The sequence below is a fragment of the Lewinella sp. IMCC34183 genome, assembly GCF_003390915.1.
Classification (GTDB): domain Bacteria; phylum Bacteroidota; class Bacteroidia; order Chitinophagales; family Saprospiraceae; genus Neolewinella.
In genome coordinates, this window is the sequence record NZ_QMEM01000012.1 from 1 (window position 1) to 109,482 (window position 109,482).

At 61.8% G+C, this 109,482-nt stretch carries 95 protein-coding genes and 1 tRNA gene; 50 read left to right on the top strand and 46 right to left on the bottom strand.

Annotation, left to right across the window (positions count from 1 at the left end; translation table 11 throughout):
- The 3 genes from DQG19_RS18980 to DQG19_RS18995 form a co-directional block, all read left to right on the top strand.
- Window positions 1-359 (top strand): transposase (locus DQG19_RS18980; RefSeq protein WP_198661809.1); only part of this gene is annotated, 359 nt, incomplete at its 5' end.
- Window positions 360-453: 94 nt separating this feature from the next.
- Window positions 454-921, top strand: a complete 468-nt coding sequence (locus tag DQG19_RS18985; protein WP_116127886.1) for an SMI1/KNR4 family protein — start codon at window positions 454-456, stop codon at window positions 919-921.
- A gap of 1,069 nt (window positions 922-1,990) precedes the next feature.
- Window positions 1,991-4,495: an NB-ARC domain-containing protein gene (locus DQG19_RS18995; protein WP_157974609.1), complete on the top strand. Its 2,505-nt coding sequence runs from the start codon at window positions 1,991-1,993 to the stop codon at window positions 4,493-4,495.
- A 463-nt stretch (window positions 4,496-4,958) separates the two neighbouring features.
- Here the strand turns inward: DQG19_RS18995 and DQG19_RS19000 are convergent, their stop codons facing one another.
- Together DQG19_RS19000 and tnpA are read right to left on the bottom strand one after the other, a co-directional pair.
- Window positions 4,959-5,798 (bottom strand): IS3 family transposase, encoded by an 840-nt coding sequence (locus tag DQG19_RS19000; RefSeq protein WP_116127889.1) that lies wholly within the window; start codon window positions 5,796-5,798, stop codon window positions 4,959-4,961.
- Window positions 5,795-6,091 (bottom strand): IS66 family insertion sequence element accessory protein TnpA, encoded by a 297-nt coding sequence (gene tnpA, locus DQG19_RS19005; RefSeq protein WP_116127239.1) that lies wholly within the window; start codon window positions 6,089-6,091, stop codon window positions 5,795-5,797. The genes DQG19_RS19000 and tnpA overlap by 4 nt, the downstream gene beginning before the upstream one ends.
- 380 nt (window positions 6,092-6,471) lie before the next feature.
- Here tnpA and DQG19_RS19010 point away from each other — a divergent pair, with 380 nt between their 5' ends.
- From DQG19_RS19010 to DQG19_RS19060, 11 genes are all read left to right on the top strand, one after another.
- The gene (locus tag DQG19_RS19010; RefSeq protein ID WP_116127890.1) at window positions 6,472-7,269 is read left to right on the top strand and encodes a hypothetical protein; all 798 of its coding nucleotides are present in this window, start codon (window positions 6,472-6,474) and stop codon (window positions 7,267-7,269) included.
- Between the two features lie 50 nt (window positions 7,270-7,319).
- On the top strand, window positions 7,320-7,994 hold the full coding sequence (locus DQG19_RS19015) for a hypothetical protein (RefSeq protein ID WP_116127891.1): 675 nt from the start codon (window positions 7,320-7,322) through the stop codon (window positions 7,992-7,994).
- A gap of 5 nt (window positions 7,995-7,999) precedes the next feature.
- A complete protein-coding gene (locus tag DQG19_RS19020; protein WP_116127892.1) occupies window positions 8,000-9,037 on the top strand; it encodes a polyprenyl synthetase family protein in 1,038 nt (345 codons plus the stop codon).
- 15 nt (window positions 9,038-9,052) lie between these two features.
- A complete protein-coding gene (locus DQG19_RS19025) occupies window positions 9,053-10,597 on the top strand; it encodes an NAD(P)/FAD-dependent oxidoreductase (protein WP_116127893.1) in 1,545 nt (514 codons plus the stop codon).
- A gap of 18 nt (window positions 10,598-10,615) precedes the next feature.
- Complete coding sequence (locus tag DQG19_RS19030) at window positions 10,616-11,200, top strand: hypothetical protein (RefSeq protein WP_116127894.1); 585 nt, start codon at window positions 10,616-10,618, stop codon at window positions 11,198-11,200.
- Between the two features lie 130 nt (window positions 11,201-11,330).
- Window positions 11,331-14,948 carry a PKD domain-containing protein gene (locus DQG19_RS19035; RefSeq protein ID WP_116127895.1) on the top strand — a complete coding sequence of 1,206 codons (3,618 nt, stop codon included), beginning with the start codon at window positions 11,331-11,333 and terminating at the stop codon, window positions 14,946-14,948.
- Between the two features lie 309 nt (window positions 14,949-15,257).
- Window positions 15,258-15,455, top strand: coding sequence for a hypothetical protein (locus DQG19_RS19040; RefSeq protein ID WP_198661810.1), 198 nt, complete (start codon window positions 15,258-15,260; stop codon window positions 15,453-15,455).
- 182 nt (window positions 15,456-15,637) lie between these two features.
- Window positions 15,638-16,345: an alpha/beta hydrolase gene (locus tag DQG19_RS19045; RefSeq protein WP_116127897.1), complete on the top strand. Its 708-nt coding sequence runs from the start codon at window positions 15,638-15,640 to the stop codon at window positions 16,343-16,345.
- 486 nt (window positions 16,346-16,831) lie between these two features.
- On the top strand, window positions 16,832-18,421 hold the full coding sequence (locus DQG19_RS19050; protein WP_116127898.1) for a family 43 glycosylhydrolase: 1,590 nt from the start codon (window positions 16,832-16,834) through the stop codon (window positions 18,419-18,421).
- Between the two features lie 151 nt (window positions 18,422-18,572).
- Window positions 18,573-19,952, top strand: a complete 1,380-nt coding sequence (locus DQG19_RS19055) for a glycoside hydrolase family 105 protein (protein ID WP_116127899.1) — start codon at window positions 18,573-18,575, stop codon at window positions 19,950-19,952.
- A gap of 60 nt (window positions 19,953-20,012) precedes the next feature.
- Window positions 20,013-21,326 carry a hypothetical protein gene (locus DQG19_RS19060; RefSeq protein ID WP_116127900.1) on the top strand — a complete coding sequence of 438 codons (1,314 nt, stop codon included), beginning with the start codon at window positions 20,013-20,015 and terminating at the stop codon, window positions 21,324-21,326.
- 17 nt (window positions 21,327-21,343) lie between these two features.
- Here the strand turns inward: DQG19_RS19060 and DQG19_RS19065 are convergent, their stop codons facing one another.
- Together DQG19_RS19065 and DQG19_RS19070 are read right to left on the bottom strand one after the other, a co-directional pair.
- Window positions 21,344-22,282, bottom strand: a complete 939-nt coding sequence (locus DQG19_RS19065) for a hypothetical protein (RefSeq protein WP_116127901.1) — start codon at window positions 22,280-22,282, stop codon at window positions 21,344-21,346.
- A 214-nt stretch (window positions 22,283-22,496) separates the two neighbouring features.
- Complete coding sequence (locus DQG19_RS19070; protein ID WP_116127902.1) at window positions 22,497-24,626, bottom strand: hypothetical protein; 2,130 nt, start codon at window positions 24,624-24,626, stop codon at window positions 22,497-22,499.
- A 171-nt stretch (window positions 24,627-24,797) separates the two neighbouring features.
- Here DQG19_RS19070 and DQG19_RS19075 point away from each other — a divergent pair, with 171 nt between their 5' ends.
- The 4 genes from DQG19_RS19075 (at window position 24,798) to DQG19_RS19085 (ending at window position 27,861) form a co-directional block, all read left to right on the top strand.
- The gene (locus DQG19_RS19075; protein WP_116127903.1) at window positions 24,798-25,181 is read left to right on the top strand and encodes a nuclear transport factor 2 family protein; all 384 of its coding nucleotides are present in this window, start codon (window positions 24,798-24,800) and stop codon (window positions 25,179-25,181) included.
- A 108-nt stretch (window positions 25,182-25,289) separates the two neighbouring features.
- Window positions 25,290-25,424 (top strand): hypothetical protein, encoded by a 135-nt coding sequence (locus DQG19_RS21515; RefSeq protein WP_255418780.1) that lies wholly within the window; start codon window positions 25,290-25,292, stop codon window positions 25,422-25,424.
- A gap of 109 nt (window positions 25,425-25,533) precedes the next feature.
- Complete coding sequence (locus DQG19_RS19080; protein WP_116127904.1) at window positions 25,534-26,196, top strand: outer membrane beta-barrel protein; 663 nt, start codon at window positions 25,534-25,536, stop codon at window positions 26,194-26,196.
- A 69-nt stretch (window positions 26,197-26,265) separates the two neighbouring features.
- Complete coding sequence (locus tag DQG19_RS19085; protein ID WP_116127905.1) at window positions 26,266-27,861, top strand: sulfatase; 1,596 nt, start codon at window positions 26,266-26,268, stop codon at window positions 27,859-27,861.
- A gap of 4 nt (window positions 27,862-27,865) precedes the next feature.
- On the opposite strand, the gene DQG19_RS19090 is transcribed toward DQG19_RS19085, so the two are convergent.
- A complete protein-coding gene (locus DQG19_RS19090; protein WP_198661811.1) occupies window positions 27,866-30,178 on the bottom strand; it encodes a transglycosylase domain-containing protein in 2,313 nt (770 codons plus the stop codon).
- Window positions 30,179-30,493: 315 nt separating this feature from the next.
- On the opposite strand from DQG19_RS19090, the gene DQG19_RS19095 reads away from it, so the two are divergent.
- From DQG19_RS19095 to DQG19_RS19110, 4 genes are all read left to right on the top strand, one after another.
- Window positions 30,494-33,160, top strand: a complete 2,667-nt coding sequence (locus tag DQG19_RS19095) for a GDSL-type esterase/lipase family protein (RefSeq protein ID WP_116127907.1) — start codon at window positions 30,494-30,496, stop codon at window positions 33,158-33,160.
- Between the two features lie 170 nt (window positions 33,161-33,330).
- Entirely contained in the window at window positions 33,331-34,962 is a 1,632-nt protein-coding gene (locus DQG19_RS19100) for a S8 family peptidase (RefSeq protein ID WP_116127908.1), read from the top strand.
- Between the two features lie 106 nt (window positions 34,963-35,068).
- On the top strand, window positions 35,069-36,109 hold the full coding sequence (gene selD / locus DQG19_RS19105) for a selenide, water dikinase SelD (RefSeq protein WP_116127909.1): 1,041 nt from the start codon (window positions 35,069-35,071) through the stop codon (window positions 36,107-36,109).
- Between the two features lie 44 nt (window positions 36,110-36,153).
- The gene (locus DQG19_RS19110) at window positions 36,154-37,737 is read left to right on the top strand and encodes an FAD-dependent oxidoreductase (RefSeq protein ID WP_116127910.1); all 1,584 of its coding nucleotides are present in this window, start codon (window positions 36,154-36,156) and stop codon (window positions 37,735-37,737) included.
- Window positions 37,738-37,740: 3 nt separating this feature from the next.
- Here the strand turns inward: DQG19_RS19110 and DQG19_RS19115 are convergent, their stop codons facing one another.
- Entirely contained in the window at window positions 37,741-38,334 is a 594-nt protein-coding gene (locus DQG19_RS19115) for a pyridoxamine 5'-phosphate oxidase family protein (protein WP_116127911.1), read from the bottom strand.
- 338 nt (window positions 38,335-38,672) lie between these two features.
- Between DQG19_RS19115 and DQG19_RS19120 the strand changes: the two genes are divergently transcribed.
- Window positions 38,673-38,882, top strand: coding sequence for a hypothetical protein (locus DQG19_RS19120; protein WP_116127912.1), 210 nt, complete (start codon window positions 38,673-38,675; stop codon window positions 38,880-38,882).
- Here DQG19_RS19120 and DQG19_RS19125 read toward each other — a convergent pair.
- From DQG19_RS19125 to DQG19_RS19160, 8 genes are all read right to left on the bottom strand, one after another.
- The gene (locus tag DQG19_RS19125; protein ID WP_116127913.1) at window positions 38,868-39,947 is read right to left on the bottom strand and encodes an arginine-tRNA-protein transferase; all 1,080 of its coding nucleotides are present in this window, start codon (window positions 39,945-39,947) and stop codon (window positions 38,868-38,870) included. The two genes, DQG19_RS19120 and DQG19_RS19125, sit on opposite strands and share 15 nt — an antisense overlap.
- 46 nt (window positions 39,948-39,993) lie before the next feature.
- Entirely contained in the window at window positions 39,994-40,620 is a 627-nt protein-coding gene (locus DQG19_RS19130) for an ATP-binding cassette domain-containing protein (protein WP_116127914.1), read from the bottom strand.
- Window positions 40,610-41,410: an acyl-ACP--UDP-N-acetylglucosamine O-acyltransferase gene (lpxA, locus tag DQG19_RS19135; protein WP_116127915.1), complete on the bottom strand. Its 801-nt coding sequence runs from the start codon at window positions 41,408-41,410 to the stop codon at window positions 40,610-40,612. Before lpxA ends, DQG19_RS19130 begins: the two co-directional genes overlap by 11 nt.
- Window positions 41,411-41,462: 52 nt before the next feature.
- Window positions 41,463-42,851, bottom strand: a complete 1,389-nt coding sequence (locus DQG19_RS19140) for a bifunctional UDP-3-O-[3-hydroxymyristoyl] N-acetylglucosamine deacetylase/3-hydroxyacyl-ACP dehydratase (protein WP_116127916.1) — start codon at window positions 42,849-42,851, stop codon at window positions 41,463-41,465.
- 64 nt (window positions 42,852-42,915) lie between these two features.
- A complete protein-coding gene (locus DQG19_RS19145; protein ID WP_116127917.1) occupies window positions 42,916-43,647 on the bottom strand; it encodes an ABC transporter ATP-binding protein in 732 nt (243 codons plus the stop codon).
- 19 nt (window positions 43,648-43,666) lie between these two features.
- Window positions 43,667-43,951, bottom strand: a complete 285-nt coding sequence (gene gatC, locus DQG19_RS19150) for an Asp-tRNA(Asn)/Glu-tRNA(Gln) amidotransferase subunit GatC (protein WP_116127918.1) — start codon at window positions 43,949-43,951, stop codon at window positions 43,667-43,669.
- Between the two features lie 51 nt (window positions 43,952-44,002).
- Window positions 44,003-44,458, bottom strand: coding sequence for a DUF2452 domain-containing protein (locus DQG19_RS19155; RefSeq protein ID WP_116127919.1), 456 nt, complete (start codon window positions 44,456-44,458; stop codon window positions 44,003-44,005).
- Between the two features lie 58 nt (window positions 44,459-44,516).
- Window positions 44,517-45,092 (bottom strand): 2'-5' RNA ligase family protein, encoded by a 576-nt coding sequence (locus tag DQG19_RS19160; protein ID WP_116127920.1) that lies wholly within the window; start codon window positions 45,090-45,092, stop codon window positions 44,517-44,519.
- 65 nt (window positions 45,093-45,157) lie between these two features.
- Between DQG19_RS19160 and DQG19_RS19165 the strand changes: the two genes are divergently transcribed.
- From DQG19_RS19165 to ribH, 4 genes are read left to right on the top strand one after another with little or no spacing between them, the layout of a single operon-like run.
- Window positions 45,158-47,392: a carboxypeptidase regulatory-like domain-containing protein gene (locus DQG19_RS19165; RefSeq protein WP_116127921.1), complete on the top strand. Its 2,235-nt coding sequence runs from the start codon at window positions 45,158-45,160 to the stop codon at window positions 47,390-47,392.
- A complete protein-coding gene (locus DQG19_RS19170) occupies window positions 47,389-48,300 on the top strand; it encodes an alpha/beta hydrolase (RefSeq protein ID WP_116127922.1) in 912 nt (303 codons plus the stop codon). The genes DQG19_RS19165 and DQG19_RS19170 overlap by 4 nt, the downstream gene beginning before the upstream one ends.
- A gap of 2 nt (window positions 48,301-48,302) precedes the next feature.
- Window positions 48,303-49,271, top strand: coding sequence for a pyridoxal-phosphate dependent enzyme (locus DQG19_RS19175; RefSeq protein ID WP_116127923.1), 969 nt, complete (start codon window positions 48,303-48,305; stop codon window positions 49,269-49,271).
- 58 nt (window positions 49,272-49,329) lie between these two features.
- Entirely contained in the window at window positions 49,330-49,851 is a 522-nt protein-coding gene (ribH, locus tag DQG19_RS19180; protein ID WP_116127924.1) for a 6,7-dimethyl-8-ribityllumazine synthase, read from the top strand.
- Window positions 49,852-49,954: 103 nt separating this feature from the next.
- Here ribH and xseA read toward each other — a convergent pair whose 3' ends face one another.
- On the bottom strand, window positions 49,955-51,184 hold the full coding sequence (xseA, locus tag DQG19_RS19185; RefSeq protein ID WP_116127925.1) for an exodeoxyribonuclease VII large subunit: 1,230 nt from the start codon (window positions 51,182-51,184) through the stop codon (window positions 49,955-49,957).
- Window positions 51,185-51,276: 92 nt separating this feature from the next.
- On the opposite strand from xseA, the gene DQG19_RS19190 reads away from it, so the two are divergent.
- Window positions 51,277-52,218, top strand: coding sequence for an energy transducer TonB (locus tag DQG19_RS19190; RefSeq protein ID WP_116127926.1), 942 nt, complete (start codon window positions 51,277-51,279; stop codon window positions 52,216-52,218).
- Here the strand turns inward: DQG19_RS19190 and DQG19_RS19195 are convergent.
- Window positions 52,210-53,274, bottom strand: coding sequence for a putative zinc-binding metallopeptidase (locus DQG19_RS19195; RefSeq protein ID WP_116127927.1), 1,065 nt, complete (start codon window positions 53,272-53,274; stop codon window positions 52,210-52,212). The genes DQG19_RS19190 and DQG19_RS19195 overlap by 9 nt on opposite strands.
- A gap of 108 nt (window positions 53,275-53,382) precedes the next feature.
- Between DQG19_RS19195 and rlmF the strand changes: the two genes are divergently transcribed.
- A complete protein-coding gene (gene rlmF / locus DQG19_RS19200; RefSeq protein ID WP_116127928.1) occupies window positions 53,383-54,228 on the top strand; it encodes a 23S rRNA (adenine(1618)-N(6))-methyltransferase RlmF in 846 nt (281 codons plus the stop codon).
- Between the two features lie 2 nt (window positions 54,229-54,230).
- On the opposite strand, the gene DQG19_RS19205 is transcribed toward rlmF, so the two are convergent.
- Window positions 54,231-54,923, bottom strand: coding sequence for a YggS family pyridoxal phosphate-dependent enzyme (locus tag DQG19_RS19205; RefSeq protein WP_116127929.1), 693 nt, complete (start codon window positions 54,921-54,923; stop codon window positions 54,231-54,233).
- 186 nt (window positions 54,924-55,109) lie between these two features.
- On the opposite strand from DQG19_RS19205, the gene DQG19_RS19210 reads away from it, so the two are divergent.
- Window positions 55,110-55,298 carry a hypothetical protein gene (locus DQG19_RS19210; RefSeq protein WP_116127930.1) on the top strand — a complete coding sequence of 63 codons (189 nt, stop codon included), beginning with the start codon at window positions 55,110-55,112 and terminating at the stop codon, window positions 55,296-55,298.
- Here DQG19_RS19210 and DQG19_RS19215 read toward each other — a convergent pair.
- Both DQG19_RS19215 and msrA read right to left on the bottom strand, forming a co-directional pair.
- Window positions 55,291-55,872, bottom strand: coding sequence for an FKBP-type peptidyl-prolyl cis-trans isomerase (locus DQG19_RS19215; protein ID WP_157974610.1), 582 nt, complete (start codon window positions 55,870-55,872; stop codon window positions 55,291-55,293). The two genes, DQG19_RS19210 and DQG19_RS19215, sit on opposite strands and share 8 nt — an antisense overlap.
- Window positions 55,873-55,943: 71 nt before the next feature.
- Entirely contained in the window at window positions 55,944-56,537 is a 594-nt protein-coding gene (gene msrA / locus DQG19_RS19220) for a peptide-methionine (S)-S-oxide reductase MsrA (RefSeq protein WP_116127932.1), read from the bottom strand.
- Between the two features lie 98 nt (window positions 56,538-56,635).
- On the opposite strand from msrA, the gene DQG19_RS19225 reads away from it, so the two are divergent.
- On the top strand, window positions 56,636-59,494 hold the full coding sequence (locus DQG19_RS19225; RefSeq protein WP_116127933.1) for an Npt1/Npt2 family nucleotide transporter: 2,859 nt from the start codon (window positions 56,636-56,638) through the stop codon (window positions 59,492-59,494).
- Between the two features lie 21 nt (window positions 59,495-59,515).
- Entirely contained in the window at window positions 59,516-61,363 is a 1,848-nt protein-coding gene (gene argS / locus DQG19_RS19230; RefSeq protein WP_116127934.1) for an arginine--tRNA ligase, read from the top strand.
- 32 nt (window positions 61,364-61,395) lie between these two features.
- Here the strand turns inward: argS and DQG19_RS19235 are convergent, their stop codons facing one another.
- From DQG19_RS19235 to DQG19_RS19250, 4 genes are all read right to left on the bottom strand, one after another.
- Window positions 61,396-62,181: an Fpg/Nei family DNA glycosylase gene (locus DQG19_RS19235; RefSeq protein WP_116127935.1), complete on the bottom strand. Its 786-nt coding sequence runs from the start codon at window positions 62,179-62,181 to the stop codon at window positions 61,396-61,398.
- Between the two features lie 62 nt (window positions 62,182-62,243).
- Entirely contained in the window at window positions 62,244-63,137 is an 894-nt protein-coding gene (locus DQG19_RS19240; RefSeq protein WP_116127936.1) for a GNAT family N-acetyltransferase, read from the bottom strand.
- A gap of 4 nt (window positions 63,138-63,141) precedes the next feature.
- Window positions 63,142-63,567: a UPF0158 family protein gene (locus tag DQG19_RS19245; protein WP_116127938.1), complete on the bottom strand. Its 426-nt coding sequence runs from the start codon at window positions 63,565-63,567 to the stop codon at window positions 63,142-63,144.
- On the bottom strand, window positions 63,564-64,562 hold the full coding sequence (locus DQG19_RS19250) for an SMP-30/gluconolactonase/LRE family protein (protein WP_116127940.1): 999 nt from the start codon (window positions 64,560-64,562) through the stop codon (window positions 63,564-63,566). The genes DQG19_RS19245 and DQG19_RS19250 overlap by 4 nt, the downstream gene beginning before the upstream one ends.
- Window positions 64,563-64,717: 155 nt before the next feature.
- Between DQG19_RS19250 and DQG19_RS19255 the strand changes: the two genes are divergently transcribed.
- The 5 genes from DQG19_RS19255 to DQG19_RS19275 are packed head-to-tail and all read left to right on the top strand — an operon-like array spanning window position 64,718 to window position 70,838.
- Window positions 64,718-66,559: a sodium:solute symporter gene (locus tag DQG19_RS19255; protein ID WP_232826555.1), complete on the top strand. Its 1,842-nt coding sequence runs from the start codon at window positions 64,718-64,720 to the stop codon at window positions 66,557-66,559.
- Between the two features lie 47 nt (window positions 66,560-66,606).
- Window positions 66,607-67,377 (top strand): PPK2 family polyphosphate kinase, encoded by a 771-nt coding sequence (locus DQG19_RS19260; RefSeq protein WP_116128013.1) that lies wholly within the window; start codon window positions 66,607-66,609, stop codon window positions 67,375-67,377.
- Between the two features lie 6 nt (window positions 67,378-67,383).
- Window positions 67,384-68,601 (top strand): peptidoglycan-binding domain-containing protein, encoded by a 1,218-nt coding sequence (locus DQG19_RS19265; RefSeq protein ID WP_116127942.1) that lies wholly within the window; start codon window positions 67,384-67,386, stop codon window positions 68,599-68,601.
- Window positions 68,602-68,634: 33 nt separating this feature from the next.
- Window positions 68,635-69,057, top strand: a complete 423-nt coding sequence (locus DQG19_RS19270; RefSeq protein ID WP_116127944.1) for a hypothetical protein — start codon at window positions 68,635-68,637, stop codon at window positions 69,055-69,057.
- Window positions 69,057-70,838 carry a peptidoglycan-binding domain-containing protein gene (locus DQG19_RS19275; protein WP_116127945.1) on the top strand — a complete coding sequence of 594 codons (1,782 nt, stop codon included), beginning with the start codon at window positions 69,057-69,059 and terminating at the stop codon, window positions 70,836-70,838. Before DQG19_RS19270 ends, DQG19_RS19275 begins: the two co-directional genes overlap by 1 nt.
- On the opposite strand, the gene accD is transcribed toward DQG19_RS19275, so the two are convergent.
- Window positions 70,835-71,692 carry an acetyl-CoA carboxylase, carboxyltransferase subunit beta gene (gene accD / locus DQG19_RS19280; protein WP_116127948.1) on the bottom strand — a complete coding sequence of 286 codons (858 nt, stop codon included), beginning with the start codon at window positions 71,690-71,692 and terminating at the stop codon, window positions 70,835-70,837. The two genes, DQG19_RS19275 and accD, sit on opposite strands and share 4 nt — an antisense overlap.
- Before the next feature lie 22 nt (window positions 71,693-71,714).
- A complete protein-coding gene (locus DQG19_RS19285; protein ID WP_116127950.1) occupies window positions 71,715-72,161 on the bottom strand; it encodes a DMT family transporter in 447 nt (148 codons plus the stop codon).
- A gap of 47 nt (window positions 72,162-72,208) precedes the next feature.
- On the opposite strand from DQG19_RS19285, the gene DQG19_RS19290 reads away from it, so the two are divergent.
- Complete coding sequence (locus DQG19_RS19290; protein ID WP_116127952.1) at window positions 72,209-72,706, top strand: hypothetical protein; 498 nt, start codon at window positions 72,209-72,211, stop codon at window positions 72,704-72,706.
- 85 nt (window positions 72,707-72,791) lie between these two features.
- Window positions 72,792-74,096 (top strand): dicarboxylate/amino acid:cation symporter, encoded by a 1,305-nt coding sequence (locus tag DQG19_RS19295; RefSeq protein ID WP_116127954.1) that lies wholly within the window; start codon window positions 72,792-72,794, stop codon window positions 74,094-74,096.
- 3 nt (window positions 74,097-74,099) lie between these two features.
- Here DQG19_RS19295 and DQG19_RS19300 read toward each other — a convergent pair whose 3' ends face one another.
- Complete coding sequence (locus tag DQG19_RS19300; RefSeq protein WP_157974611.1) at window positions 74,100-74,615, bottom strand: hypothetical protein; 516 nt, start codon at window positions 74,613-74,615, stop codon at window positions 74,100-74,102.
- A 222-nt stretch (window positions 74,616-74,837) separates the two neighbouring features.
- Between DQG19_RS19300 and DQG19_RS19305 the strand changes: the two genes are divergently transcribed.
- Both DQG19_RS19305 and DQG19_RS19310 read left to right on the top strand, forming a co-directional pair.
- Window positions 74,838-76,520: a LysM peptidoglycan-binding domain-containing protein gene (locus tag DQG19_RS19305; protein ID WP_116127958.1), complete on the top strand. Its 1,683-nt coding sequence runs from the start codon at window positions 74,838-74,840 to the stop codon at window positions 76,518-76,520.
- A gap of 42 nt (window positions 76,521-76,562) precedes the next feature.
- Window positions 76,563-77,747, top strand: coding sequence for a hemolysin family protein (locus DQG19_RS19310; RefSeq protein ID WP_116127960.1), 1,185 nt, complete (start codon window positions 76,563-76,565; stop codon window positions 77,745-77,747).
- Here the strand turns inward: DQG19_RS19310 and DQG19_RS19315 are convergent.
- The 6 genes from DQG19_RS19315 to fsa form a co-directional block, all read right to left on the bottom strand.
- Window positions 77,683-78,204 (bottom strand): metallophosphoesterase family protein, encoded by a 522-nt coding sequence (locus tag DQG19_RS19315; RefSeq protein ID WP_116127962.1) that lies wholly within the window; start codon window positions 78,202-78,204, stop codon window positions 77,683-77,685. The two genes, DQG19_RS19310 and DQG19_RS19315, sit on opposite strands and share 65 nt — an antisense overlap.
- Entirely contained in the window at window positions 78,201-79,787 is a 1,587-nt protein-coding gene (locus DQG19_RS19320) for a hypothetical protein (RefSeq protein ID WP_116127964.1), read from the bottom strand. Before DQG19_RS19320 ends, DQG19_RS19315 begins: the two co-directional genes overlap by 4 nt.
- Window positions 79,788-79,897: 110 nt before the next feature.
- The gene (locus DQG19_RS19325; protein ID WP_116127965.1) at window positions 79,898-81,460 is read right to left on the bottom strand and encodes a hypothetical protein; all 1,563 of its coding nucleotides are present in this window, start codon (window positions 81,458-81,460) and stop codon (window positions 79,898-79,900) included.
- 15 nt (window positions 81,461-81,475) lie between these two features.
- On the bottom strand, window positions 81,476-81,985 hold the full coding sequence (locus DQG19_RS19330) for an NADPH-dependent FMN reductase (protein ID WP_116127968.1): 510 nt from the start codon (window positions 81,983-81,985) through the stop codon (window positions 81,476-81,478).
- Entirely contained in the window at window positions 81,982-82,344 is a 363-nt protein-coding gene (locus DQG19_RS19335) for a hypothetical protein (RefSeq protein WP_116127969.1), read from the bottom strand. Before DQG19_RS19335 ends, DQG19_RS19330 begins: the two co-directional genes overlap by 4 nt.
- 77 nt (window positions 82,345-82,421) lie before the next feature.
- On the bottom strand, window positions 82,422-83,087 hold the full coding sequence (fsa, locus tag DQG19_RS19340; protein WP_116127971.1) for a fructose-6-phosphate aldolase: 666 nt from the start codon (window positions 83,085-83,087) through the stop codon (window positions 82,422-82,424).
- 450 nt (window positions 83,088-83,537) lie between these two features.
- Here fsa and rpsP point away from each other — a divergent pair, with 450 nt between their 5' ends.
- A complete protein-coding gene (rpsP, locus tag DQG19_RS21575; RefSeq protein ID WP_116127973.1) occupies window positions 83,538-84,218 on the top strand; it encodes a 30S ribosomal protein S16 in 681 nt (226 codons plus the stop codon).
- 46 nt (window positions 84,219-84,264) lie between these two features.
- Here rpsP and DQG19_RS19350 read toward each other — a convergent pair whose 3' ends face one another.
- From DQG19_RS19350 to DQG19_RS19360, 3 genes are read right to left on the bottom strand one after another with little or no spacing between them, the layout of a single operon-like run.
- Window positions 84,265-85,107, bottom strand: a complete 843-nt coding sequence (locus DQG19_RS19350; RefSeq protein WP_116127975.1) for an aminotransferase class IV — start codon at window positions 85,105-85,107, stop codon at window positions 84,265-84,267.
- A 1-nt stretch (window position 85,108) separates the two neighbouring features.
- Complete coding sequence (gene dapF, locus DQG19_RS19355) at window positions 85,109-85,903, bottom strand: diaminopimelate epimerase (protein WP_116127977.1); 795 nt, start codon at window positions 85,901-85,903, stop codon at window positions 85,109-85,111.
- On the bottom strand, window positions 85,904-86,155 hold the full coding sequence (locus DQG19_RS19360; RefSeq protein ID WP_116127979.1) for a hypothetical protein: 252 nt from the start codon (window positions 86,153-86,155) through the stop codon (window positions 85,904-85,906).
- Between the two features lie 63 nt (window positions 86,156-86,218).
- On the opposite strand from DQG19_RS19360, the gene DQG19_RS19365 reads away from it, so the two are divergent.
- The 3 genes from DQG19_RS19365 to DQG19_RS19375 are packed head-to-tail and all read left to right on the top strand — an operon-like array spanning window position 86,219 to window position 89,326.
- A complete protein-coding gene (locus DQG19_RS19365; protein ID WP_116127980.1) occupies window positions 86,219-87,619 on the top strand; it encodes a S1C family serine protease in 1,401 nt (466 codons plus the stop codon).
- Window positions 87,620-87,671: 52 nt separating this feature from the next.
- Entirely contained in the window at window positions 87,672-88,070 is a 399-nt protein-coding gene (locus DQG19_RS19370; protein ID WP_116127982.1) for a hypothetical protein, read from the top strand.
- Between the two features lie 23 nt (window positions 88,071-88,093).
- Entirely contained in the window at window positions 88,094-89,326 is a 1,233-nt protein-coding gene (locus DQG19_RS19375) for a pyridoxal phosphate-dependent aminotransferase (RefSeq protein WP_116127984.1), read from the top strand.
- Here the strand turns inward: DQG19_RS19375 and DQG19_RS19380 are convergent.
- From DQG19_RS19380 to DQG19_RS19390, 3 genes are all read right to left on the bottom strand, one after another.
- Window positions 89,323-90,051: an SGNH/GDSL hydrolase family protein gene (locus tag DQG19_RS19380; protein ID WP_198661812.1), complete on the bottom strand. Its 729-nt coding sequence runs from the start codon at window positions 90,049-90,051 to the stop codon at window positions 89,323-89,325. The genes DQG19_RS19375 and DQG19_RS19380 overlap by 4 nt on opposite strands.
- Before the next feature lie 35 nt (window positions 90,052-90,086).
- Window positions 90,087-91,112, bottom strand: a complete 1,026-nt coding sequence (hemE, locus tag DQG19_RS19385) for a uroporphyrinogen decarboxylase (protein ID WP_116127986.1) — start codon at window positions 91,110-91,112, stop codon at window positions 90,087-90,089.
- An 83-nt stretch (window positions 91,113-91,195) separates the two neighbouring features.
- Complete coding sequence (locus DQG19_RS19390) at window positions 91,196-92,824, bottom strand: acyl-CoA carboxylase subunit beta (protein WP_116127989.1); 1,629 nt, start codon at window positions 92,822-92,824, stop codon at window positions 91,196-91,198.
- Window positions 92,825-92,879: 55 nt separating this feature from the next.
- Between DQG19_RS19390 and DQG19_RS19395 the strand changes: the two genes are divergently transcribed.
- Window positions 92,880-93,107: a hypothetical protein gene (locus DQG19_RS19395; protein ID WP_116127991.1), complete on the top strand. Its 228-nt coding sequence runs from the start codon at window positions 92,880-92,882 to the stop codon at window positions 93,105-93,107.
- 101 nt (window positions 93,108-93,208) lie between these two features.
- On the opposite strand, the gene DQG19_RS19400 is transcribed toward DQG19_RS19395, so the two are convergent.
- The 4 genes from DQG19_RS19400 to DQG19_RS19415 form a co-directional block, all read right to left on the bottom strand.
- Window positions 93,209-93,294: transfer RNA gene (locus tag DQG19_RS19400), tRNA-Leu, on the bottom strand.
- A gap of 54 nt (window positions 93,295-93,348) precedes the next feature.
- Window positions 93,349-94,146, bottom strand: coding sequence for an META domain-containing protein (locus tag DQG19_RS19405; RefSeq protein ID WP_116127992.1), 798 nt, complete (start codon window positions 94,144-94,146; stop codon window positions 93,349-93,351).
- Window positions 94,147-94,215: 69 nt separating this feature from the next.
- Entirely contained in the window at window positions 94,216-94,608 is a 393-nt protein-coding gene (locus DQG19_RS19410; protein WP_116127994.1) for a VOC family protein, read from the bottom strand.
- A 40-nt stretch (window positions 94,609-94,648) separates the two neighbouring features.
- Entirely contained in the window at window positions 94,649-95,296 is a 648-nt protein-coding gene (locus DQG19_RS19415; RefSeq protein ID WP_116127996.1) for a YdeI/OmpD-associated family protein, read from the bottom strand.
- 276 nt (window positions 95,297-95,572) lie between these two features.
- Between DQG19_RS19415 and DQG19_RS19420 the strand changes: the two genes are divergently transcribed.
- The 4 genes from DQG19_RS19420 (at window position 95,573) to DQG19_RS19435 (ending at window position 101,537) form a co-directional block, all read left to right on the top strand.
- Window positions 95,573-96,370 (top strand): (2Fe-2S)-binding protein, encoded by a 798-nt coding sequence (locus DQG19_RS19420; RefSeq protein WP_116127998.1) that lies wholly within the window; start codon window positions 95,573-95,575, stop codon window positions 96,368-96,370.
- Window positions 96,371-96,401: 31 nt separating this feature from the next.
- Window positions 96,402-97,397: an FAD binding domain-containing protein gene (locus DQG19_RS19425; protein ID WP_116128000.1), complete on the top strand. Its 996-nt coding sequence runs from the start codon at window positions 96,402-96,404 to the stop codon at window positions 97,395-97,397.
- 45 nt (window positions 97,398-97,442) lie between these two features.
- The gene (locus DQG19_RS19430) at window positions 97,443-99,629 is read left to right on the top strand and encodes a xanthine dehydrogenase family protein molybdopterin-binding subunit (protein WP_116128002.1); all 2,187 of its coding nucleotides are present in this window, start codon (window positions 97,443-97,445) and stop codon (window positions 99,627-99,629) included.
- A gap of 192 nt (window positions 99,630-99,821) precedes the next feature.
- Entirely contained in the window at window positions 99,822-101,537 is a 1,716-nt protein-coding gene (locus DQG19_RS19435; RefSeq protein ID WP_198661813.1) for a cellulase family glycosylhydrolase, read from the top strand.
- Between the two features lie 17 nt (window positions 101,538-101,554).
- Here the strand turns inward: DQG19_RS19435 and DQG19_RS19440 are convergent, their stop codons facing one another.
- From DQG19_RS19440 to DQG19_RS19455, 4 genes are all read right to left on the bottom strand, one after another.
- A complete protein-coding gene (locus tag DQG19_RS19440) occupies window positions 101,555-103,315 on the bottom strand; it encodes a discoidin domain-containing protein (RefSeq protein WP_116128004.1) in 1,761 nt (586 codons plus the stop codon).
- Window positions 103,316-103,368: 53 nt separating this feature from the next.
- A complete protein-coding gene (locus DQG19_RS19445; RefSeq protein ID WP_116128005.1) occupies window positions 103,369-104,346 on the bottom strand; it encodes an esterase-like activity of phytase family protein in 978 nt (325 codons plus the stop codon).
- 109 nt (window positions 104,347-104,455) lie between these two features.
- Complete coding sequence (locus tag DQG19_RS19450) at window positions 104,456-105,880, bottom strand: alpha-L-fucosidase (protein ID WP_116128007.1); 1,425 nt, start codon at window positions 105,878-105,880, stop codon at window positions 104,456-104,458.
- A gap of 38 nt (window positions 105,881-105,918) precedes the next feature.
- A complete protein-coding gene (locus DQG19_RS19455) occupies window positions 105,919-108,510 on the bottom strand; it encodes an alpha/beta fold hydrolase (RefSeq protein ID WP_116128009.1) in 2,592 nt (863 codons plus the stop codon).
- Window positions 108,511-109,482 lie beyond the last annotated feature (972 nt).

A 109,482-nucleotide genomic window follows, 5' to 3' on the forward strand; every position in this document is an offset into this window, starting at 1 on the left:
CGCTGGCGCGCAACCACCGGCGGCTGCAGGAGTGGCCGGAGGTCTACCCGAGTCGGCAAGCCATGGTTGAACACCCGTTCGGCACCATTAAGCGATCGTGGGGCGCCTACTTCACGCTGGTGAGGGGCCTGGAAGCGGTCGACGGGGAGTACAGTTTACTAGCCTGCTGCTACAACCTGCGGCGTAGCGTGTCTATAATCGGCGTTCCGGAACTGTTACGGCGGCTGAAGAGCCGTTTTTTGGCTGAAAATGGGCTCGTGTGGGCGTTCGTAGGGCCTCTTGGGAGCCTCGTAGCGGCATTATGCGGCCATTTTGCGGCGATACTGGATCGAAAGCCGGATCGGAGGAATTTTGCCTAGCTTGGGCGGGAGCTTTTGCACGGCCTCCCGTTGGGCGAAATGCCGACATTAGGCCGGCACAAATACAAACCAATAACTGTATAATTATACTTGAATGACATTTGAACGATTAGAAACGATATTATTACCAGCGATCAAAATTTGCCAAAAGCAAGCCATAGAGTTTAAAAAGATGTTTGGCGAAGACCTGTTGACTATTGGCCCAGTTCACGAATCCAGAGTTATTGAATTAGAAAGGCACATCAAGCAGTCAATTCCTGATTTTTACCGGAAGTTCCTTGAAAGATACAATCCACATGGGTTAGAGATAATGATGACAGGCATTTATGGACTAGAAGAAATCAGGAATGTTTACGATAACCACCATAGTGGCATGAATATCTTCAAGAACGGGTATATACCGATTATTGGCGATAACTCAGGAAACATTTTATGTGTCCGGTCAGACCAGAAAGAAAACGTTACCTTGTATATTGCTGATCATGAACAAGATTTTACCCTCGATGCATTTGATAGTCTTGAAAGATTTTTAGTAGAACTAGTCGATCAAAAATTGAATTGACAGGTGATGGTTAAATTTAAGTTCACTTGTTCATATTCCATTATCACATCACTAATTGCTTTAACCAGTATATTGCACTTCGCCGCATGTCTTTCAATTGAAGAGAAAAATGCAGAAAATGTGTTCAACACCAACTGCGAGATACGAGTGATTCAAACTTCCCAATACTCAAGAGTAAGTGGCGTTGATCTGCCAGGCTACTACTATTCAATTGCGGATACAACTTTTGTTGTATGGCTAACATGGGATCAACGAAGAATCATTGATAAATCTTGGCGAATGAGCACAAGAGCTTATTCAAGCCTATATGTTAATAAAATAGGGCAATCGACACTAGATACCCTGTCCAACACTAAGACTTATTCAGTATATGAGAATCGATGGAACGCCATATATAGGGTCCGTGAAGATTTGAACGATAGTTCCGTGACAATAACCTATCACTGCCCGAATTGACACAGAGATATGTTATACAAATATTGTTTTATTGACAAAGCTTATCAATTTTAAGCAATAAGTGAGAACACCAACTTAAAAGTAATTCGCCCAACACCGCGCCCAGCGTCAACCGGGGCTGGGCGCGGTGAAACTAGTGATTGCTATTGGCGTCCGGGTTCGTCCCGTCGTCAATGGCCCGAAAGCTCCCGCTGGTCGGTTTCGGTCCATGTCGCCGCGCCGCCCCCTCCTGGGTGTGGTTATAGTTGGTACCTTTGAATAAGAAATGCCCCGGTTGCGTGGGCGCAATCGTTGGGCGCCAGACCGCCATCAAAGGCGGTCCGAAGACAGCCGCTCTCGCCTCAAAATAAATGGTAGCAAGCTTATCAAGCTTGACGAACGATAACAAGTAGTATTGTTACGGTTGAAAGATACCCGTCCCAAATGCTACAATGAGCCTTACCTTTTTAGGTTCTATAATGTTTTTGAGCATTTCAGCAAAAAGTCTCCCTTGAAATGTGAAGTCCTGGAAACTTTGGATGATACAGCCTCACTAGTTACTTGTTACCAAGCTAGGTTTGAGACTCAGGTAATCATACTATTAGGGTTTTTATGGAACCTGTATATTGATAAATTGGATGAAGATTCAAGACAATATGTTTATCAATCGTTGAATAGGCCATCTATAGGGACTGTTGTCGAGTTGTGCAGGACTCTTGACATCGAATCAAAGTATTTAGGGAATTCAAACATCAATCAGTCACTAAATAAATATCCTCATATTCGCAACGAGTTTATAGGGCATGGATATGTATTTAAAGATGGTGTGAAAGAGCTGTGTTCCCAACTTAATGAGTTATCGCATATATTGGCGAAACACATAAGAATATTGAGTCAAGAATACGATCTTATTAGCGTGCAGAAACTTACCGATAAAGGATACAAAGGCATTAACTACCGAAACGATGGGCAAAAAGTTACTGCATGGTTTTATCCCAAATCAGACAACAATGCTCTCAAAAGTGATAGCCTCTATTTAGTAGATAAGTTCGATGATTTCCATAGGTTATCCCCTTTCATTTTAATATCTAATTTCGGAAAAAATATATACGTATTTTCTAGTGTTGACGAGTATTTAACTGGGCGAGTAAGATATAATCGATTACTTGAAACTGATAAATTTTCATTAGATTGTAAAGAGTTTGAAAATGTCAGCATGTCAAATGATGGATTAAAAAACAAATCAATTAACGGCACTATTCGGAATGTTTATAGGAATAATTTTAAGAAGTACATCGATACAGGGTTAAAAAAAGACATAGTTTCGTTTTTAAAGAAGAACGAAAGTTCTAACAGCGCTACAATTTGGGGTCATGGCGGAGTAGGTAAAACTGCGACTATACAGAGTATAGCAGACGATTTAAGTGCTGAACATGAAAAACACTTTGAATATATTATTTTCGTTTCTGCAAAGGACAGAAAATACGACTATATAAAGGGTTCAATTACAGAAATAGAAGATAATATATCTACATATATAGAGCTAGTCGAAATCATTAATCAAGTTGTTTTTGGGGTGAGCAACATGGATATAAATCGTATCCTTGCTTATGATGGTAAGATGCTGATTATAATAGACGATTTTGAGACATTTAGTTTTGAAGAGAAGGAAAACATAAAGTCATTTACAAAGCAGTTGAGTATTAATCATTTTAAGATTATTATTACCACTCGATCCAACACTACAATAGGTATTCAATTTCAGACTAACGAATTGTCAATACAAAAGACGACAGAATTTCTGAAGCAAACATTAGATAATGAAGGTATCCCACTCGGCCTTATTAGTACTCAACGGATTGATGGAAACAAGAAAAAGATTCATAATATTACTAGTGGACGACCATTATTCATTTATCAACTCGCATATGTAATTGCGAAAAAAGATTTAGAGACGGCCTTATCATACGATATAAATAGTACCAAAGCAGCAATAGAATTTCTCTATGGACGAATCTATAATTATCTAAGCGATACTTCTCAAGACCTGTTTATAGTTATGAGTGCTTTGGTTACAGAAAAAGACTTGAGTAATGTAATCTCAAAAGTTCAATATGCCCTAAATCTTGATAGTGACATTAAACACTTTAATGAGTCATTAGATGAATTAATTAAACTTAAAGTCATTGAAATTGACGATGATAGAAAGATTTTCACAATATATTCAACTGATATCTTAATTATAATGAAATCATACTTTGAAAAGCGATCCTCGTCTTTCAAAGGTAATGTTATGCAGCGCATAGCACAGGTTAACCAAGATAAAGATGTTGATATCGAGTATTCACTTCTTAAAACCGCTCACAACAATAGATTGACAAGGAATGAGGTAACAGTTATAGATAGCTATAAGCAGATCTTAAACCGAGCTACTGCCAGCAAAACTATAAAATTAGAAGCGATTCTTGCTCTTACTGCTTATCTGAATGAAAAAGGGCTTAGACGGGAAGCGTTAGACATTTTTGAGTTGCATAATCCAAAATTTATTGTAATTACTCAGAGCAGCCGAGCAGATAAAGTGGAATATGCAAACTACACTAAAATGTGGGCAACATATAGCTATGGTGGTGGAACATTCAAGGAAAAGCGTAAAGCAGTCAATATCTTAGGTAACTACATCTCAGTAGGCATAAATTATGATGAAAATATTGATTTAGAACTTGCTGGTCTACTTTTACAGTACCGTTCTTGGCTTTATATAGCCAACAAGCAAGAAAACCTTTCTAGGTTGCAATTTAAAGAGATAAATAAGGGGGAGTTTAGTAAAGTTAAAGCCGAATTGATTAAAGAATGTAAGGCAATATTTCATCGACATGGGAACCATTTAGTTCAGAAAGTAATGCAAATCAAACTTTCAGATGTATCTTCCGCAGCTAGACAAAATATTGTGATTGCCTTTTACAATTATGTGGAAGTACTAGTCGATTTAAACAAATTCCAAGAGGCTTTAAGCATATGCGACTATGTGCTAGATTACGGCCCCCAGCACTTTTCAGCACAGTTCAACCGTAAAAAGTCACATGTTGCAAAGAGGATGAAACATAAACGGCCGAGCATTAAGAAGCGCCCTAGAAGATAAATAATATATCGCCCAACATTGCGCCATCGTCAAGCCGGCGGTGGTGCTTTTGGGTGCCGACGATGCATTTATAAGCTACCTAAAGCTGGTAAAGATCTGCACTGCTGGTTGGTGGTATCCGGCCTGCGTAGGCGCCCCCGTTGGCGGCCATTGGCACTTTAGCCCGCGGCCTGATGCCAACTTAGTTGCGCATCTCCGTACCCGGGCTAAGGTCTGACCGGTAATCGCCGGGACTGCGCCATTCTGCAGCGAATCGACAAGTGGCGGGCTGAAGCCCGGCCACCTGCGCTTCGCTCCGCAGAAGGCGCAATCCGCCAGAGGAAAGCAGGGTGCACCGGCCACGTCCGCCAACACGGCGCCTACGTCAATCCGGGGGCTCCGTGGTCGAAGAGAAGCGTCGGGGTGACGGTAATGGCCATTGCGCCGGCGTTCTCAATGGTGCAAAAGCCCGTGTACGCTTCCCCTAAGCCGCAACCACTCTAAAGTAGAAATTCTCGTTGGCAATTTCGTAGGATTCCGGACTCTGGTAACCCAGGCTCCGGTGGGGTCGATCGTAGTTGTAGGTCAGTGACCACTGCTGGAGCTGGTCGTTGAGCTCATCCAGACTAGCGAACCAGCACTCATTCAAGCACTCAACCCGCAGCGTCTTGTTAAGGCGCTCGATCAGCCCGTTCTGGCTTGGCTTGCCGGGTTGGATGTGTTTGAGTTCGATAGCGTGGTCTGCGGCCCACTGCCGTAATTGATGACTGATGAACTCCGGGCCGTTGTCACACCATATGTAAGCGGGGCACCCGCGGACTCCCAGTAATTGATCCAGTACTTCGATCAGCTTACGCGCCGAGATACTGGGATAAGCCTCCGTCCACAGCGCCTTGCGGGAACCTTCGTCCATCACGTTGATGATCCGCACCGGCTGTTGCTGCGGACCGACCACCCAATCGCTGACAAAATCCATCGCCCAGCCCTCGTTGATCCCGTCGGGAGGCAACAGTTCCCGGTATTCCCGCCGGATCCGGGCGCGCTTGGGTGGTAAGCGTAGGTGAAGTCCCGATGCGGTCCAGATCCGGTAGACCCGTTTATGATTGATGACGTGGCCCTGATTACGCAGGTAGTAAAAGATCATCCAGAAGCCCCAGGCCAGGAAGCGTTGGGCGGTACGCTCCAGTAAATCCTGCAACTCCCAGTCCCGCTCTTCAAAGCGAAAGCCCAGGCGGCGGTGATGGTAGGTCTGGCGGCGAAAGCCCAGGACGCGGCAGTTGCGGCGCACACTTTGCCGACGCTGCTGCCTGATCTGATCGATCATTGCTTCTTGGCGTCCTGGGCTTGCCACTTTTTTAGCATGGCATAACCATCTGACAGGATGCCGTGATCAATACTGAGTTCGGCGTACATCTTCTTCAGCCGGGCGTTCTCCGCCTCCAGCTGCTTGAGCCGGCGCTTCGTCTCATCGGCCTCCTCGGCCTGTTCCTTCTTCCACTTGTAGAAGGTAGCCGCGCTGATCTGATGCTGGCGACAGAGATCGGCTACGCTGGTCCCGGCGTCGTGCCGGGCCAAGATCTCAAGCCTCTGGGTGGGGGTAAACTTGCTTTTCCGCATGGTAAAACCACTTTTGACGGGTGAACTAATTTAGGGTTAGTTCTACTTTTGGATGGTTGCACTTTTGGGGAAGCGTACACCATCTACCGCTGCCGGCTCCTGGGCGTTAGGTACTCGACCTGGCCCCCACCCCTCAAGCATTTCTTCAAGCCGGGATGTAACGCTCACCATCGCCAGGTAATACAGATGCAACCGGACCACCGTAACGGAAGGTACGGAAACTGCCCACCCGGATGGACCGCTTCCATTACCTAAGACAGTAGTGATCCCCCAAGCATCACCAGTTCTAGGGATTGTTATAGGTCATAACATTTAAAAGTTGCTTTGGTCACCTATAAAGACTAAGTTATAATCCAAATCACCCGGAAAATTTCTCTGCCATGCCTGAACAGCACGATGTAAAGATTCTTCAGTGGCCCAGCAGCAACGCACTATTGGAACACCGCTTCCAGCTCGACGAGCCCTGCCCGGTTGCCATCATCTTCGATGAGAAGCCTGCCATGGTCAAAGTTACTGCCACCCCGGAGCAGCCGGTCCACATGAAGATGGACATGGACATGGACATGAACGTACGGGCACGCGAACCCTTCCCCGTTTGTATCCGCATCTGTGAGCCGATCTGCGCGGTCAGCGATTATACGGTCGGTCTGAACTTGCTGGGCCAGCCGCTTCTCCAGATCGCCGTGAAGGGCACCACCACCCTGGGAGACTGTAAACCGGAGCGGGAGCGGACCACCTGCGTGGATTTCGCCGGCCGTAAGCCGCAGGAGACCGTACCGCCTCCCCTGAACGTAGGTATTGTCAGCATCACCCCCCTCGCCGAGGAGGGTACCCTCCAGATGGTTTCCTTCATATCCGAGCCCGAGAAAATTCAGCTGCTGATCCCCGATCGGGGTCTGCGGTTCCGCTTCGCCCAGCCCGTAGCGGATGTGCGCATGAAGGTCGCCAGCTTCGGCGGTCCGGTGCTGGAAGCCACCGCCCTTTCCGCCGGGGTAGTTACCCACTCTGCTGCCCACAACGTGGGTAGCCTAGCCCGGGAAATTCTAGTGCCGGGAGACAGTATCGACACGATCACCCTGAAGGGGGGATCGAATGAGGCAGTACTCATCGAAATATGCTATTCGCGCGGCCGCGCAGCGGGCTCATCTCCGACTGGCCCGGACGTGACCCTTATATGATCCGCCCGTAAACCACCCGTCTTCTCACCCACCTTTCAAACTACCTATCCATGTCTACGAACCATTCCACCAAGCCGGGTTCGGACACCTTCATGGGCCGGATGGATGCCGGCCGCTTCGTCGCCGGCGCCAGCAGTATCGTCAGCCGGGCCGTCGACATCCTGGAAGAAAACCTGGCCGAGGGCATCGTCGTCGCCAAACGCCTGGAACGCAAGGTCATCGACGTCGAGCAGGCCCGGGGTACCGATGATCAGGCCGTGATGAACCGCTTCCGCAAGGATGCGCACGAGGCCCTCGATATCTTTTTCGACGCCCTCTCCACGGCTACCCACTCCCTGAATACCCTGGTCGAACGCGTCGCCGAAGCACAGCCTTCGCCCCCTCCAACCACCGCTGCCAAAGCTCCGGTACTCTCGCCGGAAACTCCCCTGGCGGCCGGCGAAAAAACGGAGATTCCCCTCCGCCTGGAAAATGATAACCGGGAGCGGGAAATGGTGGTCGAATTCCGGTCCGCCGACCTCACCACTCCCGAGGGTACCGCCCTCCGGGGCCGGAATATTCGTTTCTCCCCCAAAAAACTGCGGATCCCACCCGGCGGACGGGGGGAAATGACCGTACTGGTAACGGCCCCGAAGCGGGCCGCCGCGGGCCGCTATTCCGGATTCATTGAGGACAAATCCATCGCCGGACTCCGGGCTACCCTTGTAGTGGACATCAGCACCTAGCTACCATGACGGCCTCACCCTACACCACCCTACAGCAGGGTCTGGCTACTTACCAGGCCCTTACCGCCGAGCGGCTGCACGCCTATATCCCCCGCACGGAGCCCCGCCGCTTCCTCTACGACCTGGTCAACGATTACCCCCAACGGGGTGGCAAGGGCTTTCGCCCGGGCCTCTGCATCGCCACCTGCCAGGCCTTGGGCGGCCACCTGGAACGAGTACTCAACTCGGCCGTGGCCCTGGAACTGTTCCACAACGCCTTCCTGGTGCACGACGATATCGAGGACGAGAGCCTTCTCCGTCGCGGCCGGCCGACCATGCACCAGAGTTACGGGACCGGTATCGCGATCAACGTCGGAGACGCCATGAACGTGCTTAGTATCCGGCCACTGATGGATAACCTGCAAACGCTCGGCCCCAACCTGACCTGGCGCATTTTCACCCAGATCGAGCATATGGTCCGCCAGACCGTCGAGGGGCAGGCGCTCGAACTCGGTTGGCGCCGTGAGAACAGCCTGGACCTGACTGAGCGGGATTACCTCAACATGATCCTCAAGAAAACCTGCTGGTACACCTGCATCCATCCCATGCGGATCGGCGCGCTGATCGCCACGGGTGACGATACCGACCTCGAACGCTTCAACCGCCTTGGGTACTACCTGGGGGCGTCCTTCCAGATTCAGGACGACCTGCTCAACCTGGTCGGTGACGTCGAACGCTACGGGAAGGAGATTGGCGGCGATCTGGTGGAGGGCAAGCGTACGCTAATGCTGATCTACCTGCTGCGGGACTGTAGCGCCGCGGAGCGAAAACGCCTGGAAACGCTGCTGCATCCCGACCGGCACGTTGCCGACGCCGAGCTGATCCACGAGATCATGGGCCTGATGCACAAGTATGGCTCCATCCCGGAGGCACAACGGGCGGCCCGCCAACTCGCCGGTGCGGCTCTGAACGAGTTTACCCGCCTCTTCGCGGGGGTAGCCGCCTCTCCGCATCGCGACTTCCTGCAGGATTTTGTCCTCTACATGATTCAACGTAACCACTAACCACGCCCGGCTACCATGATTACCCTCCAACAAACCCAAGCTGCGGACTGCGACGTACTCGTGGTCGGCGCCGGGCCCGGCGGTGCAGCTACGGCCACCTACCTCGCCCGCGCCGGCTGGCGGGTGACCCTGATCGACGCCGCGACCTTTCCCCGCGACAAGGTTTGTGGCGACTTCGTAGGCCCCGTAGCGCTCGACGAGCTGAACCGACTTGGACTGACGGGCACCGCCGGCTTTCCCCGCACCAACGTGGTCACCCGCGCGGCCTTCCACCTCAACGGCAAGGAATTGCTGCGGCGGGACCTCCCCGGCGGCGCGGAGGGCCTGCCGCCCTACGGACGGGTCATTCCGCGGTTACTGCTGGATGATTGGATCCTACGGGGGGCGGTGAACGCGGGTGCCGGGTTGGTGGAGAATTGCCGCTTTCTCAGCTACGCCACCGACGATGACGGGGTGACGGTCATGACGCGCTACCGGGGGGAGGAACGTCGGTTCCGCACCCGGCTCCTGGTGGCCGCCGACGGCAGTCACTCCTCGGTGGGCCGCCAGCTAACGGGGAACAAGTACCCCGCAGACAGCAAGATCGTGGCCGTGCGGGCCTACTGCGAGGGCGTCACCGGGGCTGCAGAGCAGGCCGACCTCTACTTTAACGGCGACAGCTTCCCGGGCTACTACTGGTACTTTCCCACCGGACCGGATACGGCCAACCTGGGCGTCGGGATGGTGCTGGAAACGCTACCCCCGTCGGAGGATCACCTGAAGGCACTGCTGAAGGACGTCATGGCCAACGACCCAGTACTGCGGGCCCGGCTAAAGGACGCGCGGATCGTGGGGAAGGTGCTGGGCTGGCCTTTGTCCACCTACGACCCCGGATACCCCATCTTCGCCGACCGGATGCTGCTGGTGGGGGATGCCGCCGGCCTAATCAACTCCCTGAACGGGGAGGGCATACAGTACGCGCTACTGAGCGGCCGGTGGGCAGCCGAGGCCGCCGCCGAGTGCCTGCGTGCCGATACCCTCGATGCGGCCGCACTCGGTCGCTACCGTCGCCGGGTAATGGATGAAATCGGCTACGACCTCGCCCTCTCCCGGCTTATCATCCAGTTTATCCGGAACCGGCAACTCAACCCCCTGTGGCTCAAACTGCTGGAGATCATCGTCACCCGCGCCCGGCAGGACGACGGCTACGCCGATACCGCCGGGGGCGTGCTGGCGGGTACGGTACCCGCGAAAGAAGTACTCAGCCCGGATTTTCTTATAAAGACAATTTTTCAGGGTGGCGTTACACTGGGCCTGGATGGTGTAGCGGAAGTTTTGCGCGGACCGGTGCGGTGGGGCCACCTCCTACGGGACTCCGCCCGCTTTTCCGCCCGCCTGGGCCGTCACGTGGCCGAAGATCCCCGGGGCTACGCCCGGTGGGTCACGGGAGTCGCCCGCGACGGCCTTGGGCTGGCCGGCAGCGCAGTCGCCGACCTGCTACCGACGCGACCGCCGGACCGCACCGAAAGGGTATCCCCGCCACCGGCCGTCAACCTGATCGATACACTACCCACCTCCTGATTCCAATTGCCGACAACCATGGAAAAGAGAACTACCATCACCACCTATCCCGAACTCCGCGAGCGGGCTCCGGAGATCGTCGCGGCCCACGGCGACGATCCGCGCCTGGCCACCGCCGCCCTGGCAAATCCGGTCCTGGCGCTGGAGGCGGCCGGGTACGACCTGGCCCCGGACCTCCGGGAAACGCTGGAAGAGCGCCTACGCTTCGGCGAGGTTAACTACAAGCGATTACTTGACATCCGCAAACAACTGCGCGCCAGCGGTGGGGGAGCGGTCGATCCCCTGGACCCGGTCGCCACCCACGCCCTGATCGACCGCCTCAGCGATCGCTCCCATCCGTATACGCCACCCACCAAGTCCTCCCGGTCCCTCAAGATCCAGGCGGACGAGCTGCACGAAGCGCCCGGTCGCGACGACCTGGAAGACCGGCTGGAGGAACACCCCCTCGTTGCCGAAGTATTGGAATACCGCCGCATCTACCGTACCTCGCCGCCGTTCGCTTCCCGCGACGACTTTCAGCGACTGATGGAGGTCGACCTGACCTGCAACGGAACCATCCGGCTCCAAGACGTCCGCTTCAGCTACCGACAACCTGGGGCGTAGACCGGTCGGTGCATTCTCCGCACCCGCGCACGCGCCATCCCCTGAATTTCTCGTATCCGACAGCACAGTGCCGCCCCCCCCCCCCCCCGCGGACGGCCACCGTAGTGCTGCCTCCCAAACGCAAACCGTCATGGCCAACACCCAAGGATTTGAAATCGTATCCGAACTAACCCAAACTACCCTGCTCAACCTGCTGCGCGCCGCCTGGAAATCGGCCGACGACGACAGCGGTGAAGGGGTGATCCCCGAGATGATGAGTATTCCCCCGGGAACCAGTTTCGGGCCGTACAGCGTGCGCGCCGGGACCGTGCAGATCCCGCAAGACGGACTCGGACTGGAGATGAACGTCCCCCTCGATGGCATCGACGTGCTGCTGAACGACGTGCTGTTTCACGTGGAGATCGAGGACCCTCCCGTGGAATCGGCCACCTTCTTCGACCTGCGGGCCGACCTGCGGATCCCGACCCCCATCCGGGCGCTCGACGAAACGGACGTGTACGCCGTCTTTGAGGACCTAGCTCCAGACGCGGTGGGGGTGACGATTACCAGCGGCGATCCCATCGGACCGATCACCGCGGCGGCGGTAGAGGAATACATCTACGGCAAATTTGCCGATCCTTCCTTCGTGCGCATCATCGATTCCGTGCCGGTCAACTTTCCGCCCTACTCCATGACGGCACGTCTGGAGCTCTACGGCGACCCGAATACCCCCGGTCAGCAGATCGGCGTCAGTTTTCCATCGGCTGATGTCATCGATCTTGCCATTCCCTGTTACCTGCGCCTGTACAACATCACGGGAGGCTCCGGCATTACCGCGCTTAAGACACCGATGGGGACCAACGGAACCCTCCGCGTGACCGCCCCCTACGGAACCGACGCCGCCGGGGTGACCGCGGGCTTCGGCAGCGCGGTGGTCGCCCTGGAAAATCTGCAACCCGCCACCGACCCCACCGAAGCGGCCAACTACGCCGCCAACAAGAACCTGCTGAGTTTTGCAGGCTACGACCTGGACGCGCTCATTATCGGTGCCTTCGCGGCAACCGCCACGAGCCACATCCGTACCCAGATCGGTGACGTAACCGTACCGGTACCCTCCCTCGCGGGCATCGAGCAGTTCATTAGCCAGCAAGTGCGGTCGGAGCTCGTTAACCGCCGGCGCATCTTCATCTGGCGACCGGATCCGCCGACGGACGGGGACGTTACCGTTTCGGACGTCACGGTTGCGGCCCTGAGCGACGCGCTCGCCCTGGGACTGAACGCCGGTGGCGGGGCCAATGCCGACGCCCTGGTCAATTTCGTGCCCGCCGACCGGGATTTCGCCGTTGCCCTCTCCGCCCAGCGGGTCCTGGCCGCCCTGGAGGAAGTGAAGTGCGAAACCTTCGGAAGCCTTTGCGGTCCGAACCCCTCCGCGCACACCTTGGACGAGCGGATTGAGGGCAAGACCGTACGGCTCAATCGCCTGGAGTTCAGTCTGCGTAACGGATCCATCCGGATGGAAGGGTCGGTTACGGTCGTGGACGCCCTCCTGGGGTGTATTGACGTCGACGCTACCTTTTCCGCGGACGCCGGACTGCGGTGGATCGATAACGCCGACGGTACCCAACGTATCGAGCCCTTCCTGATCGGCGACCCCGATACCGATCTACCGTGGTACGCCTGGCTGCTGGCCATCCTGACCGGTCTGCTCACCATTGGCGTCGTTGGGGCGATCATCGGCGTGGTCATCGTGGCCATTGTCGAAAACGTCGCCGAGAAGATCGGGGCCCGGGTCGCACGGGACGAGGTAAGCGACCAGCTTAAGGTTCTTTCCGCCTGGCCCCAGAACCTGGATAATATCGGGGAGGTTGAAGCCCGCTTCCTCAACGACATCGGGATCTCCCCCGACGGTATTCTCTTCGCGGGCAGCATGCTGATCACCAGCGTCCACGCCCTGACACTCAGTTCGCCGGCGGCCGGCAACGGACCCTACGCCGCGGTCGGGGGGCAACTGGTCAACTTTAACGGGGGGACTTCGGTGGCGGATACGCAGGTGCGGTGGGACTTCGACGACGGGCAGGCGGCACTGACCCGTAATCCCGACCACCGCTACGGGAAGAGTGGACTCTACGTAGCCAAGCACCGGGTAGAAGTCACCCAGGAGGGGGGCGTCACGACCAATTACTTCGCGGCCGTCCGGGTCACGAACGTGGCGCCCGTCGTACAGCTGCCCGCCGAGCTGCACCTGCTGGAGGGGGAAAACTTCCGCATCACCGGGACCTTCACCGACCAGAACTGGCTCGATACCCACACCGCGGAGGTTGATTTCGGGGACAACACCCGGCCCGCAGCCGCCTCCGTCACCGAAACCCACAACGAACCACAGGCCGAGGGCGAGGCCACCGCCGAACACGCCTACTGCGACAACGGAACGTACACGATCCGGCTTCGTGTACGCGATGACGTGGGGGCGATCGGTACGGCCACGATGCGTGCCATCGTCGAAAACGTGGCGCCCACCCTGGAACTACCGGCCCGCCTAAATACCCTGGTCGACCAGCCCGTCCGGCTGCAGGCAAGCTTTACGGACCCCGGCTGGTGCGATACCCATACGGGTGAGTGGGATCCGGGCGACTGCAGTCCACCGCGCGCGGCCGTTATCGAGCAGACCTGCGCGGCACCGGCCACGGAGGGGACGGCCGGTATCGTGCACTACTACCGAAGCTGCGGCCGCTACGAAAGCCGGCTGACGGTAGCGGACGATGACGGTGCCACGGCCGAGGCCAGCCAGATCGTGAACGTAAACCGTCTGGTAAACCCTGACTTTGAGGAAGGCTTTTACCTCGTGCCGGAGGTGGGGCGCAACGAGTTGCGCGTCGCCAACGGTTGGCGGCCGTACTACGCCCACCTGGCGTCCATCACACCGGATAGCGAGTCCGGCAAACGTATCCGGATGGAGGCGCGGGAAATGGAAGTCAGCCAAAGCCGCCGCGCCCAGGCCGTGCTGACCGAGGGGGCGGTGATTGCGGGAATCATGCAGACCGTCCGGGTCAATCCGGGTTGGGAATATGAATTCACGGGGGCTTTCCACCTGCCGCACGAGGTTTCCAGCGCACGTATGCGCCTGGGGATCCACCCCTCGGGTACGACCAACCCGAAGGCGCCGGCCGTACAGTGGGTGTCGGCGCCGGCCGGGGGGCACTGGCGCAACCTCTCTACGCGCATCCGGGCGACCGGTGGGGAGATCACCGTTTTCATGGGCCTGGAGGAGTGGCGGTACGGCATGAATACGGTATTTCTGGACCGTGCCCGACTGTACCAGATCCAACCGACCGACTGCCCGCCCCCGCAGGAAGCGCCCGAGGAACCCACCTGCCTGGATTTTTCCACCTTTGAATTTGGTACCACCTTCGAGCGGGCGTTTACCTTCCACGACTTTGTACTGTCCCCGGTCAGCGGACCGCTGCGGATAGTGGATTACGGCGCCCCCCCCGAAGAGCTGAAACTAGCCTTCGGGGACAAGGGGGTGGAAATTACCTTTCCCCGCGCTACGGATGCCTTCTCTCTCCTGGTCAACAACTACGCCGGGCGAAGCCTGGAGGTCAGTTTGCTCCGCGAGGGGGAGGTGACGGAGCAGCGCGTGGAGATAGTCTACCAGGATGCCAAACAATTCATCTACACCAGCCCCGGCACCACGGGCGTACGCGTCGCCGGTGGAGGAAACGAAGCCGCCGTGGTCCGGATCTGCCTGGACGTAGTCCCGCCGGGCTGACCCGGAGGCCGGCGGAAGGGTAGGGCAGGGCAGCGAAGAGAGAACTCCGGTAGCTCTCCCGCCGGGATAGGCGATAAAAATTCGTAAAAAGCTTGGAGGTTTGCGCCGCGAAAGGGTTCGCCCCCTGCCAATCATTTGGTATTACGGTACGCGCAGCGGCCGAAGACAACGGCAATTAGGGGACCCTCGTGACGTCGATGTCACCAGCGGAGAGGCGGAACGATTTCCCGCAAGGAGCTGTGCCACGAAAACGGGGTCAACCTCATCTATGCCACCGCCCCCATCTTCCGCGAGGCCAACCCGGGCTGGGTGGCGCGGATGCGGGAACTGACCCAGCCCCCGACCTATTTCTACGCCCACGATGTAGCGGAGGAGGCCTACCGCGACCCCACAAACTTCGCCGCTCACAGCCACCTCAACACCGGGGGCGCAGAGGTGTATACCCGCGACATCATTCAATTCATGCGTACGGATAACCTGGTACCCGATCCCCACGGAGAACGGTAGCGCCCCCCAACGATCTGCCACCGCACCCGCGGCCCCGCCATAAATTGAGTGCGGGGCGGACGCGGGTGCCATGACCGGGATCTTCCGCCCGTCCCGTACCTTGGAGGCCGGCGAAAGTGCGCCTCCCGTACCCGCACGGGTGCGGCCTTTCCGTATTACGCTCACCCCCAGAGAATTATCCCATGACACGTGAAGAACTAGAGAAAACCGACACCGGCAGACTCGCCTCCTTTGAGGGCCGCAATAACCTGCTGGTTTCCTTTGGGGGCATCCAGCAGGGACTTGGGATGCCCGTATTTGAATTCTTCAATTCGATCTCGGATATACCCTGCGACAAGATCTACCTCCGGGATTTCCACCAGGCGTGGTACCAGAAGGGGGTCGACGCGGAACTGGACCACGTGGACCAGGTGACGACTTACCTGCGGGATACCATCCGGGAGAAGAACTACGACAACGTCTGTTTCCTCGGCAATTCCATGGGGGGCTACGCGGCTATCCTTTTCGGTACGCTGCTCAACGTGGATACGGTGATTTCCTTCGCCCCGCAGACCTTCATCGGGCGCTTCCGGCGGCTGCTCACCTTCGACCGTCGCTGGTCGGGACAACTATCCGATGTTTACGCCTACGATCGGAAGCGACCCGAGTACTTCGACCTGAAGGAGCAGTTGGCGGCGGCGGCCCCCTACGCTACCCGCATCAATCTTTACTATTCCCCGCAGCACCGTCTCGACCGCAAGCACGCCGAGCGTTTGCGGGAATCGGCAAATGTCACCCTTCACCCGGTAGATGAGGGGGGCCACGCAGTGGTCAAGGTGATCCGCGACCGGGGGGAACTGAAGTCCCTCATCCAGAATACCTTCCAGCAGGCCCGGAAACCCGGTAACTAGCAGGGGCTGGGGTAGGGAAGAAGGGGAGGGTCGCAAATAAAGCGGCCTGCTCCCGTACCAATCGATCACTAAGCAGATTGCCGGCCCACGGCCGCACGGAAGCGTGTCGTTCGCCCGGTAACAGGCAGAAGGTGGGTGTGCGGCGAATCGCACCAGATAGGGAAGATCTACCCAAGGCTGGACAGCTTATAACTGACCAGCTCACACCGATTGGCGCTGCCGAAATTCCCCGGGCGGTAGCCTTCCGTAGCCGGTGTGGGGGTGGTGGTAGTTGAAGTCCTGGGGGAAGTGACCTCAACTCCAAAACCGCCTCCCCATCGGACCTGCGATGCCCGCGAAGGGTGGGAAACCGACAATCGAATCGGTAACTTGATCCGTCAGCGACCGCAAACGGCCGAGTCCGCTAATTTTTTGTCTACATTGAATGGGCACCAAGCCCGTTTTCCTTCGCGTCCACACGCTTTCCCACCGAATAGAAAAGTACCTATGAACCTCCGACAACTGCTTTTGGCCATCTGTGCAACCGGTTTCATCCTTTCCTCCGCCACCGCCCAGTACGCGCCCATCAGGAACGATACCTTCTGGGATACTGAAAGCGGCGAGCCCCTGTACAGCCAGGGTGGGGGGATCTTCAAATTTCCCGATCCGGAGACCGGAGAAGAGAAATATTACTGGTACGGGGTACATTACAAACAGGCAGAACTGTACCGGGAGGATCCCTCCGTCACGCAGGACCGGAACAACTTCGAGGGCGTAAATTGCTACTCGTCTACCGACCTGGTCAATTGGGAATTTGAGGCGGACGTGCTCACCCCGGACGAAGTATTCGGGGAGGCGGAACGTCGTTACGGCTGGCTCGGTCGCATGGGCGTAGCGTACGTGGCGGAGGCCGACCAGTACGTCCTCATCATCCAGCACAACGCCCGGGTACTCTTTGCGGTGGCGGATTCTCCGCTCGGACCCTTCAACGTGAGTCACCACAAGAGCATGGAGGAGTGGATCGGAACCTCCAACACCGGCGATCAGACGGTCTTTACCGACGAGGATACCGGCAAATCCTACCTGGTGTACAGCTACGGAAAGGGCCGGCACAAAATCTTCATCTCCGAGATCGGTTTGCAGAACGACACCCTTACGCTGCTGGACTACAAGCAGGTATTTGCGGGTAACGGCCGCGAGGGCAACTGCATGTTTAAGTACCGGGGCAAATACTACCTCGCGGCGTCCCAGCTGTACGGATGGGACGGGTCACTTCCCTACTTCCTCGTAGCTGACGACATCATGGGGCCCTACCTCCCGGAAAACGATATGCAAGTATTCCCCGGGGCGGAAGAGGATTACGCACACATCTCCCAAACCGGCTTCTTTTACACCGTACGGGGCACCGAAGAGGAAACGGTAATCTTCTGCGGCGACCGCTGGGCCAACTTTGCGGGCAACGGCCTAGGCTACAATCAGTGGGTTCCGCTCTCCTTCGATGAGTATACCCCCTACTTCAACTCCCTCAACTCCTGGTTGCTAAACGAAGAAACGGGCGAGTGGAAAGTAGCCGATGACAACAACTACGTCAAAAATCCCAGTTTTGAGGCCGACCGGAAATTGATGCCCAGTACGGTCAAGCCCGTACAGACCCGACTGATCGGCTGGATAACCGAGGTGCTGGCCGGTACGGAAATTTCCCTTGATTCGCTCTCACCCGTCCTGAACCACGAGAATAGCCGGGCCGAGCGCCAACGTGTCGTCGGCGAACGCAGCCTGAATATCAGCGATAGGGTAAGCTTTAAGCGAAACGTACACCAGACCATCGCTTCCTCCCCGTACGTCGTGCTTCCAAACGGACGGTATACACTCACCGCCAAGGTCAAAAACAGTGAAGGGTTCAACGCCCTGGAAATGTACGCCGAGTCGGGGGGAGAACGGTTCAGTGTAAGCGTGACGGAAGCAAACGAAGACTGGACCACCCTCCGGATCGACGCGATTTTGGTCACGGACAACCAGGTTGAGATTGGATTTCTGGCGGATGGCCGCGCCGGCGCATTCTGCCGCGTGGACGACGTCTCGTTCGTCCTGGAATAGTCACCGGGTTCCTTGGCTGATCATTGCAACCGATAGCAATTTATCAATCCTACCTATCTTACTGACGGCTCCCGCACCGTCCCGCGCTGCTGCCGTAGCGGTGGCTGCCGGGCCCGCCGGAAGGGCGGTGGCCGTAAAACTTACACCGATCATGCACAAGTACATTTTTTCCCTGGCCGTCATCCTGGGTTGTTGGGTGCCGCTCCGCGCACAGCAGACCGACGCCAATACCCCGCTTCACCTTTCCCGGCCCGACTACCAGGTTCCCTACGGGATACCCTCCACGGAATCTATTGCCGGGGTGCTGGACCGGGTATACGGCTACCTGGAGGAGGCCTCGCCGGCGGCAGTGGTCCACAGCGGGTCGGGGGAACCGATCAGTGACTTCTCTACCCTCCGGGCCTCGGACGACATCGCTTTCCAGCAGGCCGACTTCCGCCTCGTCAGTTACGAATGGGGAGTGACCTACGCCGGCATGCTTGCGGCCGCGGCCAGCACCGGGGATGATAAGTACGCCGACTACGTCAACCGCCGTATGGCACTCCTGGCCGATCTCCACCCGGTGGTTTCGCGGCTGGAGGCGGAGGACCCCTCCTTCCGGCATCCCATGCGGTCCGTGCTGCACCCCCACGCCCTGGACGATGCCGGGGCCATTTGCGCGGCCATGATCAAGGCCAAGCGCGCCGGATTCGGGGGCGACCTGGACCCCATGATCGAGAATTTTGTTTCCTACATCAGCGACGACCAGCAACGGCTTGCCGACGGTACTTTCGCCCGCAACCGCCCAATGACCAATTCGCTGTGGCTGGATGACCTGTTTATGAGTGTGCCAGCCCTGGCGCAGGCCGGTGAATACACCGGTAATGCGGCCTACTTCGACGATGCGGTACTTCAGGTCCTGCAGTTCTCCGAACGGATGTTCAACGAAGAAAAGGGCCTCTACATGCACGCCTGGATCGAGGGGACCGACCACCATCCCCAGTTCCACTGGGGGCGGGCCAACGGATGGGCCATCATGACGATGGTGGAACTGCTCGAGGTGCTGCCCGAGGATCATGCCGGCCGGGAAGAGGTGCTCGCCTACCTCCGCAAGCACATCGCCGGACTGGCCAGCTACCAGTCTCCGGAGGGGCTATGGCACCAGTTGCTGGACCGGAACGACTCTTACCTGGAAACCTCCGCCACGGCCATCTTCACCTTTGCCATCGCCCGCGCGATCAATAGAGGATACATCGATGCCCGCGCCTACGGTCCGGTGGCCACTCTCGGGTGGAACGCCGTCACGACCAAGGTGAACGGCAGGGGACAGGTGGAAGGTACCTGCGTGGGCACCGGCATGGGCTTCGATCCGGCCTTCTACTACTACCGGCCGGTGAACGTGTACGCCGCCCACGGCTACGGACCCGTGCTGCTGGCCGGCGCCGAAATGATCACCTTGCTTGAGAACTCCTTCGCGCGGATGAACGACAGCGCGGTGCAGTTCTACGACCATGAGATCCCCGGCGACGCACCCATCTTCGAGGAGAACTAGTACCCTCACTCATTCACTCACTCACCCGTACCGTCCCGCAATCCGACCAACTCCCGACCCATGCTTCGCCACGCCATTCCCGGACTTTTAATCTTGCTCCTCGCCATCGTCACCGTCCCGCTGGGCGCCCAGATCGGGACGCGCTTCCCGTCCGAGCGGCAGGTCATCGCGGACCCCGTGACCGGTCACGAGTTGATCTTTCTGACCGGAGCCGGGGGCGGAGATTCCAAGATATACCCCACCCATAATCAGTGGACCGCCGACGGGGAGTGGCTCATCTTCCGCTCCGACCGCGTGGCCGGTGAGGCCATGGCCGTCCACGAAGCCAGCGGTGCGCTCGTACAGGTTACTGAGGGCGGCTACGTGGGCATGCTGACCGTCGCCAGGAAGGAGATGAAGCTGTACTTCATGCGTAAGGCGGCGGGGGACCGGGAAGGGGCCATGGAACTTGTAGTCGTGGACCTCGACCGGCTCTTTGCCGATAGTGAGTCCGGGGATCTGCGCGCTGCCGGTACCTACCAACACACTATCGGCACGATCCCCGCTTCCTGGGGCGCCCACGGTGACCTCGCGCTGGACGCCGAAGAAGACCGGCTGTACTTCCGCACCGGTGCGGAACACGCCGCCGAATACCTGGCCGAAGGAACGGAGCTGGAAGCGGACTTTGGGCCCCGCGGTATGGGGGCCGGTCCGGGGGGCATCGCCCAGCTGGACATCGCGACCGGAGCGATCAGCCACGTGGTGTCGGTGCCGTTTCAAGTAGGGCACATACAGACCAATCCGTGGGTAGCGGGACAGATCATTTTCTGCTGGGAAACCGGCGGCAAATCTCCCCAGCGCACCTGGATCGTTCAGGCGGACGGCTCCGGGCTGCGGCCGCTGTATCCCGAAGCCGATTACGAATGGGTGACCCACGAAGCCTTGATCGGCCCCGACGAGGTCGCATTTGCCATCATGGGGCACCGCAGTATCGATGCTTCCGACCAGGGAGGGCCGGGGCAGGAGAAGGAGTGGGGGCCCAGTGGTACCCGAGAGAAGCCTACCGGTCTCGGGATCGTGAACATCACCACGCGGGAAATGAAGATCGCCGGGCAAACGGATGCGGGTAGCGGGCTCTGGCACGTACACGGTTCCCCAGACGGGCGCTTTGCGGTGGGCGATGATTTTTCCCGTAGCGTATACCTCATCGATCGGCATACCGAGGAAATGATGCTCTTGTCGACGGGGCACAAGACTACCGCGGCCGATCACCCGCACCCCACTTTCAGTCCGGACGGGACCAAAATCGAAATCCAGTCGGCCATGCTGGCCGAAGACGGTCGTACCCTAAGTATCTGCATCATTCCCGTGCCGGACGCGTGGCTGAGCCGCTGAGCGCTCCGGCTAGCTGTTTACGTGCGCGTAAAGAACCGACTGAGGAAGGAGGCTGTCCGGATCGCCATCCGTTTGCGCTCCGCCTTTGACTCCGGGAACAGGCGGATCGGATGGCTGACGTGCTGCCAGTAGAGCTTGTCCGCGAAGCCCGGTCGCTGACCGGTCGAGATCAGGTTGCGCAGGTAGTTCTTCTGCCACGGCTTGCTGCGGCCGGCGGCATGCGACATGACGTACCCGAATTTGCCAAAATCCATCGCGTCGCGGCCCATGATGCTGACGTGCTCCGTCAGGTCCTTGGCCACGTTGAGGGCATCCTGGTCCATAAAGTGGAACATATTCCACCGGTCCGCGATGCCGATGCGGTCCTGCCGTCCCGTATTGAGCTTCATGTGCTCTTGAATGGTCTTCCAGAGACCGGCGAAGTCCCGGTACCGGCGGTTAATGCCCACGAAGCCGCCGTTGACGTAGACGTCGTCCTTGGGTACGTAATCGATGCCGAAACCGGCGTAGTACTCAGCCCACTGCCGGCGGAGCGGGTGGCTGGTATGTACCGGTGAGTTCATATCCTCGCACAGGGCCACGCCCCCCCGGGCCCACTCCTCGAAGTGTTTCGGCGCGGCCTTCACCACAATATCGCAGTCGATATAGAAGACGTTCTCGATCGTATCGCCGAAGCGTTCCCAAACCTGCTCGATAAGCTGGGGTTTGATGTTGGCCAGCATCTCGTCGGTGCCCTGCCGTACGAAGTGAATGGACATCCCCTCCGCCACGTCATAAATCGCGGTGCCGCTGGCGTCGGGGCTGATCCCGTTAGTCCACGGGGGCAGCGGACCCCGGTAGCCGGCGTACAGTACACCGCGGTAGCCTTGATGATAGAGGGAATTCGCGAGGGCGCCGACGCCGAGGTGGTAATCACGCTCGAATACCGTACAAAATACGCTCTGGGTAGGGGTCATCGTCGGACGTAAGTCTCTGGGTAAGTATCTTTCATGAGGACCGTTGTACCGCGTCCGCAGGGTGCGGACGCGGCTCGACAGGTTATTAACCGGTCTTACCCCGCCAGTAGTACCCGGCTGCTGTCCTTTTGGACAACCTTCAGGTGGTCGGGTACGGACACTCCAGGGCCTCAACGGATGATTGGAGGCTAAGTTCGGAACCCGGGCGTAAGGATCAGGGCAGGCCGTGCAGCCCATCCCACCGGATGGCCCAGCCCGCCGGAAAACCCCCATCCGCCATGAGGGCCAGTGCCGCGAGCAATCCACCGTTACCCGGCAGGTACAGGCGCAGATTGTCCCGCTGGTAGTTGTGGCCGTTGGGCAGGTAGCTGTTTTTGGGTACGTCCATCAGCAGGGCATCCACGGCGCGTTCCGGTTCGCCCAGGCGGGTGGCGGTGAAGGCCGTGAGCGGGAAGTCCCACCCCCAGGTGTCCTCCCAGTGCCATATCCGCCAGATCGTGTCCAGGGTCCGGCGCATCGTAGCCGTGTCGAGCCCCTCAGTGGCGGGCAGCAGGCCGTAGGCGGCGAGTACGCTCGGGTGATCCGTCAGGTACCGCTCGTTGGTGTAGGAATCGGGGGCCGAGGCCGCCGCCAGGTAGATACCGTCGGCCCGCGGCAGGGGACTGAGGTCCCGCAGCACGGCGTCCCACTCCGGGCGGCGCGCGAGGTCGCGGCGCTCCCGCCACGCCTGGGCGGTTTCCAGGCCCCACCGCCAGTAGGCGAGCTCAAAGGTGGTGTTGATGGTGGTATCCGCCCCGAAGCGCTCCTGGGCGGCGATGACCCCCGGTCCCAGCACGCGCTCCTGCCGCGTGGAATCGTAGTATGCGAAGTCCGCCATGAAATCCGCCGTGGCCTCTACCAGGGGCGCGTAGGTCTCCAGCAGGGCGGTATCCGGCTGTAGTTCGTACAGCAGCTCGGCAAAGTAGATGGGGTGCGGTTGCTGCCAGAGGAGGTAGGAACCGATGGAGGAAGAGGTCTCCCCGCCGGCGGGGTCGGTCATTTTCTGCCAGCGTACGCCCGCAAACCCTTGACGCTCGGCAATGGCGCGGGCGCCGGGCAGGGCGGTGAAGTACCAGTCCAGGTACCGCCGCAGCACGTCTTCCTCGCCCCAAAGGGCAAAGTGAACGCCGTGCCACCAGGCCATTTCGAGGTGGGGCTTCCCGTACCACGAGTTGTAGGTCAGGCCGGTTTCCTGCGGCGGTACGCTGCCGCTCGTGTTTACGTGGGTGAGGTAGCGACTGAGCACCATGCGGCGCTCGAGTTCGTACGCGCGAGGGTCGTCCACCGCACCGAAGTCGATGATGCCGTTGGTGTTCCAGTAGGTATGGTAATCCGCCGCTATGGACGCGAAGGGGTCGGGCGCGGACGCGGGTGCAAGGTCTTCCGGGGAAGGAGCAAACGCTACGGTGAACGTCCATTCCTCCGTCGGTTGCAGCGGTCGCCAACGGTAGCCGTCAGCCAGGGAATCCAGCTCCAGCGCTCCGTCTGCCGAACGGAAACGGGTGACGTAGGAGGTGGTATCGATCCGGCGGCGTACCTGCCAGCTGCCCGCGTCGAGCCGGGTAGCCGTAAGCCGGTCCGCTTCGTCGGGGGCGAAGGTCGCCGCCTCGTCCAGCCATTCTCCGGTAGGGTAGGGGTAGCGTACGGTGGCGGCCAGCCGTCCGGCGCGGAGGAGCGGGCTGCGCACCGTGACCACCAATTCGTCGGCCTCCTGCCGGGCGGCGGTAGTGACCTCTACGGGCGTTCCCCCTACGGTGAAGCGGCTCACGATCCGCCCGTTCCAGAGGTCGAGCTCCTGGGTGATGTCGGTGATGTCCCCGGGCGTTACGGGTGTTCCAGATTGGGTCCGGATGTCCCAGCCGATGCTGCCGAGGTGCATCCGGTGCGGGTTCTGCCGGAGGTAATCGGCTGCCCGGGCGGCGCGGTCTTTCGTGGACCACTGTACGGCGTACGGGATCTGGCGTCCGTGGGAAGCGGTGTAGCGCAGGGTTTCCTCGATGCGGTAGCTGCTGTCCGTGGGAAAACTGTGCCACCCCCACTCGGAAAGGGTACCCAGGGAGATACCCGATGCGTACCGCTGGGGGAAGGTCTGCAGCCCGGTGGCGTCCACCGTCACGGCAAATCGCCCGTTGCCCACCGTCAGGGCATTCATCGGATCGAGGTCCGTGATTTCCACGTGGTGCCGCTGGACGATGGGCTGCCGGTCGAGGCCCGGCGTAGGCTGTCCCCGGAGGGACACGGATACGCTCAGGAACAACAGCAGCAACAGGGCACCGACCGGTCGGGTGGGGGAGAAGTGGGTCATGGTGAAGCGAATGATTACGGGAAGGTACGTCGTTGCAACCGGTTTACATTTTCGTTCGGTGACGGTGAAAGTCATCTTCGCCCGGAGGTGTATACTGCTGCGTCGGGTAGCGGCGACGGAACTTTTCGCTACCCCGGCCGGATTACAAGGATGTAAATCAACTCTCCCGCCATGACCGAAGACGAAAAGATCCGACTGGTACGTCAATACCTCGCCGCCTATAACCGCTTCGACGTACCCGGTATGCTGGAAGTCCTGCACCCCGACGTCCGCTTTGAGAACGTGAGCGACCGGGCCACCACCTTGGCCACCGAGGGCCGGGCCGCTTTCGCCGAGCAGGCGGAACGGGCGGCACGTATGTTTTCCGAACGGGAACAGGGGGTTACCGCGATCACGTCCGTCGGGGACAGCCTTGAATTGGCCATCGACTACACGGGGGTACTGGCCGAGGGTATTCCCGGCGGACCGCCGGCCGGCCAGCGCATCGAACTGACCGGTACCGCTACATTCTCCTTCCGCGACAGGCTGATCAGCCTGCTGCGGGACGAGAGCTGATTCGCGCAACTTTTCGACCTCAGCCTTTAACCGCATACGAAGGAGCCACCCAAACCGTTAGATAGCCAGCCGCTTATCGGCTACGCCATTCACCTAATTTCCATCCATATGCTGGTAATTCTACCCATCCTGCTCATTTTTACTCTCCTGGTCATCATTCCCGTACTCGTGTCGATGATCCTTTTCCGCACCCTCGAGGCCAAGCGCCTCGCGAAGCGCGTACCCGTCCGGGTAGAACGTTAACCCGCCCGGCCGGGCGGTACGCCTTAGTGCTGCCCGCCCGGCCGGACGCCTGTCGTCTAGCTACCATCGCGCTCCTCAGCGGGCCGATAGATCATTCCAATCACTCCTCATGAAATTTACCTTTACCCCTGCCTTTCTGTGTTTTATCGCCCTGTCCTTTCCGCTGCTCGTACGGGCGCAGGAAACGGCGCCCGCGCAGTTCTCCATCGGTCCTTCGGTGGGGTACGAGCAGTTGACCTACCGGACAAGCCTGGACAACAGCGACGAGATCATTACGTCCGATGCCTCCACGCCAGCTCTGGGCCTCAGCCTGCTCTACCACCCGGGTAGCCGGGTAATGCTCCAGGGCCGCGCCGTCCTTAACAAAGCCAAGTTCTCGGTCACCCAGCGCGTCACCGAGCCCGAGATTGGTACCGGCTTCCGCCGGTGGGATTACGTGAACAAGAGCCTCGTCGTGGAAGCCACCTTCCGCTATTCCCTGACCCCCGCTCCCACCGGACCCTTCGTGGAAGCCGGCCTGCGTGGGGGACTGCCCATGAAGAGCAGAATGCGCCGGACCTTCGACACCGGGCCCGCCGTCATCATGGAGGGTTCCGAGGAACTCAATGGCGTAGACTACGGCCTCGTCGTGGGAGCCGGCTACCGCCTCGGTGCCTTCGAAGCGCGCGTACAGGCCTCGGCCAACGACCGGGCGGGCTACGATGGAACCTTCAGCCACCGGCAGCTGGGTGCCCACCTCACGTATTACCTGCCGCTGCTTCCCCTCCACTAGTTCAGCGCGCGCGGGGGACCACCAATACGTACCCGGAAGCAAGATGCCGCAATCGGTTATATTGCCGGTATGTACCGATGCCTCTACCTGCTTTCCCTGGCTGGCCTGCTCTGCACCTGCGGCCCCGCCCCCGATTCCGACACCGACCGGCGCGGCGGTGTATCGGACCGACCGAATATCATCTTCATCATGTCGGACGACCACGCCCAGCGTGCGATCTCCGCCTATACGGATGAGCTTATTCAGACCCCGAACCTCGACCGGATCGCGGACGGGGGCATGCTGTTCCGCAATAGCTTCGTGACGAACTCGATCTGCGCGCCCAGCCGCGCGGCCATCCTGACGGGCAAGTACAGCCATATCAACGGCAAGATCGATAACCTGAGTCCCTTCGACCCCGACCAGTGGACCTTCCCGGAAGCGCTCCACGAGGCGGGCTACCGTACCTCGCTGTTCGGCAAGCATCACCTGACCTACGTACCTAAAGGCCTGGACGAGTACCGCGCCCTCATCGATCAGGGGGACTACTATAACCCGACCTTCATCCACAACGGCGATACGTTGGCGCCCACCATGGGCTACACCACCCGGCTAATTACGGATTACGCGCTCGAGGAACTGCGGCGCAACGCCGACGGGGAACAGCCCTTCATGATGCTGTACTGGCACAAGGCCCCCCACCGCAACTGGATGCCGGATACCAGCGACCTGCCCGGCTTGCTCGACAAAACCTATCCGGAACCCGCCAACCTGCGCGACGACTACGCCGGCCGGCCGCGGGCCGAACACGCCGACATGCGCATCGCCGACATGTTCGTCAGCCAGGACCTGAAGGTGATCGAGGAGTACGAGCCCAACGACCCCGGCACCGGCGGCGCCACCTTCTGGGAAGGGGGAACGGAACGGATGGCCCAGTACTTCTACAACGAGATCGACCGGCTGACCCCGGAACAGCGGGCCGCCTGGAAACCCTTCCTGGATCGCGTGGGCCGCGAATGGCAACGGGTGAAGGGAACGGACGAGGAGCTGAGCTGGCGCTACCAGCGCTACATGCAGGATTACCTTGCGAGTGTCAAAAGCGTAGACGATAACGTGGGAAGGGTCCTGGATTACCTCGACGAAAGCGGGTTGGCCGAGAATACCATCGTCATCTACACCAGCGACCAGGGATTCTACCTCGGGGAGCACGGCTGGTACGATAAGCGGTTCATGTACGAGGAGAGCCACCGCACTCCGCTGCTGATAAAGTATCCCCCGCTCATCGAGCCTGGCACCAGCACGGACGCCCTGGTACTCAACATCGACCTCGCTCCGACCTTACTGGACCTGGCCGGCGTACCCGCACCGGAGGACCTGCAGGGCTACAGCCTTGTGCCGCTATTCGAAGGCGAGACCCCCGCCGACTGGCGCGATTACATCTATTACCGCTACTACCAGCAGATGAACAGCTTCCACCGCGTGGCCCGCCACGAAGGCGTACGCGGGAACCGCTACAAGCTTATTCACTTCACGGAGCCGGGCTTCGAGGGCTACGAGCTGTACGACCTGCAGGAGGACCCCATGGAGATGGAAAATCGGATCGACGATCCCTCCCTCACCGCGGAAAAGGAGCGCCTGCAAACGGAACTCCGCGAAAAGCGGCGGGAGTTGCGGGTGACGGACTAGCGGATCAGCCACCCTCCCCGACGGGGAGGGTGGCGGTTTCCCTGACGGGGAGGGTGGTTTCGGGAATGTCTTCGGCGTCTTCGAGTTGGTCTACGATCTCCACCGGAGGAATATACTCGGCACAGTAAAAGGACTCTTTGACCTCCTGGGACAACTCGGGGAAATCCACGCCGAGGGTAGTGGCCAGGGATTCATCCTTTTCCACGTTCTGCAGGAAGTAGGCCCAGATCGGCAGGGCCGAGCGGGCGCCGTTGCCCATATCGCCGCTGCGGAAGCGAACGCCGGTGTTCTCGCCGCCGACCCAGGCGCCACCGGTCAGGCCCGGCGTGCTGCCGATGAACCAGCCGTCGGCCATGTTCTGCGTCGTACCGGTCTTGCCAATGGAGGGGCGCAATACCCCGTATTGCCAGCGGAGACGACTGGCGGTGCCCCGCTCCACTACGCGGCGGAGCATGGTGCGCAGTTCGGCGGCCGGCTCGGGTTCCAGCACGGTGGTCCATTCGCTCTCGTGGCGGTAGATCACCTCTCCGGCGGCGTTCTCGATGCGACTGATGTACCACGGCGCCGTATAGCGGCCGTCGTTGGCAAAGGCGGCGTAGGCGGCGGTCATTTCGTACAGGCTGCTCTCGACCGTACCGAGGGCGATGCTGGGGATGGGACGGATCTCACCGGTCAGGCCCAGCTGCCGGGCGATCTCGACGACCGGCTCGGGAGTGGTTTCCATGATCATGCGGACCGCCGCCACGTTGATCGAGTGGGTAAGCGCACCGTGCATACTGTAGGTGCCGCCGTGGTTCCAGTCGGAGTTGTGGGGCGTCCAGGGACCTTCCTCGTCGGCGTAGGTCCTCAGGGCGTTGCTGAGGCGGTAGCAGGGGTCGAAGCCCTCGCGCAGGGCAGCCGCGTAGACAAATGGCTTGAAGGTGGAGCCGGTCTGCCGGCGGCTGAGGACGTGATCGTAGCGGCTGAAGTCGTAGTCGCTACCTCCCACCCAGGCGCGGACCGCGCCTTCCAACTGATCGATCACGAGGAAGCCCGCGCGCAGGAACGTCAGGCTGTGGGCCACGCTGTCCAGCGGGGTGAACTCCCCCTCCAGGGGCTCTCCGTTGGGGACCAGCAGCTCCATCGACCGGGGTGTAGTAAAGTCGGCCATGATGGCCGTGCTGTCCAGGCCGGCGGCCCGGGCCGCGCGGTAGCGTTCGCTGTTGCGTACGGCACCCCGCAGGCTGGCCTCTGTTTCCCAGGCGTCGCGGCGGCCGAGGTGACGGACAAAGTCGCGCTGCAACTCGTCCATTTGCCGGACCACGGCGGCCTCGGCGTGCTCCTGCAGGCGCAGGTCGAGGGTGGTATAGATGCGCAGGTTATCGCTGTAGATGTTGTAGGAATTTCCGTCGGGGCGGTCCACGTCGGCCATCAGCCGCAGGGCCTCACGGCGAACCGCCTGCACGAAGTGGGGGGCCAGCACCTCCTCCTGCGCCTTGCGGTGGTAATTGAGGCGGAGCGAGTCCTGCAGACCGGCCTCCAGCTCTTCAGCAGTAAGGTAGCCGGCACGGGCCATCAGGCGAAGGACCAGGTCGGTACGGGCGGCGTTGCGCTCCGGAGCGCGTAGGGGGTCGTAGCTGGAGGTGCCCTTCAGGGAGGCGACCAGACTGGCCGACTGCCGCAGGCTGAGCCGGGAGGGGGGCTTCTGGAAGTAGCGTTCCGCGGCGGCGGCGATACCGAACGTATTGCCGGGGAAGCTGACCGTGTTGAGGTAACGTTTGATGACCTCCTCCTTAGGCATCACGCTCTCCAGGCGACGCGCCAGGATCCCCTCGCGCACCTTGTGGAGAACCAGGTCGGTCTGGTAGCCGTACCCCAGCTCCGACCGGCCGTAGGCGTTCTTGATCAGCTGTTGGCTCAGGGTAGAGCCACCGCCCTGGTCGTCTTCGCCCTGGAGCAGGGTTTTCCAGAGTACGCGGCCGTAGGCGGTCCAGTCGATTCCGTGGTGATTGTAGAAGCGGCTGTCTTCGGTAGCGACGAGGGCGTCAATGAGGTGCTGCGGCAGTTCCTCGTATTCAGTGACGGTCCGGTCCTGGGCGTAGAAGCGTCCCAGGCTCAGGCCATTAGCGTCGTACACTTCGCTGCCCACGTCGTTGCGGTAATCCAGCAGGGCCTGGCGCGAGGGCATTTCGCCGAATGCGCCCAGGTTGACGAGCAGGAGGAACATTCCCACGGCCAGCAGGCTACCGGTTGCCAGCAGGGAAAGTCCCGCTGCGGCAAAAAACGTTTTGGGGCGCTCCCGGCGCCAGTAGCGGAGGCGATCGTAAAACTTGTTCATGGTCTTCGGGGAGTTGCTGCGAATAGGTACCTGAAAAACAAGGGGTTGCAACCTATGTTTGGGTTTAGAATACATAAGACGGGGAAAGGGGGAATAAGTCACCTCCTTTTTCCCGTTTTCCGGGCGTGACGGTCCGGCGGTCCGGCGTGGCATCCGGGCGGTACCATCGAATATCGGCGACTTCCCCCGGCGGCGGGCAATCCGGGGGGCCGGGGGGGCGTTCCCCTGCCGCGACCTAAGCCTTTCTGGGGGTCGTCCATGCGTGCCCCCAGGGGTGGCGTGCCGGCCAGTTTTTGACCTTGGTATTTGGCTCTCATGAACGTCTCCAGTTTTCTATCGCTCTGCCTGCTCACCGTGGGAATGGTGGCCCCGGGCCCCGTCCGCACCCAGGCCCTCGATACCATACTCGTCGATTTCGGTTCGACGACCAGCGAAATTCCCCGCTGGAACAACGTGACCAGTCCCGCAGCCGGCGCCTCCCTGTCGCTGTCCAACGCCCGGGGGCTGCAGACCGCCTACCGGCTTACGGTGACCGACGCCTTTGCCGCCATCAACTACAACGGAGCGAAGGCGGGCGGTCCGGCCGGGTACCCCGCCTCCGCGACCGGCGATTCCTTTTACGGCAATACGGCCACCTTCCAAAGTAAGTCGGAACCCACCGGCGCCGTCACTTTCTCTTCCCTCCGGCCGGAGGAAGTCTACACCTTCGAAATCTACTCCTCCCGGACGGGTACCGGGGGAGATAACCGCACCGGCCGCTACATCCTCATCGGCGCGGAACGGGATACGGTTACCCTGAACGCCGCGGACAACCTGTCCCAAACAGCCGTGGGAAGCGTTCGCCCGGCGGCGGATGGTACGATAGTCCTGCTGGCGGAGAGCGATCCGACCAATACCAATCCCTACGCTTTTTATTACCTCAACGCGGTGGCCGTCACCTATCCCTTCGAGGACCTCGCCACGGAAGCGGGCGCCGAGGTGGGCCGCGACACCGTACAGGTAGATTTTGGCTACTCCACCAGGCGATCGGGGTTCGGCTGGAACAACGTCACCCACCCGTCGCTGGGCAAGGTGGCCGACCTGGTGAATTCCTCGGGCTTCGCGACGGGCTACGGCCTCGCCGTAGTGGACGCCTTCAATAATGTGAATGAGGAAGGTACGCTCCAGGCCAGTCCGCAGCTTGCCTACCCGGATTCCGCGTCGTCCGATTCGTTCTACGGAAATACGGTGGAATTTGCGGGCAAGACGCAGCCGACCGCGGCGGTGGAGATTACGGGCCTGGAACCCGCCGAGCCTTATGCGCTGGAGCTGTTCGCCTCCCGTGTCAATACTACCGACAACCGACAGACGATGTACATCATCCAGGGGGCCGGCCGGGATACCGTTTACCTGGACGCCGCGGCAAACTTTGGCCGGGTCGCCCGGGATACGATGGTGCCAACGCCCGGCGGCCGGCTGGTGATTACGGTTGGGCCCGGGCCGGACAACGATAACGCTTACGGATTCTACTACCTCAACGCCTTGCGCCTTACCTACGCCGAGCAGGATGCGGAGGAGGTAGCGGAACTTTCCCTGCTGAGTCCGACCGGCGGCGAGTACTACCAGGTGGGCAAGGAAGTTACCGTGGCCTGGGCGTCCGCGGGTGTCCCGGAGGTTGTGCTAGAATATTCGGTTGACGCCGGCGGTAGCTGGATTCCGATCGATACCGTCGACGGGAGTGACCACGCCTACCCCTGGACGGTACCCGACGCCCCGACGCGGACGGCCCGCCTGCGCATTTCGGCCGCCACCCTAAGCGAAGCCAGCGGCGGTGACTTCACCATCGCCCGGGACACATCCACCCTGACCATTGTCATTGTGGGTAGTTCTACGGCCGCGGGCAACGGCGCTTCGGTGGCCGACAGCAGCTGGGTCAACCGGTACGCCGCTTTGCTCAGGCGGGACACCCGCTTTCAAGTCGTCAACCTGGCGCGGGGCGGTTATACCACCTACCACGTCCAACCGACCGGCACCCGCAACCCGGACACCATCGCGATCCCGGTCGACCGGGATCGAAACAGCACCGCGGCCCTGGCCTTTGACCCCGCGGCCATCATCGTCAACCTACCCTCCAACGACGGCGCCCGCAGCTTCCCCGCCCGCGACCAGCTGGCGAACCTGGACCGGATGGTGGCGGAAGCCGACGGGGAGGGGGTGCCGGTCTGGATCGCGACCACCCAGCCGCGGAACTTTAGCGACCCGGCACAGATAGCGCTGCAGGAGGAGATGCGCGATAGCATTTTCGACCGGTACGGCTCACGCTCCCTCGATTTCTGGAACGGCCTGGCGGACGCCACTGGGCACATCGACCCGGCGCTCGATAAGGGCGACGGGGTGCACGTCAACGACGGCGGGCACCGGTTGCTCTTCGAGCGGGTGGCCGCGGCGGGCATTTCGGAGGCCGTCGTTGCCGCCTCCGCGATCACGTTACCGGTGACGCTGACCGCGTTTTCCGCAACGCGAACCCCGGCGGGAGAGGCCCGCCTCACCTGGCAGGTAAGCGACGAGCGCGACCGTCCGACCTACGTCGTGCAGCGCGCCGCGGCGCAGGGGAGCTGGCAGGACCTGGTGGCGGTGGCCGGACGGGGCCGGGCGGAGTACGTCTACGTAGACGCCGACTGTCCGCCTACCGGCGTCCACTACCGGCTGCGCATCGTCGAGCAGGATGGCAGTGCCCGCTACTCACCCATTCGCAGCGTAGCGGGCACCGGCATGGGTGACGCCCCCGCGGCCTATCCAAACCCGACGTCCGGTCCGGTGACGGTGGTAACCGCTGCGGCGGCGGCCGGAACGCCCATTCGTGTAGTGGATGCGGCGGGGCGCACCGTTCTTATTAGCGCTACTGACGCTGTCGGTATTGCGCGACTGGACCTGAGTGGGCTGGCCCCGGGTTACTACACGGTGCGCACGGCCGGCGGGGCGCTGCGTATCATCCGCCGCTAGGCGCGGAAAAGCGGGAGCCTTGCGCTATGTTTGTGGCGCTTTTAAGGTTTTCCTAACCAACGCCCGGCCGGGCTACCGGTTTTCCTAGCATACCTGCCGGCCCTGCACCTGCGTCCCCGCCCCGGGACGCTGTAAGGTGGGACCCCGAGTTTATGCCAATCAACCAATCTATGAAACAGTTACTTCTCCTCCTGGCCTTCGCTACCACCGTCGGCCTTTCCGCCCAAAGTTCCGTACCCGATAATTGGTGGGAGCTGGACCGCGACGAAAATTCCTACCCCGGCGTAAGTGCCGAACGCGCGGAAACCTACCTGTCCGGGAAGCAGGCCGAAACCGTGGTCGTGGCCGTGATCGACTCCGGCGTCGACATCGAGCACGAGGACCTCAAGGACATCATTTGGACCAACCCCGGTGAGATCCCCGGCAACGGTATCGACGACGACAACAACGGCTACGTGGACGACATCCACGGGTGGAACTTCATCGGCGGCGCCGACGGCCGCAACGTGAACTACGAGAACCTCGAGATCGTACGCCTGTACAACAAGCTCGACGCCAAGTACAACAACCGCAACCGCGACGGACTGAACAAGAAAGAGAAGGCCGAGTACGACCGCTACCAGGAGTACAAATCGACCATCGAGAAGAAACAGGAAGAGCTCGGACCCACGGCCATGCAGTACGAGATGATCAAAACGGCCATCGATGGTGCCCTCGAACAGATGGGGAAGGAACCCGCAGACGTGACCGCCGAGGACATCGCCGAACTGGAGAGCGAAGACCAAACCATCGCCATCGTTAAGCAGGTAGTGGCCAACGCCACCGCCGGCGGTACCACTTTCGCCGAGCTCTACGAGCAGCTGGAGGGAGCCCAGGAATACTTCGACAGCCAGCTGAAGTACAACTACAATCCCGAGTTTGATGCCCGCGAGATCGTCGGCGACGACCCCACGAACCTCAAGCAGCGCAACTACGGCAACAACGACGTGGAAGGCCCCGATGCCGCCCACGGTACCCACGTATCCGGCATCATCGCCGGCGTGCACGGCAACGACATCGGCGTGAACGGCGTAGGCGGCACCTACGTCCGGATCATGAGCGTGCGGACCGTCCCCAACGGCGACGAGCGCGACAAGGACGTGGCCAACGCCATCCGCTACGCCGTGGACAACGGCGCCAAGGTGATCAACATGAGCTTCGGTAAGGGCGCCAGCCCGTACAAAGACGCCGTGGACGACGCCATGAAGTACGCCCAGAAGCACGACGTACTGCTGGTCCACGCCGCCGGCAACGACGGCAAGCTGCTGACCCTGGAGAACAACTACCCCAACGATACCTACCAGGGTAAGCGTCGGACCGGCAAGACCTGGATCGAGGTCGGTGCCGCCAGCAGCAGCTACGACGACAACCTGGCCGCCCCCTTCTCCAACTACAACAAGAAGTACGTGGATGTCTTCGCCCCCGGGGCGCAGATCTACTCCACCATCCCCGACGACCAGTACGCCAAATTCGACGGTACTTCGATGGCCGCCCCCATGGTGGCCGGTATCGCCGCCCTGCTGCGGAGCTACTTCCCCGACCTGAAGGCCAAGCAGGTAAAGGAAATCATCGAGCAGAGCGCTGTCCCGGTCGACCTCGAGGTCGTGAAGCCCGGTACGGACGGCGAAAAGGTGAAGTTCGGAGAACTGAGTGCCACCGGTGGACTGGCCAACGCCTTTACCGCCGTCAAGCTCGCCGAGCAGACCAAAGGAAAGAACCGTAAACTGCGCGACGACCGCGACCCCAGCCTGCGCCTCTACTAGCGCTTAGTCTCGGCAACCCCGGCCCCCGGTACGGATGTCCGCGCGAACTTACCTTCGCGCCGTCCGAACCGGGGGCTTTTTTATTTCCCCCCTAAATCTTCCCGACATGACCGATATAAAGCTCACTGAATTCTCCCACGGCGCCGGCTGCGGCTGCAAGATCGCCCCCGCGGTCCTCGACCGTATCCTGGCCGGTACCGCCCCGGGAGAAACCTTTCCCGACCTGCTGGTGGGCAACCAGGAGCGCGACGACGCCGCCGTCTACGATCTGGGCGACGGGACGGCCGTGATCAGTACCACGGACTTCTTCATGCCCATCGTCGACGACCCCCTGACCTTCGGCCGGATCGCCGCGACCAACGCGATCAGCGACGTATATGCCATGGGCGGCACGCCCCTCATGGCCATCGCGATCCTGGGCTGGCCGGTGGATAAGCTCCCCCCCGAGGTGGCCGGACAGGTAGTGGAAGGGGGCCGGCAGGCCTGCGCCGAGGCGGGCATTCCCCTGGCCGGCGGCCACAGCATCGATAGCCCGGAGCCCATCTTCGGACTGGCGGTAACGGGCCGCGTGGCCATCAAGCACCTCAAAAAGAACGGCGGAGCCTACCCCGGTGACCTGCTGTACCTGACCAAGCCCCTCGGCGTCGGTATCCTCAGCACCGCCCAGAAACAAAAGAAACTCCGCCCCGAGGACGCCGACCTCGCCACCACCCAGATGGTGCGCCCGAACCGGCTCGGCCCCACGCTCGCGGAGCTGCCGTACGTCCACGCCATGACCGACGTGACGGGATTCGGCCTGCTCGGCCACCTCAACGAGATGTGCACGGCCAGCAATGCCCGGGCCCGCGTACGCATGGCCGACGTGCCCCTGATCGATGCCGAACTGCTCGACCATTACCTCGACGCCGGCTGCATCCCCGGTGGCACGAAGCGCAATTTCGCTAGCTACGGCAAGTACGTCAAGCTCGACACCGACCGTCAGAAGTGGCTGCTCGCGGACCCGCAGACCAGTGGCGGGCTGCTGGTGGCCGTGGCTCCGGAACGTGCCGCGGACTTCGAGGCGACCTGCGCCGCGGCCGGTCACCCGGTTGCCCCGCTCGGGGAAGTGCTGCCCTCCGGCCCCGGCGCCCGCGTCGAGGTGGTGTGAACCAATGGGGCGGGGCGTGCTTATAGCAGGCAAAGTACCGACCCATGACCCGAGTTTTCTCCCTCTCACAGCTTCCCACCGGCCACATGCACAGCGTAAAGGTGGGCGATTACGACGTCCTCCTTGCCAACGTAGCCGGCGAAGTCTACGCGGTGGAGAATAAATGTAGCCACTACCAGTTCGCCCTGAGTAAGGGTGCCCTGTGCGAACACCGGGTGCGCTGCCCGCTGCACCACGCCTGCTTCGACGTGCGTACCGGCGAGCAACTCGAGGCCCCCGGCATGGACGGGCTGCCTCGCTTCGAGGTGCGGGTAGCGGGAGACGACATCCACGTAAGCGAAGAGCCGGTAGCCAAGAACCGCCCCGACCCGGACGGCTCGTGGCCGGTAAAAACTCCCACCGACAACCACTATACCTACGCCATCGTGGGCGGCGGAACGGCCGGTGCCTACGCGGTAGAGGCCATCCGCGCCATCGACCGCGAGGGCTCGGTGGTCCTCCTCAGTCAGGAAGAACTGCCGCCCTACGACCGCACCAAGGTCAGCAAGAATTTTATGCAGGAGGATATGGAGACCGCGAAGCTCTCGCTCCGCTCCGCCGACTTCTACCGCCGCTACGGCGTCGATTTCCGGGCGGGCGCGCAGGTGCAACGGCTGGACCTGAACACCAAGACCATCGGGCTGGCCGACGGCAGCAGCATCGCCTACGACCGCGTACTCATGGCTACCGGCGGCATCCCCGTGGAACCGGATATGCCCGGCCTGGACCGTGACGGCGTGTTCACCATACGCAAACCCGCCGACGCGGTGGCCGCCCGCGAGCAGGCCTCCGAGGGAAGTCGCGCGGTGATCATCGGCGGCAGCTTCATTGGTCTGGAAACGGCCATGAGCCTCGGCAAGCGCGGCGCGCAGGTGACGGTGGTCGAAACCGCGGACCTGCCCTTCGGCAAGGTATTCGGAGAGCAGGTCGGCGCGTACACCCGCAAGCTCCACGAAGACGCCGGTGTGACCTTCCGCTTCGGGCGGAAGGCCAAAGCGATCACGGGCAACGGCGCCGTCACGGGCGTCACCCTGGACGACGGCAGCGAACTGCCGGCCGACCTGGTCGTGGTGGGCATCGGGGTACGGCCCGCCACGGACTACATCGCGGGCGTCGCCTTCCAGGACGATCACAGCATCCGCGTCGACGGCCACCTGGCAGCGCACGGCGAGAACGCCTGGGCCGCGGGGGATATCGCCACCTACCCCGACCGGGAAGGATTACTGCGCATCGAGCACTGGAAAGTAGCCGGACAACAGGGACGCGTGGCCGGTCGTAACATGGCGGGGCAGGCGGAGGCTTACCAGATGGTCCCCTTCTTCTGGACCAACCAGCAGGGGGTCAACTACCGCTATGTGGGCCACGGTACCGACTACGACGAGATCGTTTTCGACGGTACCCCCGGGGAATCGCCCTTCCTGGCTTTCTACGTCAAGGACCGCCACGTACAGGCCTGTCTTGGCGTCAAGCGTGACGCGGAGGCCGCGGCCATCAACGAGCTCATGGCGCTGGGGCAAATGCCGCCGGTTGAGGATCTGGTGGGGCAGGACTGGCTGCAGCGCTGTCGCGACGTACAGCCGGCAGGGTAGGGGCTAGGGGGTGATCCACTCCCACGTCCACTCACCGGCCCGCCGGTGGCCCAGGGCGCGGCGGTTCCCGTCGCGATCCAATTGCAGGACATCGGCCCACGCCAGCGTCGTCACCAAAATCCCGAAATTTTCGCGGGCGTAATCCGTCCCGTCCAGGTCAAGGCTGTCCCAGTCTTCGGGGAGGTCGCTACCCCCCCCCGGCAGCGGGGTGCCGGGAGCGCTGCGCGTCGCGTAGGCCTTACGGCTATGTTTGGGCAGGTCGGCGAAGACGGCGTCGGTCTCGGCGGCGTCCGCCCAGTGGGTAGGACCGCCGCACATCAGCTGGTAGCGGGTCTCCCGATCCCAGAAAACGTAACTGAACTCCGGATGCGCTTGCAGGTGGTCCACCTTTACGGAGCGGGTGTCGGTATAGGTGCGCAGGGTGGCCGCGTCGGGATCGGCCGCACGGAGCACCACCATCCGGCCGCGGGCCAGGCCGCCGGAGCCGCTGGAGCACAACGTGGGTAGGGCAAAGGGGTGGTCGCCGTCGTCGGCGGCCTCCCGGAGGAGGTGTGCAATTTCTGACCAAACGTTAAGGTTTGTTGCGGAACGACGCATTTGTTGTGTTTTACCTATCTTGGAAGTATTAAAATTGGGACGATGGAAACACTTTTAGGTGATTTCGACGTACTTACATCAAACCTTGTCCATTGGTAAGGTTGCAAACGTATCTGACAAAGAACATGGCCACTACCCATCCCGAAGTTCGTCCTCCAGGCGCCCCTCGGCCCGTCCCGCCCCCCGGCGGATGGTGCGGTACGTAGCCCTACGATTATGGGTTTTAGGTGTTTTTCTGGAGGGTTTGGGCTTTGGCCCGAACCCTCTTTTCGTTTTCCGGCCCCGGCCAACCTTCCCCCCGACCCATTCGTTTTATCTTTGCTGACCAACTACTTACTATGGATTTCCTCACGCTCTTTCTGATCATTTTCGGTGTCTTCGCCCTGAGTTTCGTACTCATCAACGTGCGCCACCTCGTTACCGGTCAGGAATTTCGGGGTACCTGCGCCAGCAACAACCCCATGCTGACCAACAAGGTCGGGAAGTGCGACGTCTGTGGCAAGTCGCCCGAGCAGGACTGCCAGATGCCGGAGCTACCCAAGGTTTAGGGCAGCGGCGTACTCCGCCGCCCGCTCGACGTAGGGGGTACGGAGGAGCACCTGCCGGACGGCAAGCAGGTCGGTGAGAAACGCCTCGGTCCCGAAGGATTGCAGGTATTCCGCGTTGAACATCAACTGCGTCTGAATCATGTGCCGGCACTCGAGCACTAGGTATTCCCGGTCTTTCGGGTCGAAGGCCACGGCCAGCAACGGTTGGTTGCCGCTCCGGCGCAGGGGAACCAGATAGGGGTAGGGAAAGTAGTCGTCGTTCCAGATATCGTACAGCCCCGCTTCGAAGAGCGGATACACCTTCACCCGGGGTCGGGGACCGTGGACGGCGTAGGCGTTCACGAAGGATTCCAGAGCGAATACCTGTGCCTCCACCGGTGCCTCCTTCTCCGCGTCAAACTCCGTATACGGCCGCCACTCGCTCACGCGTACGTCGTAGAACTCGGCATCTCCCAGCCGTAACTTATAATCGAAGCGCCGGTAGCCGGGGACCACGTATCCCGGGTAATAGTACCGCATGCCCCGCGTGAGGCAGTATTCCATCTCCAGGAGCATGGTGTAGTAGCCCAGGCTGAAACTGCCCAAATCGGGATCGAAAATACCGAGGATACTGGCGGCCGCGTGGTCACCCAGGTCGAAGTAGCTACAGGCGACGAGCTGCCTGCTGACCCGGTCGCGCACGGTCACCTCCCAAGTATTGAAGATGACGTCGTTGTCGTAATCCTCCAGGCTGTCGGCGATGGTGGGGGACAGTCGACCGTCGAAGGAGTCCGCGTATTTGCGGTATAGCTTTTCCCGCTCCGGGGTGATGGATCGGGGCGCTACCGCCGTGTCGAAGAGCTTGGCGTTCTTCCGCAGCAGTTTGCGCTGTGAGCGCGAAAATCGGAACCCCTGCAGGTCGATCCGGATCCAGAGGGCGGAGTAGGGCCGGTTCTGGAAGAAGAGGAAGTGGGTCGTGAAGATCGTCGAGCCCATGCGGTACCACCCCCGCGAAAGGTGCCAGTCCAGCATCTCGGGGCTAAGCGTGGTGGGGGTAGACTTTTCCGCGTAACTGAATAGGGACATCGGGGGTGACTTCGACCTCGGAAGCTGCAATATGCGAATTTTACTGCTACAGTTGCGTGAATTGCGTGCATTCCCGCAGGTCGCGTTCGTCGTTGCTGGCCACCACCGTCAGCCGGCCGGCACGGCAGCTTCGCAGCTCTCCGGCAAACCATTCCGCGGAGGCGTCGTCGAGCGTGACCGTGGGCTCGTCGAGCAGCAGCAGTGGGGTAGCGGCGTACAGGGCCGTAGCGAGCAACACCCGTTGCCGCATGCCCGACGAGCAGTCTGTGAGCGGTCGCTTCGCCGCGGCACGCAGGCCTATCCGGTCCACTACCGCGTCGACCGACAGGCCGGCCATCAGTGGCTTAAGGGTATAGTGGAAGGTCAGGAACTCCTGTACGGTCAGTTCCTCGACCAGCTCGAAGTAGGGCCCCGTCCAGCTGACGTACCGAAACATGTTCTCGACCGGAACGGTCCGCTCGCCGAAGCGGTACTCGACCCGCCCCCGGGTGGGGCTGAGCTGTCCGGAAAGAAGGCGCAGCAAGGTGGACTTTCCGGATCCGTTGCTGCCGCGCACGCCGTAGCATTCGCCGGCCAGGAATTCCTCCGTGCGCTGCCGCAAAATGTATTGCCGGCCAAAGCGCTTGCTGACGTCCCGGAAGCGGATCTGAAGAGGTGGTAGGTCAGCCGCCATTGTCGATGGCCTGGAAGCTCCGGATGATTCCCGTTTGCTCGGTGGCGCTGATGAAGCTGACCACCTCGTCGCGCTCTTCGGATACGGGCACCGACGCCTCGATCTCGGTCACGGCGTTGGTGATGTTCAGCCCCTTCACGAAGAGTATCCGGTAGATCTCGTGGATCGCGTTGATCTGCGTGATGGTAAAGCCGCGGCGCTGCAGGCCGATGCGGTTCACGCCGATGTAGCTCAGGGGCTCGCGGGCGGCGCGGATGTAGGGCGGCACGCTTTTGCGTACCAGGCTGCCCCCGGCAATAAAGCTGTGCCGGCCAATTCGCACGAACTGCTGCACGCCGACCTGTCCCTCGATGATCACGTGGTCTTCCAGCACGACGTGACCGGCCAGGTTGACGTTGTTGGCAATGACGATGTTATCGCCCAGGATACAATCGTGGGCCACGTGGGCGTAGGCCATCAGCAGGCAGTTTTTGCCGATGCGGGTGGTACCGGCGGCGGCCGTACCCCGGTTGATGGTGACGAACTCACGGATGGTGGTACCGTCTCCGATCTCGGCGGTGGTGTACTCGCCCCGAAATTTGAGGTCCTGGGGAATCGCAGCCACCACGGCACCGGGGAAGACCCGCACGTTCTTGCCAAGGCGGGCACCTCCGTAGATGGTCACGTTGGGGCCGATCTCACTCCCTTCACCGATCTCCACGTCATCCTCGATGGTGGTGAACGGTCCAACGCTAACGCCGGCTCCTATTTTTGCATTGGGGTGGACGACGCTCAGGGAATGAATGGACATGAATGAGGTTGATAGGTTCGCAGGGGTGATGGTGTAAGGGAGACTGCGTGTCTTAAGTTCGCCGGACGATCTGCGCGACCAGGTCGGCTTCGGAGACCAGCTTGTTGCCTACATAGGCCGTTCCCCGCATCTGGCAGATGCCCCGACGGACGGGAGCGATCAGTTCCATCTTGAAGAGGACGGTATCACCCGGCACTACGAAATTCTTGAACTTGGCGTTCTCGATCTTCAGGAAGTAGGTATCCCAGTTGCCGGGGTCGTCCTGTTGCGTCAGCACGAGCAAGCCGCCCGTCTGGGCCATCGCTTCGATCTGCAGTACGCCGGGCATCACGTGGTTACTGGGGAAGTGACCCTGGAAGAAAGCTTCGTTAAAGGTCAGGTTCTTAAGCCCGACGATGTGGTTATCGCCCATCTCGATGATCTTGTCGATCAGCAGGAAGGGGTAGCGGTGCGGCATCACGTCTAGGATCTGCTCGGTGGTGAAAACCGGCTCGTCGTTGGGGTTGTAGCGGGGCCGTCCCTTCAGCCGCCGCTGGTCCAGGTAGGCCTTCTTGAGCAGCTTGGTAAAGGCTACGTTGACCCGGTGGCCGGGCTTGGTTGCCATAATGCGGCCGCGGATGGGCACGCCGAGCAGGCTGATGTCGCCCATCACGTCCAGCAGCTTGTGCCGGGCGGGTTCGTTGTGAAACTTGAGGTCGAGGGTATTCAGGATGCCCTGCTCGGTGACTTCCACGGTCTGCTTGCCCATCTTCTCGGCGAGGGCGTTCAGGCGGGGCTGGGGTACCTGGCGGTCGGCGATGACGATGGCGTTGGTGAGGTCACCCCCGCGGATCAGGTCATGCTCGAAAAGATTCTCCAGTTCGTGGAGAAAGACGAAGGTGCGGCAGGGCGCGATCTCGGTGGCGTAGTCGTCGTAGCCGCGCAGGGTGGCGTACTGCTGCCCGAGTACCGGGCTGTCGAAGTCGATCATCGAGACCACCTCGAAGCCGTCGTAGGGCAGCGCGACGATCTCTGATCCCGTGGCTTCGTCGCGGTAAGTGATCGGCTCTTCGACCACGAAGTAGTCGCGGAGGGCCTCCTGCTCTTCCAGTCCGGCCCCGAGTATCGCGTCTACGTACGGGCTCGCGCTGCCGTCGAGGATGGGCACTTCACCGCCGTCGATTTCAATCAGGACATTGTCGACCTGCAGGCCCGACAGGGCGCTCAGGAGGTGCTCGATCGTACTTACCGTGGCCGCTCCGCTGCCCAGGGTGGTGCTCCGCTCCGTGCTTACGACGCGGTTCACGTCGACGTTCATGAGCGGGGAATCGTCGAGGTCGACGCGTTTAAATTTGACGCCGTGGCCCTCCGGGGCGGGTTTGAAGACGAGGTTGACTTCCTTACCGGTATGCAATCCTACCCCGCTGATACTTACGGAACTGGCTATCGTACGTTGATTCATATATACTATCGTATGGGCGGGCGACGGGCACCGCCCGGCGCAAGTTGGCCGCAAAGATAGTATGTCAGGCCTGATTATAGCGATGCGTGGGATCGCTTACGCGGATGACGTGCTCGTTGCGGGCGTCGGTCTCTACCTCCCCGTCGCGCAATCGTACGATCCGGTGGGCGTGTTCGGCGATGTCCGGCTCGTGGGTGACGAGGATCACGGTGTTGCCCTCAGCCTGGATTTTTTCGAAGATACCCATGATCTCGATCGAGGTCTTGGTGTCCAGGTTTCCGGTGGGTTCGTCGGCCAGGATGATGGCCGGCCGGTTGACCAGCGCCCGCGCGATAGCCACCCGCTGCCGCTGTCCGCCCGAGAGCTCGTTGGGCCGGTGGTCCAGCCGGTTGCCGAGGCCCACGGAATCCAGCACTTCGGCCGCCCGCTCCTGCCGGTGCTTCTTGGACATGCCGGCGTAGACCAGTGGGAGGGCCACGTTTTCCAGGGTCGACTGCCGGGGCAGCAGGTTGAAGGTCTGGAAGACGAAGCCGATTTTCTCGTTACGGATGCTCGCGAGCTCCCCGTCGTCCATGCGGCTTACGTCGCGGCCGTCCAGGAGATAATTTCCGGAGGTGGGTGTATCGAGACAACCCAGTAGGTTCATCAGGGTAGACTTCCCCGACCCGGAGGGGCCCATCAGGGCGACGTATTCGTTGGTTTGGATGGACAGGTCGACGCCGCGGAGGGCGCGTACCTGCGTTTGACCCATGATGTAGGTCTTGGTGAGGGCGGTGATGTCGATTACGGCGGCCATGGGAGAGGATGGGGGGTGATCAGATTACGCGCGGTACCCGGAAGAACGCCCCGTCGTGGTCCGGGGCGTTGCTCAGCGCCCGTTCGCGGTCGAGGTGTTCGCCGACGCGGTCCGGCCGCAGCACCCGTTCCACTTCCGTCACGTAGCGCAGCGGCTCGACGCCGTCCAGGTCGAGCTCGTTCAGCTTTTCTACCATATCGAGTATGCGCGTCAGGTCCCCCCGCAGTTGTTGTACGCGGGCTTCCGGCAACTCCAGTTTGGCAAGATCGGCCAGGCGCAATACTAGGGCATCGTCAACGGTCATGGCGTGGGTTTTCGACAAAGGTACGCCCCGGCGGTACGAACGGCGACCGCCTTACGCTTCCCGCCGCTCGATCACCTCCCAGGTATGGTCGCCGAGCAGCTTTACGGTGGCCAGGTAGTCGAAGGGCGGGCGCGGCCCCCATTCGGCGGGGCTCACCAAGCTCAGCACGCTGCTGCCGTTGCGGCGGGCGTAGAGGTAGTAGGTACGGTTCACGAGCGGCTCGATACTCATCTCCGCCTCGTAGATGCGTTCGCTCACCGTCATCCGGTGGTGGATCTCGTTGGCCTGGGTGGCGAGCAGCTCCATCTGGGCGCGGATCTGGTCGAGCTGCATGTTGGTCTGCTCGTACATCGAGGTCATGGCCAGCCCGGTGGTCTTGCCGCGGTCAACGGGACGGATGACGGCGGACCCCCGCTCGTGGGCGTAGGGTAGCCGGTGGGGGTGGCTGGCCACCTTCTTGCCGTCGATCGGATTTTCGAACTCGGGTTCCTTCTTTTCGCCTTCCATACTGCATAAAACTCACGGGAGCCGTTCAGGTTGTCGCGGCGCGGCCGCGGGTGCGGTGTCAGCCGGTGAAGGACAGGCGCTCGAGCTCCGTCCACGGGCCACCATCGTAGCGGTAGAACAGCAGGCCCCGAATCCGGATTTCGCAGGGCGCGAAGCGGGCGGCGAGGTGGCCGTGTAGCCGGCGGGCGTCCTCGGCCGCTACCTTGTTCTGTACCGTCAGGTGGGGCCGCTTCCAGGGGCGGGCGTCCTGGGGCGTCAGCCGGTCGGCGTAGCGCTGCCGCAGGGGGCGACGTACGGCCTGCAGGGGGGCGGGCTCCACGGCGTAGGCTACGCCGCCGCCGAGCAGGAAGGGTGGAAGGACGGCCACGGTGAAGGGTGGCCGGTCAGAGAGCAGCTGGCGGGCATCAGCCATGAAATCTTCCCGTACCCCGGGCCCGATGTGGTGAAACAGCGTCAGGTGGGCCGAGAGGTGGTTGCGGCCGGCGGGGAAGAAACGGTCGCGCAGGGCGGTAAACGGCGCCAGGTCGTGCGCGTCGATCCAGGCGGCAACGATCATCGGTCGTTGGTCGGGTGGGGGAGGAGAGGCCATAGTGGTGGTACCCGGCCGGAGGCCCCCGGGTTCGGTCGCCCGCATGGCACCTGCGTCCGCGCCGTCGCCGTACGAAAACCGCTATGTTTACGCCGACTTACCTTAGCAAAATGCAAACCGTACCGCGACTTCTGCCCTTTCTTATCCTGCTGCTGGCCGGCTCCTCCCTTGCCGCTCAGTACCGCACCGAGATGCGGACGGCCGACAAGCAGCTCGAGCTGAACGCTTACCACCTGGCGATCGAGAGCTACCAGCGTGCCCTGGCCAGCCGGCCCGACGACCCCGATGCCCAGGCGAAGGTGGGGATGGCCTATCGGATGGTCAACGAAATGGACTCCGCCCGCTACTACTACGAGCAGGCCATGGACGACGGCCGGGTGGTGCCCGCCACCCTGCTGGGCTACGCCCAGACGCTGACCGCCCTGGGGGAGTACGCCCTGGCCGAGCCCCTGTTCGCCACCTACGGACGCGAGGCCGATGCGACCGTGGGGCAGCACTATGCGCAGAGTGCCGCCTTTGCCGCCGGCCAGCGGAACCAGGATGCCGGATTCGCCGTCGACCGGCTTGCCGTGAACAGCGTGGCGCCGGACTTCGGCCCGTCGGTGCCCCAGCCGGGGCGGCTCGTCTTCAACTCCTCGCGGGCTGACGCGGACGTCGTTGGTACCGCCAGCAACCGCCCCTACGTGGCCACCCTGGCCGACGACGGTTCCGCTACGGACCCCGTCGCCGTCAGCTTCAGCTACCGCGTCGAAAACGGTTACGTGGGCCCCGTGTCCTACAGTCCCGACGGACGGACCGTAATTTTCAGCCGCAACAACTTCACCCCCGGCACCCGGATGGTGCCCGAGGCCGGCATCACCCTTAGTTTGCTGATCGCCGACGTGAACTCCGAAGGGCGTTGGACGAATGTCCGCCCGCTGCCGTTCAACGGGAATACCTTCAGCAGCGGGTTCGGGACCTTCGGAGCCGACAACGAAACCATCTACTTCTCCAGCGACCGACCCGGCGGATTCGGAGGCTGGGACGTCTACCGCGCCACCTTCGATGGGCAGCGGTGGAGCGAGGTGCCGGAGAACGTCGGCCGAACGGTCAATTCCCAGGGCCACGAGATCACTCCCTACTTCGACGGCAACAGCCTCTTCTTCAGCAGCAACTGGCACCCCGGCCTCGGCGGCTACGACGTGTTCCGCGCCGAACTGGAAGGCCTGCGCCCGGTAAATCTCTACCACATGGGCGCGGCGGTGAACAGCAGCCGCGACGACTTCGGCTTCGTCTACGACCCGGCCAGCCAGACGGGCTACGTAACCAGCAACCGCCCCACGGGCCGTCCTACCCAGGAAGACATCTACTACGTACGACCGAAGGCCGGGGCGCCCGCTCCCACGGTCGCGGGCGAAGGGGCGGGGGGGCTGGCCCCGGAGGCTTCGGTGCCGGCCGGCGTTTCCGGCAACGATCCCGTACCCTTCGGGGCCGTACGCGGTTACGTAGCCACGGTGGAAGGCAACCGGCCTGTGGAAGGAGCGACGGTGCGCATCACCAACCGGACCACCGGCGGCACGGCCAACGCCCGGACCGACGTGAACGGGGCCTACTACGCCAGCCTGGAACCCTACACTACCTATGACATTGCGGTGAACGCCGACGGATTCGAGCCGGTCACCTTCCCGATCACCAGCGACGGAGGCACCAAGCAGGATCTGCTGGGCAGCATCCGCCTGTTGCCGGCTGCCCCCGCTCCGGAGCCGGCCGCAGAGGAAAGCGAGTCGCCGACTACCTACGACCGACCGGTGACGGTCGATGCCCGGGCTCCGGAGGGTGGCTTCGCCCTGCAGATCGCCAGTCTGGCCGCTGCGCCGCCGCCCGAGCGCTTTGCCGCCCTCGCGCCGCTGGGGACGGTGTATACCGTCGAGGAGGGGGGACGGACCAAGGTGCGCCTGGGCGGTTTCGCCACCCGCGCCCAGGCGGAGGCCATCATCAGCAACGTCACGAACCTGGGTTTCCCCGGAAGCTTCCCCGTCGCAGAATCCGGAGAGGCCCGCGACCCCATCGTTGCCAGTGAGGCGCCGGTACCCGCCCCGGCCCCAACGGTAGCCGACGCCACCCCCGCCCGGTCGCCCTACCGCGTACAGCTCGGGGCCTTCGGCAAACCAGAAAATTTTGATCGCGCCCGAGCGGCGACCCTCGGAGCGCTCAACACCGAAATGCGCGGGGCGCTCACCGTATTCTTTATCGAAGGATTACCGACCGCCGAGGCTGCCACCGAGGTAAGGGAGCGCGCCCTGAGCATGGGGTACGCGGGAGCGTACATCCTGGAACTCACCGAAAACGGATACCGTAAGCCATGATGCACTCACGGATAATCAGTGCCCCATGCGCGCTGCTCTTTGTACTGCTGCTGGGCGCTTCGCTAGCGGCCCAGGACCGGGTGTACCCCGTGTACACCGGACCGGTACCCTGCCTGGGGGATGCGCCCACCACCTCCCGAAGCGACAGCCTGATCGGGCGGGTAGTGACCAATGTCCGCACCCCGGAACTGCACTACTACGCACCGATCACCCGCGCCGCCGTGCCAACTACCGTCGTCGTGATCCCGGGGGGCGGATACACCATCGAGGCCTGGGACCTGGAGGGTACCGACATCGCCCGCTTTCTCGCCGCGGAGGGCTACCACGCTTTCGTATTAAGCCACCGACTACCGGCGACATTGTCCGGGGACTGTCGTTCCGAAACCGCGCTCGGCGACGCCCAGGAAGCCATGCTGCGCGTGCGGCAACTGGCGGACTCGCTCGGTTTCCCGGAGGACCGGGTCGGCATCATGGGGTTCTCCGCCGGGGGGCACCTGGCGGGCAGTGCCTCGGTCCACGCCGTAGAGCGGGACCGGCAGCGTAGTCGGCCCGACTTCAGCGTGCTGGTCTACCCTGTAACGCTGATGGGAACCGATCGCTCCGGACACCGGGGCAGCCAGGGCACCCTCCTGGGGTCAACCCCGAGCGCTCGCCAGCTGGAGTACTCCAACCTGCCGGCACAGGTGGATTCCCTGACGCCCCCCACTATACTCTTCCACGCATCCGACGATACGGCCGTAGCCCCGGCCAACGCGCTCGAGTACTACGCGGCGCTCATAGCGCACGGGGTACCCGCCGATCTGCGCATCTACGCCACCGGTGGTCACGGCTTCGGCTCCGCGCGGGAGCGCACCGGGCCGGTAAGCGGCTGGCTCGACGAACTCATCACCTGGCTCAACGCCCGTTAGACATGATAGAACTCCCCCCGCTGACGGCAGCCCCCAACCAGGCCGAACTCCTGGTTACCCACGAGGCCATTCATCCCTTCGTGCACCGCACCCCGGTGATGACCAATACCAGCATCGATGAGCGGACCGGCGCGCGGTTGTTTTTCAAGTGCGAAAATTTTCAGCGCATCGGCGCTTTCAAGATGCGGGGTGGTGCTTCGGCCGCCCTGCGCTTTACGCCGGAACAGCGGCAGCGCGGACTGGCCACCCACAGCAGCGGCAATCACGCGCAGGCGGTTGCGAAGGCCGCGCAGGTGCTCGGGGTGCCGGCCTACATCGTGATGCCGCACGACGCGCCCCGCGTCAAGGTGGCCGCCGTGGAGGGCTACGGGGCTACCGTTACTTACTGCAACAACACTCCCCGCGAGCGGCAGGCGACACTGGACGAGGTCGTGGGGCGCACCGGGGCGGCGTTCATTCACCCCTTCGACGATTACGGGGTGATCGCCGGGCAGGCCACGGCGGCCATGGAACTGATTGAGGACGTCGATAAGGTCCTTGACCTGATCGTCACGCCCGTGGGCGGCGGCGGATTGTTGGCGGGGACCGCCCTGGCTGCCCGCTACTTCAGCGTGCGTGCGGAGGTGATCGGGGCGGAGCCCGCGGCTGTGGACGACGCCCACCGCAGCTTCCGCAGCGGGCGCATCGAGGAAAACGAGACAAACGTGACCGTGGCCGACGGCCTGCGGACCAACCTCGGGGAACGTACGTTTCCCATCATCCGGGATTACGTGAAGGAGATCCTGCTGGTCGAAGAAGACGAAATCATCGCGGCCATGCGCCTCATCTGGGAACGGATGAAGATCATCGTGGAGCCCAGCTGCGCCGTGCCCCTGGCCGTCGTGCTGCGCTACCCCGACGTATTTGCCGGCCGCCGGGTGGGCATCATCCTTACGGGAGGCAACGTCGACGTCGACCGGCTACCTTTCTGACCGTCCGGCGCAGAACCCCGCCGCCGCGGCAGTTGTATCCTAAAAAACTTTTCGCTCCATGGCCTCCGCCCTCAAGAACCTCAGCACCTACGACGAAACCAACCTGCCCGATGCTTCCAAGCTTTCCTTCGGCATCGTGGTAGCCGACTGGAACGCCGACATCACCCACGCCCTCTACCAGGGCTGCTTTGATACCCTGCTGAAGCACGGTGCCCCGGAAGCCCGCATCTTTACGGTACAGGTGCCCGGAGCCTTCGAGCTGCCCGCCGGAGCGCGCATTCTGGCCTCCCGGGAGAAACTCGACGCGGTGATCTGCCTGGGTTGCGTGATCAAGGGGGAAACCAAGCACGACGAGTACATCAACAACGCCGTCAGCCAGGGCCTGGTCAACCTGAGCATCACCACGGGCCGCCCCTTCATCTACGGCGTCCTCACCCCCAACGACCACCAGCAGGCCCTGGACCGGGCGGGCGGCCGTCACGGCAACAAGGGGGTGGAAGCGGCGGTGACGGCGATCCGCATGGGGGCCCTGCATGCTGATCAGGATATTGGGCGTAAGGCTATCGGGTTTCGGTTTTAGGGGTATATCCTGTATTTGGCTGGCCTGCGCTGCCGGAGGCAGCCTTGTGCTTTCGCTGCCGGAGGCAGCGTTCTACTTTCGGTGCCGGAGCCGCCTTGTGCGGTCAGTCGGGCTTCTGCAGGCGGGTGGTTCCGTCGCGCAGGCGTACGTCTACCCGTCCGGCGGCGAGTTGCTCCGGGGAGGTCACCAGTTTTCCGTCCTGACTCACCAGCGCGTACCCACGTGCCAGGGTAGTTTCGGGGCGTAACGCCCGTAGGAGGGCGGCCTGCTGGTCTAGTCGCAGGTTCGCGCCGGCCAGTGCGGCGCGTGTCAGGTATGCCAGTTCGCGGGATTGCGCGGCGGCGCGCTGGTGCCGGGCTTCCAGGGTGGTAAGTGCCGTCTGGCTGATGCGCTCGGCGGTTCGTTCCAGGTTCTGGCCTTCCCCGTGCACGCTGGCGGTTGCCGCGGTGGCAATTTGGCGACCGAGGTGGAGCAGCCTTCCCTCTGCCTGCAGCAGCCGGTCCACCAGGAAAGCCGCCACGGCGGTGGGTGTTTTGAGACTACGGTGCACGACGCGGTCAAGTACCGTCGCGTCGACCTCGTGACCGATACCGGCGAGCACGGGCAGGGGGGCGTCCGCTACGGCGCGGCACAGGGCTTCGTCGTCGAAGGCGGCGAGATCGGTCTTGCCACCGCCCCCGCGTACAATCACGATGAGGTCGTACTCCGACCGGCGCCGGGCGATCTGCCGGAGGCGGGTTGTCACCTCTTCGGTGGTCTGGGCCCCCTGCATGGCGGCGGAGTAAAGGTCGCAGTGGAACGCGTAGCCGTAGTCGTTCTCGGTAAGCTGGCGGCGGAAGTCCGAAAGGCCGGCAGCCGTATCCGAGCTGATGATCGCCAGGCGCTGCGGGACGGCGGGCAGGGGCAGGGTAGCGTTGCGGTCCAGGATGCCTGCCCTGGCGAGGGCTTCGAAGGTAGCCTGCCGGCGGCGTTCCAGGGCCCCCAGGGTGTGCTCGGCGTCGATGTCCTCCACGACCAGCTTCAGGCCGAACCGTTCGTGGAAGGAGGTACTCACCCGCAGGCGTACCGACATCCCCTCGCGTAGCAGGCCGTCGATCAGCCGGCTTCCGTGCGCCTTGCGAATACGCTGCAGGCTGCCGGACCATACCACCGCATCCAGCTGGGCGACGATCTCGTCATCCGCCTCCGCCTTTTCCACCAGCGTCAGCCAGGTATGGCCGCGGGATACACTTACTTGAACCAGCTCGGCCGTTACCCAGACGGGCTCGGGCAGGTTAAGGGCAAAAACGCGGCGAATGAAAGTCGTCAGTTCGGAAAGGGCCAGGGTATCCATTAAGGCACAAGGTAAATTGCCAGTCGCCGTTAGTGCTATCGGGTACCGGACGAATACCAGCCGTCTGGCAAACCCCTAAACGCAATACGCTCATGAAAACCTTGCTGTTCCTGCTGCTATCGCTCGGTGTAGTTTCCGGTAGTACCCTTCAAGCCCAGAAATCGGCTCGCCGCTTCGCCGGCCGCTACGAAGCGGACTTCGGACCCGGAGAGTCCGAACGCTGGACGGCCTACCAGTGGGTAGTCACTAAAACCTCGGAGGGTGAATTTATCCGACGGTTTTACTTCCCGGAGACGAAGCAACTGATTTCCGAAACCAGGTATTCCCACAAGAAGCTGCGCCCCAGCGACCGGGACGGACTCTCCCGCTCCTGGTACGACGACGGGGTACCCAGACACGTAACTACGTACCGCGACGGAAAGCAGGAAGGAGAAAGCCTCAGTTATCACCCGAACGGGGAACTTTTTTCGCGCGGCGCCTACGCGAACGACAAAAAGGTGGAGGTATGGGAATACTACGACTGGAAAGGCCGGGTTTCTCGCCGTACGCACTATGTCGACGGCCTTCGGCAGGGGCCGGATATGCACTATGATTCCCTGGGCACAGTGACAAATACGGTCATGTACACAGCCGATGAAGCCGTGAGTGGTGACGAGGTCAGGACGGCTCCCGGTCGAGACGGTTCCCTGGTAGTAGTAGAGGAAATGCCCCTGTTTCCGGGCTGCGAACGGCTGACAGACTATGCGGCGCAAAAGAAGTGTGCGGACCGGGCCATGCTGGAGTTCATTTACCGGACCGTCCGGTACCCCGACCGTGCCCGGCGCTACGGGGTACAGGGCATGGCCGTGGTGAGCTTCATCATCGAAACCGACGGCCGGGTTACCGGTATCACCCCGCTCATGGGGCTAAATGAGGACATCCGCCGGGAGATCGTACGCATCGTGGAACTGATGCCGCGGTGGCACCCGGGCCGGGTAGACGGGCAGGCCGTGCGCGTACAGTTTAACCTACCGGTCAAGTTCGAGCTAGAGTGAGGAGGGGGCGTTGCGCACGACCTCGTGCACGTACCTGAGTTTTTCCCGCACCGAAGCGTTGATCACGAAGGGGTAGAGGTCGGGGCGGCCCATCCCGCGGTTCAGGCTGTTGATCGCGAAGGTAAGGGGGACGCAGGCCTTTAGGATTCGTTCCATGTCCGGTTCCTGGTAGGGGTCGAAGTCCGCGGTGACGTTCATCATCAGGTCCGGCGTGGTCGGGGGATCGACGCGCATGCCGAAGGCGTGAGCCGTTTCCAGCATATCCATCAGGTGGAGGTAGTGGGCCCAGGTTTCGGCCCAGTCCTCCCAGGGGTGCATGGTGGCGTACTCGCTGATGTAGTGCTGCTGCCAATCGGCCGGCGGGCCGTTCTGGTAGTGCTTTTTCAGCGCTTCGCCGTAGTCGGCACGGTCGTCCCCGAAAATGCGGCGGAATTCCGCCAGCCGGTTGGCATCCGGCTCGACGATCACGTCCCAGTAGTAATGTCCTACTTCGTGGCGGAAGTGGCCGATGAGAGTCCGGTACTTCTCGTGCAGTTGTATGCGGGTGGCTTCGCGCTTCACGGGGTCAGCCTCCTTGACGTTCAAGGTGATCAGTCCCTCGTCGTGGCCGGTCATGACCTGCCCGCTCTCCTGGGTGTCGGCGAGAAAATCGAAGGCCAGCCCGCGGTCGGGAGCGCTCATCTTGTCCTGCACCGGTAGGCCGAGGCGATTCAGCGCGTAGACGAGGCGGTGCTTGGCGAGTTCGAGTTGCTGCCACTCTTCCAGTTTCTCCGGATCGCTGAGGTCGGGGACGGTCCGGTTGAGGTCGCAGGCATCGCACAGGCCGGTTTCGTCGGATTGCGGGATGAGCCAGTTGCAGGCCGCATGCTGGTGGTTATCGCAGTAGATGTAGGGTACGCTGTTGTCCGGACCGCACATCCAGGGGCCATCACCGGGAGCAAGGGCAACCATGCGATCGGTGGGGGCGTCGTACCCCAGGTAACTGGAGCAGTTGCCACAGACCACGTTTTCGAAGTAGACCGGATAATTGCAGTGTGTGCAGTGGTAGATTTTCATAGGGGGCGTAAGTAGCGGTAATAACAGCGCCGTACGTACGGTGTTCCACCGGGCGGAGGTAATATTGGGGCGGGGGGTCCGGGCTATCTTCACGGCCACTCCCGAATTATGCACCCCCGAAACCGCTACCGCTCCCCCCACGACTTTCCGGCCCTCTGCCGCATTGTGCCCGCCCTGGAAGCCTACCTGATCCAGACGCCGGACGGAAGGACCTCGCTCGATTTTTCCCGGAGGGAGGCCCTCCTGCACCTCAACCGGGCCCTGTTGCTGCGCGATTACGGCCTGCGCCACTGGGACCTTCCCGACGGCCACCTCGTACCGCCGCTCCCTGGCCGGCTGGACTACGTGCACGCCGTGGCCGACCTCGTCCCCGACGCCTGTCGGATACTGGACATCGGTACGGGGGCGAGTCTTATCTATCCTATCCTGGGCGTGCGGGAGTACGGCTGGGAGGTGGTGGGCAGCGAAATCCACCCCCACAGCCTCAGGGTAGCGCGGGCGATCGTCACGGCGAATCTGGTGCTCCGGGGGCGTATAGAAGTGCGGGAGCAGCCCCAGCCGGAGCACGTATTTGCCGGCGTGGTGCGCGCGGGGGAACGCTTTTCCGCGACGCTCTGTAATCCCCCCTTCTTCCCCAGTCGGGAAGCGGCGGTGCGGGCGGGACAAAAGAAATGGTCGAAACTGGGGCGGCAGGACGCCGGATTATCGTTCGGCGGAGCCGATACCGAACTGTGGACGCCAGGGGGCGAAGTACAGTTTCTGCGGCAGCTGATCGGGGAAAGCCGGGCGGTGGGGGAGCAGGTAGGTTGGTTCACTACCCTCGTATCGAAAAAGGGCTACCTGGAAACGGCGCGCCACCAGCTCGAACGACTCGAAGCGGTGGAAATACGGGTAGTGCCGCTCGAGCAGGGCAATAAAAAGAGCCGTATGCTCGCCTGGACGTACCGGCGGTAACGCTAGTTGCCGGCCTCGTCGGCGTCACCGTAATCACGGTCGCCCAGCAGCTTGCTGCCGATGCGTACCAGGGTGCTGCCCTGGCGGAGGGCGATGGGGTAATCGCCGGACATACCCATGCTGATCTCCGCGAAATCCGGGCTGTCGACGAAGTAGGTCTCTTTGACTTCCGAGAAGATCTCGTGCAGGGTCCGGAACTCTTCCGCTACCTGCTCCTCGTCGTCGGTGTAGGTGGCCATACCCATGACTCCGAGAATGCGCACGTGGCGCAGGGGCTCTTCCCGGATAGATTCGAGAAGCTCGCGGCCGGACTCACGGGTCAGGCCGTACTTGCTGTCTTCGTCGGCGATGTGGTACTGTAGCAGAACGTCTACGCTACGATCCTCGGCACGCTTATCCAGTTCGCGCAAAAGCCGCAGGCTGTCGCCGGAATGAAACAGGGTAACGAAGGGAACGACGTTCTTGACCTTGTTGCGCTGCAGGTGGCCGATGAAGTGCCAGTTGATGTCGTCGGGCAACTGCGCGGCCTTTTCTTCCAGTTCGCCGACGCGGTTCTCGCCAAAGTCGCGGTGGCCCATTTCGTAGAGTTGGCGGATGACGGAAACCGGATGGGTCTTGGTAACCACCACGAGTCGGGCACCGCCGGCGGCAATTTCGCGGCTAAGGGTGCTGTACTGGTCGGAGAGGGAGGCCATAGAGGGGGGAATAGGCGTAAGAAAGAATCCTAAGGCGGAAGGCAATAACCGCTTCCTGCCGAAAGGCTACCGTTCCGTAAACAAGCCGTGTTGGGGGGCTGAAATACGGGAAAAGGTCGGGGGTAAGTATATGCGGGAGAGTAAATTAGGCGTTACCGACTTACACATTCAGAATAGATACCAAACATGAATTACCTCACGCTAAAGAATGACCGCAAGCGCCGTCGCCAGGCCCGCGTAGTCACTTTCGTCGTCACCACGCTGACCCTCGGCGCGATCGCTCACGGAATGGGCGCCACCCAGGAACTGATGGAGTTCTTCCAGCAGGTGGCTGGCGCCCATCCGGTAAGCGATCCGATCGCTTCGGCTATTTAACCTTGAACAGTTCTACGTCGAAGATCAATGCGGCGTAGGGGGGAATGGCGGGCGGGGAACCCTGTTCGCCGTAGGCGAGGTCGTAAGGGATGAAGAAGCGGTATTTGCCGCCTTCCTTCATTAGCTGCACGCCCTCCGTCCAACCGCGGATGACGCGGTTCAGGGGAAACTCGATGGTCTGTCCGCGCTCTACGGAGCTATCGAAGACCTTTCCGTTTATCAGGGTACCATGGTAGTGCACCTCCACCGTTTCGGTGGCGCTGGGGCTGGCGCCCGTACCTTCCTTAAGCACTTCGTACTGTAGTCCGGAATCGGTCACCTTGACCTCCGGGCGCTTGGCGTTTTCCGCCAAAAAGGCTTCACCTTCCTGGCGGGCCTCCGCACCTGCGGCCGCGGCTGCCTCCTGGAGGTACTGCTGAATGTACTGGTTGGCCTGCTCGGGACTGATATTGGCCGAGCCGTTGAGGCCTTCTTCGAATCCCTTGGCTAGGCTACTGGCGTCGATGCTGTCGAAGCCCTGGCTTTTTAGGTTCTGGCTCAGCACGATGCCGAGACTGTAACTGGTGGTATCCATATAGGATGCTTGGTTTTGCGCCGCGAGGGCGGCGGTAAAAAGTAGTAATACAAGCGCGGTGGCCCAGGGTTTCATGCACGGGACTTTAATCGGTGGGCGTACTTCTTGCGGATCTTGCCCACTTTCGGGGAGATCACGAAGGTGCAGTAGCTGTTGCGGTCGCCCACTTTATTGTAGTAGTTCTGGTGGTAATCTTCGGCGGGGTAGAAGGTGTTGAAGGGAATCAGTTCGGTGACGGCCGGCTTATCGTAGAGCTGGGGAACGAGGTCGCGCATGGCCGATTCGGCGGCCTGCTTTTGCTCGGGGCTCGTGTAAAAAATGGCGCTGCGGTACTGGGGGCCGACGTCGTTGCCCTGCCGGTTCGGAGTGGTAGGGTCGTGGGCGGCGAAGAAGATCTCGAGAATTTCATCGCGGGTGATGATCTCGGGGGAGAACTCGACGAGGATCACTTCGACGTGCTCGGTGCGCTTGGTGCAGACGGCTTCGTAGTTGGCCGTTTCCTGGCTGCCGCCGGCGTAGCCGCTGATGACGCGCTCGACGCCTTCGATGTCGAGAAAAACGGCTTCGACGCACCAGAAGCAGCCGCCGCCGAGAATTATCGTTTCTTTGCGGGGCGTGTTTTCTACGTGATTGAGGACTTCGCCAAATTGGGGGGAGGTAGACATATTGTGGGATTACGTTGTTAGGGGAGGAGCGGTGGAAAATTCGCACCTGATGTGCTACACCAGCCGCCTCTCTTTCGTTAAGGAATTAACGTGTCCGTATGCAGCAAGTTCTGAGCAAACTCTTTCGTGCCCGTCCGGGGGAATGGGGAGCCGTGCTCATGCTGCAGCTGCTGGTCTTTCTCATTATCTGCACGCTGCTGATCGTGAAGCCCACCGCCAGCGCCCTGTTTCTCTCGGAGTACGGTGCCATCGGGCTGCCCTACATTTTTCTCGCCACGGCCGTGCTGGCCGCGATCGTCAGTACGGGGTACTCCGCGGCCCTGCGGTACTACAGTCTACTGCGCGTGAGCGTGGTATCGCTGCTCGTTTGCCTCACCATCCTGCTGGGGTGCGCCGGATTCATGCGCCTGCCGCCCGCCCAGCCTACGGTAGCGGTGATCCTGTACCTCTGGACGGCCATTTTCGGGGTACTGGCCGCTTCACAGTTCTGGATGATGGCAAGCTTCGTGTTTGACGTACGGCAGGCCAAACGGCTCTTCGGACTCGTGGGAGCGGGTGCCATCGCCGGTGGTATTGCCGGGGGGTACATCACCAGCCTCCTGGCCCAGGAGATCGGAGCGCGCAACCTGATCCTCGTAGCCGCCGGGCTGCTGGTTCCCTGTTTATTGCTTACCACCGTCATCTGGCGGCGCTACGTAGCCAACAAGCAGAGCGTGATCTCGCGCAAGCGCAAGTCCAATACGCCATACGAGGCACCCCATCGCCTCATCCTGGCCAGTCGCCATTTGTTGCTGCTCTGCGGTATCGTAGCGCTAAGCGTGACGGTGGCTAAATTGGTGGATTACCAGTTCAGCGTGCTGGCCGCCGAACGCTACGGCGATCAGGACCGTCTGGCCGGCTTCTTCGGCTTCTGGTACTCGACCTTCAACATCGTGGCTCTGGCAATCCAGTTGTTGCTGACCCACCGGGTGGTACAGGGCATGGGCGTCAGCGGGGCGCTGCTGTTCCTGCCCGTCGGGCTTGGCGTGGGTGCCATCGTCATGCTCTTCATGCCGGGCCTCAACGCGGCTATCTTCAGCCGATCGGTCGACGGAAGCCTGAAGCAGAGCCTTAGCCGCGCCAGCATCGAGATGCTGTTCCTGCCCCTAGACGAGGAGACGAAGAAAAAGGTGAAGACCTACATCGACGTTTTCGTGGACAGCCTCGCCGGTGGCGTCGGGGGCCTGCTGCTCATCGGCGTGACGCAGGTGCTGCACATCTCCGCCCCGGCGATCAGCTACGTCGTGCTGGTACTGGTCGGGATCTGGATGGTGAGCGTCATCCTGATCCGCGAAGAATACATCGAGGCCTTCCGGGCCCAGCTGTCGCACCTCAAGCCGAAGGAGCACCGCAACCGCCTGAAGAGCCACCACCGTAAGGTGATGGCCGGCTTCCTGCAGGTACTGGAGGAGGGGCAGATGAGTACCCACGAGAAGCAACTTCTTTTCGTACTGGAGCGGGCCGACGACCTGAGTGCCTCCTCCTTCCGCGAGCCCATCCGCCGGCTGCTGGCGCACCCCTCGCCCAGTGTGCGGTCCCGGGCCCTCCGGAGTCTTTACCTCCAGCCGGGAACGGAATTGCTGGAGGAGGTGATGCCGCTGCTCCGCGACCCCGAGTCGCAGGTGCGCAGTGCGGCCTTCGACTACCTGTTCTCGCGTACCCACGCGGTCGGCCGGGAGGTGCTCGAGCCGTTGCTGGACGATCCCGATCCCGAGGTCGCCGGTGCCGCCCTGGTGAGTCTGGCCACCGAAACCGCCGGTAATACCTTCAGCCAGAAACAGTGGCGGGTGGGGCAGCGGCTCCGCCGCCGGATACGGGAACTGCGCAGCGTCCCCAACGCCGAGCGCCGGCAGTGGTACCTCTACTTGCTTCGGGCGGCGGGACGCTCGCAGACGGCAACCGGCCGCGCATTCATCCAGCGGTGCCTGGTTTCCGAGAACGAGGAGATCCTGAAGTACGCGGTGCTGGCGGCCGGTGAAAGCCAGCACGAAGACCTTATCGTACCCCTGGTGCACCTGGTCGTACACCCCAACATGCGGGCGTTAGCCATCAACGCCCTGGCGCAGTACCAGGGGGGACTCCTGGCCGTTGTGCCCGGCCTGATCGCCAAGGGAGAGCTCTCCATCGCGGAAATCCGGCGGCTGCCGTCCGTACTGGAGAAGGTAGACCGGCAGCAATCGGTCGACCTGCTCTTCAGCCTCATCGAGCGCACGGCCCCCCACGATCTGCCCCTTCGCATGGAGGTCCTGCGTGCCCTGAACGCCGTCCGCCGCGACTACCCCAAGCGCAACATGCCCAGCAAACTGGTCTACCGCCTGATCGTAGCCGAAGCCCGCGCGTACGAAGCCCTTCAGGACCGGCTCAACGTGCAGAACCTCTTGTTGCTCTTTACCGACGGAGAGGACGAGCTGGCCTACCGCGAAGCGTACACCAGCTTGCTCAAACAGCGCATGCGGGGTACGTTCAACCGGCTGTTTCGTCTGCTGGGCCTGCGGTACCCGCCCGCCGACATCATCCCCGTGCACCTGGCGCTCAACGGGGAAACGGTCAGCGTGCAGATCAGCGGCATCGAGTTCCTCGATAACCTGCTTGAGCTCTCCCTAAAGCGCCTTATTGTGCCCCTGCTCGACCGCCGCCAACGGCAGATCCAGAGTACCGGCAGCGAGTACCTCGCCGTAGACGTCGATCTGGACGACCTGCGCCACCAGGAGTTTAAATCCCTCCGTCGCGTTCTCCGCGGGCGTGACGACCGGATGAAGATTGCCGCGCTGCGGCTCATCAGCTGTTTGCAGGACGCCCGCTACGTACCGGTACTCGATTACTATGCGTCCTCTACCGACATTGCACCCGCCGTGCGGGCCGTGGCCCAGGAGGCCCTGGAAGAGTTGCGACTGGGACTTAGCGAGGTTGCGGTGTGATCCGCTATCTTTGCGCGCCATATGACCGCACTACCCGAACTGATCGAAACCGGCGTCCGCAGCGGGCTACAGGCACTTTACGGTGCCGATGCCTCCGGACAGGAAATTACCCTGCAATCCACGCGTAAGGAGTTTGCCGGAGAGTACACCGTTGTAACCTTTCCGCTGACCCGTCTGGCCCGCAAAAAGCCCGAGGAGATCGGCAACGAGCTGGGCGACTACCTCAAGCGGGAGGTCGCGGAGATCAAGGACTATAACGTGATCAAGGGGTTCCTTAACCTCGAGATCAACGACGCGTACTACGTCGACTTCCTGATAGGCACGGCCGGTCAGGAGGACTACGGCCAGGCGCCGGCAAACGGCGAGAAGGTAGTGGTCGAATTCGCCAGCCCCAACACCAACAAGCCGCTCCACCTGGGCCACGTCCGTAATATTCTGCTGGGCTGGTCCACCAGCCAGCTGCTCCGGGCCGCCGGCTACGACGTCCGGACGGTAGAGATCGTCAACGACCGCGGAATCGCCATCTGTAAGTCGATGCTCGCCTGGGAACGGTTCGGCGAAGGGGCCACGCCCGCTTCGGCCGGCGTGAAGGCCGATCACTTCGTGGGTAACTATTACGTCCTGTTCGAAACCAAGTTTCAGGAAGAGTACCGGGAGTGGCAGGCCACGGCAGAAGCCCGGAAGATCCTCGAAGCGGAAAACGGTAAAGACCTGGAGGAAAAGGCCTTTTGGAAGACCTACAAGAACAAGTACTTCAACCAGTTCAGCTCCCTCGGCACCGCCGCCAAGGAGATGCTTCTGCGCTGGGAGGAGGGTGACCCCGATACCGTAGGCCTCTGGAACCGAATGAATGGCTGGGTATACGAAGGCTTCGAGGAAACCTACACGCGGCTGGGGGTAACCTTCGACAAACACTACTACGAGTCACAGACCTACCTGCTGGGCAAGGATATGGTGGACACGGCCCTGGACAAGGGCGTTTTCTACCGTAAGGAAGACGGGTCGGTGTTCGTCGACCTGACCGACGCCAAACTCGACCAGAAAGCCATTCTGCGGGCCGATGGTACCAGCCTCTACATTACGCAGGACCTCGGTACAGCCCGCCTGCGCTACGACGACTTCGGGGCCACCCGCATGGTCTATACCGTCGGTGATGAGCAAAATTACCACTTTCAGGTGCTGTTCGAGATCCTGAAGCGTATGGGAGAACCTTACGCCGACGGCCTGTTTCACCTCAGCTACGGCATGGTCGACCTGCCCACCGGAAAGATGAAGAGCCGCGAGGGTACCGTGGTCGACGCCGACGACCTTATGGACGAGGTCATACAGGAAGCGTACCAAAGCAGCCTCGAGCGGGAATCGACCAGCGAGCTGAGCGAGGAGGAGCGCCGCGAGATCATCCGCAAGATCGGCATGGCCGCCCTGAAGTTTCAGATCATCAAGGTCGGTCCCCAAAAGCGCATGACCTTCGACCCGAAGGAGTCGGTGGACCTGCAGGGGCAAACGGGGCCCTACGTCCAGAACGCCTTCGTCCGCACCCGCGCCGTCTGGCGCAAGGCCGGCGATGCCGATTTGTCGGCCGCCGCCGAATACGACTCGCTCGAGCCGGCCGAACGCGAACTGATCAGTCAGCTCTACGCCTACCCGTCGCTGCTGCGCGACGCCGCCGCCGGCTACGATCCGTCGTTGGTGGCGATGTTCTGCTACGAGCTAGCCAAGAACCTGCACAAGTTCTGGCACGACGTCAGCATCCTCAACGCCGAGACCCCCGCCGCGAAAGCGTTCCGGCTAAGCCTGTGTCGGGCCGTCGGAAACGTACTCGAGTCGGGGATGAATATCCTGGGTATCGAGATGCCGGAGAGGATGTAAAAATTTAAAATCTTAAATTTCATATTTAAAATTCAGGACTGCCATCCCTCTACGTAATAGGTAGTGCGCCCCGCCACCTTGGTGATCTTCACCTCACCGACGCCGTTTGGCCCCGCCTTGCCTTCTTCGCGCCACACGTGCCAGAACCAGTCCTCCGGGTAGTCCTTGTAGTACGGCGCGTTCTCGGTACCGTATGTCATCACGGCGATGGTTTCCGCGTGTATGTCGCTGAGTTGTTCCTCCGACAGGTCGCAGGCCCGGGCGGCGGGGTGGATGCGGGTGCGGTAGCAGATCTCGTCGGCGTACAGGTTGCCGACGCCGGCGAGGATCGACTGATTGAGGAGGAGACCTTTGATGGTGGCCTTCCGGCCGGTCACGGCGTCGAGCCAGTCTTCGAGGGAAATGTCAAGGGCATCGGGGCCGAGCTTGATCTCTTTGATGTAGGCGTCGCGGTCCTGCAGGTAGAGGATGCGGGCAAACTTCCGCGGGTCGTCAAACCCCAGGATGTTCCCGTCGGTAAAGTGAAGCGCAAACCGCTCGAATTTGCCCCGGTCCTCGGGTTCCTGGTAGAGATTTAGGTCGCCGGTCATGCCGAAGTGTAGCAGCAGGGCGTGGCCGTTGTCAAGGTTGGCAAAGAGGTACTTGCCCCGCCGGAGGCTGTCGACGATGGTGCGCCCGGTGAGGGCGTCGGCGAAGGCCGGACCCGGCATATTCCGGATGATGTAGTCGTCGTGCACGGTCACCCGACCGATCGTTTGGCCGGTTGCGGCGGCATCGAAGTAGAGCTTGAAGTTGTGTACCTCGGGTAATTCCGGCATTGGGCGAAAGCTTTGCCTGCCTAACGGCGCAGACCCGGGCGGGTTGTGTAGCCGCGGGGTTGTTACAGCAATCCGTAGGCCCTTTCCTCGATCAGGGTGTACCCCTCATCGGCGCCTCCGAACTTGGCGAAGTATTCCCGGACGCCGGGCAGTTCGGACCCCTCGAAATCAAAGGTGGCACCGGCAGCGCCGGCCCCTTCGCGCATGGCCAGGGCGAGCAGGCGGCTCATGCCCCGGCGCTTTCGCCCCGGGTCGGTCGTCACGGCGGCGAGGTTGATGGTGCGCCCGGCCATCCGGGGCAGGAAGGCCGCCGCGAGCACCTCACCCTCCTCGCGTAGCTGGTAGCAGCCGCCGTAACCGCGGGCTAGGCACGCCTCGGCCAGTTGGAGCAGGATGCTTAGGTCGTGCTCCGTCAGCGGCGTCCGCTCCAGCAGGTAGCGGCGGTTCAGTTCGACAAAGGCGGCGGGTTCCAGGGGTTCCAGCAGGTCCCGACTGCACTTGCGGAGGTAAGCCTGGAGTTTGCGGGGGAAGCGCCGGGAAACTTCGGCGTAACCGGGCGTGAGGTCCAGCACGTAGTTCGTACGGCGGCGATGCATAAAGCGGTCGGGGATCACTCCGGCGTCCAGGTCCGGGCGCAACGGCAGGGAGAGTTGCAGGCTGCGGGGCAGTTGGAGCAACAATTGCGCGACCTCATCCCTCCTACAGGTGCCATAGGGACCCAGCTGCTGGGTGTAGGGCGGGCGCACGAGTACCGGGACGAGTCCGCCGAGCCGTCGCATGCGGGGGAGGGGAAGCACGCAGGTATATTCGCCGCAGACCAGACCGTCCCAGTGGCCTGCGGTGACGATGTCCAGCCACCAGCTGAGACCGTAGGGTAGGGGGCGGGCATCCGCCAGCACGGCTGCGTCCCAGCGCGCGACGTCGATCGCGGAACGGCGGAGCCTGCGTACCTGCACGGGGCTAGTCTTGGTCCTCGGCCATGCGCTGGCGGACGTAGTCGGAATATTTTTCCTGGCGGAACTGCCGCCACCGCTCGTAGTTCTTGGGGAAGCGGCGGAGTTCGGTCTTGAAGTTTTGGAAGGGGTTGGGCCGCTTAAGGGCGTAGGTGAGTGCCTGCCAGAGTTCCTGGTTGCGTACGCGGTCGGTGAAGGCGGCCATGATCTTGATGGCGTCGGGCGCTGGCAGGCGCTCGATGTGGACGTAAGCGTCGGGATCGGTGCTCACGTCCTGCATGATGGCCTCAAAGACCTCGGGGTCGGCCCGTACGTTGCGTTCGGGGTCGTCGGCAATCAGCATCCGGCCGTGGGCGCGGTGTACGTACACTTCCATACCACGGCGAATTGCGGTGGCGGCTTCGTTGATATCGTGGTCGTTGAGCTGGATCATAGTCGGTTAAGTTTTACGCGCAGGAGGCGGGAGTTGTTCGTGAGGTAAAGCCAGGCTTCGTCGGGAGAGAGGGTAACGTTTGACACCGGGCCCTCACTCCGGATCTTGCTGATCACCCGGCCGTCGGGGCGCAGCACCCACACGCCCCCCGGGGAGGTGGCGAAAAGTGTTCCGTCGCCGGCCACCGTCAGCCCGTCCGGGTATCCCGGTTCGGTGGCCACCAGGTCGGTACCGTCGATGAGCACCCGGGGCTCTCCGAGCGTGAAGTCGGCGGACAGGGGCGTAGCGGTCACGATCGGCCGCTCGCCGTCGGAGTTCGCCAGGTAAAGCGTACGTCCGTCGGGGCTCAGGCCGATGCCGTTGGGGCGGCTATAGTCGCTCGTCAGCAGCGTCACCCGACCGCGGGGGTCCACGCGGAACACGCCGCTAAAGCCCATTTCCCCGACTTCCCGCGAAGGCAGGCCGTAGGGCGGGTCGGTGAACAGGACAGAGCCGTCGGCGGCCACCACCAGGTCGTTGGGGCTGTTGAAGCGTTTGCCGTTGTACCGCTCGGCCAGCGCCGTGTAGATGGGCGCGGGGGCATCCAGGGGGGCGTCCATGCGGGCTATACGCCGGCTGCCGTGCTGGGCCAGCAGGAGGCGGTCCTGTGCGTCAAGGGCGAGTCCGTTGCTGCCCGGCTCGCTGCTGTAGTCGTCGGGGGCGTCGCCGGAATTGGTGAGCCAGAGCGTGCTGCCGCTGCCCGTCCACCGCAGGACCACATTATTAGGTACGTCACTGCACACTACGGTACCGTCGGGCAGCACCAGCGGGCCTTCGGACCACTGCATACCACCGAAGAGTTCTTCCGCCACCGGCGTCCGGCCGAAGAGGCGGCGCGTAGCCGGTCCGTCGATCGCCTCGATCCGGACGGGTCCGGCGGCGGTCACGGGAGCTGGGGTGCGCGAGACGCCACAGGCGGCCAGCAAGACCAGCAGGAGGGGAAGGAATCGCACCATGGCCGCAAAATTAGGGAAAATATGCGCGGGCACGCAGGTGCAGGGACTGCTAAAACGGTTAACGTGGCTGGCCGGTGGGATTGGGGGGCCTACGGCGGGTCGACGTGGCAAATTTAGACTTATACTTACGGTCCGTTCATCGGGTACTTACTGTTATGCCACCCTTTGGTGGCGTTTACGTCGATCAGCACATCATGAATTCATTTGCCCTTTCAACGCTTGACCTGGTGGTCATGGCCGTCTACGCCGTCTTCATCATTGGCTACGGCCTGTATTCCGCTAAGGCCCAGAGTTCCGAAGAGTACTTTTTGGCCGGACGTGACATGACCTGGCCGATCGTCGGTATCTCACTATTCGCCGCCAACATCTCGTCCTCGACGCTGGTGGGACTAGCCGGCGACGCGGCGAAGACCAACACCCAGGTCTTCAACTACGAATGGCTGGCCTCGGTGGTGCTGGTGTTCTTCGCGATCTTCTTTTTGCCTTTCTACCTGAGCTCCAAGGTGTACACCATGCCCGAGTTCCTGGAACGCCGCTACGATGCCCGCTCCCGCTTCTACTTCAGTTTTGTGACGATCATCGGCAACGTACTCATCGATACCGCGGCGGGGCTATATGTGGGCACCGTAGTGCTGAAGCTGCTTTTCCCCGATCTGTCCACCTTCGCCATTGTCACCATCCTGGCCCTGGCGGCCGCGGCCTATACCGTCCCGGGCGGACTCAATTCGGTCATCCAGACGGAAGTCATTCAGGCCATCCTGCTGGTCATCGGTAGTTGCCTGATCACCTATTACGCCTTCGAGCAGGTGGGTGGCTGGAGCGAAATGATTGCCCAGTTAAATGCCCTTGGAGCGGCGGGAGAACTGCCCAACGTGAACGACATTGACCACGTGGCGTCGGGGGTGACCGACGGCGGCAGCGCTTCGGGCATTCCGCTCGGCGAGCGGGTATACGGCACCGAATACTACACTCCGCAAAACGCCGAGGAAGTACTCAGCCTGGTCCGGCCGGCCAACGACCGCTTCATGCCCTGGACGGGGCTGCTGCTCGGTGCGCCTATCCTGGGCTTCTACTTCTGGGCCAATAACCAGTTCATGGTACAGCGGGTACTGGGCGCCAAGGACCTGAACCACGGCCGCTGGGGGGCGCTGTTCGCCGGCCTGCTCAAGTTACCGGTGCTCTTCATCATGGTGCTGCCGGGCACGCTGGCCATCCTGCTGTTTCGCGACTTCGATATCGCCACCCTCAACTACCAGTTGCCGGACGCGACGATCTGCCAGAATCTGGTGGACTGCCCCAACGCTACCTATCCGCTCCTCCTCTTTACCCTCCTGCCCACCGGCGTACTCGGCCTGGTGCTCGCCGGACTGCTGGCGGCCATGATGTCCTCGGTCAGCGCCACCTTCAACTCGGCCTCCACGCTCATCACCATGGACTTCGCGGTCAAAATGAAGCACGACCTGACGAGCAAGCAACTGGTACGTATCGGTCAGATCTCCACGCTGGTTCTCGTGGTGCTGGCTTGCCTGTGGGCGCCGCAGATCGAGAAGGCCGCCTCGCTGTGGGAGTACCTGCAGATCGTGCTCAGCTTCATTGCCCCGCCGGTAGCCGCCGCCTTCATCGTCGGTATGTTCGACCAGCGGGCCAACGGCGACGGGGCCTTTTACAGCCTCATTTTCGGGGCCGTGGTATCGGTGGTGTACGTGGTCCTTTCCGTGCTGGTGGCGCGCGGGTCCCTGGAGCCCAACGGCTTTCTGGAGATGCACTTCCTGCACCGCACCTTCTTCCTGTTTGCCGCCTGTGCGGTCCTTAACGTGGTCATCAGTCGCTTCACGGCGCCGCCCCCGGCCGACAAGATTGCCAACTACACCTGGAACAATGGCATCATTGCCGCCGAAACCGAAGCCCTGCGCGGGGTGGCCTGGTACAAGAATTACCGTTACCAGGCGATCATTTTACTCGCGCTCACCTTAGTACTGGTAGTTTGGTTCTGGTAACCATCACCGCACCCGCGCTCCGCCGCCTCACCTCAACTACCAACCCCATGTCCACCTCCTCCCTGATCGATCTGAGTACTTACCCCACACGTTCCCCGGACGACCTCGACAAATCGGACGCCCGGAAAGAGACCGCCAAGCGTGTCGCCCGCATCGGCGAACTGCACCAGCAACTGATCGCGGAAAAGGAGCACGCCGTACTCATCGTACTGCAGGGGATGGACGCCAGCGGCAAGGACGGCGCCATGCGTAACGTGTTCGCCGACTGCCCGGCCTACGGACTGCGGACCCACGCCTTCGGCAAACCTACCGAGGAAGAGTTCGACCACGACTTCCTGTGGCGGGTCCATCCGCACGTGCCGGCCAAGGGGGAAATGGTCATCTTCAACCGCAGCCACTACGAGGACGTACTCATCCAGCGCGTCCACGGCTGGATCACCGAAGAGCAGGTGGACCGCCGCATCGACAGCATCAATGCCTTCGAGCACCTGCTGCAGTACGACAACAGCACCCTGATCCTGAAATTCTACCTCCACATCAGCAAGGAGCAGCAACGGGAGGAACTGATGGAGCGCGTGGAAGAGCCGGAGAAATTCTACAAGCACAAGGACGGCGACTGGCGCGAGCGTGAGCACTGGGATGCGTACCGCTCGGCGTACGAAGACGTAATCGCCCGCAGCGAGATACCCTGGCACATCGTCGGGACCGACCAGCGGTGGTACCGCAACTACCTGATGTCGGACATCATCGTGCAGGCACTGGAAGGACTGAAAATGGAGTGGCCTCCGCTGGTAACCAATCGGGAGTGGAAGGTATAAACGGGTATGGAAAAGTTGCTGCGACTCGGTCGGGTCGACGAGGACATAAATTACTCACCGGAAGAGCGTCGGGCCTTTCTGGAGCTCTACCATCACCGCTACATCCAGCGGGAGGGGAGAGAAAAATTCCGTGACGACATCCGGGGCCGCTGGTACGACTGGGAGCCGATCCCCGGACAGCGGGTCCGGGCGCTGACGCAGCAGCTGCAGGCGGCGGGCTTCATGCCCCACGCCGAGCACGGAGGCGTCTACGGATACGCTACCCAGGCCGCGGTGCGCCTGTTCCAGGAATACGTGCGTACCATTGGTGATCCGGAGCGCCACGCGCGCCGCGATCCCCCGAGCTGGCCGGACGGGGTAGTGGGCGACGATACCCGCTACTACCTCGAACGCTGGGCGGAAACGGGGCAGCGCTGCCGCTGGGCCCGGAACGAGGAAAGCGCCGACTACCGCCGCTGGATAAACTGGCTTAATGCGGCCACCCGGCACTACCGTGAGCAGCCTACCCCCGCGATGCAGGAACTGGCCGGTCGTAGCCATCGGGGAGACAGCCTGCTGCCGGAAGAATGGTCATTCGATACCGATGAGCCCCACCTGATCGGCATCCGCCGGCGGCGCGCGGCTGCCACGGGCGACCGGCCGAACGACGATCTCTTCGTGCTGCTCATTCAGGGCCTGAGCTTTTACTTTTGGGGTTCAACCGATCCCCGCAAGACCGATGGCAGCAACCTTTCGGTCATCGCGGGGCAGCACCTGTACCGCTTCAACTGGCACAAATTGCAGGAATCACAGGTGGACCGCCTGCACAAGGGCGCGCGGCCGGCCGGTGAAGGCGTGATGACGCAAACGGAGGGTGGGGCCCTGGCGGAACCAAAAAAAACATTCAACATCCACTGGAGTGGGGTAGGAGGAAACAACTGGAGCGCTGGCTGCCAGGTAATCAGCGGTCGCAGCTACCTGAACGACGAAGGTGAGCGGATCGACTGCGGCGAGTTTGCCGCCGTCAAGTACGCCGACCGCGGCACGGTGGGCCCGGCAGGTGCCCGGCTCACCATGGGGGCCTACTGCGTGCTCAGCGATTTGCTGTTCTGCTACACCCGGCCGCCGGTACCGGGCGAAAAACCTACCTTCCGGTACACCCTATTCGAAGAAAATTCATTCGCTGCCGTACCGGGCATCCCGGTGGACGAGATCGGGGAGCGACTCCGTCGCCTATGTGACTGAGCGGCAGCATTCATTCACTCTACCTTCCGTACCATGCCATCCAATAAGGACAAGAACGCCGAACCAACCCCAGAGACCTACGACAACCTCGCTGCCCAGCCGGCCGAGAACAACGTCCAAACGTACATAAAGGACCTGTTGACGCTCGACGTTGTGACCCTTACCGGCAACGTCGACCTCGCGGTCACCGGAGCCAACGGTGAGCGGCTGCGGCTGGGAAGACTCTACAACCGCATCGAGGAGATGTATATGGCCGAGGACTCGCAGGTGCGGGTACTGGCCATCACCCATGTGGAACTGGACAAGGACTCGGTAACCTACATCAAGGAGGGCCTCAGCACTCAGGACGAGAAGCTGCTGACCTACCACCTGGAAACAGTACGGGCGGCCAGTGAGGCCCGGGCGGCCATGGCCGCCGGGGTCGGCCGCCTGCTGAACCTGAGCAAGCCCGCCTAGTGGACCCGCGGGCGTTCACGGAGGCTTGCAAGCGTCTGGGGTCGGGAGAATTCGACCCGGAAACCGTCGAGCAGTTGCGAATCGTCGTGGAGGAGCGCATGCCCGTGCGCTATGCTGTGCCGTTTCCCCCGGACGTGCAGGCTACCTTTTACCGGAGCGGCAGCAACACCCGCACCCGCCGCGGCCAGTGGCACGAGTTGGTACAGCACCTCACCGACCTTACCTACCTGACGGCGGACGAGTTTCAGCAGTGGCACCAGGCCCGCGCTGCCGACCTGCCGCCGACCGGCGAACTGATGGACCGCGTGCTGGCCGCACTCGGAGCCTTTGTCGCCGAGGATGCGTTCGCCCCGCTGCACCGCGGCTGCCCGTATCCGGCCGCCGGCCGACAGGCGCGGCTGGACTGGGCGGAGGAATACCTGACTCCCGCGGTGGACCGGCTGTCCACCTTTACGTCCTTCGACGGCGAACTGGCCGTGAATGCCGGCTACCGGCTTGGCGACCGAAGCGTGTACGGCCGGTCGATGGCCTTTCGTATGTACACGCTCTTCACCTACGTCTACGCGGATCAACACCGCCGTGACGTCTACCTGGACGAGTCCGACCGCCCACTCATCATCAAACTCAACCGACTCTTGGCCCGCGACCGGTCCGGTCTCGACGAAGGACTTCAGGGGCTGCTGCTGAACGCCGGGGCCTTGCTCGAGGCATTTTGGCGGGCGCGACTGCCCACCGGGACCGACGGGGAGAATACCTACATCCTTTACCGTATTACGGGTCCCCCCAGTCCGGACAGCCTGGCCCTGGAGGAAGCGCTCAGGACAGAGCTGGCCAACCGGCGACAGTTGCGTGAACTACCGGAAATCCTGGAGTATACGGGTGGCAACGACTTCGCCCGCCGGCTGTTGCAACTGACCCTCTGGCGCATCGGCTACTACGACGGTGCCCTGGACAGTGACTTCGGACCCCGTACCCACGAGGCGCTGCTGCGCTTCCTGGAGCAGGAGAGCGAGGGAGGGCGTAGGCGCAAGATTGCCAAAATTCTGGTGCGCAGGGAAGGCGAGGGTGCCTACGCGGTAAAGCTGCGACCGCTGGGCAAGCGACTCCGCGATTACGCCCCTCCGGACAAGCAGGAGGCGAGAAACCTGGAAGACGACATATGGAAGCGAATTGCCGAAGCCCGACAGATCGATACCGTAGACCAGACATTCGCCGAGCGGCAACAAGAAGCTACGGAAGCGTACGGGGCTCCGCAACGGCACCCCTTCCGCCGAGTTTATTTTGCCGTCGGCAGTCTGCTGCGGGCGGCGCTGCGCGGGATCGCGCGAATCATCGACTGGATCCGGCGGGCGGTGAGCTTCACCCTGGGCGCCATCTTTGACTTCATCAAGCTGGTGGCCAAGCGGCTCCGCGAGGGCGTGGGGTTATTTTTTACGGGAATGCGCTTTTTCGCCAATTTTTTTCTCGGGCGGCCTGTCGTAACGCCGGAGCCCGGGTCAACACCGGTGACCGTTGCGGCGCTGACCCGGTTCGGCCTGGACTTTGACACGGTAAACTACGTGGCCGACTCCGCGGGGGCGGAAGCGGTCAGGGACCACGGCAGGCTGCTACGCCGGCTGGCGGCGGGTGCCGAATTCTTCCTGACCGTCGCCATCACCGTGGTGCGGGCGGCCGCGGCCTGGGGCACCCCGCTGGGGTGGATCCACCTGGGCGTGCTGATCGCCCGCTGGGTGCTGGACATGTTGCGGTCGCCGCAGGGGGCGAAGGTTTCCCTTGCCTAGTCGGTGCGTCGTGCCGATTCGAACAGGTGCAGCAGGTCGCCCATGCGCTCGACGAGATCGGCGCGGTCGACGATAAAGTCGAGAAAGCCGTGCTCGAGGAGGAACTCGGAGGTCTGGAAACCTTCGGGTAGTTCCTTCTTGATGGTTTCCTTGACCACACGGGGGCCGGCGAAGGCGATCAGCGCCTCGGGTTCGGCAATGTTGATGTCACCGAGCATGGCGTAGCTGGCCGTGACGCCCCCCGTGGTGGGGTCGGTCATTAGGCTGAAGTAGGGGACACCGGCGCGGGCGAGCTGGCTGAGCTTGGCGCTAGTCTTGGCCATCTGCATGAGGCTGAAAGCGGCCTCCATCATCCGGGCGCCGCCGGTCTTGCTGATGATCATGAGCGGGGTGCGGGTCTTGCGGGCCTCGTCGATCGCGAAGGCGATCTTTTCGCCCACTACGCTTCCCATACTGCCGCCGATGAAGGAGAAATCCATGCAAGCGACCAGCAGCGGGCGGCGGTTAAGTTTGCCGCGTGCGACGCGGATGGCATCGCTGAGCCCGGTCTTCTTTTTTGCCGCCTTGAGGCGGTCCTTATAGGACTTCAGGTCCTTGAACTGCAGCAAGTCCACGGCCTCCATGTCCGCCTCGTACTCTTCATAGTTGCCGTCGAAGAGGAGGTCGAAGTACTCCTGGGAGCCGATCCGCTCGTGGTAATTGCAACTGGGGCACTTGTGAAAATTTTCCCGCAGTTCCTTGCGGGTAACGGTTTCGCTACAGCGCGGGCACTTGTACCAGAGCCCTTCGGGCGCTTCTTTCTTATTGCGCGTGGCGGTCTGGATACCGTCCTTGAGTCGTTTGAACCATCCCATAGGCCGCAAAGGTACAGTACGCTCAATTACTCCGCAGCATCACCACCCCGCCGATAATCGCGGTGACTCCGGCGACCCGCCACCAGTTGATGCTGTGCTGGGGAATCCCGAGCAGTCCGAAGTGGTCGATGACCAGGCTGATCGTCATCTGCCCCGCCACGGTAAGCGCGATGGTTACCCCTACGCCGAGGCGGGGGGCGAGCACGATGATGGCGAACACGTAAAAGCCGCCCAGTATACCGCCCACCCAGTAGTACCAGGGGAGTTCGAACGCGCGCCGCAGGTTACCCAGCGGTACGCCGGAAACGAGGCAGTAGATAAACAGGGCGATGCTGCCGGCGACGAAGGAGATCAGGGCGCCGTACACGGGACTACTCACCGCTTTCCCAATGGCGCTGTTGAGCCCGGCCTGAATCGCCAGCATGGCGCCTGCGGCTATCGCCAGCAAAAAAAGGAGGAATTGCTGCATGGGCTTGGTAGGTAGGCTGTATGTTTGTCGGCCCAAAGTAGATAGTAATGCTGAGAGAGTTTAACCAACTGAACGACGAAGAACGCCAACTCATGTTTGACGCGATACCCCTCATCGTGATCCTCGTGGGGGCCGCCGATAACGTACTCGACGAGGTAGAGCTCACCGAGGCACAGCGCCTGGCCGACATCCGCAGCTACAACAACCGCGGCCGCCTCAACGCCTTCTACGAAATCATCGACGAGGGACTGTCCGAGCGCATCCGCCAGCTCTACAACGGCATGCAGAACGGCGTACAGCAGCGTGAGAAGTACATCATCGGGGAACTGAGCAAGCTCAACACGATTCTGCCCAAGCTGCGCGAGCCCTACGGCTACCTTTACTACCACAACTTCCGCACCTTCGCCCGCCACATCGCCGAGGCCCACGGTGGCTTTCTGCGCTTCATTACCATCGGACCGAAGGAGGCCAAGGTAGTCGACCTGCCGATGATTAAGCCCGTCGCCAAGCCCCCCGAAGAGGAATACCCTAACCTGCTCGGCTAGGCCGTTGCCGGAACTGCGATAAGCGGGTCACGTTTTGCGGTGTGGTGCCGGCCGGGCTATTTTCGGCCCCGGACAACCCCTCGGCATGAAGAATCTGGCACTGCACTGGCAAATATTAATCGGCATGGCGCTCGGCGTAGGCTTCGGCGTCATCGCGTCGTCGCTCGGGTGGGGCGACTTTGTCAGTGACTGGATCAAGCCATTCGGTACCATCTTCATCAACAGCCTGAAGCTGATCGCGATCCCCCTGATCGTCGCTTCGCTGATAAAGGGTATCACCGACCTGAAGGACATCAGCAAGCTCAGCAATATGGGCCTGCGTACCATCGGCCTGTACGTCATGACCACGGTAGTGGCCATCGTCATCGGTCTGGTGATCGTCAACGTCGTCGCCCCGGGGCGCAGTATCGACCAAACGACCCGCGACAACCTGCTCAATGATTTCGCCGCGGACGCCGGCAACCAGATCACCGCGGCCACGGCGCAGGCGGACGCCGGACCATTACAGGCGCTGGTGGATCTGGTGCCGGATAACATTGTCGGCGCGGCCAGCAGCAACGGCAATATGCTGCAGGTCATTTTCTTCGTCATATTTTTTGCCATCGGACTCATTCTTATAGATCCGAAGCGGGCGGCCCCCGTCAAGGACTTTTTCGACGGCGTCAACGAGGTGGTGCTGAAGCTCATCGACCTCATTATGCTTACCGCCCCGATCGGGGTATTTGCCCTGCTGGCCTCCCTGGTGGTGGAAGCGCCCAGCAAGGACCTTTTTGTAGCGCTGATCATGTACAGCGCCTGCGTGCTGCTGGGACTCGGCATCATGATCTTCGGGGTGTACCCGATGATGGTCAAGGTGTTTACGGGTCGCAGTTACCGCAACTTCTTCGCCGGCATGAGTCCCGCCCAGCTGCTCGCGTTCAGTACCAGCTCCAGTGCGGCCACCCTGCCCGTGACCATGGAGCGGGTGGAGGAACACCTCGGCGTCGACGAGGAGGTAACGAGCTTCGTACTGCCCATCGGAGCCACCATAAACATGGACGGCACCAGTCTCTACCAGGCGGTAGCGGCCGTCTTCATCGCGCAGGCGTACGGCATGGGGCTTGACCTGGGCGACCAGATCACCATCATCGTGACCGCGCTGGCGGCCAGTATCGGCTCCGCGGCGGTGCCCGGGGCCGGCATGGTGATGCTTGTCATCGTGCTGGGGCAGGTGGGAATCCCGGAGGTAGGACTCGCGCTCATCTTCGCGGTCGACCGGCCCCTGGATATGTGCCGCACCGTAGCCAACGTGACGGGCGACGCGACCGTGGCCATGCTCGTAGCCAAGTCGGTCGGTAAGCTCGGTGAGCCCCGGGAACGCAAACTAGACGATCACTACGCCGAAGTATAGTACCTACTCCACGCGAAGCTCGGCCAGGCGGTAGAAGCCTTCGTCCATTTTACGGTCGGCCACGTATCCCATCGGCACCTCTTCGCCGTCGCGCCGTTCATTCCGCAGGCGCACCCCTAGCCGGTACTCCCCGGCCGTGAAGTCGGCGGGCACCTCGAAGGGGTAGCTCAGCCAGTTGGCCAGGTGCAGCTCGCCCACGGTATTGGCACCAGCGGGAATAGACCATGCTTTTCGCTGGGGGCCTTCGAGCACTACGTCCATAGTGTAGCGGGCGTTGGGGTCGACGCTGCCGACGGTGCGCCACTCCATCTGCACCTCGAAGCGCTCACCCGGGGCAACCGTGCGCGGCAGATTCAGCGCGTATACGTAGTGACCCACGCCGTCGACGGGTCGCTCCACCACGTCATCACTCAGGTCGATCGCCTGCTGGTTCTCGTTGGTACAGGCCCCGCCCAGCAGGAGCAACAAGCAAAGACAAGCCAGGGTGAAGGGGGTGGGGGAGAGGACGCTGCTGATCATGAACGGGGGTTTGGGAGTAAATGCAGTTTTCACCCCATTAAGTTCACCTTTCCCCGAAACCTTAGTTCTATAACCGTTACCTTTCCCTTACGTCCCGGCACCCGCGGCTAGCATTTGGGGAGCCGGATTTTTTAAGGTACGGGGCGGGTAACACCTTAGACCGCGCATACGCGTTGTTAGCTTGGCGGTCCGGATACCTTACGATGCCAAACCACTTAGTTGATGAAAATACTATTCGTACTGCTTGCCTTCCTTTCGTGGAAGCAAGCCATGGCCGAACAACTATTTATCCTGTTTACCGAAGATTGCGGTGCGAGTATTCGCTACGCGCGTTCCCTTGACGGAGCCTCCCGAATGGATTACTTTGCCTACAGCCTGCCCGCGGGTTTTGGTGAACGACTGATCCTCGAGACCGATGGTGAGGGCGTTTCCGTACGGAGCGACCTGCCCGATGGGTACCTGCGGTGTACCGAGGCCCGCCTCGGTGCCGAAACCGCAGCGCGCATAAATGACGCGGAAGACCACCTGTTCATCGTGCGCGCGCTGCCCGAGGGCGGGTACCGGGTAGAGCCGGTCGTCATGGCCGCCGTATTGGAGGAACGCGACACCGAGATCCGGTACCGTTCGCCGTTTACGGCCTTCACCTTCGACACCGAAAATGGCGTCATCGGCGTTAACCTGGATACGGCCAACGAAGGCGCCAGCGTCACCTTCGAAGGGCGGGAAGGCAATGGATGCCAGAGTACCTACCTCCTGCGGCAGTACAATCCCGCCGGTGCTTTCCCCTACATTATCTACCGGCTGGCCCCCGGCCTGGGTATTGTGGAACGCCGGCTTACCGGTGACGGGCGTTCGAACCCCGACGAGGTGATCACCGCCGCCGGCGTCAACGACCTGACGCTGCCCGCCTTCCTGGAGGCGCGGTGCGCCACCAAGCAGCAGGAGGCCGCCTTCGTTCCCCTATACATCGAGCCCGAAGCCGCGCCCCAGCCATCCGGTATTGCCCGCCCCGCGTACCCCGTATCGCCGCAGGCCAAGGTAGCCACCTACGACGCCCCGGAAACTCCCGCCCCCGCCCCGGTTACGGTGCACGAGGTTACCCGCGGTGAGACGCTGTACGCCATCGCCCGCCGCTACGGTGTCTCGGTCGCGGAGTTGCAGCGCAACAACAACCTGAGCAGCAGCACCATCTTCGTAGGCCAGCAGCTGAAGATTGAGGGGTCCACCTCCGCACCTGCGATTCCCGCCCCCCCGGTGACCGTCCCGCAAGAACGCCCCGATCCGGTCGTCAACGTCCCCGATCGGTATCCCGCACAGGGCGAATACCATACGGTAAGGCCGGGTGAAACCTTCGCCAGCCTGGCCCTGCGTTACGGCTACACCACTCAGCGCTTCAAGGAATTCAACAACCTGCAAGATGCCGCCGTGGCCCGCGTGGGGCAACAGCTACGGACGTCGCACTGCAGCTGCCCGCCGGCCGGCCAGGTAACGGAAGTTACGGAACCTGCTCCGCCGCCGCCATCCGCTCCCGTGCGTGTCCCGACTCCGGAGGAGGAACCCTACCGCCCGGTGCCGTACGGCTCCACGCCGACCTACCCCGCCACCTACCCGGAAGCGCCCCGCCCGGTGGCCGTACCGACCCCGAACGTGGTCGTACCACCCCCGCCGGCGGCCGATCCGTCCACCGGCCCCGACCGCCGGATAGAACCCGCCTACTCCTCGCCGCCACCGCCCGCCTACGGGGCTCCCGTGCAGGCGAACCGGGCCGTCCACATTGTCCAGGAAGGGGAGAGCCTGTACGGAATCGCGCGGCAGTACCGTATTTCGGTGGAGGAATTACGGACGTACAACGAGCTACAACCCGCCGACGTCATTGTGCCTTACCAGAAGCTGTACGTAAACTAATGCCCCCCGCAAGGACTTTTAGCTGTATTACCGCCCACGCTTATGACTCTTTTGCTCCTTTTTGCGCTGTTTTCCATCGCGTTCAGCTTCCTGTGCTCCATCTTCGAGGCCGTGCTGCTATCCATCTCCCCGACCTACGTCCAGGTCAAGGAGCAGGAGGGCGGCACCACCGGGCGGCTGCTGCGGAAGTTCAAGAACGAGCTGAACGAGCCCCTGACCGCGATCCTCTCGCTCAACACCGTTGCCCATACGGTGGGTGCCATCCTGGTGGGCGCGCAGACGGGGGCCGCCTTCGGCGAGGGCGGTTTTGCCGTCTTCGGAATAAGCGTGTCCTACGAGGTAGTCGTGAGTATCGCAATGACCCTCGCTATCCTGATCTTTTCCGAGATCATTCCGAAGAACCTCGGAGCTACCTACTGGAAGCAGCTGGCCCCCTTCACGGTCAAGTCGCTCAACGTGCTGGTCAAGATCTTCAAGGCCATCGGCATCGTCCAGGTTTCCAACCTGATCAACCGGATGATGGGCGGTGGCGACGCCCACTCCACGGCCCTCACACGGGTGGAGTTCGCCATGATGGCGGAGGCGCAGACTAAGGAAGGCAAGCTCAAAGAGGAAGAGGGCCGCATCCTGCGTAACCTGCTCGACTTCGAGTCCCTCACGGTACACGACGTGATGACGCCCCGGACCGTCGTCGTGGGGGCCTGGTCGCGTATCACTATCCGCGAGTTTTACGAGAAGTTCGATAACAGCCCCTTCAGCCGGTACCCCGTGTTCGGAGAAACCCGCGACCAGGTGCTCGGGTACGTTCTCAAGGACATGGTTTACAAGGCCATCATCGAGCAGCGCGACGACGAGTCCGTACTGGCTCTGGTCCGTGATATTCTTACCATTCCCCAGGACACCTCCCTCCACCAACTCATCGATCTTATGCTGGCACGCCGGGAACCGGTAGCCCTCGTCGTCGACGAGTTCGGCGGCATGGAAGGACTGGTCACCATGGAAGATGCCATGGAGACCCTGCTCGGCCTCGAGATCATGGATGAAATGGACAGTACCCAGGATATGCAGCGGCTGGCGCGGGAGCGGTGGGAAGCCCGTGCCCGGGCCATGGGCCTGGAAGTACCCGAACCGAAGCCAGACGCCGAGGAAGCCGCCAAGAAACCTACGGGCGAAGATCCGGGGGAATTGCCCCGCGCAACCCCAGCTCAATCACCTCCAGCCCAGTAACGCGGGCATCCTCGATCGAGAAACGCAGGACCGTCCGCATCCGGTGAAAGCCATGACGGCCACACGCGCCGGGATTCATGTGCAGCAAGTGACGGCCCTTGTCGGGCATCACTTTAAGGATATGGCTGTGCCCACAGATATATAGGTCGGGTCGGTTGTCGTCGATCAGTTTACGCACCCGGGTGGTATAGCGGCCGGGGTAGCCGCCGATGTGGGTCATCAGGACCTTTACCCCTCCTACCTCGAAAACATTATTCTCCGGCAGCCTCCGCCGGATCTCCGTGTCGTCAATGTTGCCATACACGCCCCGCACCGGTGCGAATGCCTCCAGCGTATCGAGTACCGCGGGGTCGCCGACGTCGCCCCCGTGCCACACCTCGTCGCAGTCGGCAAAGTGCTCCAGGATGGCGGGGTCCAGGTAGCTGTGGGTATCCGAGAGGAGTCCGATTCGTATCATTCTTCGAGGGGCTGTACGCGGTAAATGCCGATTGACAGCTGTCCGCAGGGAGCAATTTCCACGACCGGTTCTGCGTAGCGTTGCTCGTGGCGGAAGGCGGCCTTCTTGTCCTCATCCTGAAAATTGGTTGCAAAGTAGTCCGCGTACTTGCGGGTGCTCTCAATCTGCAGCCGCGGGCGCAGGTTGGCGGGCAGACTCTGCAGGTTATCCCGGCACGGCCAGTTGTTGCAGTGCACCTTGCGTACTTCTCCTTCGGGGACGGTTTCCGCAAGATGGGTCAGGGCATCGCGGAAGCCCACGCCCCAATAATCCATGTCGAAACGTGCCATCACCGGATCCCCCTGAATCAATTCGTTGAAGTACACGTACTGGTGCGGGTGCCCGCAAATCATGCGGTACGCCGCCAGTAGCAGTCCGCCGGCCAGCAGCGCCGGCGCGATCCGTGGCACGCGCTCCCGCACGTAAGCGAAACCGCCCACGCCGAGAAATACCAGACCTGGATACACGAAGTGCATATGACGCCATCCGTTGTACAGGGTCGAGTGGAGGACGATCACCACCAGGATGGGTCCTACCGAGAGGCCCAGCTGCGTCAGGTCACACAGCTCCCCGTAGTCCGACCACGGCCGGCCGGCACGCAGCCCCCGGACGAGCCGGACCACGGAGAGCCCCAAACCCGTCAACAGGAAGGGTAAGTAAAGCAGCGGAGTGGTAATCAGGATCCAGGCCGGGATGTAATACCCCGGCACGTCGGTCGCCCATAGCCGGTCGCCGAACAGCAGGTTGTAGCCGCCCCAGTCGAAGGCGGACATCTCGGTCAGGGCGCCCCACAACCGGTGCAGGGTGTCCTGCCAGAGGTAGGGGAAAAACGGAATCATTAGTGCCAGTGACAGGATCGGATAGAGCAGTGCCATCAGGTAGCCCCGGCGGCCCCGCGGTCGATCCAACGCCTGCTGGGTCACCAAAAGCCCCACCGTCGCCGCCAACACCAGCAGCGCCGGCAGGCGGGTGTTGAGGGCCAGCGCCGTTGCGAATGCGTGCCACAGGAACGCGCGCCACGTGCGGTACCGCAGTAAGCGTAACAGGGTGTAGGTGCTTATGAGGTAAAAGACCAGTAGGATGTGGTCTTTCGGATTGAAGAAGGCATGGGCGAAGATGCGCGGACTAAGGACCAGCATAGCCGTCCCCATCAGGGGATACCAGGAGCGTCCGGGCCAGCGAAGCTGCAGGCTGCGGTAAAAGCAAACCAGCGCCACCAGGTACAGGGCGAAGCTGAGCACGTGCCGGAGCCGGTAGTAGGCAAACGGATCGTCCTGGAGCCCTAGGGCCAGTTCCAGCGGCGTGGCAATGAGCTGGTACAGCATACCATAGTTCGACCACTGGTAGTTATCGAGGTCGTGCTGCGGGGCCAGCGGCGGCCGATCCAGACCGAGTTTTTCGGAAGCGTAATCGATCGATACGCGTCCGTGCCCGCGCTGAATGGCCTCGTCCCAGCTGATGCCGTAGTCGTCCAGAATTACCCAGCCGAGGGAGCCCAGGACCAGGAGCAGGAACAGGGCGATAGAATGGGGAGAGAGACGCACGAAGAACGACTTGGTTTGAGTGGTGAGGAACGCCCCGGAACCGCGGCGCTGTAATATCCGCTCCGGAAGGCACAATATTGCACCGTCGGAGCGAATTCGCGGGCCGGTACTTACCAGTTCAGCTCATAGATGCCTACCACGATATCGCCCCGCGGTGCCACCTCGACCAGGGGGAATTCGAATACATCGGTGCGTTCTTTCAGGTAGGCCCGCTCGGTAGGCCACAGGAAGTTCGTGGCCACCACGTTGGCCTCGTGGTAAAACTCAACGACCCGCAGGCGGTCGCGCCAGGGGGGAGGCAGGGCGCGGACGTTGTCTACGCACGGCCAGTTGGTACACTTGACATTGCGCACCTCCCCCTCCGGGACGGTCTCGGCGTAGCGGATGAAGGCTTCCCGGTAGCCGGCGCCCCAATAGTCCATCTCGTACCGGGTCACGGGCAATTCGTCGGTTACGAATTCATTCAGGTACACCTGCTGCTGGGGGTGCATTCGGACCATCACGATGGCCGTCCAGATCAGGCCACCGCCCAGCATGACGGGAGCCGCTAGCGGCCACCGTCGCCGGGCCAGGTCGAAACCCGTCATGCCCAGGAAAGCCAGACCGGGATACACGAAGTGGACATGCCTCCACCCGTTGTATACCGTCGCCCCCAGTGCGATCACTACGAGTAGCGGACCGACCGATAAGCCCAGTTGTACGAAGTCGAGCTGCCCCCCGAAGTCGCGCCACATGCGTCCGCCCAGAAGTTGCCGCACTGTCACGACTCCCGTACGTACCAGGCCGATAGCGATAAAAAGCAGGTAAACGATCGGGGTACCGATGAGGATCCAGGCCGGCAGGTACCAAGCCGGCGGGTCACCGGCCGGGTAGAGGGTGCCGAAGATCAGGTTTTCTCCGGCATAGGGAAACTTGGTCATGGTTTCCAGCGCTCCCGCGAGTCGCGCCACGGGTGCCTCCCAGATGTACGGGAAGAAGGGTAGGGTAAACAGCATAGTACCGGCCAGGTATACCGGTGCCTGCCACATCCGCCGGAAGTTGCCCGGTCGCGTAAACAGCTGCTCCCAAAGCAGCAGGGCAACGGTTGCGCCAACCACGATCAGCCCCGGTAGCCGGGCGTTGACGGCTAGCGACGAGGCGATCATGTGCCACACGAGGCTTGCGGTAGTACGCTTGCGCAAAAAATTGGCCAGCGTGAAGGTGGCGACCACGTAGAAGACCAGCAGGATGTGATCCTTGGGGTTGAAGAATGCGTGGGCGAAGAGCCGCGGCATCAGCAGCAACAACAGGGTACCGACCAGTGGATACCAGGGGTGGCTCGGCCAGCGCAGACGAAGTGTCCGGTAGAAGAAGGCGAGGGCTACTCCGAACAGAAGGAAACCCAGGACATGGCGGATCCGGTAGTAGCGGTACGGGTCGTTCAGGGCACCGGTCTTCACTTCGGCCAGCACCGACACGATCTGAAACATCATCCCGTACTTGGAGAAGTAGCTGTTCGTCGAGCCCAGGGGCGGGTGATCGATCCCCAGCCGGTCGGCCATCAGTTCCACCGTGGCCAGGCCCTGTCCGCGCTGAATGGCTTCGTCGAAGGAGATGCCGTAATCATCCACGATCGTCCAGCCCAGTAGCAGGTAAGCGCCGAAGAGGAGGCAGGTAACGATGCGGTGGTTCACGGGCGGGGACTTCCGTCAGGGCAGGAGGTGCAGGGCTTCGACCAGTAGTGCCCGGTCGTCACCGTCCTCAATATCGCCATTTTCGAGGAAGCTTATGTCACGCTGAAACAACGGCAATTGCGCGACCACGCGGGCGTCCAGGGCCTTAAGCGTCCACAGCAGCGACAGCATCGCGTGCTCTCCGCGGGGAGCGTGCGGACAGAAGGTGCAGGCCAGCACGGGCTTGTCACGGGCCTCGCCGGTACTGCTGAGCCAGTCAAATCCATTCTTGAGGGTTCCCGGCAGGTTGTCCAGGTAGGCAGGGGTGCTCAGGATCACGGCGGTAGCATCGCGCCACTGCTGCCGCCACTCCGCTACCACGGCCGGAGCCGGGTGTACGTCAAGGTCGGGGGCAAAGAGCGGTAAGCGGCGCAGGGTATGCGCCGGCTCCAGTCGGGTGGTAGTAAGGTAGGATAGGGAGGCCAGCAGGCGAGCGTTGGCGCTGTCCGGGCGGGTGGATCCCGCTACGGTCAGGTAGTGGCTCACCGATCTTCTTCCTCCTCGGTATCTACGTCGTCGTCGCTGAGCTCGTCCAGGTCGATGTCGGCTTCCTCGATCTCGTCATCGTACTTGTCGCCGTACTCCTCGCGGGCTTCGTCGGTCAGGATACCGTCGTCATCATAGTCGTCGTCGTCCTCGATAATCAGCTGGGCCTCGGACTTCGTCATCCGGATCAGGTAGTACTTCTCGCTGGTTTCGAAGGGGAGGGCGCTGGCGATCTTTCCGTTCACGTCGGTAAAGCGGATCAGGTTCCGCTCGAATCCGTTGGGATAGTTCAGCTTGATCTGTTCCAGCAACTCATCATCGAGCTTGTCGTAGTTCTTGATTACGCGGGGCTTGCTCATGGTCGGGGTAAAAGGCGGTCTAAAGGAGTATAACCGGCGGGGCCCGCAACGATGTGGTCGGGCCCCGCCGGTGGGAATTAGGATATTACGCTCTGGGCTTTCTTGTGGTCGGCCAGGAATCGCTCGAGTCCGCTATCGGTCAGCGGGTGCTTGAACAGGCTGTCGAAGCTGCTCAGGGGGCAGGTCACCACGTCGGCGCCGGCTTTGGCGGCTTCCACGATATGCTTGCCGTTGCGGATGGAGGCGGCGAGGATCTGGGTCTCGAAGCCCTGGATGGCGTAGATCTCCGCGATGTCGGAAATGAGGGTCATGCCCTCCCAGCCGATGTCGTCGATGCGGCCGATGAAGGGGCTTACGTAGGTCGCGCCCGCCTTGGCGGCGAGAATGGCCTGTCCGGCGCTGAAGACGAGGGTACAGTTGGTGCGGATGCCGTTGTCGCGGCACCAGGCCAGGGCCTTCACGCCTTCGCGGATCATCGGGATCTTCACGACGATGTTGTCGGCGATCTTGACCAGCTCCCCGGCCTCGCGCTTCATGCCCTCGAGGTCGGTGCTAATGACCTCGGCACTGACGTCTCCGTCGGTGATCTCACAGATCTTCTTGTAGTGGTCGCGGACCTTATCGTCACCGCTGATGCTCTCCTTCGCCATCAGGCTTGGATTAGTGGTTACGCCGTCGAGGATGCCAAGTGCTTCGGCCTCACGGATGTCGTCTAGGTTGGCGGTGTCGATAAAAAATTTCATGGTGGTCTGGTTTACGTCGTTTATGGCGCTAACATACCACTTGCCGGGATGTTTCCCCCCGCATTCCGATAATTGTTGCATCCGCTGCCGCCATGGCCGCCATCTCCGGCTACGCTATTGCCCGGAAAGACAATGGGTTAGCCCTTGACCGGGCCGTTGCTACGGAAATCTGCCTTCCGATCGGCCACCGGTGATCCCCGACGGCCCCGCTCTGACCGCTGCGGCGGCGCGCAGGTGCAGCGGACGTTCGGTCGCCGCCGGGCGGCCCGGGCGGGGTACCGCGATGGGTATACGTCCCACAATCTTCTATCTCGTAGGGGAAACCTAAGGAAAGGGGGCAATTATCTCGTATATATTCGTAGCAATTGCTTACCTTTGCGCCCCGGCAAAACCGGCTGCCCCCTGGCGGGAGTAGGCCGGTCTTCTATAACAAAAGGACAATACGTCACCATGCCAGTTAAAATTCGCCTCCAGCGCAAGGGCCGTCGCAAGCGCCCGTTTTACCACATCGTCATCGCCGACGCCCGCGCGCCCCGCGATGGTAAGTTCATTGAAAAGATCGGTACCTACAATCCCATGACCGTCCCGGCCACCATCGAGCTCGATCGCTCGGCGGCCTACGACTGGCTGGTAAAGGGTGCCCAACCCACCGACACCGTCCGCGCCATTCTGCGCTTCAAGGGCGTGCTCTACCGCAAGCACCTGATGCGCGGCGTAGCCAAGGGCGCCCTCTCCCAGGAGGAGGCCGACCAGAAGTACGAGGAGTGGATCGAGGCCAAGGAAGGTACCGCCGCCGAGCGTCGTGCCGCCCAGGAGAAGAAGGAAGCGGAATTCCGCGCCGCCGTCTCCGGTACCCCGCCGCCCCCGCCCGAGCCGGAACCCGAGCCCGAGGCTGAAGCGACCACCGCCGAAGCGACCGAAGAGGAAACCGCCGAGCCCAGCGCCACCGCTGACCTCGACGCCGCCCGCGCCGATGCCGGATCCACCGAGGAAAGCCGCAAAGAGGCTGCCGACGTAGCCGGAGAAGCCAAGGCCGAAGCCGACTCCGCCGAAGCCGCCGGTGAGGCACTCGCCGACGCCAACGAAGGAGAGAACGAAGAGGGTACCGGCAACATCGACAAGGAAGTCTAGCCCCCCGCTTCCGGTCCCTCCGACCGATTCAGAAAGCCCCGCCCGCCTAAGCGCCGGCGGGGCTTTCTTGTGTATAGGCCCGCCAGGCCGCCATTAACCGGCGCGTCACCGCACCCGCGCCCCCGCCCCCGATGGGCTGCCCGTCCACCCGGCCGATCGGCATCGGCCCCTTGATTGAGCTGCAGATGATCGCCTCATCGGCGGCCAGTAATTCGTCAGTCGGCACCGGGCGCTCCTCCACGGGAATCCCGAGTTTTGTGGCCAGCGCCAGCAGGTGTTTCCGGGTCACCCCGAGGAGGACGTCGTCAACCGGCGTAACGAGCGTACCCCCGGCAACGATAAAGAAATTGGAGCGGTCGCTCTCCCGCACGTTTCCGGAACGGTCCACGTAGAGCGGGTACTGGGCACCGCGCTCACGTAGCAACGGCTGAATACGGATTCCTTCGATGTAGTCGATCGACTTGACCCGCGGAAGCTGCCGCTCGTAGGGGTGCAGCATCGCGGCGCAACCCTCCTCATAATAGTGCTCCGCAGGTGGGGTAAAGCCGTAGGGGAGCACCAGCAGGTTAGGGGAGGCGGGGGTATATCCGTCGTCGGCGTAACCGCCCGTCAGGACGCAGCGGATGCCGCCCGCATCCATATCATTGCGCGCTACCAGTTCCGTGATTACGCCACGCAGACCAGCATCGTCCAGCGGCAACGGCAGGTGAAGGCCGTCGGCGCTGTTCCGGAAGCGATGCAGGTGATCGTCCACGAAGCGGGGGTGCCCGTCCACGATCCGGAAGTAGTCGAATACCCCGTACCCCCGCAGGATACTGAGGTCGGAGACGTGCAGTCGGGCCTGCTCCGCCGGCAGGTATTCTCCGTTCAGGTAAACGGTAGCTAACATATCAGAGGGTTATGGTGCCGGAAAATACAAAGGCCACCGGACCGATCAGGCGGAGGTCGCCGAAGTGGTCTCCGTGCCGCTCCCCACTCACCGCCAGTTGGCCGCCGCGTGCCTGCACGTTCACCAGGAAGGGGCCATTGCGTTCGGCTCCCCGCCGCAGCAGGGTACCGATGGCGGCGGCCGTCACGCCGGTCCCGCAGGCGAGGGTTTCGTCCTCCACGCCGCGTTCGTAGGTGGCGATCTGGAGTCCGTCCCCGGTTTCGCGCACGAAGTTGACGTTGATCCCCGCGCCCGCGAATTCCGGGGAACGGCGGATGCCGCGTCCCTCACTTACGACGTCCACCGCATCCAGGTCGTCCACGAACCGCAGGTAGTGCGGGCTGCCGGTCTGCACCACCAGATCTTCGCCCCGGGCTTCCACGCCGTGCACGTCGTTCATTCCCAAGGCCACTTCACCCGCCGGGGTGAGGGTGGCCTCGTGAGGGCCGTCCGAGGCCAGGAAGCGGTAGACCGTACGCTCGATGCCCCGGTCGGCCGCGAAGCGCACGATGCACCTACCGCCGTTACCGCACAGGGTGCTGCCGCTGCCGTCGGCGTTGAAGTATTCCATGCGGAAGTCGTAGGGCGGCGGCGCGGACCGCAGGAGCATCAGCCCGTCGGCACCGATGCCGAAGTGACGGTCGCACAGGCGCGCAATAGCCGGCGGGGGGAGGGCGGGCAGGAGGGTGCCGTCGCGGTCGTCGAGCAGGATGAAGTCGTTGCCGGCGCCGTGGTACTTATAGAAGGATAGCTGCATTTATCGTTGTTGACGGCGCAGGGAATCGATCCGGGCATTTTCCCGGTCGGCCTTATCGCGGTAATAACTCTTGGTTTCCGGCTGCTGCAGCGGGTCTTCGAAACCCACCGGAACCTGCAGGGTATAGGTACGGTAGGCGGCCAGGCCGGCCAGCAGGCTGATGACGACGAGGCCGATGAGGGAGATCCGCCAGCCAAAAATATTTGCGGAGGGCGGATTGTCAGGGTCGGAGTTGGGAGGAATGCGGATCACGGGGTAAAGGTAGGTCAGTCGACCGGAGTAACAATTGCCAGGGGCCGAGCGTTGATGCAGCGTATGCGCGTACGCACCCTATCACTCCTGATCGTGGCCTGTTTTGTCTCCGCGCTGCTCGGTGTGTGGCTCGGTCGCCGGGCGTTTCCCGTGCCGGCTACGGTATCGGCCCCGCTCAACCCCGCCCGCGACGAACTGCGGTTGCGGACCTTCGCCAGCAGCGCGCCCACCGACTTTACCAGCGCCGCCGAGCGCGTTACCCCCGCCGTGGTATCCGTCGCCAGCCGCTTGCGGACGGGCCTCGTGGAATCGGATGTGGGCACCATCACCACCGGCTCGGCGGTCATCATTTCCCCCGACGGATATATCGCCACCAACAACCACGTGATCGAGGGTGCACGACGGGTCCGCATCACTCTACAGGACCGCCGCGAATTCAACGCCCGCGTGATCGGAGTGGACGAGAGTACCGACCTGGCATTGCTCAAGATCGCTGCTACCGACTTGCCCACCGTCATGTTCGGCAACAGCGACAGCCTGCGGGTGGGGGAGTGGGTCATTGCCGTTGGCAACCCCTACAGCCTCAACAGTACCGTCACTACGGGCATCGTGTCGGCCAAGGGCCGGAGTATCGACGTGCTGCGCCCCGACGACCGCATCGAGAGTTTCATCCAGACCGACGCCGCCGTGAATCCGGGCAACAGCGGCGGCCCTCTGGTCAATACCGCCGGCGAACTCGTCGGCATCAATACCGCCATCATTACGAACAGTGGCCGCCACGAGGGCTACGCCTTTGCCATTCCCGGCAACCTGGCCCGGCGGGTACTCAATGATCTACGGGATTTCGGGGAAGTACAGCGGGCGGTGCTGGGGGTATGGGTGCAGGGCATCAACTTCGCCCAGGCCCGCCGCCTCCACCTCGACGCGGCCAGCGGGGCGGTGATCACGGACCTGACCCCCGGAGGCCCCGGGGTGCGTGCCGGACTGCGGGTAGGCGACGTGATGACGGCTATCAACGGCGTAGCGATCAACTCCAGCCCGGAACTTCAGGAACAACTAAGTCGGTACCGCCCCGGCCAGCGCGTGCTGCTGACCTTGATCCGCGAGGGTCGGTCGCGGGACCTGAGCGTTCTCCTGCGCGACAAACGCAACCGGGCCGGGCAGCTGGTGAGCGACCGCTCCGACGACGTCCTGCACCTGCTGGGCTTCGAGCTGCGCGACCTCAACGAGCAGGAGCTGGCCGATCACCCCCGCGGAGGCGCCCGGGTGGTCTCGATCTTCCGGCACAGCCCCATCGCCGCCACCAACATGACTGCCGGTTACACCATCACTACGCTCAACGGAACCCCCGTCGCCAACCTCGCCGCACTGCTGCGCCGGCTCCCGGAACCGGGAGAAGAAATGATTTTCGGAGGGACTTACGACGGCTACTCGGGGGAATATTTTTACCAGCTCACGCACTGAACGATCGGTGCGCACGTACCTTTGGGTCGTCGGGCCGCGTAAACGTCTGCCTATGCGTTTTAAATCCTTATCGACTGCGCTTCGGCGCACCGGGGCAGCCGTACTCTGCAGCTCGCTCCTGTCGTGCCTGCTGGCCTCCTGTGAGCCCGCGGAGAAAGTTCGACTCGAAAATGCCGGTGCGGACGAAGTCATATTCCCCGTTACAGATGCCGCGTGTACCGAGTGGTTCGCCTACGTCAACGTCCCGGACACGATGTTGCTGGCGAAGGATACCGACACCAGCATCTATTATGGTATCGGCACCTGGGACGCTTCCGACAGAGAGCGGATGGAAGCCTGCCTGCTCGCCGCAAAACCCTACCTCACGGTGGATAGCAGCCGCCGGCCGGCCGCCTACACCCTTACCCTGGATGGCTATCTGGACAGCCGCCTGACCGTACGGTTCCAATGATCCAGCCCCCAAAACCCTACCGAATGCCGCTAGTATCTCACCGTTCGCTCACCGTACCGCTCTCGCCCTTCCGGAAACTTATTCCGCTGGCGGACCGCGCGCGGGCGGGCGGAAAGCATATCTACCACCTGAATATCGGGCAGCCGGACATCCCGACCCATCCGTCCGCCGTAAAGAAGTTCCGCCGGCTGCCGTGGGAGATCCTGGACTATAGCCCCAGCAACGGGATCGACTCCTACCGGGAGGCCCTGCGCGGCTACTACGAACGCTTCGACGTCGATCTGGAAGCCGACGAGATCATGATCACTACCGGCGGATCGGAGGCCATTTTGTTCTTCATGCTGGCCTGCCTCGATCCCGGCGACGAGATCATCATCCCCGAGCCCTTCTACGCCAACTACAATGGCTACGCTCACATGGCCGATGTGCGGGTGGTGACCATCACCTGCCATATTGAGGACGGTTTCCGTATCCCCGACGCCGAAGTATTCGCCGAGAAGATCACGCCGCGGACCAAGGCGATCGTCATCACCAACCCCAACAATCCTACCGGGGCGTGCTACACGCGGCCCGAGCTGGAACGGCTCTCGCGGATCGTCCGCGAGCACGACCTGTTTCTCTGCGTCGACGAAGTATATCGGGAGTTCAGCTACGACACCCCGCTGCAGTCGATCCTCCAGTTGCCGGACCTCGGTTCCCACGCCGTCGTCATCGATTCCGTGTCCAAGCGGTACAGTGCCACCGGTGCGCGGGTAGGCGCCCTGGTGACGCGTAACCTGGCCGTGCGCGAATCGGTCGACCGCTTCGCCAAACTGCGCCTCAGCCCCCCGGGCCTGGGGCAGCGACTTAGCGAACTCATGCTCGAGGACGACGGGGCCTACCTCCAGGGCGTCAAGGATGATTACCGGGAGCGGCGCGACATCGTCTACGAGCGGCTGCAAGAGATGCCCGGCGTCTACGCCTATAAGCCCGGTGGTGCCTTCTACTGTTTCGCGCGGTTTCCGATCGCCGACAGCGAAGATTTCTGCCGCTGGCTGCTCGAAGACTTCGAATACCAGGGAGCTACCGTCATGCTAAGTCCGGGCCCCGGATTTTACGCCACGCCCGGGCTGGGCAACGACGAGTGCCGCATTGCTTACGTGCTCAACGTGAACGATCTTGCACGCGCCATGGACTGCCTGGCGGAGGCCTTGCGCACCTATCCGGGGAGTACCCTGTCGGCTACGGGCGCCGTCGTCGGCGAGCGGGAAGCCTAATCGGTAGATTTTACCAGACCCGCCACCCGCTGTAGCAACACTTCGTCTACCCACAGTCCGTACTGTTTGCCGCTGGGGTGAAGCCCGTCGACGGCGACCAATTCGGGGTCGTCGTTGCCGCGGCGGGAGATAGGAGTGATATTGTAAAAGGGTACCTCATACCGCTGGGCGATGGCGGAAGCCGCCGCGTTGAACGCATCGATGTCCGCGCTGATGGCCGCGCTTCTCCTGCCGGCGGGCGTATAGGCATAGTCCGGTATGGAAACCACGAACACCCGGGAGCTGTCGCCCCCAGCAAGGGCAATGGCGTTCCGCAGCAAATTCTCGAAGCGACCGCGGTAGCCCGCTACGTCGAAGCCCTGGTACTGGTCGTTCACCCCGATGAGCAGGCTGACCAAGTCGTAGTCCTCGGCGGGGGGGCTGCTCGCGAGGGCATTTGCCAGGTTGTCGGTGCGCCAGCCGTTGCGGGCCACGATATCGAGGGGCTCCACGGCGATGCGCTTATCGGCCGCAAGCCGGGCAGCGAGCTGGGCGGGCCACCGCTGGGTACCGCTCACGCTGGTGCCGATGGTGTAGCTGTCGCCCAGCGCGAGAAAGGAGATGGTAGTATCGGGCGGGCCGGCCGGTTCGGGGGGCGGGGGAGCGTCGGTGCCCATGGGCGAGTAACTGTCTTTGGAGCAGGCCATGAGGGTGATCAGGAAGCAGGCGAGGAGCAATAGGCGCATACCGAAGATACGGTGCGCGCGCCTCCGCGGTTCTCTCAGGCGTAGCGGTAATCCTGTACCGCGTTGACGAAGGCCTTCACCCCGTCGAGGGGGGTGTCGGGGTAGACGCCGTGGCCCAGGTTGGCGATGTGGCCCCGCCCAAAGCGGTCGAGCATGGCCCGGGTACCGTCGGCGATCTGTCCGGTGGGCGCGTAGAGCTGGGCCGGATCCATATTACCCTGCAGTACCTTCCCCGGCACCTGCGTCCGCGCCTGCTGCGGGTCGGCGATCCAGTCGAGCTGCACCACCTGGCAGGGTAGCTTGCCGATGTCCGGCAGGGCGTGGCGGGCGTCCTTGGCGAAGACCGTTACGGGCACGTCGCCCAGTTCACGGCAGATGAGGTCGATGTAGCGCAGCGAAAACTCCCGGTAGTGATCGGGCGGCAATACGCCGGCCCAGCTGTCGAAGACCTGGATCAGGTCGGCCCCGTGGCGGGTCTTCTCCTTCAGGTAGGCGGCGGTGGCGATGGCGATCCGCTCCAGCAGGCGGTGGCTGAGGGCGGGCTCCTTGTAGAGCATGCGGCGCGCCTTACTGAAGGTCTTGCTGCCGCCGCCCTCCACCATGTAGGCGAAGATGGTCCACGGCGCGCCGGCGAAGCCGATGAGGGGCACGCGATTGTCGAGCCGCTTCTTCGTGGCGTCGAGGGCGTCAAACACGTATCCGAGGTGACCGGGCGCCTCCTCCGGTGGATTGAGCGCATCGATGTCGGCCGCCGACTGGATGGTGCGTGGAAAGCGGGGCCCCACCTTTTCTACCATGGTGTAGTCCAGCCCGAGCGCTTCGGGGATGACGAGGATGTCGCTAAAGATGATGGCGGCGTCCACGCCGAGCTCGTCGACGGGCTGCACGGTGACTTCGGCGGCCAGGTCGGGGGTCGACACGAGTTCCTTGAAGCCGCTCAGGCTGGCGCGCAGGGCGCGGTACTGGGGCAGGATGCGGCCGGCCTGGCGCATCAGCCATACCGGGGGGCGTTCGACGGATTCGCCGCGGGCGGCGCGCAGGAAGAGATCGTTCTGGTACATGGCGGCGAAGGTAGGCAGCCGGCGGTGCGCGGGTGCGGTGCCGGTGGGGGAGGCCTCGATTTTTACCGGGGGATTACGCCCGACTAGGTCTGGATCGCCCCGACGTTGAAGCGTTCGACGGGTGCGTGGGTGGCCGCCTCGATGCCGGCGGAAATGTAGGCACGGGTGTCGCGGGGGTCGATGAGCTCGTCGACCCACAGGCGGGCGGCGGCGTAGTACGGGCTCGTCTGCCGGTCGTAGCGGTCGGTGATCTTCTTGAGCAATTCCTGCTCTTCCTGTTCGCTCACCTCCTCGCCGCGGGCCTTCTGGCTGCTGACCTGGATCTGCAGGAGGACCTTGGCGGCCTGCTCGCCCCCCATCACGGCGATGCGGGCGGTAGGCCAGGCCAGCATGAGGCGGGGGTCGTACGCCCGGCCGCACATGGCGTAGTTGCCGGCCCCGTAGCTGTTGCCGACTACGATGGAGAATTTGGGTACCGTGCTGTTGCTGACGGCGCTGACCATTTTGGCTCCGTCCTTGATGATTCCTCCCTGCTCGGAGCGCTTGCCGACCATGAAGCCGGATACGTCGTGGAGGAAGACCAGAGGGATGTTCTTTTGGTTGCAGACCATCACGAAGCGGGCGGCCTTGTCGGCGCTGTCGCTGTAGATGACGCCGCCGAATTGCATTTCGCCCTTGCCGCTCTTTACCACCTGCCGGTTATTGGCGACGATACCTACCGACCAGCCGTCGATGCGGGCGTAGCCGCACAGTAGGGTCTGTCCGTACTCGGCCTTGTATTCGGTAAACTTGCCGTCGTCGACCAGGGCAGCCACTAGGGCGCGGCCGTCGTAAGGCTTGGCGCGGTCCTCGGGCAGGATGCCCAGGATCGCCCCCGCGTCGACCTGGCCCGGCTCGGTGCGGTCGAAGGGCGTCACGACCTTCTCCGGCACCCGGCTCATGAGGTCGCGGATGGTAGCCAGGCACTCGCGGTCGTTCTCGCTTTTGTAGTCGATCACGCCGCTGACCGAGGCGTGCATGTCGGCACCTCCCAGGTCCTCCTTGTCTACCTTTTCGCCAATGGCCGCGCGTACCAGGTAGGGGCCGGCCAGGAAGATGCTGCCGGTTTCCTGGACAATGAGGCTCTCGTCGGACATGATGGGCAGGTAGGCCCCGCCGGCCACGCAGCTGCCCATGACGGCGGCAATCTGGGTGATGCCCAGGGCGCTCATCCGCGCATTGTTACGGAAGATGCGCCCGAAATGCTGCTCGTCGGGGAAGATCTCGTCCTGTAGCGGCAGGAATACCCCGGCGCTGTCGACTAGGTAGATGATGGGCACGCGGTTCTCGAGGGCGATCTCCTGCGCGCGGAGGTTCTTTTTGCCGGTGATGGGGAACCACGCGCCGGCCTTGACGGTAGCGTCGTTGGCGACGATGACGCACAGGCGACCGGACACGCGGCCGTAGCCGGTGATGACGCCCCCGGCGGGGCAACCGCCGTACTCCTCGTACATCTCGTAGCCGGCGAAGGTGCCGAATTCCAGGAAGTCAGTACCGGGGTCGATGAGGGTGTCTACCCGCTCCCGCGCCGTGAGTTTACCTTTCTGGTGTTGTTTGGCGACGCGCTTGGCACCGCCACCCGGAAGGATTTGCTCGCGGCGGTGGTTGTAGCGGGACAGCTGCAGCAGCATCCCGTCTTCGTGTTCGGCGGCGGTCAGTTCTTGTTTGGTCATGATCGGTGGTTAAGGGCGGGCGAAAAGTACGATATTCGCCCCAACCGCCCCACCCATGACCTTCAGTTACATCGGCCTCGTCATCGAGATCCTCCTCCTCGCCGTCGGCGTGTACCTCTACCTGTTCGCCCGTGGCTTTCTTTTCTTCGGAGGGCCGGACGCCCGTAGCCGTGCCGAGGAGTTTCGCCGGGACAATGCCGGCTGGATGCGCATCCTGGGCCTGCTCCTGGCGGCGCTGATGCTGGTGAACGTGGTTCTGCACGTGGGGGATCTGATGCGGTAACGAACAAGACCCGGGCACGGGGCACGCAGCGAATTAGGCCGCCTGTTTCCGAGCAGGTATAAACGCAGAACGGCGAAGATCCCGCAGGATCTCCGCCGTTGTACCCGGAACGGGGATCGAACCCGTACTCCCAGTACTGGGAACTGGATTTTAAGTCCAGCGCGTCTACCAATTCCGCCATCCGGGCCTGCCGCGAAGGTAAGCGTTTTTGTACAAGATCGTACCCCGGCCACCGCATCCGCTAGTCGGCGGGGTCTTCGGCGCGCAGGGTGGCGAGGTACTCGCCGCGGGAGTCGACCAGCCGCAGGGTGGAGCCGCTAACTGCGTAGCCGACCGTGCGCCGGAGCACGTCGAGGAAGGCCCGTTCCACGCTGATGGCGGGGCAGGCCATTTTGGTCGTTGATAGGGGAGGAAAAGTCAGGGAATCGCCGCTCAGCACGTAGGATCCCCGGAGACTGTTGCAGCCGGCGTTGCCGGTCACCCGCTGCCCGTTCGCTGAAAGTTCGATGTAGGGTCCGGACTTGCCTTCCACGACCGGCCCGGTACCGAGCGAGTCGAGCCACCAGCGCCGATCGAAGAGGCGGTCCCGGTCCTTGCGCAGGTAGTAGAGTTCCGACATGGCCCCCTCGATGGGCCGGTTGACCAGGTCCAGCTGCCGCAGGTAGTTCTCACCCACCCGGTAGTAGATGGGCCGGTTAATAGAATCAATGTCCAGAAGCTTGATACTGCCGCCGTCGGGTTCCCAGCGGAAGCGGCCGGTGATGGTGTCTTCGTCCGTGGCGTTACGCATGCTCCGGGTATTCAGCACGTAGGTTTCATCCTTCCGCAGCTTCAGGCTGATCTCCCGCCCGTTACCGTCCATTCCGGGCACGGTACCGTAGTAAAGGCCGGACCAATCGAGTGAGGTGCGGCTGTTGTCGGCGGTGGCCTGCGGCGGGCTGGGGGCAATGACGGGCGGCTCGTCCGCGGCGGGCTGGGTAATTCCGCATCCGGTACCGATAATGATTACTGTGATCAAACAGTAAAGGAGATGACGCATGGGCGTAAGCTTTTCCGGATAACGCCGTTTGCCCCGCGGAGTGTTTGCCGCAGCAGCTACGTGCGTGAATCAGTCAATTTCGTACAACTCGATCGGCAGGTCGTCCGGGTCACGCAGAAAGGTGAAGCGCCGCCCCGTCCATTCATCGGTGCGAATGTCCTCTACCGGGACGTTCCGCGTGCGCAATTCCCGGATAGCGGCGTCCAGGTCGGTAACGGAGAACGCCAGGTGGCGCAGTCCCCGGGCTTCAGGGCGAGTGGGCCGCGGGGGAGGGTCAGGAAACGAAAACAGTTCGATCAGGTAGGTCCCGTTGAGTGCCAGGTCGAGTTTGTGGGAGTCGCGATCGGCTCGGTAGACCTCCTGTTTCACTTCGAAGCCCAGTACGTCGGTGTAGAACCGGCGGGAGCGGACAATGTCGTGGCAGATGATGGCCACATGGTGGAGCGATTGCAGGGAAAGCATGGCGCTAAGGTAGGGACGAGGCCGGCTTACGAAGTTCCGTTCACCCTGCTTTGTGCGACCCGTCGCAGCGTGGCATTCTGCCCGAACGCCCACAGGTACAGTCGTGGATACCGGCCCCCGCCCGGATACGTTCGCGGTATTGGTCAATCCTTCGGCTGCGGGTCACGGATTGTCGGGCATTACCAAAATAGATCAGGTAGCCGCGCTGTCGCCCGGGCGTGAGGGAGGCGAAGGCGGTACGCAGGGCGATGTTTTTGGAAAACCGCTGCTCCAGTTCCGGGGGCACGGCTGCTTTTCGTTGCACGCTTTTGTCCTGGGTACGCCCCGCCTGCGCTATCGCGATCGCCGCGCGCACGTAGTCGGTGATCACGCCCGTCAGTTCTTCCACCTGGTCGGCCCGGGTGAAGGATAATTGACGGACCGAACACGAGTGGGGACCGGGCGCGCGGAGCAGTCCCGCGGCGTCAGGCAGCAGATTGCCCTGAAAGAAACCCAGTTTCGCTCTGGTACCCACCCGACCCAGCATGGCCAGGTTGCGCTGCTGCAGGACGTAACACGGCGCACGCCACTTGTAGGTTTCTCGCAGTCCGCAGTCGAGCAGGATCTTGCGGAGGGCCAGCAGGACCTCACAGAGCGACTCGTCGGCGGAGAAATATTTGTCAATGGCGTCTGAGGGAGCGGGATGCACTGCGGGGAGAGTTTAGGTTATGGTAACGGGTGGAACAGTTTCCGTGGCCGGGAAAATATGTTAAAACATACAAAATTTTCAAATTCTGTCTTCCGTCCGGCAGGTGACATGTGGTGGGGGAACACATCGCTGATAACGCAATATATAGTCCGCCGGCAACGGCGCGATGAACCCCCTCTGGTTATTCCCGTTAGCCGGAGTAAGCTACACTAACTCCACCGCGCGACGGGCCGCTGCTGCGGCCGGTGAATCCATCCCTACCAGACCAAAGCCATTATGAAAGGATTAGACAAGTGGGTCGACAAGACCGAAGACCAACTCAACGAAGACGAAAAGAAAATTTTCGGCGAGCTGGGCTTACACGGAGAGTCCCGCCGCAAATTCATCGGCAAGCTCTCCGCGGCCAGCCTGAGTATCTGGATGGCCTCCAACTTTAACCTGGACGTGCTCACGCCGCAGGGCGAAACCATGCCGGACGGGCTCAACTTCCTGCTCAACGACCTGAAGGTAGACCTGAACATCAATAACAAGCAGCATTCCCTCACCGTCGATTCCCGGACGACCCTCCTCGATGCCCTGCGGGAACGGCTGGGCATGACGGGGTCCAAGAAGGGCTGCGGCCACGGTCAGTGCGGTGCCTGCACCGTCATCATCGACGGCAAGCGCAAGCTTTCCTGCCTGACCCTCGCCGCCAGCTGCGAGGACAAGGAGATCACAACGGTCGAGGGACTGGCCACCGGTGAGCAGTTGCACGCCGTACAGGCCGCCTTTATCAAGTACGATGGCTTTCAGTGCGGCTACTGTACCTCCGGGCAGATCTGTTCTTCGGTCGCCCTGCTGGACGAAGCCAAGCGCGGAGAGATCAGCTACGTAACCGAAGACATTAAAGCGAGCAGGGAAAACATCACCCTCTCCGAAGAGGAGATCCGCGAGCGCATGTCCGGCAACCTTTGCCGCTGCGGGGCGTACAACAACATCGTCATGGCCGTCCAGGAAGCGCAGACCGGCGAGGACCAGGGCCAAAAATGGAGCTTCGCCACCGTGGAGGAAGTCCAGCAAGCCGGTAAGGCCTAACTCCGCCTTACCGACCAAAAGAAAGAACAGCATGAGACCATACGAATACATCCGCTCCAGTAGTCCGGCGGAAGCCCTGCGTGCCAATGCCGCGAGCGAAAAACCCCACTACCTCGGTGGCGGTACCAACCTCATCGACCTGATGAAGGAGGACGTCGAACGACCCGATACCCTCATCGAGGTTTCCGGCCTCGACTTTCAGTCCGTGACCGCCAACGCCGCGGGTGGGTACACCCTGGGTGCCATGATCAGCAATACGGATACCGCCAACCACCCGGAAGTTAAGAACAACTACCCCCTGCTCTCGATGGCCATGGTATCGGCCGCCACGGAGCAGATCCGCAATATGGCCACCAACGGCGGCAACCTGCTGCAGCGCACCCGCTGCCCGTACTTTTACGAAACCTCGATGCCCTGCAACAAGCGGGAGCCGGGTTCCGGCTGCGGCGCGCTGACGGGCATGAACGCCCTCCACGCCATCTTCGGCTGGAGCAAATCGTGCGTGGCCGTCAACCCTTCGGATATGTGTACCGCACTGGCCGCCCTCGGGGCGACGGTGGTCGTACTGCAGCCGGACGGGGGCAGCGAGCGGCGCATTCCCTTCGCTGATTTCCACCGGCTGCCCGGAGATACGCCGGAAAAAGACACCAACCTGGAGCCCGGTGAGCTGATCGTGGGAATTGAACTCGGTGAGCCCAAGTTCTCCGACAACTATTACTATCTCAAAATCCGCGAGCGCTCCAGCTACGCCTTCGCCCTGGTTTCGGTGGCGGCGGGCCTGCAGCTCGATGGCAACCGGATCGTGGACGCCGGACTCGCCATGGGCGGGGTGGCCCACAAGCCCTGGAAGCTCACCGCCGCCGAGGAGTACCTGCGCGGGAAAGTCCCGGAAGCCGCCGTATTCGAGGAGGCCGCGGAGCGCGCCATGGCCGACGCCCGTCCCCTCGATGACAACGAATACAAAGTGGAAATGGGCAAGAAGGCGATCGTACGCGCGCTGATGCAGGCCTACGAACGCACGGCATAATTCGTGCAGCCGCCAAATCCATTTAACACCAGCAGCAAAGAAATCATGAATAAAATTCAGGAACCCAAGGCCGCCATCGGGCAGGCCATCGACCGGGTCGAGGGCCGACTCAAGGTGACCGGCCGGGCTAAGTACGCCTCCGAATTCCCGGTGGAGGGGGTCGTGTACGCCCAGGGCCTCAATAGCACCGTAGCCAAGGGGCGCATCACCCGCATCGATACCGCGGAAGCCGAACGGCAACCAGGCGTGATGAAGGTGATCACCCACCAGAACGCACTGAAGCTTGCCACCCCGGACGAGAAACTGCTCAAGCTGGACACCAAGGCCATCGCGCCAGTCCTGCAGAGTCCCGAGATCCATTGGTACGGCGAGTTCGTAGGAGTCGTCGTGGCGGAAACCTTCGAGCAGGCGCAGCACGCCGCCCGTCTGGTCAAATTCGAGTATGAAAAGGACGAGCACCGCACCGAGTACAAGGATGCCGGCGAGGACGATAGCTACGCCCCCTCCGAGGACATGCAGCACCGCCGCGGCGATGTCGAGGCCGGAATGGCTAAGGCCGACGCCCGCGTGGAAGTCACCTACCGTACCCCCGTCGAGCACCATCACCCGATGGAGCTGCACGCCGTGATCGCGGAGTGGGACGGCGAAAAACTGAAGGTTTACATGCCCGCCCAGATGGTCAACGACGCGACCATCGGCATCTCCGATACCTTCCAGATTCCCAAGGAAAACGTCCACGTGATTTCCCCCTTCCTCGGCGGCGGTTTCGGGTCCAAGCTGCAGGCCCAGGAGCACGTGATGCTGGGGGCCATGGCTGCGAAGATGGTCGACCGGCCCGTGCAACTGACCGTGACCCGCCAGCAGATGTTTACCAATACCGGACTGCGGCAGGAAAACTTTCAGCGTATGCAGCTGGGTGCCACCCGCGACGGTAAACTGACCGCACTGGTACACGACACCCTGTCACACACCTCCACTGAGAAAGAGTACCAGGAACCCTGCGGCGCCGCCTCCAAGATGCTCTACCAGGCACCCAACGCCCGCATCACCCACCGCCTCGTCCCCATCAACCTGCCCTATCCCTGGGCCATGCGCGCACCCGGCGAAGCCACCGGGGCCTACGCCCTGGAGTGTGCCCTGGACGAACTGGCCTGGAAGCTCAACATGGACCCCGTCGAGCTGCGCATTATCAACGACACCCAGGTCGACCCGAGCAACGATAAGCCCTTTTCCAGCCGCCTGTTGAACGAATGCCTCCGCATCGGCGCGAAGCGCTTCGGCTGGGACGAGCGGCCCAAGGAACCCCGCTCCCGCCGGGAGGGAAATTGGCTGGTCGGCTACGGCGTCAGCTCGGCCTCGCGCGCCGCCCCCCTGCAGAAGAGCGCCGCCAAGATCATTCTCGAGCGCGACGGCGACAACCTGCAGGCTACCGTCCAGACCGACGCCACCGATATCGGCACCGGCAGCTACACCATTATCGCCCAGACCGCGGCCGACTATCTCGGACTGCCGGTGGAGCGGGTCGCGGTGGAGCTGGGCAATTCCGATTTCCCGACCTCTGCCGGATCCGGCGGTTCCTGGGGAGCGGCCTCTTTCACGAACGGAGTACGCTCCGCCTGCCTGAATATCACCGACACCCTGGTCACCCTGGCCGGCCACGACAGCACCCAGGGAGATGACCTGGTCACGCTTATGAAGAAGGCCGACCTCACGCGCCACGAGGCGGAGGGTTCGGCTTCCCCTACGGAGGAGTTCGACGACTACTCGGTGTACTCCTTCGGGGCCAACTTCGCGGAAGTGTGGGTCGACGCCGATACGGGGATGTCGCGCCTCAAGCGCATCCTCAGCGTCGGTTCTGCCGGTACCATCCTCAATCCCAAGACCGCCTACAGCCAGGTGCTCGGTGGTCTGGTGATGGGACTCGGCATGACCTTCATGGAGCAATCGAAGGTAGAGCCGAACCACGGGAACTTCATCACCCGATCGCTGTCCGACTACCACGTTCCGGTTAACCTCGACCTGGCCGATATCCAGGTGGTCTTCCTGCCCGAGGAGGACAAGATCGCCAACCCCATGGGCGTAAAGGGTATCGGTGAGCTCGGTATCGTGGGTGTGGCTTCGGCCCTCGCCAACGCCGTCTTCAACGCTACCGGCAAGCGCATGCGCGACCTGCCCATCACCCCCGAAAAGCTGATCGCTACGGAACTGGAGCCGGGACTGGCCCGCAAGTAGGCCACTCCCTGAAGCGGGCGCGGACGCGGGTGCAGCGAGTTACGGAAGGCTTCAACACGTACTGGATTTCCCGGTGTCAGTAATAAGACTGGCGCTGCATGGATCGGCACACCGACGTCAATTATCGGTTCGCAGTAGCCCTTGCACCCGCGTGCCCGCCGGTAAAGTATCTTGAACCGCAAATGATCGATCGTGCCCAGACTACTGCTTTTCCTACTTCTCGTTTCTGCCGGTTTGTCCGCCCAGGACTTTCTCCGCACGCAGGGAAGCCAGATCGTTGACGGCAGCGGCCAGCCCTATTTTCTGCACGGCATCGGCCTCGGCGGCTGGATGGTGCAGGAAGGCTACATGATGAAAACCTCGGGCTTCGCCGGGGCACAGCACATGCTGCGGGAGCGGATCACGGACCTCATCGGATCGGAAGCCACCCAGGAATTTTACGACGCCTGGCTGGCCAATCACGTGCGGGAGGCAGACATCCAGCGGATGCACGAAGCGGGCTTTAACAGCGTACGGCTGCCGATGCACTACAACCTGTACACCCTGCCCGTGGAGGAGGAGCCGGTCGCCGGTCGGCAGACCTTTCTCGACACCGGCATCGCCCTGACCGACAGCCTCATTGCGTGGTGCAAGGCCCGTGATATGTACGTGGTGCTGGACCTGCACGCGGCCCCCGGCGGGCAGGGCGACGACGTCAACATCAGCGATCGCGACGTAAATAAGCCCAGCCTGTGGGAGAGCCAAGCCAACCGCGACAAGACCGTCGCCCTCTGGAAGCACCTGGCCACGCGCTACGCCGACGAACCGACGGTAGCCGGCTACGACCTGATTAACGAAACGAACTACGTGCTCGGGGAAGACAACGCCCCCCTCGGTGCGCTGATGCGGGAAATCACGGACAGCATCCGCAGCGTGGACCAACGGCACATCATCTTCGTGGAGGGCAACGGCTTCGCGAACAACTTCACGGGCCTGACGCCGCCCTGGGACGATAATATGGTCTACAGTCCCCACAAGTACTGGAACTACAATACGGAGGAGGCACTCGGTTTCGCGCTGGCCCTGCGGGATACCACGAATACTCCACTGTACCTCGGGGAAACCGGGGAGAATTCCAACGTCTGGTTCCGCAACGCGGTCATGCTTTTTGACGAAGTAGACATGGGCTGGGCGTGGTGGCCGTGGAAGAAGATCGAATCGATTACCGGGCCGGTGTCCGTCACCCTGAACCCGGGGTACCAGAAGCTGCTCGACTACTGGTCGGGGGAGGGACCGCGACCCAGCGCGGAGGACGCTACCGCCGCCCTTATGCAACTGACCGAAGATCTCAAACTGGAAAATGCCCGGTACCAGCGCGACGTCACCGACGCCATGTTTCGGCAGACGCGGACGACCGAAACCCTGCCCTGGATCGAGCACCGGTTGCCGGGGACCGTCTACGCGGAGGACTTCGACCTGGGTCCCCTACGCTACGCCTACATGGACCGGGATACCGGCAACTACTGGGTAAGTACCGGGGAGCGCTCCCGCTGGAACAGTGGCGGAGCCTACCGCAACGACGCGGTGGACATTGGCTTATCCGACGACACGGAGCTTACCCAGGGCTATTACGTCGGCTGGACGGAGCCCGGGGAATGGCTGCAGTACACCGTCGACGTGGCGGAAGCAGGCACCTATGACGCAACCCTCCGCGTGGCGAGCGATACGACGGGCGGGCGCTTCCGCTTCGCGCTGGACGAGGCGCAGCTTAGGTTCATTGTGGACGTACCGAATACCGGTGGTGACCAGGAGTGGATCACGCTTACGGTCCGTGGACTGCGCCTGCCCGCCGGAGAGCAGCGCCTGCGGCTATACGTTGACGGTGGCGGGTTCAACGTGGGAGGAATGCGGTTTGCGCGGGCGCAATAGCGATCCCCCGCAAGGGGTTAGCGCACCCGGGTCACCTGCGTTCGCTCCGAGATACCACTGGCGTTGAAGGCTTCGATCTGGAAGTAGTACGCATCGGCCTTATCCATGCCGGTGAAGTAGTACTGGTTGGCGCCGTACACCATGATGCTGCCGTAGAGCTTATCCTCGGCTTTTCCGAAGTAGATGTTGTAGCCGTCGGCCAGGGGGTTCTGTTTCCATTTCATCCAGGAGGCCATGCGGGTGGTTTCACCGTCGAGCGGGGAGCGTAGCACCACGAAATTCTCGACCGTATCGGGTCGTTCCCCGCCGGCCGTGCCAAAGACCCGCAGTCCACTGATGGCGAACTTCCCGGTAGGCATGGCCACGTTCTCTATCCGCAGGTAGCGCGCCTCGACGGGCGCGGGCAGCTCCACGTAGTCGTGGGGAACATCGGTTTGGTTGCCGCGCTTATCGATTACTACGTCCCATTCTTCTCCGTCTACGGAACCGGTGATCACGTACTGGTGGCGGTTCCCCTGGGTCTTACCGAGGAACTCCACGTCCTGGTCGGCGTAGTTGATCTGGATCGCGCGGACCGAGGATACGGCGCCCAGATCGGTCTGTAACCACTCGCCGGCATCGCCGGTGCGGGCGCTCCAGTAGGTCTTGATGTCCTCGTCGACCGCGTAGTTGGCGTGGTAGCCCCCGAAGGTGGAGGAAACCTGCACCGGCTTCTGGTAATTGAGTAGCATCCAGCCGGCGAAGAGGCCCTGGGTGAAGTCCTTGCCCCCTGCGCTTGCCGGCAACAGGGTGGGGTAGTCGCCAAAGGCCGTGTTGGAGTACATGACGCCGTCTTCGTCGAAGCCCGCCGGCCAGATGCCCAGGCGGCGCTCGAAGTTATTCTTTACCGAGATGACCATCGTCGATACGTGCCAGTAATTATCGTAGGCATCGGTGAAGGTCGACCCGTGCCCGGCGCCCCGGGCGAATCCGCCGGGTTTGTAGGAGAACGGATTGTGCTGCTGGTAGCGGAAGCCGCCCAGCGGATTACTGCTGACGAGCACCCCGTCCGCGTACCCACTAAATTCGGTACCGGGGGCGGCGTACTGGAAGTAGTACTTACCGTCGTGCTTGGTCACCCAGGCGCCCTCCGTGAAGGGGGGCAGGAAGACGTTATCGTTATACTCTCCGAAGCGTTCCCAGCCGTGCTCTTGGGGGTGCAGCAGCATGATCGGCCGGGTGATGCCGGTGGTCTGTAATTCCGGTAACGTGATCTCCGTACCGAGGAGCGGGAACTCGTTGCTGGAGCCCCAATAGAGGTAAAGCTTATCTTCTTCCTCCTCGTAGAGAAAGGCCGGATCCCAGGCCCCTACGTTGAGAGTGTCGACGGCGATCTCCCATTCGTTGGCGGTGGGGTTACCACTTTTCCAGATCGGAAAGTCCAGCTCCCAGGTGGAACCGTAGACGTACAGCGTATCCTGCATGACCCAGGCGGCGGGTGCGTTGAGGTCGTGCTGGTACTTGTCGTCGCGTAGGAATTTGCGGTGCACATAGGTCCAGTCGGACATATCCGCCGAGTACCAGTAGCCTTCCTGGTTAGTTGAAAACAGAAAGAGCGTATCCCGAAAGTTGACGATCACGGGGTCGGCCGTAGTGCGGTGCCGTCCGTTCTCCGCGAAGCGGGCAAAGGGCGTGTAGCCGTAGTCGATATTGATCGGGTTGCAGTAGGAAGTGGGCTGGGCGGCGGTGATTGCGGTCAATAGGGACAGCACCAGTAACGTGGTGAAGCGGACGGACATAGGCATGGAGGACTAATCGCCTAATGTACCATTCGCAGCCGAATGAAACTGATTCACTGCAAGCTTACCCGAAAGAGCCGCGTCTTGCGGTTGGATGGGGTAGTACAAAGCGAGGTATCGCCCTTTATATCCGCGTTATCGTTGACCAAATAGGCTACATTGTCATCCCCGACGGCAATGCCTTCCAGGTTCGGATAGTTCATCGCTTTGGCATCCAGCGTCAGGGGAAACTGGTCGTCGGGGCTACTCCTTGGAACGGCGAAGTATCCCGAAGAACTAAGCCGGACACGTTCGATATAGTACTCACCCGTGTCACACCCCACCTTTCCGTAGCAGGTCCTGGTGGTATACAGCTTCCCGTCCGGACTAAGACCGAGCGAGGTGTAGCGGTAGGGGCTCGGAATGGTTATCGACATGGTGTCCCGCAAGTCCAGGTACACGGAATCCCTGCGTTCACGGAAGGTAAACATCATTAGCTGCGCGGATCGCGTACCCTCCTTCCGGTCCCGCTCCTGAAGAACGTAGAGAAATTTGCGTCTGGGATCGATCGCCATTCCCTCCAAGCCCGCTTCGCCGTCGTCCTGCTGCACGGGCAAACTTGCGGAGTGAATGACCGGCACGGGTTGCGGACTCGGGTGTAATCGTGCCGCGTAAATACTGTTTATTTTCTCGTTGGTATAGAAGACCAGATCCCCAGCAATTGCCAACGCCTCGAGATCGTCGTCCGCCATAGCGGGCAAACGGTAAGTACGCACCGGCGCGTTGGTAGCGTTTCCCTTCAGCTGGTCCAGCGCGAAGGCGTACACCTCATGGCAACCTTCGGAGAGCAGGTACAGGGTATCCCGGGAGATGTCCAGTCCGGAAATTTCCACATTATTATTAAATCTCTCCTCCAGCCTAAATTCTTCAAAACCAGTACCGGCGGAGCGTGCAGTTGTCGCGGTAGTGATGCAGCCGACCACCGTGAGCAGAAAAGGGCCGGAGATTAAAAGGCAGCCATAAATCGTACCGAATTTGTGACCCTTGCTCATAATTGCTGTCCGCTGCTTGCCGATAAGGTAAGGGGCGCCGCGGACACCAGGGTTACCTGTGGTGGGGATGATCGGTTCGGAAATGACAGATAAGGATCAAGTTCAACCGTCACTTTGCGGTAAAGGCAAAGGACAGTGCCGCCTGCTGACGCAGTTCAGCCGGTAGATCGTCGGGTAACGTGATCACCGTCCGGCCAGCGGCTGTACGCGCGGGCAGTGGCTCCTTGTAGCCCAGCAGGCGCACGGATGCACCTGCGGGTACATTCCCCGACCAGGATACCTCGGACAGCTCCTCATTCTCCTCCTGTAGTACAATCGCGAAGCGTTGCTCCCCCTTTCCGGTAAAGCAGACCTGCCCGTCACGGTACCGCTCAATGGCCCGCGTGCCGTAGATCGCCTCGCCGTTGGTATCCATCCAGCCGCCGATCTCTTCGAGCTTTGCTACCACGTCAAGCGGGATAATGCCATCGGAAGTAGGACCGACCCCCAGTAAAAAATTGCCACCCTTGGAGACGATGTCCACCAGCGTATGAATGACTCTGCGCACCGACTTGAACTCGTCATTCGGCACGTAGCCCCAGTTGTTGGCGAAGGGCAGGTTGCTCTCCCAGGGGTTGTCGAGCTTGATTTCCGGCACTGTCCGCTCTGGGGTCTGGTAGTTCTCGTACGGACCGTGTACCGTCCGGTCGGCAATGATGATGCCCGGCTGGGCCTTGCGCGCCATCGCCGCGATACCGTCCATGTCGATCTCCTGACTGAATTCCGGGATCGGTGCGCCCCAGGCGATCACCTCCTCATTGACGGTGTGTTTCGGCCGCACCCAGCCGCCGTCGAGCCATAGTATGTCGATGTCGCCGTACTGCGTCATCAGTTCTTCGATCTGGTTGTAGGTGAAGTCCTGGTAAGCCTTCCACCGCTCTGGATAGCGACGGATGTCGTAGTTCACGTTGCGGTTAGGGGTGGCGTACTTGTCCCACCAGAAGTCCTGGTTGTGCCAGTCCGGTTTCGAATAGTAGGCCCCAACCATGAAGTCCCGGTCCCGAAAGGCGTTGAAGACGTGCTCGGTCACGTTTGCCCTTGGATGGTCACGGAAGGGGCCGGCGGTGATCTTGTAGTCGGTTTCGTCGGTGTCAAACATGTTGAAGCCGTCGTGGTGCTTCGTGGTGAAGACGACGTACTTCATGCCCGCGTTCTCGGCGGCGGCGGCCCAGTCCTCCGGATTGAAATTGACGGGGTTGAAGACCGAATTCAGGTTCCAGTACCATTCCTTGTAGTCGTTGTACGACATCCCGTCCGGCCGGTTGATCCAGTCCTCCGAGCACAACGTCCAGGACTCCATGATGCCGGGTACCGCGTACAGTCCCCAGTGGATGAGCATGCCAAATTTGAGGTCCTGCCACGCTTCGAGCTTCTCGACGACCAGAGGATCTTCCGGGGCTTCATAGGTAGAAGAGCGGCGGTGCAGGTTATCCTGCTGGGCCGCGAGTGAAACGGAGATCAGGAGGAGAAGCAGGGTAGATGTGAAGCGGTTCATGCGGGTCCGTTGGGTGGTCAGGGCGGGGAAGATTAAGATTAGCGGGCAACCTGCCATACGAAGTCACCGCCAGGAATATCCCATGCGTGTCCGAAATAACCGCTTCCGAGTACGCCGGAGACACCACTACGTGGCATCCGCCCGTCGAAGATCAGCACGTCCGGAAAAGCGGTAGTGTCCAGGAAGTAATCGTTGGCGTAGGCGGCATACATTCCCTCCGGCCCGGTTGCGGTCACCACTCCGATAGTAGAGGCATCGGTCCCCCGCCGCGGGTAAACGAGGTAGGCACCCAGGTCAGCTCCCTGAAACTGCCGGTCGCCGAAAGTCAGCTGCCCCGCCGTAACGTCGAAGGGGGCATGCGAGAGCAGTTGGTCCCACGCCGCGTTGTTGTCGTGATTGCCGTAGAGGATCACATTGCTCTCGGGATAATCGGCCGGCCGGAAGTCGGTATCCCGCACGATAGGTACCGAACCGTTGCCCCGGTAATACCACTTCTCGGCGTCGTAGCGGGCGCGCTGCAGGTACCATTCGTTTTCCTCCGCCGTTCCGCCGCTGGCGTAAACGAACACCATCCCGTTGCTGAAGGCGTCCTTGAAGGTTCCGTACCGCGCCGGCTGCTTTTCGGTGGCGGGCGGCGCGTCGGCGGCGGTCCAATCCGTACCCCGGCGGCGAAAAAAGGCGGGTTCGGATGCTTTGGAGAACGTCATTGGCTGGTCGTCCAGATAAAGGTGCGGCAGGGTATCCCCCAGCGGCGCCGGATCAATGCGCAGTAGGCTTACGTTGCGGGTCCCGAGCTTCAGGGTGTCCGACGCCCGGTCCAGCGTGAAGGAACTGATGTCCAGCGGGGTCTCCTGCTGCCAGATTTCCACGTAATGGGAGCCCGGGGATATTCCGGGGGAGGCGGTGGTAAAGGACAGCTCGTCGATTTCCGCATCCGGCTTGATCTTGCGGAAATTGAAGAATTCGAATAGTGGCGGCCAGTCGACGCTCTGGTCCCCGAACCAGTGTTCCCCGTCGGGATACTCGAAGTAGGCAAAGTCATCGTGGTAGGTACCGAGCAGCGCGCGCATCTCGCGGGCCAGGGCGGTGGGTACCACGTTGTCCTTTTCCCCGTGCAGGATGTACACGCCGTAGTGGAGGTAGTTGTCCTTCAGCTTCAGCGTGCGGCTCTGGTTTCCGGCCCGCAGCAGGTTGTCAGCGATCGACTGGAGGGTGGGGGAGGACTGCTTGCCCTCCATCTGGTCCAGAAACTCCTCCCTGGTCATTCCTAACTCCGCAAAGAATTCTGCGGGCCGTTCCGCGATCCTCCGCATGAATGACTGCCGGTAGCCGATCAGGTCGGGGTAGCCGGCGGCGGGCCCGATGGCGGCGAAGCGATCGGGATAGGTCACGCCGATGTGCCAGGTACCGTGGCCGCCCATGGAGTGGCCGGTGAGGTAGGTGCGCTGTGGGTCGGTCTGGTAGCGTTGCTCGGCGGTCTCCAGCACCTCGATGGCGTCCCGCCGACCCCAGTCTTCCCAGGCGAATCCGAAGGGTCGGCGGTTCGTGGCCGCCACGATAAACATGCTGTCCTTGCGGTCGTAGGCGTTGGCCTGGTTAACGGCCTCCACGGAGGCGCCATGGACCGTGAGCGTGAGCGCCTGGCCGGGCGCGTCGCCGGAAAGCGACGGCACGATGCTGTAGTACTGTACGCTTCCGTCGACCGCGCTGACGAAGGTCTCCTTACGGTGTTGCTCCCGGGTCTTGGCGGTGACGGATACCGACAAGGTATCGACCAGTTCGCCCCGCGGGTCGCGTAGCTCCAGGGTGAGCAGGTAGGAGGAGTCCGGCTGCGGCGCAGCCGCTACGGGAAGCTGGAAGGGTACCTTACGTACGAACAGCGGCACGATCGGCGCCACCGCGTACGTGGCCGACCGCTCGGCAATGCGGGCCGTGATGCTACCGCCGGCAAAGGTACCAGGCTGCGTATTCATGATGCGCACCGCTCCCCAGGCGGGTTCGTCGGCTCCGATGAGCAGGTCGGGCAGGGTGAGGTCACGACGCGTGAATTGAACCGGGAAATCAGGCTTCAGAAAGCGGGCCCGGATCCGGGAGAAACGCCCTCCACTCAGCACTACGAAGTTGTGTCCTTTGCGCAGGTGCACCGGGATCAGGCTCCAGCCAAAGTCGTAGTGGTCGCCTTCGTGGGGCATGCCATTAACGATGGCGGTAGTGTGACCCGAAGCTTCGAGCAAAATATCTTGCTCCCGGGCGGCCTCGTACTCCAGGTACAAATAGCCGTTGCGGATATCGCCGGTGAATTCACCGCGGTCATTGATGGTGATGGTATCCCAGCTCACGGAAGCTTCTCCAGGGATGTCGTAAGCAGTCTGGGGTAGAAGCGTTGTATCCCGCCGCCCAACAAAGGAGGCAAGCAGCCGGTCGTGACGAACAGGTTCCAGGGCGAAAGAACTCGGCAGTCCGGAAAGGATCATTCCCCTATTGAAAAGGTGCAGGATCTCCCCCTCGCTCACCTCGTCGATCTTTTCCTTGCCAAAGTATTCGACGATGTTACCCTGCCGTTCCTGGGCGGCGAGGGGCATCAGTACCGTTAGGGTGAGTGCGAGAAGGACGCAGCGACGGAGGGGCATGGTTAATATTTGTGGGTGAGGGGCGGTAGGCAGTCACAAAATAGTCACTGAAAATGACTTGCGTGTACGTTAACACCGGGGTGTCGATCTACAGTTAGTGCCGGTGGCGTACCTCAGGTCTGCCCAAATCCGTGCGATCCCGCATCAACTATGCGCGGCACCGCATCAGTTATGCGGGAATCTGCGAAAATCTGTGCCGAAGCGCAGCGCCTCTGTGACGCCGCAGGCGATCTGCGTGAAACCCTATCTCTGCAAGGACCCGCTTGCTTTCGTTCTTTTCCCTTGACGGAAAAGAACCAAAAGATCAAGCCTGTGCGCCCGCCTGATCGGGTTCCGCACCCCGAACCGGCGAAAACCTGCAAACTCGCCTCAGCACTTTCCGCTTCGATGAGTCACACTCCCTACTGCTGCTAATTGGGTCCCTCATTGATTACCCCGGCTCATACAGTGCAGGTTTTTTCACGCCGGTTCGTGGCCCGGTCCCCGGGCGTTCGCAAGGGCGGGTGGCCCTGTCCAATTGAAGTTTCAGGTGATTTGGTGCCTACCGAAGGTACGGGCTGTTCCGGTCACGTAAAAACGCGCGGGTTGTGCCACGGACAGGCCGTAGGGCTGGCCCAATCTGTGTAATCCCGCATCAGCTGTGCGGGGGCACCGCATCAGTTATGCGGGAATCTGTGGCCATCTGTGCCCGAGCGCAGCGAGTCTGTGCTAGCCGCAGGTGATCTGCGTGAAACCCTATCATTGCAAGGACCCGCTTGCTTTCGTTCTTTTCCCTTGACGGAAAAGAACCAAAAGATCAAGCCTGTGCGCCCGCCTGATCGGGTTCCGCACCCCGAACCGGCGAAAACCTGCAAACTCGCCTCAGCACTTTCCGCTTCGATGAGTCACACTCCCTACTGCTGCTAATTGGGTCCCTCATTGATTACCCCGGCTCATACAGTGCAGGTTTTTTCACGCCGGTTCGTGGCCCGG

Bases quoted from the DNA above. Each gene is read 5' to 3' on its own strand.
- DQG19_RS19080 (WP_116127904.1), top strand. From the start codon at position 25,534: ATGAAATTTACCTTTACCCCTGCCTTTCTGTGTTTTATCGCCCTGTCC.
- DQG19_RS19055 (WP_116127899.1), top strand. From the start codon at position 18,573: ATGCACAAGTACATTTTTTCCCTGGCCGTCATCCTGGGTTGTTGGGTG.
- DQG19_RS19245 (WP_116127938.1), bottom strand. From the start codon at position 63,567: ATGATCCAGCTCAACGACCACGATATCAACGAAGCCGCCACCGCAATT.
- DQG19_RS19440 (WP_116128004.1), bottom strand. From the start codon at position 103,315: ATGTCCGTCCGCTTCACCACGTTACTGGTGCTGTCCCTATTGACCGCA.
- DQG19_RS19035 (WP_116127895.1), top strand. From the start codon at position 11,331: ATGGCCAACACCCAAGGATTTGAAATCGTATCCGAACTAACCCAAACT.
- DQG19_RS19270 (WP_116127944.1), top strand. From the start codon at position 68,635: ATGCCATCCAATAAGGACAAGAACGCCGAACCAACCCCAGAGACCTAC.
- DQG19_RS19375 (WP_116127984.1), top strand. From the start codon at position 88,094: ATGCCGCTAGTATCTCACCGTTCGCTCACCGTACCGCTCTCGCCCTTC.
- DQG19_RS19215 (WP_157974610.1), bottom strand. From the start codon at position 55,872: ATGGATACCACCAGTTACAGTCTCGGCATCGTGCTGAGCCAGAACCTA.
- DQG19_RS19175 (WP_116127923.1), top strand. From the start codon at position 48,303: ATGATAGAACTCCCCCCGCTGACGGCAGCCCCCAACCAGGCCGAACTC.
- gatC (WP_116127918.1), bottom strand. From the start codon at position 43,951: ATGACCGTTGACGATGCCCTAGTATTGCGCCTGGCCGATCTTGCCAAA.
- DQG19_RS19015 (WP_116127891.1), top strand. From the start codon at position 7,320: ATGTCTACGAACCATTCCACCAAGCCGGGTTCGGACACCTTCATGGGC.
- DQG19_RS19110 (WP_116127910.1), top strand. From the start codon at position 36,154: ATGACCCGAGTTTTCTCCCTCTCACAGCTTCCCACCGGCCACATGCAC.
- DQG19_RS19225 (WP_116127933.1), top strand. From the start codon at position 56,636: ATGCAGCAAGTTCTGAGCAAACTCTTTCGTGCCCGTCCGGGGGAATGG.
- lpxA (WP_116127915.1), bottom strand. From the start codon at position 41,410: ATGTCCATTCATTCCCTGAGCGTCGTCCACCCCAATGCAAAAATAGGA.
- DQG19_RS19305 (WP_116127958.1), top strand. From the start codon at position 74,838: ATGAAAATACTATTCGTACTGCTTGCCTTCCTTTCGTGGAAGCAAGCC.
- rlmF (WP_116127928.1), top strand. From the start codon at position 53,383: ATGCACCCCCGAAACCGCTACCGCTCCCCCCACGACTTTCCGGCCCTC.
- DQG19_RS19160 (WP_116127920.1), bottom strand. From the start codon at position 45,092: ATGCGGGCGACCGAACCCGGGGGCCTCCGGCCGGGTACCACCACTATG.
- DQG19_RS19350 (WP_116127975.1), bottom strand. From the start codon at position 85,107: ATGTTAGCTACCGTTTACCTGAACGGAGAATACCTGCCGGCGGAGCAG.
- DQG19_RS19130 (WP_116127914.1), bottom strand. From the start codon at position 40,620: ATGGCGGCTGACCTACCACCTCTTCAGATCCGCTTCCGGGACGTCAGC.
- DQG19_RS19395 (WP_116127991.1), top strand. From the start codon at position 92,880: ATGACCTTCAGTTACATCGGCCTCGTCATCGAGATCCTCCTCCTCGCC.
- DQG19_RS19075 (WP_116127903.1), top strand. From the start codon at position 24,798: ATGACCGAAGACGAAAAGATCCGACTGGTACGTCAATACCTCGCCGCC.
- DQG19_RS19235 (WP_116127935.1), bottom strand. From the start codon at position 62,181: ATGCCGGAATTACCCGAGGTACACAACTTCAAGCTCTACTTCGATGCC.
- DQG19_RS19165 (WP_116127921.1), top strand. From the start codon at position 45,158: ATGCAAACCGTACCGCGACTTCTGCCCTTTCTTATCCTGCTGCTGGCC.
- rpsP (WP_116127973.1), top strand. From the start codon at position 83,538: ATGCCAGTTAAAATTCGCCTCCAGCGCAAGGGCCGTCGCAAGCGCCCG.
- DQG19_RS19140 (WP_116127916.1), bottom strand. From the start codon at position 42,851: ATGAATCAACGTACGATAGCCAGTTCCGTAAGTATCAGCGGGGTAGGA.
- msrA (WP_116127932.1), bottom strand. From the start codon at position 56,537: ATGTCTACCTCCCCCCAATTTGGCGAAGTCCTCAATCACGTAGAAAAC.
- DQG19_RS18985 (WP_116127886.1), top strand. From the start codon at position 454: ATGACATTTGAACGATTAGAAACGATATTATTACCAGCGATCAAAATT.
- DQG19_RS19420 (WP_116127998.1), top strand. From the start codon at position 95,573: ATGAAAGGATTAGACAAGTGGGTCGACAAGACCGAAGACCAACTCAAC.
- argS (WP_116127934.1), top strand. From the start codon at position 59,516: ATGACCGCACTACCCGAACTGATCGAAACCGGCGTCCGCAGCGGGCTA.
- DQG19_RS19405 (WP_116127992.1), bottom strand. From the start codon at position 94,146: ATGCGTCATCTCCTTTACTGTTTGATCACAGTAATCATTATCGGTACC.
- DQG19_RS19295 (WP_116127954.1), top strand. From the start codon at position 72,792: ATGAAGAATCTGGCACTGCACTGGCAAATATTAATCGGCATGGCGCTC.
- selD (WP_116127909.1), top strand. From the start codon at position 35,069: ATGACCGATATAAAGCTCACTGAATTCTCCCACGGCGCCGGCTGCGGC.
- DQG19_RS19085 (WP_116127905.1), top strand. From the start codon at position 26,266: ATGTACCGATGCCTCTACCTGCTTTCCCTGGCTGGCCTGCTCTGCACC.
- DQG19_RS19410 (WP_116127994.1), bottom strand. From the start codon at position 94,608: ATGCTTTCCCTGCAATCGCTCCACCATGTGGCCATCATCTGCCACGAC.
- tnpA (WP_116127239.1), bottom strand. From the start codon at position 6,091: ATGCGGAAAAGCAAGTTTACCCCCACCCAGAGGCTTGAGATCTTGGCC.
- DQG19_RS19100 (WP_116127908.1), top strand. From the start codon at position 33,331: ATGAAACAGTTACTTCTCCTCCTGGCCTTCGCTACCACCGTCGGCCTT.
- DQG19_RS19205 (WP_116127929.1), bottom strand. From the start codon at position 54,923: ATGGCCTCCCTCTCCGACCAGTACAGCACCCTTAGCCGCGAAATTGCC.
- DQG19_RS19030 (WP_116127894.1), top strand. From the start codon at position 10,616: ATGGAAAAGAGAACTACCATCACCACCTATCCCGAACTCCGCGAGCGG.
- DQG19_RS19190 (WP_116127926.1), top strand. From the start codon at position 51,277: ATGAAAACCTTGCTGTTCCTGCTGCTATCGCTCGGTGTAGTTTCCGGT.
- DQG19_RS19095 (WP_116127907.1), top strand. From the start codon at position 30,494: ATGAACGTCTCCAGTTTTCTATCGCTCTGCCTGCTCACCGTGGGAATG.
- DQG19_RS19310 (WP_116127960.1), top strand. From the start codon at position 76,563: ATGACTCTTTTGCTCCTTTTTGCGCTGTTTTCCATCGCGTTCAGCTTC.
- dapF (WP_116127977.1), bottom strand. From the start codon at position 85,903: ATGCAGCTATCCTTCTATAAGTACCACGGCGCCGGCAACGACTTCATC.
- DQG19_RS19260 (WP_116128013.1), top strand. From the start codon at position 66,607: ATGTCCACCTCCTCCCTGATCGATCTGAGTACTTACCCCACACGTTCC.
- DQG19_RS19170 (WP_116127922.1), top strand. From the start codon at position 47,389: ATGATGCACTCACGGATAATCAGTGCCCCATGCGCGCTGCTCTTTGTA.
- DQG19_RS19290 (WP_116127952.1), top strand. From the start codon at position 72,209: ATGCTGAGAGAGTTTAACCAACTGAACGACGAAGAACGCCAACTCATG.
- DQG19_RS19455 (WP_116128009.1), bottom strand. From the start codon at position 108,510: ATGCCCCTCCGTCGCTGCGTCCTTCTCGCACTCACCCTAACGGTACTG.
- DQG19_RS19265 (WP_116127942.1), top strand. From the start codon at position 67,384: ATGGAAAAGTTGCTGCGACTCGGTCGGGTCGACGAGGACATAAATTAC.
- DQG19_RS19315 (WP_116127962.1), bottom strand. From the start codon at position 78,204: ATGATACGAATCGGACTCCTCTCGGATACCCACAGCTACCTGGACCCC.
- DQG19_RS19210 (WP_116127930.1), top strand. From the start codon at position 55,110: ATGAATTACCTCACGCTAAAGAATGACCGCAAGCGCCGTCGCCAGGCC.
- DQG19_RS19065 (WP_116127901.1), bottom strand. From the start codon at position 22,282: ATGACCCCTACCCAGAGCGTATTTTGTACGGTATTCGAGCGTGATTAC.
- DQG19_RS19430 (WP_116128002.1), top strand. From the start codon at position 97,443: ATGAATAAAATTCAGGAACCCAAGGCCGCCATCGGGCAGGCCATCGAC.
- DQG19_RS19145 (WP_116127917.1), bottom strand. From the start codon at position 43,647: ATGGCCGCCGTAATCGACATCACCGCCCTCACCAAGACCTACATCATG.
- DQG19_RS19125 (WP_116127913.1), bottom strand. From the start codon at position 39,947: ATGTCCCTATTCAGTTACGCGGAAAAGTCTACCCCCACCACGCTTAGC.
- DQG19_RS19060 (WP_116127900.1), top strand. From the start codon at position 20,013: ATGCTTCGCCACGCCATTCCCGGACTTTTAATCTTGCTCCTCGCCATC.
- DQG19_RS19000 (WP_116127889.1), bottom strand. From the start codon at position 5,798: ATGATCGATCAGATCAGGCAGCAGCGTCGGCAAAGTGTGCGCCGCAAC.
- DQG19_RS19020 (WP_116127892.1), top strand. From the start codon at position 8,000: ATGACGGCCTCACCCTACACCACCCTACAGCAGGGTCTGGCTACTTAC.
- fsa (WP_116127971.1), bottom strand. From the start codon at position 83,087: ATGAAATTTTTTATCGACACCGCCAACCTAGACGACATCCGTGAGGCC.
- DQG19_RS19090 (WP_198661811.1), bottom strand. From the start codon at position 30,178: ATGAACAAGTTTTACGATCGCCTCCGCTACTGGCGCCGGGAGCGCCCC.
- DQG19_RS19450 (WP_116128007.1), bottom strand. From the start codon at position 105,880: ATGAACCGCTTCACATCTACCCTGCTTCTCCTCCTGATCTCCGTTTCA.
- DQG19_RS19390 (WP_116127989.1), bottom strand. From the start codon at position 92,824: ATGACCAAACAAGAACTGACCGCCGCCGAACACGAAGACGGGATGCTG.
- DQG19_RS19115 (WP_116127911.1), bottom strand. From the start codon at position 38,334: ATGCGTCGTTCCGCAACAAACCTTAACGTTTGGTCAGAAATTGCACAC.
- DQG19_RS19025 (WP_116127893.1), top strand. From the start codon at position 9,053: ATGATTACCCTCCAACAAACCCAAGCTGCGGACTGCGACGTACTCGTG.
- DQG19_RS19300 (WP_157974611.1), bottom strand. From the start codon at position 74,615: ATGATCAGCAGCGTCCTCTCCCCCACCCCCTTCACCCTGGCTTGTCTT.
- DQG19_RS19195 (WP_116127927.1), bottom strand. From the start codon at position 53,274: ATGAAAATCTACCACTGCACACACTGCAATTATCCGGTCTACTTCGAA.
- DQG19_RS19285 (WP_116127950.1), bottom strand. From the start codon at position 72,161: ATGCAGCAATTCCTCCTTTTTTTGCTGGCGATAGCCGCAGGCGCCATG.
- DQG19_RS19365 (WP_116127980.1), top strand. From the start codon at position 86,219: ATGCGCGTACGCACCCTATCACTCCTGATCGTGGCCTGTTTTGTCTCC.
- DQG19_RS19380 (WP_198661812.1), bottom strand. From the start codon at position 90,051: ATGCGCCTATTGCTCCTCGCCTGCTTCCTGATCACCCTCATGGCCTGC.
- DQG19_RS19155 (WP_116127919.1), bottom strand. From the start codon at position 44,458: ATGGAAGGCGAAAAGAAGGAACCCGAGTTCGAAAATCCGATCGACGGC.
- DQG19_RS19425 (WP_116128000.1), top strand. From the start codon at position 96,402: ATGAGACCATACGAATACATCCGCTCCAGTAGTCCGGCGGAAGCCCTG.
- DQG19_RS19045 (WP_116127897.1), top strand. From the start codon at position 15,638: ATGACACGTGAAGAACTAGAGAAAACCGACACCGGCAGACTCGCCTCC.
- DQG19_RS19010 (WP_116127890.1), top strand. From the start codon at position 6,472: ATGCCTGAACAGCACGATGTAAAGATTCTTCAGTGGCCCAGCAGCAAC.
- DQG19_RS19255 (WP_232826555.1), top strand. From the start codon at position 64,718: ATGCCACCCTTTGGTGGCGTTTACGTCGATCAGCACATCATGAATTCA.
- DQG19_RS19445 (WP_116128005.1), bottom strand. From the start codon at position 104,346: ATGAGCAAGGGTCACAAATTCGGTACGATTTATGGCTGCCTTTTAATC.
- DQG19_RS19050 (WP_116127898.1), top strand. From the start codon at position 16,832: ATGAACCTCCGACAACTGCTTTTGGCCATCTGTGCAACCGGTTTCATC.
- xseA (WP_116127925.1), bottom strand. From the start codon at position 51,184: ATGGATACCCTGGCCCTTTCCGAACTGACGACTTTCATTCGCCGCGTT.
- DQG19_RS19250 (WP_116127940.1), bottom strand. From the start codon at position 64,562: ATGGTGCGATTCCTTCCCCTCCTGCTGGTCTTGCTGGCCGCCTGTGGC.
- DQG19_RS19120 (WP_116127912.1), top strand. From the start codon at position 38,673: ATGGATTTCCTCACGCTCTTTCTGATCATTTTCGGTGTCTTCGCCCTG.
- hemE (WP_116127986.1), bottom strand. From the start codon at position 91,112: ATGTACCAGAACGATCTCTTCCTGCGCGCCGCCCGCGGCGAATCCGTC.
- accD (WP_116127948.1), bottom strand. From the start codon at position 71,692: ATGGGATGGTTCAAACGACTCAAGGACGGTATCCAGACCGCCACGCGC.
- DQG19_RS19370 (WP_116127982.1), top strand. From the start codon at position 87,672: ATGCGTTTTAAATCCTTATCGACTGCGCTTCGGCGCACCGGGGCAGCC.
- DQG19_RS19335 (WP_116127969.1), bottom strand. From the start codon at position 82,344: ATGAGCAAGCCCCGCGTAATCAAGAACTACGACAAGCTCGATGATGAG.
- DQG19_RS19070 (WP_116127902.1), bottom strand. From the start codon at position 24,626: ATGACCCACTTCTCCCCCACCCGACCGGTCGGTGCCCTGTTGCTGCTG.
- ribH (WP_116127924.1), top strand. From the start codon at position 49,330: ATGGCCTCCGCCCTCAAGAACCTCAGCACCTACGACGAAACCAACCTG.
- DQG19_RS21515 (WP_255418780.1), top strand. From the start codon at position 25,290: ATGCTGGTAATTCTACCCATCCTGCTCATTTTTACTCTCCTGGTCATC.